The organism is Thermaerobacter subterraneus DSM 13965, assembly GCF_000183545.2.
GTDB lineage: Bacteria > Bacillota > Sulfobacillia > Thermaerobacterales > Thermaerobacteraceae > Thermaerobacter > Thermaerobacter subterraneus.
This window is the reverse complement of sequence record NZ_JH976535.1, coordinates 1167525-1282867: the sequence shown is the minus strand read 5'-3', so window position 1 is coordinate 1282867 and position 115343 is coordinate 1167525. Positions and strand designations below refer to the sequence as shown.

Here is a 115343-nt window from a genome sequence, read left to right as displayed (position 1 = left end):
GCGGGCGGCGGCTGCATAGAGCCGCGTGGGGGCCAGGACGGCCTCGCCCAGGGTGCCGGCGGTGCCCGGCAGGGGATCTTCCCACCGGGCGCCCGCCGCCGCGGCCACCCGCCGGATCAGGGCGAACCCGTTGCTGTGGGGACCGCTGGACGGCAGGCCCAGGATCACGTCCCCGGGTCGCACCGCCCGCCCGTCAAGGGGTTCCCCGCCCGGCACGTGGCCCACCGCGAAGCCCGCCAGCTCCATGCCGCCGGGCGGCAGGAGGCCGGGCAACTCCGCCGTCTCGCCCCCCAAGAGGGCGCAACCCGCCTCCCGGCAAGCCTCCGCCATGCCCTGGACGACCCGCGCCACCCGCTGGGGATCCAGCCGCCCCACCGCCACGTAGTCCAGGAAGAACAGCGGCTCGGCCCCGTGGACCACCAGGTCGTTGACGTTCATGGCCACCAGGTCCCAGCCGGCGGTCTCCAGGGCGTCCTGCTCCAGGGTCACGGCCAGCTTGGTCCCCACGCCGTCGCAGGTGGCGGCGAGGAGACCGCCCCCCGCCCCGCCCCAGCGGAAGAACCCGGCAAAGGCGCCGATGCCGCCCACCACCTCGGGGCGGCGGGCCGTGGCCGCCACCCGGCCGATGGCCGCCACGGCCGCCTCGGCCGCCTCCAGGTCGACCCCGGCCTCCCGGTAGGTGAGCCTGTTGCCCCCGGCCCCCATACCCCCGGGGACCGCCTCCCCGGGTGCCCTGTCGCTCATCCCGCGGCCCTCCTTCCTCCCCCACCCTGCCCTGTCCAAACCGAATCCAGCCCTGCCTGGTTCTTCCCCTGCCCCGCCCGTTACCGGGGAGCCATCGGCCCGCCGTCCGGCGGGTCCACCGTCCAACCCCGTCCGGCCCTGCCCGCCCGGCCGGCCCTGGCCGTCCAGCCGGCCTCAGCCGCCCCCCGCGCCGCCGCCGGGGATCCCACGGTCGCCGGGGTCCCCACGGTGCCCTATCCGGCGCACCTTGCCTTCCGGATCCAGGGGGTAGCGCCCGGTGAAACAGCCCAGGCACAGGGACCCCGCGGGCCGGCCGGTGGCCTCCACCACCTGATCGAGCGGCAGGAAGGCCAGGGAGTCGGCCCCCACGGCCCGGGCCATGGCCTGGGGCGAGTGGCCGGCGGCCAGGAGCTCTTCGGCCCGGCCCGTGTCCACGCCGAAGTGGCAGGGGAAGCGGTAGGGTGGGGCGGTGATGCGCAGGTGCACCTCCCGGGCCCCCGCCTCCCGCAGGGCCGTGACCAGCCAGCGGGCGGTGGTGCCGCGGACCAGGGAGTCGTCGACCAGCACCACCCGCCGCCCCGCCAGGACGCCGGGCACGGGATGGAGCTTGAGGCGCACCGCCTCCTCCCGCTCCCGCGCCCCCGGGCGGATGAAGGTGCGGCCGGTGTACCGGTTCTTCACCAGGCCCAGCTCGTGGGGCAGCCCCGCCGCCTCGGCATAGCCCGCCGCGGCGGGGAGGCTGGAGTCGGGCACCCCCACCACCACGTCGGCGCTGGCGGGGTGGACCCGGGCCAGACGCCGGCCCAGCTCCTTGCGCACGGCATACACGCTCCGGCCGGCGAAGCAGCTGTCGGGCCGGGCGAAGTAGATGTATTCGAAGACGCAGAAGGCCTCCCGGGCAAGCCCGGCCCGGTCCCAGCCGGGCAGGGCACCGCGGGCGGGTCCAGGGGCCTCCCCGCAGCCCAGCCACACCCAGCTGCCGGGCGGCAGTTCCTCTTCCACCCGGCCCCCCGCCGTCTCCAGGGCACAGCTCTCCGAGGCCACGGCCCAGGCGTCGCCGATGCGGCCCAGGACCAGCGGCCGGATGCCCCAGGGATCGCGGGCCGCCAAAAGCCCGCGGGGTGTCAGGATGACCACGGCATACGCTCCGGGCACCGCCGCCAGCGCCTTGAGCAAGGGGGCCGGCGGGCCGCCGGCGGGGTTGGTCCCGCCCGGCCCGGGCGGCGCCGCCATGGCCCCACCGCCCTCCGGCGCCGCCGGCTGGACGGGGCAGGTCCCGGTGAGGGCGCTCCGGGACACGGGCAGGCGCGAGGCCAGGGCCGCGTGCCGCTGCGCGACCCGGCCGATGACCTCCGAATCGGCCGTGGTGGCCAGGGGAACCCCCAGGCGCTCCAGGACGGCCCGCCAGCGCTCGCCGCCCGCCAGCTGGCCGTTGTGGGCCAGGGCGAAGTCGCCCCCGAAGAGCAGGGGCTGGGCGTTGCGGGGACCGGGGTCGCCGGCCGTGGCGTAGCGAACGTGGCCGATGGCCGCCGTGGCCCCCTCCCCCAGTCGCGCCAGGCGCCCCGGACGGCCAAAGACGTGGCCAACCAGGCCCGGGCCCCGGTGCACCCGCAGCCGCCCCGAGCCGTCCAGGACGGCGATTCCCGCGCTCTCCTGCCCGCGGTGCTGAAGGGCCACCAGCGCCCGCACGGTGCACGCCACCGCTTCGGGATGGCCCCAGATGCCGAAGATCCCGCAGGCCTCCCGGGGGCCGAAGGGCCCGGCCGGCGCCTCGCAACGGCTTCCCGCGGGGCTGCCAAGCGCCGCATGGCTGCCGCCCGCCGCCGGGGAGCCGCCCGCTGCAAGGGCGCCGGCCGTCACCCCGCCGCTACCTGGGATTCCGGACCGTCCAGCCGGCACGGGAGCGCCTCCTCCCACAGGGTCCGCAGGGAAGCCGCCGGTTCGTCGAGCCACAGCCCGCCGTCCAGCCGGACCCGGATGCGGCCGCCGGGTTCCGCCGTCAGGCCCAGGGGGTGGAGTGGGACGTGCAGGGCGGCCGCCCGCCGGGCCAGGGCATCCCATGCCCCCGGCGGGACGGCCACCACCACCCGGGTCGGTCCTTCACCGAAGAGCAGGGCGTCCCGCCGCGGGGCGGGCGCACCCGGCTGCCGCCGGATGGCGATGTCAAGCCCCAGGGCCGCCCCTTCCGCCGTCTCGCCCGGCGGCAAGGGGCCGCCGGCAAAGGCCATCTCCACCAGGGTGACCAGCAGCCCGCCCCGGCCGGCCGGGCGGGCGGCCACCACCCAGCCCTGGGCCACCGCCTCCTGCAGAAGCCGCTGCAGCCGGCGCTGCAGCTCCCACTCCACCTGGGGCAGGGCCGCCTGGCCCCCGCCTAGTGCCACCCGGTCCCCGGGCCGCGGCACCGGGTCGCCGGACCGCAGCACCTGATCCCCGGCCCGTGCCGCCGGGTCCCCGCCGCCCCGGGCCTGGGCCGCATGGCCGGCCAGGCCCGCGGGCCGCTCCGGCGAAGCGCCGGCCGCCCCGCCCCCCTTCACGTACTCGCTGCCCGCCAGGTGGCCGGCCAGAGGTCCCAGCAGGGCCACCCGGAGCCCCGGTCCGGGGAAGAACCCGGCCGCCCAGCGGCCCGGCGGGGGAATCACCCCGGCCACGCCCACCGCCACCGTGGGGTCGATGTCGTGCTCGCCCGTGGCGTTGTAGAGGCTGACGTTGCCGCCCGTCACCGGCAGGTCCAGGGCGCGGCAGGCCGCGGCCATGCCCTCGATCAGGCCGGCCAGCTGGGCGTAGACCGCCGGCCGTCCCGGGTCGCCCAGGTTGAGCCCGTTGGTCAGGCCGAGGGGAATCCCGCCCACACAGCTGGCCCGCAGGGCCGCCTCGGCCACGGCCAGGGCGGCGGCCCGGAAGGGGTCCAGGGTCGCCTGCCGGCCCGTCCCGGCCATGGCCAGTACCAGCAACCGGTCGCTGCCCGGGACCTCCAGCACCGCCGCCGGGCCCGCCCCCGGGCGCAGCCGGGTGCGGCCGCCCACCAGGTGGTCGAACTGGCTGTAGATCCAGCTCTTGCTGGTCAGGGCGGGGGCTGCCAGCAGGCGGCGCAGGGCACCGGCCACGGCCTGGGGGTCGCTGAGGTCCGGGGGCTCCGCCCGGCCGTCCCCGGCCTCGCCGGGGTCCAGCCGGCCCGCCGCCGCCCTGGTGGCGCCGGGGCCGGCGCCGGGCCGCGGCGGGGCCCAACCCGGCCATGGACCGGCCGGGGCCCCGGCTGGCTGGGACCCGCCCCATCCCGCCGGGGCATGGTCCCGGCTTCCCGGGAGCACCGCCAGGGCCCCGGCGGCCACCGGCCCGCCACCGGGCCCGCCGTCCCCCCGCCGGTCCTCGCCCGCCAGCCCCTGCCCCGGCGGCCCGTACACCGGCGCCTGGCGGGTCAAGAGATCGACGGGCAGGTCCACCACCCACCGGCCCCGGTGGCGGGCCCGGAATCGGGTGCCCCGGTCACCGGCTTCCTCCAGCCGGCCTACCACGGCGGCGGGCAGGCCCCAGCGCCGGGTCACCCGCCGCAGCCGCGGTAGGTGGGCCGGTTCGACCACCGCCAGCATGCGCTCCTGGGACTCGGAGAGCAGGATGACCTCCGCAGGCAGGCCCGGCTCCCGCAGGGGCACCCGGTCCAGGTGCAGCGCCGCACCCGTGCCTGCCCGGGACGCCAGCTCGGCCGCCGCGGCACCCAGGCCGCCCGCCCCCAGGTCCTGGAAGGCGGCCACCAGACCGGCTTCCACCAGCTCCAGGCACGCTTCGATCAGCACCTTGCCGGCGAAGGGGTCGCCCACCTGCACCGCGGGCCGGCGGCCGGCGGCGTCATCCGGGCCCAGGCTGGCCGAGGCGAAGGTGGCGCCGTGGACGCCGTCGGCCCCCGTGGGCGGGCCGATGAGCACCAGCCGCGCACCGGGCCCTGCCGCCACGCCCTTGAGCAGCCGCCGGGCCGGCGCCACCCCGGCGCAGAGCACGTTAACCAGGGGGTTCGTCTTGTACCCCGGCTCGAACAGGACCCGGCCGCCCACCACCGGCACCCCGGTGCAGTTGCCGTAGGCGGCGATGCCGGCCACCACACCCCGCACCAGCCGGCGGTCCCGGTCATGGCGGGGCTCCGCGAAGCAGAGGAAGTCCATCAGGGCGACGGGCCGGGCCCCTGCGGCCAGCACGTCGCGCAGGATGCCGCCCACGCCCGTGGCGGCGCCCTGGAAGGGTTCCACGAAGGACGGGTGGTTGTGGGACTCGATGCGGAAGACCACCGCCGTCCCGTCGCCCAGGTCGACGGCGCCGGCGTTCTCCCCCGGCCCCAGCAGCACCTGGGGCCCGCGGGTGGGCAGCCGGCGCAGCAGCGGCCGGGAGTGCTTGTAGGCGCAGTGCTCCGACCAGAGCACCCCGATCAGGCCGAGTTCGGCGGGACCGGGTTCCCGTCCGAGCAGCTGCAGGACCCGCCGGTACTCGGCAGCGGTCAGGCCGGCCGCCTGCCAGGGCTCGCCGGCCGCGCCGGGGGCCCGGCCCGCGGGGTCCTGGGACGCCGGCACCCCGGACGGAGGTTGGGCCCGGTGCCGGCTACGGGGCCCGCCCTGGGGCTTCGATCGGGATTGCGGTTCTCGAACCTGGCGCTCCATGGATCTCAGCCTCCGGCCCGGCCGGTCAAGGCGGCGTGGCTCGGGCCGCTGCGCGGGCCGGCCCGGCGCTGGCTCCACCAGGCTGCGGCAGCCGCCACCCACCGGGCCAGCAGGTCGAGGCCGTCCCAGCAATGGCAGTCCGGTATGCCTGTGGGGCCTGTTGGGGCGGCTCCGCCGGCGGCTCCGGCGCCGGTGCCGGTTCCGGCCTGGCCACCGGGCACCGGGGAAGGAGCACCGGATCGGGGTCCCCCGCCGGCCCTCCCACCCGGCGCAGCCCGCCCGCCGTCCCCACCGGCCCAGCCGGTCCCCGGCCCTTCCGCCGGCCGCCGCTCAGGGTGGGGCATCAGGCCCACCACGTTGCCCGCCGCGTTGCAGATCCCGGCCACGTTGTCGACGGACCCGTTGGGGTTGGCGTCCGGGTCGATCCGGCCCGCGGCGTCGCTGTACCGCAGGATGACCCGGGCCCCCCGCCCCGGCACGAAGGCACCCTGGGGCCCCTCGCCCACGTACGCCCCCTCGCCGTGGGCGATCTCCAGGCGCACGACCCGTCCCGGCGGCAGCCCCGCCGTCAGGGCAGAGGGCCCCTCCACCCGCACCCGGATCGGCCGGCACTGGAAGAGGCCCTGACGGTTGGGCCGCAGGGCCCCGGGCAGAAGCCCCGCCTCGCACAGGATCTGAAAGCCGTTGCAGATCCCCAGCACCGGGCCGCCCGCGGCGGCAAAGTCCCGCACCGCCTCCATCACCGGCGTCCGGGCGGCCAGGGCGCCGGCCCGCAGGTAGTCGCCGAAGGCGAACCCGCCCGGCAGCACCACCCCCGCGAAGGGGCGCAGGTCCCGCCGGCGGTGGTCGATCACCTCCACCCGCCGGCCCAGTTCCCGGGCCAGCACCACGGCCACGTCGTGCTCGCAGTTCGAACCGGGAAAGCGCACCACGGCCAGGCGCACCGGCGATCCCCCATTCCCTGCGCGTCGCCCGCGTCCCGCCCCGAGCCAAGGTTGGTTCCCCCGGCCCGGGTCGCAGGTTCCCTTAGACGCCGCGATCGGCACCATGCTCCGCCGACACCCCGGCGGCGGCCGGGTCGAGGCCCCCTTCCACCCGCACCCGGTACACCTCCAGCACCGGGTTGGCCAGGAGCCGCTCGGCCATGGCCCGGGCCTGTTCCGCCGCCTCCCCCGGGTCCCGCGCCGCCAGGTCCAGCTCGATGCGCTTGCCCACCCGGACCGCGGCCACGCCCGGGTAGCCGAGGGCCCGCAGGGCCGAGCGCACCGCCTCCCCCTGGGCATCCAGCGCCCCGGGGCGCAGGCTCACCTCCACCACCACCCGGAAGAACCGGCGCCCTGCCGGCCTCACGCCGGGGGCGGGCCCGCCGAGGGGAGACCCTGGATCACCGCTTGTCGCCGCGATGGCGGCCCGGCCTTTCTCTCTCGACCGTCCCCGGGCCGGTTTCCCCTGCGGCCGGAGGGCTTCGCCCTGGCCGGACTTGCGGGAAGCCCCTGACGCCGGGTTGCCGCCGGTCCCCGAAGGCGCCCGGCCTGCCACCGGGCGTCCGTGCCGCCCCGGAGCGGGGGCCGCCGCCCCGGCGCCGTCCCGGGCCGGGCCGCGGCCCGCCGCCAGGCCTTCGCCGGCCTCGCACAGGCGACTCATCGCTGTCCCTCCAGCCGCCGCCACACCTCGGCGTAGGCGCCGGCCACGCCGCCCAGGTCCTGCCGGAAGCGGTCCTTGTCCAGGGGCTCGCCCGTGACCCGGTCCCAGAGGCGGCAGGTGTCGGGGGAGATCTCGTCCGCCAGCAGCAAGGTGGAACCCGGCCCCGGGGTGCCCCGCGAGCCGGTGCCCGGGCCGGACCCGCCGCCTCCGTCCTGGCCCGGCGCGGGGCCGGTGCTCTGACCGGAGGGACCGGCCCCAGGTTCCGTGGGCAGGACCGCCCCCGCGCCTTCAGCCGGCACGGCGGCGGGGGCGGCGGCCGGCGGAGCCGCCGGGGTCCATGCCCGCCCGAACTCCAGCTTGAAGTCGACCAGCACCAGGTCGCGCTCCAGCAGGTAGGAGCGCAGCACGCGGTTCACGGCCAGGGCCATGGCCTCGATGCGGTCCACTTCCTCCGCGGTCGCCAGCCCCAGCAGCCGCACGTGGGCGCGGTTGATCAGGGGATCGCCCAGATCGTCCCGCTTGTAGTAGAGCTCGGTGACCGGTTCGTCCAGCACGCGGCCCGGCTCCAGACCCAGGCGGCGGGCCAGGCTGCCGGCCACCACGTTGCGTACGACCACCTCCAGCGGGATGATCTCTACCCGCCGGCACAGGAGCTCCCGCTCGCCCGCCTCGGCCACCAGGTGGGTGGGAATGCCCGCCGCCTCCACCACCCTCAGCAGGTGGGCGCTGATCCGCGCATTGAGGCGCCCCTTGTCCCCGATGGTGCCGCGCTTGCGCCCGTCGAAGGCGGTGGCATCGTCCTTGAAGCAGATCCGCACCAGCCCCGGATCCGGGGTGGCAAAGACGACCTTGGCCTTCCCCTCGTAGAGCCGCTCCCCGCGCGGGGGCAGGGCCGGTTCCGCCATCGCCACGGCTGCTCCCCTCCCTGAAACGCCGCGTCAGCCGTCCTCGCCGGGCTCCAGGCCGGCCCGGCGAAAGATGAAATCCACGTGGCGCAGGTCGTCCCGGGGGTCGAACAGGGCCTCGATCTCGCCGGGCGCCAGGACCCGCCGGATCCGGGGGTCGGCGGCCACCAGCTGCCGGAAGGGCGCCTCCCCCTGCCAGCCCCGCATGGCCAGCTCCTGGACGATGGCGTACGCCTCCTCGCGGCGCAGGCCGCGTTCGACCAGCGCCAGCAGCACCCGCTGGGAGTAGATCAGGCCGCCGGTCCGCTCCAGGTTGGCCGCCATGGACTCGGGATAGACGTGCAGGTCGCGGACGATCTCCGCCAGCAGGGCCGTCATGTAATCGGCCAGGATCAGGGCGTCGGGCAGGATGATGCGCTCCACCGAAGAGTGGGAGATGTCCCGCTCGTGCCAGAGGGCCTGGTTTTCCAGGGCGCTGACCAGGTAACCGCGGAGGACCCGGGCCAGGCCGGAGATGCGCTCGCACTTCTCGGGGTTGCGCTTGTGGGGCATGGCCGAGGAGCCCTTCTGGCCGGCGCGGAAGGGTTCTTCCACCTCCCGGACCTCGGTCCGCTGGAGGTGGCGGATTTCCACGGCCATCTTGTCGTAGGTGCCGGCCAGGATGGCCAGGGCGGCCAGGAGCTCGGCATGGCGGTCCCGGGCCACGATCTGGCTGGAGACCGTCTCGGGCTCCAGGCCCAGGCGGCGGCAGACGTAGGCCTCCACCCGCGGGTCGACCCGGGCGTAGGTGCCCACGGCCCCCGAGATCTTGCCCACCGCCACGGTGCGTCGAGCCCGCTCCAGGCGCTCCAGGTTGCGCCCCAGCTCGGCGTACCAGAGGGCGAGCTTCAGGCCGAAGGTGATGGGTTCGGCGTGGACGCCGTGGGTGCGGCCGATCATCACCGTGTGCTTGTGGCGCCGGGCCTGCTCGCCCACCGCCTGGCGCAGCGCCCGCACCTCGCCCAGCAGCAGGTCCACGGCCTGGACCAGGTTGACGGCCAGGGCGGTGTCGACCACATCGGAGGAGGTCAGGCCGTAGTGGACCCAGCGGGCGTCGTCGCCCACCTGCTCGGCGATGGCCGTGGTGAAGGCGATGACGTCATGGTGCACCTGGCGCTCGATGGCCAGGATGCGGTCGACGTCGATGCGGGCCCGCTGCCGGATGCGGGACGCGGTGCCGCGGGGCACGGTGCCCAGTTCCTCCCAGGCCTCGACGGCCAGGAGCTCCACCTCCAGCCAGGTGGCGTACTTGTGCTCCAGGGTCCAGAGGCGGCCCATGGCGGGCCGGGTGTAGCGCTCGATCATGAGGCCACCGCCTGCCCTCCGGGGGTGGCCCGCCCGCCGCCAAACCGGGGCTGGGGCTGGCGCTCGGGCTGCGGCTCGGACCCAGGATGAGCCTGAGGATGAGACGGGGGCTGGGACACCGGCCGGGCCGGCGACGGCGACGGGGGCTCGGAGGCCTCCTGAAGGTGGGCCGTGGCCCTCCCCAGCTCGGCCTGCAGCCGCCGGTCGGCCTCCTCCACCCGGGCCTGCATGCGCTGCCGGTAGGCCTCCAGGCGCCGGCGCAGCTGAGGATCCTTGAGGGCCAGGATGCGGGCCGCCAGCAGGGCGGCATTGGCTGCACCGTCCAGGGCGACGGTGGCCACCGGCACGCCCCGCGGCATCTGGGCCGTAGCCAGCAGGGCGTCCAGGCCTCCGGCCGCGCCGCCTTTGAGGGGCACGCCGATCACCGGCAGGAGGGTATGGGCCGCCACCACGCCGGCCAAGTGGGCGGCACTGCCCGCGGCGGCGATCAGGACCTCCAGGCCTCGCTCGGAAGCCGTGGTGGCGTAATGGGCTACGCGCTCGGGGGTGCGGTGGGCCGAGGCGACGGTGGCCTCGAAGGGGATGTCCAGCTCCTCGAGAACCGCGAAGGTCTCGCGCAGGGTGGGCAGGTCCGAATCGCTCCCCATCAGGATGCCGACCCGGGGCGCGGCGGCCCGCCCGCCCAGGGCTTCGGCCGGGCTGCCCGCCGGTTCGTCCCGTTCCACGGTGATCCCTCCCCGGTACGTGGATGGCAACGGGTTGCTGACCATTGTTCGGTTGTATAGTGGGTACGTTCCTCGTCCACCTCCCATTTCAGGCGGATCATTATCGAATGTCAATCCCGCATTGTCGGGAGGAACGTTCGGTTACCGGCGGCGGGCGGGACGGCAGGAGCCCTGTGGCCGCCCGGGGAACCCTGGGAAGGGGAGCCGCCCGCCGCCCACCCTGCACGCTACGGGGACGGCCCCCGGCGGAGCGGCCGCCGCCCGGCGCGACCCGTGCGGCCGGGCGGTCCTGGGGCAAGGCGCCGCCCCCATGGCGCCCGTTGGCAGGGGGCCGCCGGCGTTCAACAGCATTCGGCAGGCGCTTTTCGCCCCGGGGATCATCGGGCCCAGGGGCCGCCCGCCCGTGCCCCGGGCCAGCCCCGCGCAGGGCCATGCCCCCGGGGCGCCCTGCACCGCAAGGAGGAGGTAGGTGCCATGCTGATCGTCATCAACCGCATCTGGCCCGAACCGGGCTCCGAGCAGCGCCTGGAGGAGGCCTTCTCCCGCTCCCCGGGCATGAAGGATGTCCCCGGCTGCCTGGGATTCGAGTTCTGGCGCAGGGAAGCGACCGGCCCGGCCGGTCATCCCGGGGCCGGCGCAGCGGATGCTGCGGGCGGCGCCGGCGGCCGCAGCGAGTACCTGGTGGTGACCCGCTGGGAGTCCCGGGAGGCGTTCGAGGCCTGGCGCCGGAGTGCCCACTTCCAGCATGCCCATCGCGACACCGGGGCCTCCGCCGGAGCGCGCAGCGAGCTGGCGGTTTACGAGGTGCTGCGCCGGGTGTGAGCCGCACCACCCGAGCCGCACCGCCCGCACCGGCCCTTACCGGCCCGTTCCCGCGGCGGCCTGAGGAGCGGGTTTCCCGTGTCTGGGGGGACAGCAGGTCCGGTGACCCGGTGAGCCCCGGCCGTGACGGCCGCAGCGCCGGCCGTCACGGCCGGGACGCCGGCCGGGGTGCCACTGCGGGCGCCTCGAACGGCGGCGCCTCGAGCGGGTCTTCCGATGGGCAGTTTGCCGTTGACGAGGATGACGGCGGGGTCCCATAATCGGGCCAGGGATTTGCGAGTAAGTCGATAGGGTTTTTGGGTAAGGCGTGAGCGGCCCCACGGCCTGCCCGATGACCCCTGGCCGCCTACCCCGAGGAGGGATCCACCGTGCACGACGGCATCCCGGTGCCCCTGGTGCGGGCCAACCAGACCTTCATCATCCTGGCCGCGGTGCTGAGCTTCCTGTTCCAGTTCCGCCCCGGCGCCCTGATCGGGCTGGTCGTGCTGGCTTTGCCTCTGGTCTTCGGTCCCCGGGCCCACCTGGTGTTCCACCTGGCCCGGCCGCTGCTGGCCCGCCGCCTGCCCGGGGCCGAGCGGGAAGACGCCCACGTGCAGCGCTTCAACCAGACCCTGGCCAGCCTGTTCTTCGGCATCGGTGCCGCGGGCCTGTACCTGCTGGCGCCGGTGGCGCCCCTGTGGGGCGCCATCGTCGGCTGGGGGGCGCTGCTGGCGGTGGCGACGGTGGCCTTCATCGCCACCCGCGGGTTCTGCCTGGGCTGCACCATCTACTACCAGCTGGTGCGGCGCGGCTGGATCCGCAGGCCCGGGTCGACCCCGGCGGTGTGAGGGGCCGTCCCGGCGGCCCCAACGCCAGGTCCCGGCTCGCCGGCCAGAGCCGCCTGACCCCTTGACAGGCCGGCGCCGGGACCCCATAGTAATCGGCAAACCGTGGTAGCCCCGTGACAACGGCCGTGACCGGCCTCATCGTGCCCAACGGCGCCGGGAGGACGAGTACTCGGCGGCCGCCCGGCCAGAGAGCGGGACCTGAGCGCTGAAAGTCCCGTCCGGCGGCCCCGCGGGAAGATCCCCTCCCAGGCCGGTTCCTGCCCCTGCCGCAGCAGGGGCAGGAACCGGCCCGCCGCCGCCCGAACGGGTGGTTCCCTGCATCGCGTTCAGGTGCCGCCTGCATCGCGTCCGGGTTCCACCCCAGTAGACGCGGCCGGGTTCTCCCGTTAACGGGACAGGGCATCGCCCCTTGCGGGCCGTGCCCGGCGAGAGGGCCGGCAGCCCATGCTCCGTCTCCTCCCGCGCCGGCTCCCACCGCCCAGCCTGGTGGGAGCGGTCCGGCGGGGCTGCAGGCCAATGAGGGTGGTACCGCGGATGGCATCGCAAAGGAAAGCCCCCGTCCCTCGGGACGGGGGCTTTTTGCATCCAGACCCCCCAGGAGGTGATTCCCCATGGGCGACGGCAAGGCAGCCCGTCTCCCCCAGGCCGGCGGCGCCCCGCTCCAGGCGCGTTCCCCCGGCCGCACCCACCCGGCAGTGCGTCCAGGCCCCGGATCCCTCGCCGCGGGACCAGGGACTGGGCCCGTTGACGTGGTGCTCTATGACACCACCCTGCGCGACGGCACCCAGCGGGCGGGCATCCACCTCACCCTGGCCGACAAGCTGCGCCTGGCGCGCCGCCTGGACGACTTCGGCATCCCCTACATCGAGGGCGGCTGGCCGGGATCGAACCCCAAGGACGCCGCCTTTTTCCGGGCCCTGGAGGACCAGCCCCTCCAGCGATCCCGGCTGGTCGCCTTCACCAGCACCCGCCGCCCGGGCGTAGCGGTCCAGCACGACCCGGCCCTGGCGGCCGCCCTGGCCGCCGGCACGCCGGCGGTCTGCGTGGTGGGCAAGGCCTGGGACCGGCACGTGACCGTCGCCCTGGGCACCCGCCTGGAGGAGAACCTGGCCATGATCCGGGAGACGGTGGCGCACCTCGTGGCTCACGGGCGGGAGGTGATCTTCGACGCGGAGCACTTCTTCGACGGGTTTGCCGCCAACCCGGAGTATGCGCTGGCCGTGCTGGCCGCGGCGGAAGAAGCCGGCGCCAGCTGGCTCGTCCTGTGCGACACCAACGGCGGCTCCCTGCCGGACGCCGTGACCCGGGCCGTCCGGGCGGCGGCCGCCGCCACCCGGACTCCCCTGGGCATCCACTGCCACGACGACGCCGGCCTCGGCGTGGCCAACTCCCTGGCCGCCGTGGCCGCCGGGTGCCGCATGGTCCAGGGCACGATCAATGGCTACGGCGAGCGCTGCGGCAACGCGAACCTGCTCACCGTGGCCGCCAACCTGGAGCTCAAGCTGGGCCTGCGTTGCCTGCCCCCCGGGGCCCTGGCCGAACTGACCGCCGTGAGCCGCTTCGCCAGCGAGGTGGCCAACCTCCCCCACCGGGAGGAGGCGCCCTACGTGGGGGCCAACGCCTTCGCCCACAAGGCGGGCATCCACGTCTCCGCCCTGCTCAAGGAGCCGGCCCTCTACGAGCACGTGGATCCGGCCCGGGTGGGCAACGACCGCCGGGTGCTGGTGTCGGAGCTGAGCGGCCGCGCCAACCTTCGCTATGTGCTGGGAGCGGAGCTGGACGAACCGGCCCTGGCCCGGCTGCTGGAGCGGATCAAGGAGCTGGAGCACGAAGGCTACCAGTTCGAAGGCGCCGAGGGCACCCTGGCCCTGCTGGCCTGGGAAGTACAGCAGGCGGCGGGCAGCGCCGGCACCCCGGGCGGGCAGGCGGCCTTCCCTGAAGCGCCCGTCCCGGAGGCGGCCAACCCCGGGTGGCCCTTCCTCCTGGAGTCCTACCGGGTCACCGCCCTGCACGACCCGGCGGCGGGATCGCGGGTGGAGGCCACCATCAAGGTCCGGGTAGGTGAGCGGATCGTCCACACGGCGGCCGAAGGCAACGGCCCGGTCAACGCCCTGGACGCCGCCCTGCGCAAGGCGCTGTCGGAGGTCTACCCCGATCTTGAGCAGGTGCGCCTGGTGGACTACAAGGTGCGGGTGCTGGAAGGGGATGCCGGCACCGGAGCCCGGGTACGGGTGCTGGTGGAGTCCACCGACGGCCGGGCCCGCTGGGGGACGGTGGGCGTCTCCACCAGCATCCTGGAGGCATCCTGGCAAGCTCTGGCCGACGGCTTGCGATATTACCTTCTGGGGCTGGCCACGGCCCCGGCCCCCGGCGGACCGGACCCGGGCCCGGAAGCCCGGCCCACCGTACCCGCGCCGCCCGGCGCCGCCGCGAGGCACACAGCGCCGGCAACGCAGCCGGCACAGGGGAGACAGGCGCGGCAGGCGTGAAGCGCAGCCTCACGGCGGTGCCGGGACCGCCATATCGCCAGGAACGGGCCGCCCAGGTCCCCGGAGAGAGCAGGGGCGCCGCCCTTCAGAGGGCGGCGCCCGCTTCGTCACAGGAGGCCGGCTGGCCGGCTTCGTCCCGGGTGCGGAAGGACTGGCCGCAGCCACAGGTGTGGACGGCGTTGGGATTGTGGATGGCGAAGCCCGAGCCCGACAGCGACTCGACGTAGTCCACCCGGGCACCCTTGAGGAAGCGGGCGCTGGCGGAGTCGACCACCACCCGCACCCCGTCCTGATCGATCACGGTGTCGTCGTCGTGAAGGTTGGAGTCCAGGGCCAGCCCGTAGTTGAAGCCGCTGCAGCCCCCGGGCTGGATGAAGACGCGCAGGGCCAGGTCGTCCCGCTGGCGCTCGGCCAGCAGTTCCTTCACCTTGGCCACCGCTTCCGGTGTCAGGGTGATCATGCCCTCACCTCCCTGGCCAGGGACAAGCGAACCGGGCCGCGGCCGCCGGGCCGCCCACCCCCCTTTTTCATACACCTTATCACAGCCGCCCGAGGCCGGCGGCAGGGGCCGGATCGCAATGGGTGCAGGCTACGCTGCGGCACGGGGCGGTCAACCTGCGAGCAGCCGCTCCTGCGAGACACCGCCCGGACCGCGACCCAAGCGTTCCAAAGGACGGGGCCGGGCCCATCCTGCTGTGGACTGCCCGGCCCCCTTTGCCCTCCGGCAGCTTTGCCACGAACCTTTAGGCGAACTGGGCCTCCAGCTCCCGGTAGTCGTCCTCGCCCAGCTCCAGGTCCTGCTGGACCAGGCCCTCCTCCGGAAAGCCGGGCAGCTGCTCTTCGAAGGTCGGCTTGTCGGTCTCGTAGACCACGCCGATCACCATGCCGCCCGTTTCCATCACCTTGCGCAGGGCGGCGGCCCGGTCGTGACGGTCGTAGTCCGGGTCTTCGTCCAGGTTGACCAGCCGCGCCTTGAAGTAATCGTAGGTGTTCAGCTTGTTGAAGGTCACGCAGGGGCTGAAGACATTGACCAGCGAGAACCCCTTGTGCTGGATGGCCTTCTTGAACACCTCGGCCATGTGGTTGATCTCGCCGGAGAAGGCCTGGGCGACGAACCCGCAACCCTGGGCCAGTGCCAGCTCCAGGGGCCGGATGGGCTCCTCAACCGACCCGTAGGGCGACGTCTTGGTCTTCATGCCCTTGTCGCTGGTGGGCGCCAGCTGGCCCGTGGTGAGACCGTAGATGTGGTTGTCCATCACGATGTAGGTCAGATCGACGTTGCGCCGGATGGCGTGGATCACGTGGCTCAGACCGATGCCGTAGCCGTCCCCGTCGCCGCCGGCAGCGATGACCGTCAGCTCCCGGTTGGCCAGCTTGACGCCCTGGGCGATGGGCAACGCCCGGCCGTGGATGCCGTGGAACCCGTATCCGCCGAAGTACTGGGAGATCTTGCCCGAGCAGCCGATGCCCGAGACGACCACCACGTCCTCGGGCTCCAACCCCAGGTCGATCACCGCCCGGGTCAGCGCGTTCAGCACGCCGAAGTCACCGCAACCCGGGCACCACGTGGGCCGCGCCGCCCGGAAATCCGCCACCTTAGCCATGGAGCAACACCTCACGCGCCCGGGAATAGATCTCGCTGGCCAGGAAGGGGTCGCCGTCGTACTTGGTGCAGTTCTGGATCTTGTCGTGGAAGCCCACTTCCCGCGCCAGATACCCCGCCAGCTGGCCGGTGTAGTTGTTTTCCACCACCAGCACCCGGGGCGCCGCCTGCAGGTAGCCGCGCACCTTCGCCCGGGGGAAGGGGTACAGGGCCCGCAGGTGCAGGTGGCCGACCTTGTAGCCGTCCTTTTCCAGGCGGGCTACCGCCTCCTGGATGCGGCCGATGGTGGATCCCCAGCCGACCAGCAGCAGATCGACCCGCTCCGCCGGTTCGTCCCCGTAGTAGTCGACGTAGTCGCTGAGATCCAGGCTGTCGAGCTTGCGCATGCGCTTCTTCATCTGGATCTCGCGGGTGGCGGTGTCCTCGATCTCCTCGGTGCCCGCCTCGTCGTGCTCGTTGCCCAGCGCCACGTAGCGGCCGTTGCGCATGCCCGGCAGGCTGCGCGGGGAGATTCCGGACTCGGTGACCAGATAGCGCTTGTAGGCCCCGCGCTCCATGGCGTCCAGCTCTTCCTGGGTGATCAGGGCGCCCCGGTCGATCCGCACCCGGCTGTAATCCAGGCCGTCGATGGACTGGCGCGACATGCCCAGGGAGAGGTCGCTCACCAGGTAGACCGGGCACTGGTAGCGCTCCGCCAGGTTGAAGGCCTCGACCGCCAGGTAGAAGCAGTCCTCCACCGTGGCCGGGGTCAGCACGATGCGCGGGATCTCGCCGTGGGTGCCGAAGATCAGCTCGTTCAGGTCGCTCTGCTCCGTCTTGGTGGGCAGGCCCGTGGAGGGGCCACCCCGCATCACGTCGACGACGACCAGCGGCGTCTCCGACATCCCGGCCAGGCCCACGGCCTCCTGCATGAGGGAGATGCCCGGCCCCGAGGTGGAGGTCATGGCCCGGACGCCCGCATAGTTGGCGCCGATGGCCATGTTGACCGCCGCGATCTCGTCCTCCGCCTGGACCACCACGCCGCCGTACTTCGGGAAGTTCTTGAGGAACCAGTACATGATCTCCGTGGCCGGCGTGATGGGATAGGCGGCCAGGAAGCGGCAGCCGGCCGCCAGGGCGCCGAAGGCGATGGCCTCGTTGCCGGAGATGAACAGGCGCCGCTGCACCTGGGGGCGCCGGGGCAGGGTGGCCACCTGGCCGATCTCCCGAACGCCGTACTCGAATCCCCGGCGCAGGGCCTCCATGTTGAGCTCGACCACCTGGTCGCCCTTGCCGCCGAAGCGCGCCTCGATGGTGGGCCGGAACTCCTCCACGGGCAGGCCCACCAGGGCGGCGGTCACGCCCACGGCGACCATGTTCTTCATGATGGGGTTGCCCAGCTCCCGGGCGATCTTGGTCAGCGGCACGCCGTAGACCCGCACCGGCCGGCCCTCGGGAACCCGCGCCTTGAAGGTGTCGTCGTAGACCACCACGCCGTCCCGGACCAGCTCGTGCAGGTTGTGGTCGATGGTCTTCTGGTCGAAGGCGATGAGGACGTGCAGCTCGTCCCCGTGATGCCGGATCAGATGGTCCGCGGCCCGCACCTTGTAGTTGGTGTGGCCGCCCTTGATCAGGGACATGAAGTGCCGGTACTGGTAGACGTAATAGCCCAGGCGGTTGAGGGTCTGGGACACGATCTCGCCCGTGCTGTCGATGCCCTCGCCCTGCTGCCCGCCCACCTTCCAGTTGAACTCTCCGGTCAAGGTCCTGGGTGCACCCGTTGCAGGGTCGTGCAACTCCCTGGCCACTGCCCTCACCCCTTTGCCTAACACCACTATACCACCAGTTGGCGATGATTCTAAGGCATCCTGCCGCTGCCATGCATTTCACCGTCGAGGGCCGACCGTTCACCTCCGGGGAACGACCGCTGGCGGCGCCAGGTTGGTACCGGAAGAACCAGCCGTTGCCATGGCGGAACGACTTGCACAGCGCATCCGGGGGCCTTCTCTGCAAGTGGGGAGCATCGGACTTGCACCCGCCGCAGTCCCAAGCAAGTTGGGTAAGCCGCCCCTTGCAGCCCACGGCTCCCGGCTGCCCGTCGCCGGCGCCGGGCAGCCGGGGGGCGCCCGCCCGGGCACATTGGGGATCGGCGCCCATCGGCTCGGGCATCAGGGGCGTTCGGCACGGGGACGGAGCGGCAGCGAGGGAACTCTCCAGCGGTGCGGCGGCCTGGGCCCGGAAGGGCGGCCCAGGCCGGTGGGAGGTGGCACGGCAGGGCGAGGCCTGCGGCGGAACGGCAGGGGGGCTCGCCCGGGCCGGCCGGACCCGCGCGGGCGAGAGCAGCCGCCGGCGGGCTGAAAGGGCGGCCCCGTCCGCGGGCGGGGCTCCATGGCAGGCAGGAACTGCGATGCCCGGGGCGGCCGGGCCCGGCGGGCATCGCCGTGGGGGCGGCGGCTTGCTGCCCGCCGGCCCCCCCAGCCTCCCCCCGGAGGTCCGGGGGGGGTCCGTGGTGCGGGATGGGTTCCGGGATCAGGTCAGGGACAGGATCAGCCGGTTGGGATCGTCCACCGTCTCCCGCTGGGTGATCATGTCGACGATCTTCTTGCGCGCCCGCAGGTCGCCGATCAACACCGCCCCCACCAGCCGGCCCTCGAGGAAGAACAGGCGCTGGTACTGGCGGTTCTCCCAGTCGACGTGGGAGACGGCCTCCACCTCGGGGTGGTTCTCGGGGGTGGCGCCGATAGCCGTGATCTTCGAGTCGAACAGGCCGCTGGAGTAGACGGGCACCTCGCGGTAGGACCGGTTGGCCCCCACCATGTTGGCGCCCACCACACGGCCATGGGTCATGGCGTTGTTCCACGTGCCCATCTGGTTGTGCCGCCCGATGAACACGTCGAAGAAGCGGGCCACGTCCCCGGCGGCATAGATCCCCGGCACGCTGGTCTCCAGCCGCTCGTTGGTCACCACGCCGCCCTGGACTTCGACCCCGCTGCCCGCCAGCAGCTCCGTGTAGAAGTCCAGGCCCAGGCCGCAGCCGACCATGTCGGCCTCGATGGTCTGCCCGCCGGTGGTGGTCACGGCCTTGACGGTGCCGCCGGCGGCGTGGACCTGGGCCACCTCTTCGCCGTAGAGGATCTCGATTCCGTGGTCCCGGGCCAGCAGGTCCACCAGCCGGCCGCCGTCCTCATCCAGGATGCGGCGCAGCCAGCGGGGGCCGCGGATCAGCCACACCACCTCGAGGCCGCGGCGGCGGAACCCTTCGGCCAGCTCGTAGGCGATGAAGCTTCCCCCCACCACCACGGCCCGCCGGGCGGTGGCGAAGCGCTCGACCATCTGGCGGGTGTCGTCCAGGGTCTGAAAATAGTAGACGCCGGGTGTGTCGGCGCCCGGCGCGGGCAGGGGCCGCGGCCGGCCCCCGGTGGCGATCAGCAGCCGGTCATAGGGATAGGTCTCGCCCGCCTCGGTCACCACGACCCTCTCGTCCGGGTGGACCGAAACCACCCGCGTCTCCAGGCGCAGGTCGATCCCCTTGTCGGCGTGCTGCTCCACCGACCGCATGAAGACCTTGTCTTCGGACACCGTGCCCTTGAGGTAGTGGGGCAGGGAGACCCGGTTGTAGAGCGGGTAGGGCTCGGCCGCCAGCAGGGTGACCTGGCTCTGGGGCTCCAGCTTCTTGATGGTCTCGGCCGCCGTGGTGCCGGCGACACCGTTGCCTACGATGACGTATCGCTTCGAGTCGGCCATCGACGCTCCTCCTCGCCGCCCCCGGCGGGCGCCGAGGGCGGCGCCCCGCGGGGCGGCCACCCGGGGCTCCGCGGGCCCGGCCACCTTGGGGCCGGTTCGTCCCGCGCCCGTCACCCGGCGCGCCGGTATGCAGACCACATCCATTATGTTGGTCTGTCGTGGGCAGCGCAACCAATCGCCCGTCCCCTGTAGCCCTACGCGGCGGCATCCCGTGGCGGCCGCCTCCGCCATCCCCCTGCCCCCTGCCGCCGGTTCCCGGCCAGGGCTGCAGGATCTTGAACCAGTCAGGGGTGCAGGATCTGGGATAAGAAGCGCCGGGCCCGCTCGTGGGCCGGCTCGCGGAAGAACCGGTCGGGCGGCGCCTCCTCGAGGAGCATGCCCTCGTCCATGAAGACGATGCGGTCGGCCACCTCCCGCGCAAAGCCCACCTCGTGGGTGACCACCAGCATGGTCATGCCCGAGGCGGCCAGCTCCCGCATGACGTCCAGGACTTCCTTGATCATCTCCGGGTCCAGGGCGGAGGTGGGCTCGTCGAACAGCATGATGCGCGGCTGCATGGCCAGGGCCCGGGCGATGGCCACCCGCTGCTGCTGGCCGCCCGACAGCTGGGCGGGATACTTGTGGGCATGGTCGGCCAGGCCCACCCGCGCCAGTAACTCGCGGGCCAGTTCCTCCGCCCGGCGGCGGGGCCACTTGCGCACCCAGATGGGCCCCAGGGTCACGTTCTGCAACGCCGTCAGGTGGGGGAACAGGTTGAACTGCTGGAAGACCATGCCCACTTCCCGGCGCACCGCCTCGATCCGGTGCAGGTCGGGCCCCAGCTCGATGCCGTCCACGACGATGCGGCCCCGCTGGATGGGCTCAAGGGCATTGATGGTCCGGATCAGGGTCGACTTGCCCGAACCCGAGGGGCCCATGATCACCACCACCTCGCCGGGCTGGACCTGAAGACTCACCCCTTTCAGCACGTGGACGGCACCGAACCACTTGTGGACGTCTTCGCAGATCACCATGGGCTGGGCTCCGATTGCCGGCGCCGTGCCACCCGCCGCGGCCGGCGTCGCCGAACCGCCGGTCGCGGCCGCCCGGCCCGTCGCCGGGAATGCGGTTCCGCCGCGTCCTTCCGGCCCCGTGGCGCCCGGCCGGTTGCCGTTCCGGGCGCCCTCACTGGCCATGCCCTTGGGCATCATCCGTCTCGCCTCCCTCCCGGTCGCCGCCGGCGGCGGGCCCGCGCCCTTCCGGCCCGCGCCGGCCCGCGCCCCCGGCCTGCCGGGGCGACCCGCCGTCCGATAGCCGGGGTCCTTGATCCCGCCGGGGCCTCAGCGCTCCCCCACGCCCAGACGCCGCTCCAGCCGCCGGCTGGCCAGCGACATGCCGTAGCAGAAGACCCAGTACACTGCGGCGACGAAGGCATACATCTCCACGTGCCGGCCCAGGTAGGAGGGGTTGGACAGCACGCTCTGGGCGACGCCGACGAACTCCAGCAGGCCCCACACCGCCACCAGCGACGTGTCCTTGAACAGGCTGATGAACTGGCCCACCAGGGCGGGGATCACCGCCCGCAGGGCCTGAGGCAGGATGATCAGCAGCACCGCCTGGGTTCCCGTCAGGCCCAGGGCCTGGGCGGCCTCCACCTGCCCGCGGGGCACACCCTGCAGGCCGCCGCGCACCGCCTCGGCCACGTACGCCGCGGTGAACAGCACGAGCCCGGCCGCCGCCCGGGTGACCAGGTCCGGCCGCACCGACGGCGGCAGGAACAGCGGCAGCGCCGTCATGGAGAAAAACAGCACCACCATGAGGGGCGTGCCGCGCACCAGCTCGATGTAGGCGATGGACAGGGCCCGGACCACGGGCAGGGAGCTGACGCGGCCCAGGGCCAGCAGCACCCCCAGCGGAAAGGACAGCGTGATGCCGGCCACCGCCAGCACCAGGGTCAGGATCAACCCGTACCCCGTGCCCGCGCCGCCTTGTCGCGGCACCGACAGCACCAGCACCATGGCCGCCGGCACCAGCACGACCCAGGCCGCCACCACCGGCATCTGGGCGCGCCGCCAGCGGGCCGGCCCGGCCCACGCCAGGCCGCTGACCACCACCAGCACCGCCAGCAGCACCAGGGCAGCCACCACCCGCCACAGCTGGTCGCGGGGGTAGGCGCCCACCAGCAGGAGCAGCAGGTTGTCGGTCACCACGTCCCACCGGGCCCGGCCAAAGGCCCAGGACAGGACCGCCCGGCCGGCCAGGGCCAGGATGGCCAGGGCCACCAGCGTGAGCAGGCCGTGATACCAGCTGGCCAGCAGGTTCTGGCGGGCCCAGGCGGCGGCCCGCTGCGGCCAGGGCGCCTGGGGCGGCGGCACCGCCACCGTGGTTGCGGCCGGGCCGGCCTGCCCTGCCGCCGGCCGGCCCGGTGCCGGTTCGGGCAGGGCAGGACCCGTCGCGGGTTCGTCCATCTACGCCACCCCCCGCCGCAGCGACCGGTTGTACAGGTTCATCAGCAGGGACGTCAGCAGGCTGAAGGCCAGATAGGTGGCGCCGACCAGCAGGAGCATCTCCAGGGTCCGGCCCGTCTGGTTGACGATGGTGCTGCTCACGTTCAGCAGGTCGGGGAATGCCACCGCCATGGCCAGGCTCGAGTTCTTGATCAGGTTGAGGTACTGGCTGGTCAGGGGCGGCACGATGATCCGGAGGGCCTGGGGGAACACCACCAGGCGCTGCACCAAGAAAGGCGAGAGCCCCAGCGACCGGGCCGCCTCCCACTGGCCCCGGGGAACGGCCAGGACGCCGCCCCGCACCACCTCGGCGATGAAGGCTCCGGTATAGATCACCAGCGCCAGCAGCAGGGCGGTGAATTCCGCGGACAGCATGAGGCCGCCCTGGAAGTTGAACCGGGCCAGCTGGGGCCTCTCCAGCACCAGGGCCGGGCCCGCGGGGAGGATCGCGGCCGCCAGACCGCCCGCCGCCAGCAGGCCCAGGGCAACCAGGCCCGGCCTGGTTGCCCGGCCTTCCTCCAGCCGCTTGCGCAGGAGGATCCGGTACGCCGTCGCCGCTGCCACCAGGGCCAGCCCCAGGATGGCCACCGCCGTGGGGAAGCCCGGACCGGGCCGCGGGGCCGGCAGCACCAGCCCCCGGTTCATCAGGAACACGGACCCGGGAAGGGCCAGGGCCTGGCTCGCCGGCGGGAGGGTGTAGACGATGGCACCGTACCAGAAGAAGAGCTGCAGCAGGAGGGGCGTGTTGCGGGTCACCTCCACGTACAGGGAGGCCAGGAGCCGCACCAGCCCGTTGGCGGACAGGCGAGCCAGCCCCGCCACCACCCCCACCGCCGTCGCCAGGACGACCCCCAGCACGGCCACCCGCAGGGTGTTGACCAGGCCGGCCAGGAAAGCGCGGCCGTAGGGGTCCGTCGCCTGGTAGGGGATCGAGCTTTCCCCGATGGCAAAGGAGGCGGGATGGCGCAAGAAGTCGAAGCCGGGCGTGATGCCCAGTTGCTGCAGGTTGCGCTGGACGTTGCCGAAAAGGTAGGTACCCGCTGCTACCGTAACCAGCACCACGGCCAGCTGAAGGAGCAGCCTCCGCAGGCGGATGTCACCCACCCCGGACCGCACCCGTCGGGTGGGCCATGCCGTCATAAACCCCCCTCCTCTTGACCAGAAAACGCGGGATCTGCGGACGCCCCTGACGCCCGGCGGCGTGGCCCGGCGGCTCCGGGCCCGCGTCCTGGGCCGGCACCGCTGCTCGCCGCGGCGGCGGATCGGCCGAACCTCTGGGGGCCCGCAGCGCCGGGGCCAGCGGAACGGGCCCGAGGCGACCACGCCGGGCGCCTGCCCGGATGCCGCTGGCGGCGGGAACCGCCACGTTCCCGCCGCCAGCGGCCCGCGGCATCAACGGAAGGGCGGCGAGTAGAGGAGACCACCGTTGGTCCAGAGCTCGTTGAGGCCCCGCTCCAGCTTGAAGGGCGTGTCGGGTCCCAGGTTGCGCTCGTAGATCTCGCCGTAGTTGCCCACGTGCTTGATCACGCGGTAGGCGAAATCGTTACTGATGCCCAGCCCCTTGCCCAGCTCGCCCTCGACGCCCAGGAAGCGCCGGATGTCCGGGTTGTCGCTGTTCTTGAACTGGTCCACGTTCTGCGAGTTGATGCCGAACTCCTCGGCCTGGATGGTGGCGAAGACGATCCACTTCACCACGTCGAACCAGGTCGAGTCGTTGTTCTTGACGGCCGGTCCCAGCGGCTCCTTGGACAGCATCTCGTCCAGGATCACGTGGTTGTCAGGATCCGAGAGGACCGCCCGCCGCCCGGCCAGCTGCGACTTGTCGCTGGTCACCGCATCGCAGCCGCCCGATTCATAGGTAGCATAGAGCTGGTCCGCATCTTCGAAGGTCTTGGGCGTGAAGCTGGCGCCCAGGGCGCGCATCCGGTCGGTCAGCACCATCTCGTTGGTCGTGCCGCTCAGCACGCAGATGGTGGCGCCGTCCAGGTCCGCCAGGCTCTTGACGTTGCGGTCCTTGCGGACCATCACGCCCCCGCCGTCGTAGAAGGTGGTGGGCAGGAACTCCATGCCGTTGACGGTGTCCCGCCCCAGGGTCCAGGTGGTGTTGCGTATCAGGACGTCCACCTCGCCCGACTGCACGGCGGTGAACCGCTCCTGGGCGCTGAGGGGCCGGAACTCCACGGCGTTGGGATCATCAAACAGGGCCGCGGCGATGGCGCGGCAGAAGTCGGCATCGAAGCCCGTCATCTGGCCGCTGGGGTCCAGGTAGCTGAAGCCGGGCAGCTGGCCGTTGACCCCGCAGATCAGCTTGCCCCGGCTGAGCACCACCTGCAGCCGGCTCTGCCCCGCCTGGTCCCCCGTGCCCCCGCTGCCGCCGCTTCCACCGCCGGTCGAACCGGCCGGCTGGGAGCCGCCGCTGGAGCAGGCGGCCGCCACCAGGGCGACCGCCGCCACCAGGGCGGCCGCGGCCACCCGAATGCGCCGTAACGACAAAAAGACCACCCCCAGGAGACTGGTGCGTTGAGGAATCCCGCGGGCCCAGGGACTCAATCGGCCCGCCGCCGCCGGAATTCGGCGATAGATCCTTGCTTTCGGCAGAAACCAGTCAAACCCTGCTGCTGCCAGCGGCCGGGCGACCCCTTTCGACCTCCCCTGGGCCCTCAGGCGGCGGCCCCGCGCCGGTTGCACAGGACCGGACAGGCACCCGCCGGTGGCTGGTGCGGCGGCTCGGCCCGGTTCGGCGGGACGGCGGCTTCGCGCAGGCTTGTAATCTCGCCGGCCGGCATGTATAAATATCCGAAAGCACCTATCCGGTCCTGGCGATGACGGGACCCGGAGGCACCCCCACGGCCGGGACAGAGAGCCGGCCCCGGCGGCTGCAAGGGCCGGCCCGGCCCGGTGCCTCGACCCACCCCTGAGCCGTGCGGCAACGGCCGTGTTCGCCCTGCAGGACCAACCGCCGCAGGAAGAACCGGCCCGAACCGCACCGGCGCCCGCCCGTTACGCGGGCCAGGGGATGGCGCCATCCCGCCATCCCTCAAGACCGGACGGGCGGCTGGCAGGTCCGGCCCCTGGTAGGCCTGCCGCCGGCGGCCGCCACGGGTGGTCTCGCCCCGGATCGGGCGGGCCGGCGCCGACGGCGCCCCTCGCCCCGGCGCCGTCGCCCCCTCGCCTTCGCGCCTGGCGGGGAGGGCGCGGCAAGGATGGGACCACGCCCTGCCGCGGCCGGCCGTCCGGTGAAGCAAGGTGGTACCGCGGTACCCCCGCCCTTGCAGGGCGGGGGTTTTTGATTTCCCGGCGCGGCGGCACCGAAACAGCTCCTGCCGGGCCGGCTGGACCTGGGGCGGCCCGCCGCCCGCCCGGACAGCCCCGAGGCAGGAAGCAAACCCGAAGCCGCAAGCACATCCCAGGGAGGTGGCCTCCATGACCGGCCTTGACATCGCGGTGGCCCTCATCGGTGCCGGCAAGATGGCCGAGTGCCTGATCGCCGGCTGGGTCGATGCCGGGTTCGACCCCCAGGCCCTGGCCGTGACCAACCGGCGCAACGACCAGCGGCTGGCCGAACTGGCGGCCCGGTACGGCGTCCGGGCGGAACGCGACAAGGGCGCCGTGCTGGCCGGTGCCCAGGTGGTGCTGATGGCGGTCAAGCCCGCCGACATGGCGGTGGCGCTGGAGCAGGTGGCGCCCTACCTGGACCCCGGGGCGGTGGTGGTGTCGGTGGCGGCGGGCATCCGGCTGGAGGACATGGCCCGCCGCTTGCCGGGCCGGCGGCACCTGGTGCGGGCGATGCCCAACACGGCCAGCCGCTTGCGCCAGTCGGTCACGGCCCTCTGCGCCGCGCCCGGGTGCAGCGAGGAAGCCTTTGCCAGGGTCCGGCGGCTCTTCGACCTGGTGGGGGCCACCGTCGAGGTGGACGAATCGGCCTTCGATGCCGTCACGGCCCTGAGCGGCAGCGGCCCCGCCTATGTTTACCTGCTGGTCGAGGCCATGCTCACCGCCGCCCACGAGCTAGGGCTCCCCGCCGAGGTGGCGCGCCAGCTGGCGGTCTGGACGGTGGTGGGGGCGGGCAGCATGCTGCGGGATACCGGCCTGCCGCCCGAGGAACTGCGCCGCCAGGTGACCTCCCCCAACGGCACCACCGCCGCCGCCCTGGCGGTGCTGGAAGAGATGGCGGTCCCCGACGCCGTGCGGCGGGCCGTCCACCGGGCCGCGGCCCGCTCGGCCGAGCTGGCGGCCCTGATCGCGGCCGCCGGCCCCGCGGCCGCAATCGACGCCGCGGCATCCTTCGCCGGGGCTGCCGCCCGCCACCCCGGCCACCCGGAGGACCCGGGCCACGCCGGCCACGCCGGAAAAACCGCCGTCCGGGACCGTTGAAGCCCGGCCCGGCGGCGTGGTGTACGGGCGTGGTGTACCATGGAAGGGCGAACCCGGGCCCTCCAGGGGGGGCGGGCCTTCAGGACCTTCCTCCCATGGCGGTTGGGGGCCCGGACCGGATGGGGCGGCGGTGCGGCCTGGCCCGGGGTCTGGGCCGCCGCCTGGACGGGGGGAGGCATGGGAATGCCCCAGCGTCTTGACGAGCCGGCCATCCAGGAGCGGCTGGCGTCCCTGCCGGGGTGGGAGCGCCAGGGCCACACCCTCCGCCGGGTGTACCGGCTGGCTTCCTTCCGGGACGCCGTGTTCTTCGTGGGCGTGGTGGCCGGGCTGGCCGAAGGGATGAACCACCATCCCGACATCGACATCCGCTACCGGCAGGTCACGCTGGTCCTGACGACCCACAGCGCCGGGGGCCTCACCGACCTGGACTTCGCCCTGGCCGCGGCCATCGACCGCCACACCGCCCGCTGGCGGGGTGCGGCCGGGGAAGGATCGGGCCCATGACGCACCGGGAAGTCCCGGCGCCGGGGGCCGCGGTGCCGGGCGGGCAGCCCGGTGCACAGCAGGGCGAAACCCCTGGGGGCGGGGAGCCCCGTCCACCCCAGGGCCGAACCCCTCCGGGCAGGGGGCCCGGGGCGCCCCAGGGCGGAACCCCTCCGGGCGGCGAGCCTGCGGGCGGCACCGGCGCGGACCCCGGTTCCGGCCACGGCGCCGGCCCCGACGCCGCTGGTCTGGCGAACCCGCGCCATCCCGACGACGCCATCCCCTTCCGGCGCCACCTGGGCATCCAGGTGGTCGAGGCGGCCGCCGGGCGGGCCCTCTTGCGCCTGCCCGCCCGGCCCGAGATCGGCAACCGCTTCGGGAATGTCCACGGCGGGGCCCTGGCCACCCTGGTGGACGGTGCCATGAGCAACGCCATCCTGTCGCTGCTGCCGGCCGGCGACCGCATCGGCGGTACCATCGAGCTGTCCATCCGGTTCCTGGAGCCGGCCCGGGGCACCGTCATGGCCGAGGGACGGGTCCTGCGCCTGGGTGGCCGGATCGCCTTTGCCCAGGCCGACGTGCGGGACGCCGGCGGCCACCTGGTGGCCACGGCCCAGGGCAGCTACGCCCTGCACCGGCACCGGCCGCCGGAGCGGCCCGGCTCCGAGCCGGGCCGGCCGGGCTGCGGCCCGGACCCGCTGGGCCGGGCGGGGCGCCGGCGGGCGTGACGGCTGGCGTACCGCGGCGCGGGCCGGGCCACCGGCGGCCCGCAGCCGGCCTGTGCCGCACCGGACGCAACGGCAGGCCGGGCTTGATGCGGCGACGGACCTGCCGGCTGGTGCGGAGGAAACAATTCCATTGCCTGATCTGGAGGGTCCAAGCTTGCCTCCAACCTCCTCGGACGCAGGGGACGCAGGACGAAGCGGCACCGGTCCCGCCGTGGCGAGCCTGCCGCGGGAACGGGCGACCCGGGTCCAGCTCAAGCCGGGGCGGGATGCCGCCCTGCGCCAGGGCCGGCTCTGGGTCTACCGCACCGACGTCTACACCGTCTCCGACGACGCCTACGACCCCGGCGACATCGTCCAGGTGGTGGACGCCCGGGGGCGGTTCGTAGGCAAGGGTTACATCAACCCCCGGTCCATGATCTTCGTCCGCCTGCTGACCGCCGACCCGGACGAAGGCATCGACCGCACCTTCTTCCGCCGCCGCCTGGAGCGGGCCCTGGCCCTGCGCCGGCGCCTGCAGGCGGCCCAGCCCGACACCGACAGCTTCCGGCTGGTCTTCGCCGAGGCCGACCTGCTGCCCGCCCTGATCGTCGACCGGTTCGCCGGGGTGCTGGTGGTCCAGACCCTGGCCCTGGGCATCGACCGCTGGCAGCCGCTGCTCGTCGAGCTGCTGGACGAGCTGGTGGCGCCCGAGGGGATCTACGAGCGCAACGACGTGCCGGTCCGGGAGCTGGAGGGATTGCCCCAGCGGGCCGGGTTCCTCAGGGGCCGGTTCGACCCGCGGGTGGTGATCCGGGAGAACGGCCTGCCGCTGGTGGTCGACGTGGCCCGGGGGCACAAGACCGGCCACTTCCTGGACCAGCGGGACAACCGGGCCGCCCTGCGGCGCTACGTCCGGGGGGCCCGGGTCCTGGATGCCTTCTGCCACACCGGGGCCTTCACCTGCCACGCCCTGGTGTACGGCGCCCGGGAGGTGGTGGCGGTGGACATCCAGGAAGAGGTCCTGGCCGTGGCCCGCGAGAACGTGGAGCAGGTGCGCCGCCAGCTGGGCAGCGGCGAGGCCCGGGTGACCTTCCACCACGCCAACGCCTTTGACTTTCTGCGGGCTCGGGCGGCCGAAGGCGAGCGCTATGATGTGATCATCCTCGATCCCCCGGCCTTTGCCAAAAACCGCCAGGCGCTGGCCGGTGCCTACCGCGGGTACAAGGAGATCAACCTGCGGGCGATGAAGATGCTGCCGCCCGGAGGGATCCTGGTCACCTGCTCCTGCTCCTACCACATGACCCGCGACCTGTTCGAAGAGATGCTGCTGGACGCCGCCCGGGATGTGGGCCGGCGGGTCCGGATCCTGGAGCGGCGGGGTGCCGCCCCCGACCACCCCGTCCTGCTGGGGGCGGGGGAAAGCGATTACCTGAAGTGCTACATCGTCGAGGTGTGGTAGACGGGCTGGTTCCTTCCACAAGGCAGGGATCGCGCAGGCTGGGGCTCGACCCCCAGCGGGAGAGCCCCACCCCTGGTGCTAGCGATCCAGCAGATCCTGCAGCGCCGGTTCGACCTCCGGGAACCGGAAGCGGAAGCCGGCTTCCCGGGCCCGGCGCGGCACGGCCCGCTGGCCGCTCAAGAGCAGGGCGTCGGCCATCTCCCCCAGGGCCAAGCGCAGGGCGAAGGCCGGTGCCGGCAGCCAGGACGGCCGGCGCAGCACCCGCCCCAGGGCCCGGGCCAGGTCCCGGCTGGTCACCGGCTCAGGCGCCGTGCCGTTGAAGGGGCCTTCCAGGCCCGGCGTTTCGATGAGGAAGACCAGAAGGGCCACCAGGTCGTCCAGGTGGATCCAGGGCACCCACTGCCGCCCATGACCCAGCGGCCCACCGGCACCCAGCCGGAAGGGAAGAACCAGCCGGGGCAGGGCGCCCCCCTCCCGGGCCAGGACGAGCCCCGTCCGCACCAGGACCACCCGCACGCCGGCCGCTCCGGCCTTGCGGGCCTCGGCTTCCCAATCCACGCAGACCCGGCTGAGGAAGTCGTCCCCCGGCGGCGCTTCCTCGTCGATCACCTCGTCGCCCCGGGGCCCGTAGTAGCCCACGGCCGACCCGCTCACCAGCACCGCCGGCCGGGGCTCGGCCGCCTCGATGGCCTGGACCAGCGCCCGGGTGGCCTGGATCCGGCTTTCCCGGATCCGCTCCTTCTGGCGCGGGGTCCAGCGGCCGGCGGCAATGGACTCCCCCGCCAGGTTGACCACCGCCCCCGCGCCGGCCACCGCCTCCCACCAGCCCGGCCGGGGGTCCCCGGGCGCCACCGGTTTCGCCGTCCAGGACAGGTAGCGCAACAGCCCTCCGCCGCCATCCGCCCCCTCCCCGGCCGCCGCGCCGGCCGCCGTACCCGTGGGCCCGCCCGTCGCCCCCCGGGTGAGGATGACCACCTCATGCCCCAGCGCTCGCAGCCGGCGGGCGAGGGCCGATCCGATCAGGCCCGTGCCGCCGCTGATCACCACCCGCATGGCTGTCCCTCCCACGCGGCTTTTGCCGCACTTTCCGCCTCGGACCCCTTACCGGAATCGAGACGATCTTCGCACCGGCCGGTGTCCGTTTCCAAACCGAATCAGCCCAGGGGATCGAGGTCATCCTTGCGAGCCGCGGGCCCGGTGCTGCCGCGCCCCTGTCTAATATTGCCAGTTCGCGGTCCGGACTGGGGGATCCTGCTCACCTCGCTGCCGCGGTCACCAGGACGGGCCATCTTCCGGGGGCCTGCCTGCCCAATTCGGGGCCGGCGGCCTGACATCGAAGCCACTAATTAAATTCGTTGATCATGTTATTGACTTTGTTTAATACCGTGTTCATCATCGTTATGTAAGGCTTCCCGGGAACGGGAGGAGGAATCCCCGTGTCCGTCACCGGCAACCCCAAAGGCGCCCCGGCCCGCAACGCCACCCCGGCCGGGCCCTCGACGCGCAAGGCAGCGTCTCCGCCTTCCCTCTGGCGCCGGCGCCCCTTCGTCGTGCTGTGGCTGGCCCGGATCGTCTCCGTGGCCGGCGGCATGGCCAACATGATGGCCATCCAGTGGTGGGTCCTTGAGACCACCGGCTCGGCCCAGTGGATGGCCAGCGTCAACGCGGTGGTCACCCTGGTCATGGCCGTGGCCGGCCTGCCGGCCGGCGTGCTGGCCGACCGCTGGCACCGCGGCCGGTTCTTCCTGATTCTGGAGGTGGGGCGCGGCCTGGTGATGGCCGCCCTGGCCGCCCTGCTCTTCACCGGCCGGGCGACCCTCCCCGCGGTCCTGGCGCTTCTCGCCGTGGATGCCGCGGGCCTCGCCCTCTTCGTACCCCTGAGCAGTGCCATCTGGCCGGAGCTGGTGCCGCCCCAGCAGCTGGCCGCAGCCAATGGCCTGGTGGCCACCGGCGAGAGCGTCGGCCGGATTGCCGGTCCCGCCCTGGGCGGCGTGCTGGCCAGCCGGCATCCGGGCTGGGCCGCCCTGGCCGACGCCGTCTCCTATGCCGTCTCGGCCGTGGCCATCCTGCTGGCGGGGGCCCTGGGCTGGAAGGCGCCCTCGCCGTCCTCTCCCGATGAGACGGCGGGCCGGCCCGGCACCGCCTCCGAGGCCGGCGCTGCGGCCATATCCGAAGCGGGCGGTGGCGCCGGCAGCCGCCCGGCCGGCCCGGCCACGGGCTCCCACCGCTCCTTCGCCGCCCAGTTCCGGGAGGGGGTGGCGGCCGTCTTCGGGCGGCCCGACCTGGGCCCCTTCTTCATCCTGGTGTCGGTCCTGAACCTGGCTTTCGCCGCTTCCTTCGTCCTGATCCCCGTGGTGGTGCAGCGGGTGCTGCAAGGGGGACCCCAGGTGCTCGGGTGGATCCAGGCATCCTTGGCCGTGGGCGCACTGGCCGGCGGCCTGCTGGCGGGGACCGGTCGAGGGCCGCGCCGGGCCCGGGGCTGGATGCAACTGATCGTCCTCCAGGCCCTCCTTGGCGCCGTGCTGGGCTCCAGCCGCTGGCTGCCCGCCAGCATCGCCGCCGGGTGCCTCTTCGGCGTGGTGAACGCCCTGGTCAACGTGGCCGCCACCACCATGCTCCAGCAGGCCGTGACCCCCGATCTCCGCGGCCGGGTGTTCGGCCTGCTCTACACCGTGGCCATGATCCTGCAACCCCTGGGTCAGATGGCCGGCGGCACCCTGGCCGACCGGGTCCCCGTCCCCATGATCTTCGCCACTACGGCCCTTTTGACCGTGCTCGCCGTGGCGGCGGCCTGGTGGCGGGCCCCGGCCATGCGCACCCTGCTGGATCACCCCGCCGCCGGGAACGCCGCGAGCGGGTCCGGGGCTGTGGAGGTGAATCGCGGATGAGACCGCCCTTTGAAGTTCCCGCCCGCTGCCCCCACTGCGGCCATGACCTGGAGGTCCGGGAGGTGGCCTGCCCGGCCTGCGCGACCCAGATCCGGTCCCGCTACCGGCTGAGCCCCTTCGACCTCCTGGATCCGGAACAGCGGCGGTTTGCCCTGCTCTTCCTGCGGGCAGCCGGCAACCTGCGGGAGATGGAGCGGATGCTGGGGGTGTCGTACCCCACGGTGCGCAAGAAGCTGGACGAGATCATCGAGGCCCTGGGCGGCCCCGCCACTGCGGGCTCCGGCGAAGGGGGAGCCGGTTCGCCCGGCACCGCTTCCCCCCGGGGACGAACCCGGCAGGCCATCCTGGAGCGGGTGCGGCGGGGCGAGCTGGCGGTGGACGAGGCGCTGGAACTGTTGAGCGCCGCGGGTCCGGCCAGCAGCCCGGGGCCCGGCTCCCGCCCGGCAGCCGGCTCGGGCGGCGGCCCGGACCTTGAGGACCACCGTATTCGGCCTGGGGAAGGGGAGGAACCACAATGAAGGAGCACACGGCCGGGTCCCGGCTGGTGGAAGGCGTGCGCCGGGTGGAGGTCCACGGCGGGCGGCTGGCGGTGCGGGTTCGTCCGGGCTACGGGCTTGACTGGGAGGGCCCGCCCTCCCTGGTGGCAGAACGGGAGGGCGAGGCCCTGGTCCTGCGCACCCCCCACCCCCGCCGCTGGACGGGCTGGATTGGGCCTGAGGAGCAGCTCAGCCTGACCTTGCCGCCGGCGGTGGAGGCCCTGGTGGTGCGCTGTACGGGCGAGGTCGACCTGCGGGACCTGGACCTGGAGGGCGACCTGCACGTGCGGGCGGGGGATCTCAGGGCCTCGGGCTGCCGCGGCCGCTGGCGCATCCGCACCGGCGCCGGGGACGTCACCCTGGTGGGCCAGCACGGGGACCTGGAGGTGCAGGCGGGGGCCGGCGAGGTGGCGGTGCGGGGCGGCCGGCTGCGCAGGGTGCGCATCCGCACGGGGGCAGGCGACGTCTTCCTCGACGCGGAGGTGGAGGCGGAGGCCGAGGTGACCACTGGGGCCGGCTCCGTCGACCTGCGGCCCCGCAACCAGGGGGCGGCCCGGATCCAGGCGCGATCCGGGTTCGGCAACGTGGTCCTCGACTTAGCCGGCGTGCGGGGCGGGCGCATGGAGCTGCAAACCGGGGCGGGGACGATCCACGTGCCCGGGGGGATCCACGTGGGCCGCCGGGGCGGCCTGGGCCAGCGGGTCGTGGACAGCCTGGGGCCCGGCGAGGGCACCGTGGAGATCACCACGGGAGCGGGGAACATCCGGGTGGTGGGCTATGGTGCGGCGGACCGCTCCGGCGGGGGTGAGGGCGCCGGACCGGTGCCGGGGCCCTCAACGGCTCCGCCCGCCGGACCGGCCCGGCCGGAGGATCCGGCCCCCAGTCCCGGCCCGGCCGGAGCCGGCTCGCCGCCAGCGGGAGCGGGATCCGGTCCTGGGCACCCCGCGCCGGGGCATCCTGGCCCCGGTGGTGCCGCCCTGGGCTTCGCCCCCGGCTCCGGCGCCGGTGCGGCCGCCGCCGGCGGGACTCCGGCCCCCGCAGGAACCCCCGAGACCACGGGGCCCAGGGGGGATGTACCCGCTCCGGCCGGTCCGTCGCCGGTCCCCGAGGGCGGAGGCCGCGGCCCCTACCACCACCCGCGCCAGGTGCTGGAGGCCCTGGCCCGAGGAGAGCTCACGGTGGAAGAGGCCGACCGCTGGCTCGAGGTCCTGGAGGGTGCCGGTCGGGATGGCGAAAGCGAGGCCTGACGGCCCGGCCGCCTCCGGCCGCCTGCCGGTTCAGGACACCCCCCGCGCCCCTGCCCGGCGGCCTGCGCCATGCATAGTCCTGGAAAGCCGTGGGCACCTTGGAACCGGCGCCCCACCACGGGAGCGGGCCACCCCTGCGGAGGGTGGGGCGCCGGGGAGGGTTCGTCCCGTGCACGTGCTGATGTTCGACCCGGCCAGCACCACCTGGCATTACGGGTACATTCCCGGCGCCTCCCGCACCCCCACCCAGGGCACCCTGCGACCGGTCAGCGCCACCCTCTGGTTCGGCATCGTGCTGTCGCTGCTGCGCGGGGCGGGGTATGCCCTGCCGTCGCCGCCCTCGGGGGAGACGGCGTCGGTGCTGGTCAGCTGGGACCGGGAGGGCAACGCCTCCGTCTTTCCCCTGGGGAAGAACGCCGCCGACCGCTGGACGGAGCTGGGCCACGTCCTCCACCGGGTGGCCCAGTCGCTGATCGAGGATCCCGAGGCCTGGGAGACGGCCATCATCGAACCCGAGGGCGGGGGCAAGGGCTAGCCGGCCGTTCCCCCACCCCCGTGCCCCTCGTCGCGGGCCCCACGACCGGCTTGCCCTTGGCCCAGCGCTGCCCGGCAAACCGGTGATCCTCCGGCGAACCCGCCTTTCATCCCCCGCAGCAGGCCCATCCGCTGGTGGCGGGCGGCAGCCCCAGCCGGATCCGGACCTCTGCCAGCAGGGAAGGTACGGTGCGGTTGGGCTGCCGCCCGGCGTCCGGTCCCGCCCTCGTCAAGGCCGGTTCCCCGTCAGAGCCTGCCGGAGGGCCGTCACGAAGGCGGTCGCCGCATCCACCACCGCGCGGACCCTCGCCTGTTCGTCTGTGGACGAGCCATCCCGGGCCGCCTCCTCGATCCGCTCCACCAGGGCGGAGCCCACGATGACGCCGTCGGCATGGGCGGCCAGGGCCCGGGCCTGCTCCGGCCCCGAGACGCCAAAGCCGATGGCCACCGGCCGCGGCCCCGCCGCCCGGATACGGTCGAGCCACGCGGGTAGCTCGTCGGGCAGGTTCTTCCGCGCCCCCGTCACCCCCGTCACCGAGACGCAGTAGACGAACCCGCCCCGCCCGGCCGCGGCCCGCCGCACATGCTCGGGCGAGCTGGTGGGCGCCACCATGGGGATCAGGTGCAGACCGGCCGCCCGGAAGGCGGCCTCGGCCCGGCCCCGCTCCACCATGGGCAGGTCGGGGACGATCACCCCGTCCAGGCCGGCGGCGGCCAGGGGGCTGGGGTCATCCAGCAGGCCGCGGGCCAAGAGGGGGTTGGCGTAGGTCAGCAGCACCAGGGCCCCGTCCACGCCCTGGACCCGCAGGTCCCGCACCAGATCCAGGACCCCCGCCAGCCGCACCCCGCGGGCCAGGGCCTTCTGGGTCGACTGCTGGATGGTGGGCCCGTCGGCCAGGGGATCGGAAAAGGGCATCCCCACCTCCACCACGTCGGCGCCCGCGGCGAACAGCGCGGGCACCAGTTGCCGGGTGACCGCCAGGTCGGGGTGCCCAGCGGTGACGTACACGATCAGCGCCGCCCGCCCCTCGGAGCGGGCCCGGGCCAGAGCGGCGTCCAGGCGGTTGACCGGCTCGGGCACCTCCGCGCCGGCCTCCACCCCACCGGCCGCCACCCCACCGGCCGCCGCTTCACCAGCTACTGCCCCACCCGCTACCGCTGGATCCACCGGCTCTCCTCCTTTCCCCGGGACCCCGCGGGGCCCGTGGTCCCGCAAGCCGCTGCTGGCGCCATGGGGCCCGCGGCCCCGGCCGCCGCCGCGGGCGCTCCGGCCGCGGCAGCCACCGGCGCCGCTGCGGGCATCCCCCGCCCCACAGGTCCCGCCGTGATCCCGGCTTCCGCTGGGTTGCCAAGCATGGGGCGGCCGGCGTCGTGGCTCGGGTTGCCGCCGGGAGCGCTCCGGTTCACGCCCCGGCCGGCGCGGCCCCGCAGCCGCGCCACCTCCGCCACGTCCTTGTCGCCCCGCCCCGACAGGCTGACCACCACGACGCTGCCCGCCGGCAGCTGGGGCAGCAGGCGCCGCAGGTAGGCGATGGCATGGGCGCTCTCCAGCGCCGGGACGATTCCCTCCGTCCGGCAGAGCAACTCGAAGGCTTCCAGCGCCTCCTCGTCCGTCACCGCCTCGTACCGGGCCCGGCCGCTGGCCTTGAGGTAGGCGTGTTCGGGCCCGACGCCGGGGTAGTCCAGGCCGGCGGAGACGGAGTGGGCCGGCTGCACCTGGCCGTCCTCGTCCTGCAAGAGGTAGCTCAGGGCCCCGTGGAGGATCCCCGGCCGCCCGGCCGTCAGGGAGGCCGCGTGGCGCCCCGTCTCCAGGCCCTCTCCCGCCGCCTCCACCCCGATCATGGCCACCCCCGCGTCGTCCACAAAGGGGTAGAACAGGCCCATGGCGTTGCTGCCCCCGCCCACGCAGGCCACCAGCACGTCGGGCAGGCGCCCCTCCTTCTCCAGGACCTGCGCCCGGGCCTCCCGCCCGATCACCGACTGGAAATCCCGAACCATGCGGGGATAGGGGTGGGGACCCACCACCGACCCGATGATGTAGTGGGTGTCCCGCACGTGGGTCACCCAGTGGCGGATGGCCTCGTTGGTGGCATCTTTGAGGGTGGCCGTTCCCGAGGTCACCGGCCGGACCCGGGCACCCAGCAGCTCCATGCGGAAGACGTTCAGCTGCTGGCGGCGCATGTCCTCGGCGCCCATGAAGACCTCGCACTCCAGCCCCAGCACCGCCGCCGCCGTGGCCGTGGCCACGCCGTGCTGCCCTGCCCCCGTCTCGGCGATCACCCGCCGCTTGCCCATACGCCGGGCCAGCAGCGCCTGGCCCAGAGCGTTGTTGATCTTGTGGGCCCCGGTGTGATTCAGGTCTTCCCGCTTCAGGTAGACCCGCACCCCCGGGTTGCCGCAGGCGGCCGCCAGCCGGTCCGCCCGGTAGAGGGGCGTGGGCCGGCCGCAGAACTCCGCCAGGTAGCCCTCCAGCTCCGCCCGGAAGGCCGGGTCCGCCGCGGCCTCCCCATAGGCCTGCTCCAGTTCTTCCAGGGCGGGGATCACCGTCTCCGGGACGAACCGGCCCCCGAAGGGCCCGAAGTAGCCCCGGGCGTCGGGCCCCGTCCCCGACCCGCCCGGAGCCGCCGCCCCCTGGGCTGCGTGGTGGTGCATCGCTCTCTCCCTCTTTTCCTGCCCTGCTCGCTGGCGATGGTTTCCTTCCCGGCATGCCGGCGATGGTGGTCGCTGCCGCTGCTCCAGGCGGCGCTCACCGCCCCGGTCCCTTCCTATCTGGGTTACGGTCCCGTCCTATCTCAAGCCCGCCCATCGCTTGTCCGCATGGCTTGCCGGCGGCTTCTCCCGGACCGGCTCGGGACCGCCGCCGACCGCCGCCCGGGCGGCGGCGATGAAGCGGGCGATCCGCTCAGGGTCCTTGACCCCGCGGGCCCGTTCGACCCCGCTGGAGACGTCGACGCCCCAGGGGCGCACAGCCCGCACCGCCTCGGCCACGTTCTCGGGATTGAGCCCCCCGGCCAGGATCAGCGGCCGCCGGCGGGCCAGCCAGGCGGCTGCCGCCCAGTCGGCCCGCTGCCCCGTTCCCCCGCGCTGGCCGGGCAGCGCCGCATCCAGCAGCACGCGGTCGGCCCGGGTGACCAGGGCCTGCTGGAGCTCGGGGGACTCCCCTTCCCCGGCCGTGGTCGCCGCTGCGCTGGAGTGCCCTGCCCCGCCGGTCCCCGCAGTTTCGCCGGGGTCGTCTTGGCTGCAGGTGCCCGTGGCTTCGCTGGCGGCCGCTACCGTGCCATGGGCCACGGCTGCACCGCGGCCCGCGGCCGCGGCGGTCCCGCCCGCAGCACCCCTGGCCGCCGCCGCCACCGCCCGGATCACCCGCAGCCCCTCGGCCTGGAGGGCAGCCACCAGGTCCTCCGGCTCGTCGCCGTGGAGCTGAACGTGGGTCAGCCCCGCCTGGCGAGCGACGACCAGGATCTCGGCCAGCGAGGCATTGACGAACACGCCCACCAGGGCAGGGCGCGGTCCGAAATCGCCGGCGGAACCGGCCCTGCCGGCCCCCGCCGGTCCCCTCTCCAGCGGCAGTTCCCGCGGTAGCCCGGCTACGATGCGCGCCACGGTGGCCGGGTCGACCTGCCGGGGGCTCGGAGCAAAGACGAAGCCCAGGGCGTCGGCGCCCGCCTGCAGGGCCGCCCGGGCGGTGGCCGCATCCCGCAGGCCGCAGATCTTGATCCAGAGACCGGCCGTGCTCACCGCTCCCCGCCTCCCGGCAGCACCTTCGGGGTGCAGTTCGCCGCCGCGCCGGGCCACCGGCTCAGCACCGGGTCCCGCGACCGGCCCCATGCGAGGTTCCGCAGCCCGTCCGACAGCCCGTCCGGCACCGGATCCCGGGGCCGGACGGGTGCCGCACCCCGCGACCAGCCTGGGACCGGTGGGCGCGACCGGACCGGTTTCGCCTCCAGCCAACGGTCCCGGGCGCCCTTCGGATAGAAGCCGCCGCCACCGCGGCTCACGGAGCCCCACCCCCTGCGCCCGCCGCCAGCTGGCGAAGCCACCCGGCCGGATGCCCGCTGCGCATCAGCGCCTCGCCCACCAGCACGGCGTCGGCTCCCAGGGCGTGCAGCTCCCGGGCCCGCTGCGGGGTGGCGATGCCGCTGGCGGCCACCCGGATGGCTTCCTCCGGCAGGAGGGGCACCAGTTCCGCAAACCGCCCGGGGTCGAGGGTGAAGGTGTCCAGGTCCCGGTGGTTCACGCCGATCAGCCGCGCCCCCGCGGCGACGGCCGCCTCCACGTCCCGGCGGTCGTTGACCTCGACGAAGGGCTCAAGGCCCGCCTCTTCAGCCGCCCGCACCAGCCGGGCCAGCAACCGGGGCGGCACGATGCGGGCGATGAGCAGCACGGCGTCGGCCCCGGCCAGCACGGACTCCAGAAGCTGGTACCGACTGACGATGAAATCCTTGCGCAGCACCGGCAGCCCCAGGGGCCGCACCCGCCCGAGATCCGCCACATCGCCCTGGAAGTGATCCGGTTCGGTCACCACGCTGAGCGCCGCCGCACCGCCTTCCACGTAGGCGCGGGCTTGCCCCTCGGGGTCGAAGCTCCCGCCGCCGGCGCCTGCCAGGCGCCCGGCCGCCGGCGAGGCCCGCTTGATCTCGGCGATCACCGCCGGCACCGGCCGCCGGCGCCCTCCGGCCAGGGCCGCAGCCAGGCTGCGGCGGGGTTCCCGGGCTAATACCTCTTCCACCGCCCGCTCCAGGACGGCCTCGGGCCGCCGGGCCTGCCGCTCCGCCAGGCGCCGCTCCACGCTGGCCACGATGGCGGCCAGCCGGCCCGCCAGGGCGCCCTGGGTCATCCCGCCACCTCCCCGGCTGGCCGGGGGGCCAGCGCCTGGGCCAGGCGCACCCACTCCTCCAGCTTGGCGGCCGCCGCACCGCTGTCCAGGAGCCGGGCCGCCTCGGCCACCCCTTCCCGCAGGTCGCCCACCCGGCCGGCGGCCAGAAGGGCGCCGGCGGCGTTGAAAATGACGGCGTCGCGGTACGGCCCCCGGCGCCCCTCCAAGACCTGGCGGGCGATGGCCGCGTTGCGGGCGGGATCGCCGCCGGCAATGGCCTCGAGGGGATACACCGGTAGCCCGGCGGCGGCCGGTTCCACCGTCGTGAGGGTGACCTGGTCGCCGTCCACCCGGCCCACCAGGGTGGGACCGCAAACGGACATCTCGTCGAGGCCCGGCGCCCCGTGGACCACCAGGGCCCGTTCCACCCCCAGCTCGGCCAGCACCCGGGCCACCGGCTCCACCAGCTCGGCGGCGTAGACGCCCAGCAGCTGGTAGCGGGCTCCGGCCGGGTTGGTCAGCGGGCCCAGCAGGTTGAAGATGGTCCGGATCCCCAGCTCCCGGCGGGGGCCGGCGGCATGGCGCATGGCCCCGTGGAGCCGGGGTGCGAAGAGGAAGGCGATGCCCACCTCGTCCAGGCAGCGGCCCAGGGCCGCCGGCTCCAGGTCCAGGGGCACGCCCAGGGCCTCCAGCACGTCGGCGCTGCCGCAGCGGCTGGAAACGGACCGGTTGCCGTGCTTGGCCACCGGCACCCCCGCGGCCGCCGCCACGATGGCCGCCAGGGTGGAGATGTTGAAGGTGTGGCGGCCGTCGCCCCCGGTGCCGCAGGTGTCCATCACCCCCTGGCGCCGGGTGGGCACCGGGGTGGCGTGGCGCCGCATCGCCCGGGCCGAACCGGCGATCTCTGCCGGCGTCTCCCCCTTCATGCGCAGGGCCACCAGATAGCCGGCCACCTGGGCCGGGGTGGCCGCCCCGGACATGATGACGTCCATGGCCGCTTCGGCCTCGGCGGCCGTCAGGTCGCGGCCCGAGAGCACCCGGGCCAGGGCCGCCTGCAGGGCGTTGCTCTCCATTCAGGACCCCTCCTCCACCCGTGGGGACGAACCGGCCGGCACTGCCTGCGGGCCCGCGGCGGCCGGCACCGCCGCCGGGCGGCCCTGGTGCCCGGACGGCGCGGGCCGGGACTGGACCCGGCGGCGCTCGGCCTGGAACCGGCCGGCAATGGCGAGGAACTGCTCGAGCATGTCCCGGCCCCGGGGCGTCAGCACCGACTCGGGATGGAACTGCAGGCCGTAGACCGGCCGGTGCCGGTGCCGCAGGCCCATGATCAGGCCGTCGGCAGTCCAGGCGCAGGCCTCCAGCTCGGGGGGCAGGCTGGCAGGGTCGACCACCAGCGAGTGGTACCGGCCGGCCTCCAGGGGCGAGGGCAGGCCCGCCAGCAGTCCCGTGCCGTCATGGAAAACCGCCGACGCCATGCCGTGGACGGGCTCGGGGCCCCGCACCACCCTGCCCCCCAGGGCGGCGGCGATAGCCTGGTGCCCCAGGCATACCCCCAGCAGGGGGCGGCGGGCGTCCAGCCGGCGCACCACCTCCATGGAGCAGCCGGCCTCGCGGGGGGTGCAGGGTCCCGGGGAAAGGACTACCGCATCGGGATCCCGGGCCTCCACTCCCTCCCCGTCGATGGCGTCGTTGCGGAAGACCTCCACCTGGGCGCCCAGCTCGGCCAGCAGCTGGACCAGGTTGTAGGTGAAGGAGTCGTAGTTGTCGATCACCAGCACCCGCAGGCTCACGCAGGACCCCCTCCTTCCCCTTCGGCAGCCACCACCGCCGCGGCCGCGGGGCCGGCGGCCGCCCCCCCGGCGACGGGCCCGGGGGCAGCGGGCTCGGCGATGGGGCCGGAGCCACCGGCCGGGGCCCAACCGGCGGCCGGGCCCCCGGCGGCGAGCCCCCGGCGGCCGCCGGCAACGCGGGCGGCGGCCGGCGCCGAGCCGGGTTCGTCCGGTAGACGGGACGGGGCCTTGCCCAGGGCGGCCGCCAGGGCCAGGGCCCGCAGCCCCGAGCGGGCCTTGGCCTCCGTCTCGGCCCACTCGCCCTCCGGTTGCGAACCGGCCACCACGCCGGCCCCGACCTGCAGGAAGCCCCGGCCGGCATGGAGCACCAGGGTCCGGATGGCGATGCACATGTCCAGGTCGCCGTCGTAGCCCAGATACCCCACCGCCCCGCCGTAGGGACCGCGGGCGACGGGTTCCAGCTCGTCGATGATCTCCATGGCCCGCACCTTGGGCGCCCCCGTCAGGGTACCGGCGGGGAAGCAGGCGGCCAGGGCGTCCACGGCGTCGCGGCCTTCCGCCAGCTCGCCGGCCACGTCGGAGGCCAGGTGCATCACGTGGGAGTAGCGCTCCACCGCCATGAACCGCTCGACCCGCACGGTGCCCGGGCGGCACACCCGGCCCAGGTCGTTGCGGCCCAGATCGACCAGCATGGTGTGCTCGGCCCGCTCCTTGGGATCCGCCAGGAGCTCGCGTTCCAGGGCCCGGTCGTCCTCCTCGCCCCGGCCCCGGGGCCGGGTACCCGCCAGCGGCCGGGTCAGGGCCCGCCGGCCCTCCACCCGCACCAGAAGCTCGGGCGAGGCGCCGAGCAGCGTGGTCTCCCCGTCAAAGCGGAGGAAGAACATGTAAGGGGAGGGCGAGATCACCCGCAGGGCCCGGTAGAGGTCGAGATCCTCTGGGACCGCACTGGCGGCACCGGCAAGGCCCGGCGCCGGCGTGCCCCCACCGGCCCGCCCGTCCCGGGCCTGCGCGCCCGTCACCGGCGCACTCCCAGCGCCGGCAGGCCCGTCCCCGGCCGGCACGCCCGGCGCCGGCGCGCTCCCGGCGCCGGCGGGCCCGACCGCCGCCGGCCCGTCTCCGGCGCCCGCTGCGGGAGGCCAGGCGAACTCGAACCGGCGGGAGAGCACCACCTGGAACACGTCCCCGGCCCGGATGTACGCCTGGGCCCGGCGCACCGCCGCGAGGAAGTCCCCCGCCGCCATGTTGCTGTGCAGGCCGGCCGGGACCATGGCCTGCGCCCCGGCGCCGCCGTCCAGGCGAAGAAGGGGCCGGGGCGGCAGGGGCGCCTCCAGGGCGGCCAGCGCTTCCTCCAGCCTGCGCCGGGCGGCCCGGCGCGCTTCTTCCTCGGACCGCCCGGGAAGGTCCAGCACGGGCGCCATGAGGTAGAGCCGGTGGGTGCGGTGATCCAGCACCGCCAGCAGGGCGCACTCCATGAACCGGGCCACGGGGAGCAGGGGATCGGCGGGCGGCCGCCCCGGCAGCCGCTCGAGGAAGCGGACGGCATCGTAGCCCAGGTATCCCACGGCGCCGCCCGCGAAGCGGAAGCCGGGGGCAACCGGGCGCCGGGGGACGAACCGGCGCAGGGCGGCGAAGGGGTCGGCCGGACCGGGCGTGACGTCGAGGACGGTACCGCCGGGTTCGTCCCGGTGATAGATCACCGACCCCGAGCCGGTGCAGACCAGTTCCCGGACCGGCCGGACACCTACGTACGAATAGCGCCCCGACCGCTCGCCGCCGCCCAGGCTTTCCAGGATGAATCCGGGCCCGTCGCCGGCCAGCCGCCGGAACAGGGTCACGGGCGTCTCCTGATCCAGAGCCAGCTCCAGAACCAGGGTCGCGGGTGCACTGGCCATGGCGGTCTCCTCTCCCTTCCCTTGGCGGCCGCCCGGTCAGCGGGGGCCGGAAGACAAGCGGCGCCTTCCGTCCGGGGACGGAAGGCGCCGTTCCGTGGTGCCACCCCAATTAGGTCCACCGGGCCCGCACCCGCCGCCCGGCCCGCTGTCGCGACGGCGGGCGGGAGGCGGCAGGGTGCCTGTCGGGGACCGCGGCGCCGGCTACGCGATGCCGGCGTAACAAAAAATCCCTTTCGCCTTCGGGGCGAAAGGGAGCTTCCGCGGTGCCACCCGAGTTAGGCCGGTAGGCCTCACTCGTTCGGGTACGGGCTTTCGGCCGATACCCTCCCCCGGGTCACGGTGGGGGCTCCGGCAGGGCCTACTGGCGGCCCGGGAGGGCGGGCGCCGCGTTCGGCCTGCGGCTTGCGGGTCCATTCAGCGTGCCCTGTGACGGACCGGCCTCGCACCATCCCGGATGGCCCGGGTCGCCGGCTCGCTGGCCGCCGGTACACGCCTACTCGTCCCGCGCATTGCCTTTGGCGAACTGAACTGTTGCCTCGGATTGTAGAAGGACCCGCCGCCGATGTCAACTCAGTGGCCTCAGTCTCAGTCGCCGCCCAGCTCGTCGGGGAAAGCCCCCAGCACCACCAGGACCTGCAGCTCCTGCCCGTCCCGGTTGATGCGGAGGGTCACCCGGTCCCCCACCCGCTTCCGGTCCAGGTAGGCCACCAGATCGGGTACGTCCCGCACGGCCTGCCCGTCCACGGCCAGGATCACGTCGCCGCCATAGGGGATCACCGTGCCGCCCAGGCGCCGGGGCTCGGCGGCCCGCAGGCCCGCCCGGTCCGCCGGGCCGCCCGGCACCACCTCCGCTACCTGGATGCCGTGGTCGACGGCCAGGCCGCGCTCCCGGTAGGAGGCCGGATCCACCGCCACGCCGCCGATGCCCAGCCACGGGTGCTGGACGGTGCCACCGGCCAGGAAGAGATCCAGCTCCCGCTTGAGGATGTTGATCGGCACGGCGAAGCCGATGCCGATGGACCCGGGCCGCGACTCCACGTTGGAGAGGATGGCGGTGTTGATCCCCACCACCTCGCCGCGGGCGTTGACCAGCGCTCCGCCCGAGTTGCCGGGGTTGATGGGCGCGTCGGTCTGGATCACCTCGCGGATGACCCGGCCGTTGGGGGCCTGCAGGTTGTTGCGGTGCAGGCCGCTGATCACCCCGGTGGTCGCCGTCTTGGGCAGCCCGAACGGGTAGCCCACCGCCATGACGGGCTCGCCCACCCGCAGGGCATCGGAGTCGCCCAGCCGGGCCGGGCGCACCTGGCCGGCGGGCAGGTCGGCCTGCAAAAGCGCCAGGTCGTGGCTGGGGTCCTGGGCCACCAGGCGCGCCTCCACCTGGGTGCCGTCGTCCAGCACGATCCAAAGCCGGGAGGCGTTCTCGACCACGTGGTAGTTGGTCACCACGTGGCCCTGGTCATCGATCACCACCCCTGAGCCCGAGCTCTCCTCCTGGAAGATGCCGAGCCAGGGGCTCACCCCTCGGGCGGTGCGCACCACCCGCACCACCGACGGCGCCACCTGGGCGTAGACCTGCGAAAAATCGACCACGGGCGCGCCAGGGCTGCCGGACGGTGCAGGCTCCGTCACCGGGGCGGGCGCGCCGTTGCCCGTCCCCGAGCCGCCAAGGCCGGCGTCGGGCGCCCGGCCCGGCGCGGCCGCCAGGGGGCCGGCCGTCACGGCGTAGAAGACAAGGCCGCCTCCCACCAGCCCACCCACCAGGGCGGTCACCAGCCGGGACCACCAGCCGTGCCGCTCCTGAGGACGCGGCCGGCCAACGGCACCGGCCGCGTGCGGTTCGTACCTGCCCCGGTCCTCGCCGTATGCACCGCCTGCGCCGTACCGGTCGTCGCTCCACCCACCCGCCTGTTCATGGGCCCAGGTGGGGCCGATGCGGTCCGAGGGCTCGTCGCCGCCATCGGGTCCGGGCCGGTCCGGCACCGCCGACTGGGGTGACTCCGGGTCCAGGCCGGACCGGACCAGGGGGTTGAGGGGACGGTCAAGCGGGCTGCCGTCGTGGCGATCCATGGCGTCCGGCTCCTTCCCGCGGGCGGCCTGCTCCGGGCCGCCCGCCCAGCTTCCCATGCCATGTCACTGCAGCCTTCACCGAGGTCATTTTAACCCGGCGCTCCGGGTCGGCCGTTGCCGAGGGGGCAAGGGGCTGTAAACGTTCTGTAAACGTGGAAGCCATGCAATCGAGTAGGAGGGGCCGGTGAAGGCCCCGTCCCCTCACACCACCCGGCATGCGGGTCCGCACCGGGCGGTTCGTCAAGCACGGCGAAGTTCGTGGTAGCATTGAGTGAGGCTCAGCAGCCCCTGGGCAAGCCAGTACGGCTTGCCCAGGGCGCTGTTGAGCGGGCCACCGGCCATGGCCCAGTACCCGCGTCGCGCCATGGCCCACTGCCGGGCTCGCCACTCGGGGTGGCCCAGGGCCCGCAGTTCCCGCAACCGGGTGCGCGGCCGTTTCCACTGCTTCCAAAGGCACGCCTGCAGGCGTCGCCGGAGCCAACCTTCCACGTTGCGGAGCAGGTCCGCCATGTCCGCAATGCGGAAGTAGGCGAGCCAACCGCGCAAATAGACATTGATCCGGCGGATGCGCTCGGGCATGGAAACCGGCCAGGTCCGGCTCGTCAGGCCGCGGATGCGGTCTTTGAGCCGCTGCACCGTTTGCGGGGCCACGCGCAGGCGGATGCCTTCCCGGCCGCGGTACATGCTGAAGCCGAGGAACTTGCGTCGCCAGGGCCGGTCCACCGCGCTCTTTTGCTCGTTGATCTTGAGCCTCAGCCGCTTTTCGAGGAAGCGTCGCACTCCCGCCATGACCCGGTGCCCCGCCCGTTCCGAGCGAACGTAGATGTTGCAGTCGTCCGCGTAGCGAACGAAGCGGTGTCCCCGCCGCTCCAGCTCCTTGTCCAGCTCGTCCAGCAGGATGTTGGCCAAAAGCGGGCTCAGGGGGCCGCCTTGGGGCGTGCCCTCCTCCGTCCGCACCTTCACCCCGCCGACCATCACACCGGCCTGCAGGTAGCGGCGGATGAGCATCCGGACGCGCTTGTCCGCAACCTTCCGCATCACCCGGGCCATGAGGACGTCGTGGTGGACCCGGTCGAAGAACTTCTCGATATCCAGGTCCACCACCCAGGTGTAGCCTTCCTCGACGTGCCGGCGCGCGGCTTCGACCGCCTGATGGGCGGAGCGCCCCGGCCGAAAGCCGTAGCTGTGCTCCGAAAAATCGGGGTCGAAGATCGGCGTCAGCACTTGCAGCAAAGCCTGCTGGATCAGGCGGTCCAGGACGGTCGGGATGCCCAACAAGCGCGTGCCGCCCCCGGGCTTGGGAATCTCCACCCGACGGACCGGCTGCGGCTTGTAGGTTCCGGCCAGCAGTTGGGCACGCACCTGCGGCCACCGCTCCCGCAGAAAGCCGCGCAACTGCTCGACGGTCATCCCGTCGACGCCCGGTGCGCCCCGGTTCTGCTCCACCCGTCGCAGGGCGGCCCACATGTTCTCCCGGACCACCACCTGCTCCATCAGGTCCACGCCACCACGTCCTCCGCGGGGAGGGCCGCCGGTCTGTCCCGGCCGGGCGCTCCGCTCTCGCCCAGGCTCCAGCGGAATTCACCGCCGCCTCCTGGAGCAAGGCCCTCTCGGGTTGGCTGCGCTCCTTGCGCCCGGCGCGAACGCGCCAACACCCTCCCGGACTCGACGTTCGGCCCTTCCCGCCGGCCCGGCCGGCGGTACTATGGCCTCTGCTGACTCCTGCCGGCTCAGCCGCGCCTTGCGGTCGCGGGTTGCCAGCCATGCTGGCCTACCGGCAGGCCTCCCCGGGTAAGAGCGAGCACTTTCGTCGCACACCCGCCGCGTTTACAGCGCCGCCCTTCGGCCCATCTCGGGCTTCGCCGTGTGCTGCCGGCTCGCCCAGTCGGCACTGCCTCGCCCGCGGTTCCTGGTCGTCGGGTCGCGACTTTGCCTCCGGCTTCCTTCGGATCCCGCGTCGCCGCGGGCACCCTTGCCTTCGGCTAGCGGTTGTACGGGGCCACCCTCCGCAGGGGACTTTCACCCCTTAGCACTCGCCCATGCCGGGCGCACAGCAAACGCCGGAGGCAGCCGCAAGGCTGCCTCCCTCCGTTCGACCGTATGTTGTCCGTCCTCGGGCGAGTGCCGACCCGCACCGCGGGCAGGAGGACTCGCGGACCCCGGGCGGGGAATAAGGCGCGGCGTGCTACCCGTCGGAATAGGCTTGGTGCGTCGACATCAAGGCTCGCGCACCTCGGCTGTGACGGTCACCTCGTGCCCGCCGTCGAATTGCAGGGTGAGCTGGATCTGATCGCCCGCCTTCAGGTCGCGCTGGAGATCCATCATCATGACGTGGTAGCCGCCTGGGGCCAGCTCCACCCGGCCTCCCGCCGGCACCTCGATCCCCTCCACCCGCTGCATCCGAGCCGTGGACCCTTCTTGCGTGGTCTGGTGGATCTCCGCTGTCGCCGCGACGTCGGTGCGCACGCCGGTCAGGCGCACGGCCTTGCTCCCCTTGTTCTCGACCACGAAAAAGGCGGCGGACATGTCTCCCTTGCTGGCGGCCCGCACCCACGCCCCCGTCACCGTGACGGCCGGTTCCCCGGCCTGCCCGGTGCCGCTCCCGGGGTTCTGTTCGGCGCTCTGCCCGCAGCCGGCGGCGAGCATCAAGAGGAGCAATACCAGGACCGCGGCCCGGATGCCGCGCCGGGTGGCACGGCGGGCGAAGTGGGTAGCCATGCGAAGGGCCCTCCTCTCAACCCCGGTTCTGTCGCTGCTCCAGCAGCAACCGGATGTCGTGTTCGATGTCCTCGGCTTTGTAGCCGAGCGGGTAGAGCAAGCGGATCTTACCCTCGGGGTCGATCAGGTACACCTGGGCCGGGTGCGCCATCGCGTATTTCAGGGCGCTGTCTGGCATCTCGACCCGCTCCGGCTTGACCGAGTAGGCGTCCCAGACCGGCTTCAACTGCTCCTGGGTACCCGTCAGGCCAACGATGTGCTCGCCGTACTTCGGCAGGTACTCCCGCAGCCGCTTTGGCGTGTCCCGCTCGGGGTCGACCGTGATGAAGACCATGCGCACGTCGTCCGCGCGATCCTTCACCCGCTTGCCCAGCTCTTTCCAGACGGCCATGGTGGCCGGGCAGACGTCAGGGCAGTTGGTGTACCCGAAGAAGAGTAGCACCACCTTGCCGCGCTGGTCGGACAGCTTGAAGGTGGACCCGTCGGCGGCCTTCAGCTCGAAGTCGGGCGCCTCCCTGGGGTTTTGCAAGACCATGCCTTTGAAGCCGTTGTTCGTGCCGGCGGTTCCCTGCCCCGAGCTAGGAGCGGGCGTACCTGCAGGCCCGGCGCCCGGACCACCCGGCTGGTCCGAACCGGCTCGCGTGCCGAACCACCAGGAGCCGGCCGCCAGGAGCACCAGGACGGCCAGGCCGACCCACCACAGCTTTCTCACTTTCCCGTTCCTCCTGTTCGTGGGAGATGACCGGCAGCGCGCGTCCTCCACTACTCACTGGATCTCAGTCTCATCGTAGCCCAGCGGGGTGCCGCGGTCATCCGGCGCAGGCCCTATATGGACGGGACGCGGAGCGGCGCAGGTCCTCTCCGGGCGACGCGCGGCGCGAGGGCCTTCCCAAGGCACCACGCCGTCTACTCGCCGTGCCGGGCCGGCCAACTGCTGCCGGGTTGCGGGTTTCCCCGCCATTCCTCCGTCGCAGGGTTGTTCCCCTTGAAGACGGCAAACAGGAACAAGAGGGAGGGAATCAAAATCAGCAACCCTACCGGAAGGGCCCGCAGCACGAACAGCAGGATGGCATCCGGGGCGGCCGCGTTGAACACGGTCACGTCCGGGTAGATCAGGTAAGGCCACTGGCCCAGCGCCCATCCCCAGAGCAGGACCACCACTTCTGCCACCGCCGCCACCCGGGCCAGCAGGTAGTGCCGCCGCCACACCAGCCAGCCGGAAAGGGCGGCGAGGGCCGCTCCGGCCAGTATCAGGGGTCGGCCCCGTTCAGACAGCAACTCCCACAGGTGTGGCGCAGTGCGCGGGGCCAGCGGCAGCAAGATGGCCGCCAGGATCGCCACGGCGGCGCCGGCGCCGAGCGCCCGCCGCCGGAAGTCTTCCCGCAGTTCACCCGCCGTCTCCACCGCCAGGTACACCGCCGCCAGGTAGGCAAACAGAGCCACGGCCAGCGCCCCGACCAGCAGCGAAAACGGGCTGAACCAGGCATACAGTGGGTCCACCGTCACGGCACCACCCGTGACGCGGATGCCGCCGGAAGAGATGGCCGCCAGGCTGGTGCCGAGGAGAAGGGCGTGATGGTGCTCGCCGCTCCGAACGTGCTGGTCCAGGCCCGCTGGGGCCCCGCCGCCGCGGCGCCCGGGGCGCGGAAGACAAAGGCGGCCCCGCGCAGCACGATGCCCGCCAGCACCAGGTGAAAGGGGAGGAACAAGGCAATGCTGAGGGCGCTAAAGGCTTGCGGGAAGGCCGTGAACAGCAGCACGATGACGAAGATCAGCCAGACATGGTTGGCCTCCCAGACCGGTCCCATGGCGCGGGCGATGGCGAGCCGCTGTGCCTCGGCCCGCGGCCCGCGCGCCAGCAGGTCCCAGACGCCGCCGCCGAAGTCCGCCCCGCCGAGGACGGCGTAGGCGGTTAGCGCGGCCATCATTACCACGGCAATGACCGTTTCCGGGGTACCCGGGTCGACGGGTGCGGCAGGACTCATGAGGCTCACCTCCGTACCGGGCTCGGAGCGGGGGGCGCCAGCCCCCGGCCAGCCGGGGACCAGGTCCTGTCTGCCCCGTCAGGAGGAGCCGCCCGCGGGACCGGCCCCTGCGGGAGTGCTCCTCACCGGCGTGCCATTGCCCGGCGCTGCGGCGGTCGCGCCCCGGGCCGTCCCCGCACCGTGGCCGATGCGGCGCAAGAGCCAGATCAGCGTCACGCTGAGGAGCACGTACAGAAGGGTGAAGGCGACTAGCGTGCCTACCACGCCGGGCGCAGGTGTCACCGCCTCGCTGGTCCGCATGACGCCTCGGATGATCCACGGCTGCCGACCGACCTCGGTGACGACCCACCCGGCCTCGAGGGCGATAAAGCCGAGGGGACCGGCGGCCACAAGACCCCACAGCAGGCGGCGGTCATACAGCACACGGCCGCGCCGGCGCCAGGAGGCAGACCAGTACCAGGCGACGACCAGCACCATCAGGATGCCGGCGATGACCATGATTTGAAAGGCGATGTGAGTCACCGGCACGTTGGGCCATTGATCCCGGGGCACCCGGTCCAGTCCCGGGACCTCGGCCGATGTGTCGCCAAAGGCCAGCCAGCTTAACATTCCCGGGACCTCGATGGCATAGCGGACGGTTTGTGCCTCGGGATCGGGGAGGCCGCCCAGGCGCAGGGGGGCGGCACGCTCGGTCTTGAACTGGGCCTCCATTGCCGCCAGCTTGACCGGCTGGTTGCCGGCCACGAACTGGGCGCTGGTGTGGCCCGTCACCGGCATCAGCAGCGCGCTGATGGTGGCCATGGCCACGGCCATGCGCAGGGCGCTGCGCCGCATCTCGTCCCGGTGGCCGCGCAGCGCCGCCCAGGCGTAGACGGCGGCCACAGCGAAGGCGGTGGCCGCATACGTGGCGAGCGTGGAGTGCACGGCCATGACCGGCCAGGCGGGATTTCGGAACAGCGCGGCGATGGGGTCGAAGGCCTCGGGGTTGGCCACAAGCGTCTCCGCCCCGACGGGATTCTGCATCCAAGCGTCGGCCGCCGTAACCAGCACGCTGGAAGCGGCGCTGCTGATGGCCACGGGGATGCCCGTCAGCCAGTGGGCCACGGGTGAGAGACGCTCCCACCCGTAGAGGTACAGCCCCAGGAAGATCGCCTCTGTGAAGAACGCGAATCCCTCAAGGGTGAAAGCGGGCCCCGTGGCCGGCCCCGCCACCTCCATGAACCGCGGCCACAGCAGCCCGAGCTCGAACGACAAGGCCGTGCCGCTGACCGCGCCGATGGCGAAGGTAATGGCGGTCACCTTGGACCAGGTGCGGGCCAGTTCCAGATAGCGCGGGTCTCGCCGGCGCAGGTACAGCCCCTCGGCTAGCAACATGAGCAAGGGCATGCCCACCGCCAGCGCGGCGAAGACCATGTGAAAACCCAGCGAGATGGCCATCTGCAGCCGGGCTGCGAGCAGCGAGTCCACGCGCGGTCGCCCCCTTCCCCTGCCATCTTGGGCGCTCCACGTTCTCTCATGCCATCGGTCATGTCCCCGGAATGGCACGCGAGTGTCCCGGTGGCCGTCAGGCACACACTGGATGCGTGCGGTACGGGTCGTCGGGCCTGAGCCCGGTTGTCCTCCCTAATCGCTGCCGGGATCTGGGCAGGACACGGGTTCCTCCGGAGCGCTGCCAGAGGCAAAAATGGAAAGGGCCCCGGGTCTTCGCGGGGCCTCGTGCAGGGAGCCGGCGGTTAAATATGGGGTTGGGAACCGGGTTCACCTCGGCAAGCGATCCCGTCACACCCCATTGTCGTAGCGGGCTGAAGTTTACCCCCGCTGCCTACAGGGGCGGGAGGGGGGTGCGGGTCCCCGGTCCGAACTGGCCATATTTCTCATCGATATAGGAGCGAATCTCGCGAAGGGATTTCCCCTTACCGTGCAGCTTCATCGCGTCACGCGCGATGCCGACGCAAACCCCTCAGCCAAAGCCCATCGGGTCGAGCACCACCGAGCCGTCGGGGCGAACCTCGTCGATGTAGCAGTCCTTGTTGGAGGTGTGGCCCTGGTTTCCGCAACCACAATAACAGGGCATGTACTCAAGTACGCGCGGGTTTGTCACCGCGAAGCGGTACGCTTCCTGCACGTCCGGCGAGGCCTGCCAGAAGGCCTCGGGCCACTGATTCTCAGCCGGTCGCGCGATAAGGCCGCTGGTGGAGGGCGTCGTCGCGTCCGAACACGCTGCAAGCAGTGCTGCCGCGAGCACGAGGGCGAGTGCAAGGCAGCAATGGTACCGCGAGAACGGTCCTCTCACGTAGCCTCTTACAAGGCTAGCCATCCTGGTTACCTCCCCACGCCCATCCTCTGCGGCCGGCCATCGTCCCCCGTGTTCCCTTGAGTGTGTGGGCTAAACGCTGAGCGTCCAACGCCGTCAATACCGCTGACAGGCCTTGAGTATTGTCTCCCAATGGCCCCGCTTTGGGCAAGGGCTGGCCTTGCCCGGCCACGTCCTGCCCCTCAAGGGGTATGGGCATGGTTCGACTTCGCAGGTCAATAACGTGGCGCCTGTTGCCCCAGACTGCGGCCCACCACCCAGGAGCGCCAGCGCCAGGGCGAACCCCATCCCGGCCAGGAGGAACCAAGCCATGGGACTTCCCGGCCAGCGGGTCAGCAGGGCAGCGCCCACGGGCGCGCTGTTGGCCTCGCCAGGGTGGAGAACAAGCCGGCCGCGCCGAAGTATGTGTTGACCCGCTTCGGGGGAGCCACGTCGCTGGTCACCAGGTCGGCCCCGGGTACGAGGAGCGTCGCGCCCAGGGCGAAGAGGGTCACCGCCACGGCAGCGCCCACCGGGCTGCGGGCCATGCCGACCGCCAGCAGCCCCGCTGCTGTCAGGGCAGTTCCCGCCGTCAGCACGTCCCAGTGCCGCAGGCGCGTGGCCACGTACCGGGTGACAGGCATCTGCAGCACGGCCACCAGCACCGCGTAGCCCGCCGCCACGGCGGTCATGCCCCCCAGGCCGGCCCGCTCGTTGGCCCAGACCATCACGTTGGAGTCCAGGTGCCCGTACAGCGACCACGCCAGGGCGATCAGTGCGCCGAAGGCCAGCCACTGCCGGTCCCGCGCCACCTCCTTGAGGATGGTGAGCAGCGACACCGACGCCTGCGCCGGCAGTTCCGGCAGGGCCCGGTGGGTGGCCAGGGCCGCGAACAGGCCGGCCGATACCAGGAAGACGAGGTCTACGTCCACCGCGGCCAGCACCAGGAACGCCAACGGTGCGGTGGCCATGCCCAGATTGGCGGCCACCGCGCGCAGGGAAACGGCATAGGTGCGCAGCGGGGAAGGGGTCAGGGAACCGATGGCTCCGCGGGTGGAGGGTGCATAGAGCCCGCTGCCCAAGCCTGCCACCGCGCTGGCCGCGAATGACAGCCCACATGACGGGTGAGGGCGAAGGCCGCCATGCCCGCGGCGCGCAGCAGCAGGCCCAGCACCAGCATGCGGCGCGTGCCGAGCCGGTCGGCCAGCGGCCCGCCGATTACACTGGAGGCCTGAACGGAGAACTTGACCACAAAGACGAGCGCCGCGGCGGTGAGCGTGGAGACGGCCAGGTTCTGGGGCAGCAGCACCATCAGGTAAGGAACCACCATGTAACTGCCGACCTGGATCAGGAACTCCCCACCAAGAGGATCCAGACGGCGACGGGAAGCCGGCGCGCGGGTCGTTGGTGCCCCGGGACGCGCGATTCGTCGCGATGGGCGGTGGCCTCAGGCACGGATAGTCCTCCTCCAGCGTGCAGTGCCGGCCGTGGGTACTCACACCTGGCGCAGCTAGCCGGCCAGCGCTTCCTTCAACTTGCTAGTGGCTTTCCCCGCTCTATAGGGCCCAGATCCGAAGTCCAGTAGGGCACGGCACCGATGGCTATCCAAAGAACGTTCATAGGACCATACCCCCGGGGGATAGGCGCGAATTGACATGGCGTCCGTTTTGAGAAGCAGCCCAGGCCGTCCGTACAGATCCGTGCAGAAGACAACGGAGAGGTGCCCGCGCATGTGCCTCCAGCGCACCATCGCATTGCTTCTCCTCGTGGTCATGATTGTAACCCTGGCTGGTTGTCGCTCCAAAACGGAGGGCACCGGTCGCCAAGGCGGTCCCGACGTCCGGCTGGTCCTGGAGCCCGATCCGCCCGTGGTGGGCGAGGCACGCCTTGTCTTCATCGTCAGCGACCGCGGGCAACCAGTATCAAATCTGCAGGTGTCGGTGGAGGGGAACATGACTCATGCCGGCATGCAGCCCGTTTTCGCCACTGCCGTTGAAACAGATCCGGGCCGGTATGTCACACAGGACTTCCGGTTCACGATGAACGGCGACTGGGTTCTGACGGTGACCTTGCGTTCCTCTGAGGGCTCGACGTTCACACGGACTTTCGAGGTGACCGTCGGTGAATGATGCATATGTGCGCTTCCGACAGGCCCTGGTGTTGCTGGCAGGGCTCCTGGTGCTGGCCACCGCAGCTCCGGTCGAGGCGCATAGTGAGGACTTGAAAGCAGTCATCACCTTTCGACCCGATCCGCTGAAGCCGGGTCAACCTGCGGAGGTGCTGGTTACGGTCAGCGGGGCCAACAGCGGGCAGCCCGTTCCGGCTACGGTGAATCTGCGCCTCGTTCCCCAGAACACCACCGGCGCCGGCAGTCCGGAGGATGAGAGAGCGCGCGACATCTCCCTGGAGCCCGCCGACGGGCCGGGTCGCTGGCGCGGTCGCCTGACTGCTCCGCCGGGAGGCGCATGGACGTTACACGTGGTGTTGCGCGATCAGGGCGAAACGGCTTCGAACACGACCCCGCTTGCCATTGGCGAAGGGAAGATTGGCCGGCTCGAATTGGTGTTTCCCTTCAAAGGCCAGCAGAGGTCCTGGTGGATATGGCTCCCGGCACTGTTGGGCCTCGCGATCCTCTCGATTCTGGCCGGGGTGGCCTTCTGGCCGCCCGGGCGCCGGAAGGGAGTGCACGGGTGATGCGGGGCGTTCTGCTGCAGGAACCGCTCCCGACCAAGCAAGGCCAGGGTGTGGATTTGACACGCCTTCCCTGGGTGGGCAGGTTCTTGCGCTGGCGTCATGCGCGTACCGCGCTTCAGATCCCCCTGCTTCTGACAGCTGCGCTCGTCATTTTTGACGGTTTGACCGGCCCACAGTTGTCGCCAAAGAACCTGGCAGGGGTACTGCCGTGGGTGCACTGGCGCGGCCTCGTCGTACTGGCGTTGCTGATCGCGGGCAACGTGTTCTGCATGGCGTGCCCCTTCATGTTGACACGCCGCCTGGCGCGCAGGTTCTTCCCCCACGGGCGGACCTGGCCGCGATGGCTGAGGAACAAGTGGCTAGCGGCGGGGCTGCTGTTGGCCTTCTTCTGGGCCTACGAGGCTTGGGACCTGTGGGCCAGCCCGTGGCTTACCGCCTGGCTGGCCGTGGGGTATTTCGTAGCCTCGTTCGTCATCGACGCGGTGTTCGCGGGGGCCCCTTTTTGCAAGTACGTCTGCCCCATCGGCCAGTTCAACTTTGTCAACGCCATCCATTCGCCCTTTGAGGTGGCGGTCCGCGATCCTGATGTTTGTGCTGCGTGCCGAACGAAAGATTGCATCAAGGGTCGTGACGGCATTCCGGGGTGCGAGTTGGGACTGTTCCAGCAGGCCAAAGCGGGCAACCTGGACTGCACGTTCTGCCTGGACTGCGTGCATGCGTGCCCGTATAGCAACGTGGGCGTGTTGGCCCGGGTGCCGGCGGCAGAACTGTGGATGGATACCCGGCGGGCAGGGATCGGCCGGCTCAGCCTTCGCCCCGACCTGGCCTGGCTGGTCCTGGCCTTGACGGCCGCCGCGTTTGTCAACGCCTTCGGGATGGTATCGCCCGTGTACGCGCTGCAGGAGTGGCTAGCGAGCACCGTCGGCCTTGGGGCGGATGGCCCGGCGTGGGGCATCATCTTCGTCACGGGCATGCTGGTGGTACCGGTGCTCGTGGTGGGGGGTGCGGCGGGGATGACCCGCTGGCTCACGGGAACCCGGGAACCACTGCTACGGGTAGCGACGCGGTACACCTACGCCCTGGCGCCCATGGGATTCGGCATGTGGCTGGCCCACTACCTGTTCCACTTCTTGAGCGGCGCGCTGACCATCGTACCGGTGACCCAGTCTTTCGTGCTCGACGTGACGGGAAAGCCCCTCCTGGGCTCGCCCGCGTGGCAGCTGGCCGCCCTCCTGCCACGTCCATGGCTGTTGCCGCTGGAAATCGTGTTACTTACCGCGGGTTTCACATTGTCTCTGGTCACCGTCTATTTCATCGCCCTGGACCAGTGGAGCGACCGGCGGGCGGCGGCACGGGCCGCCCTGCCGTGGGTAGCGCTCTTGCTGATCCTCATGACCGCCGGACTCTGGCTGCTGCAGCAACCGATGGACATGCGGGGCACCATGATGTGAAACCCCTCCCGGCGATGTTGCGCACCACCTGTACCAAGGTAGGGTGTCGACGGCCAGGACGTCGACGACGGGCAGGGAGAGTAGGTGGCGCTCACCTGCGCGAGTGGCCTGCGCTCCAGTACGGGCATGATCGGGTGCAGGGCGGTGCTAATGGCGGCGAGGGCGCCGCCGGCCAGCGACAGAGTGCCCGCGTGACGGAACCAGGCGTGCGCGCCGGGACCTCCTCGCGGTTTTGCCTTCCTCACGTGCCCGGACGGGCTCGGGGCAGGTGCCGAACGTGTCAGGATTGCGGTTTTCTGAGGAGCGCGATCGTGTAGGGAAGTCCGGCTACCGGCATCAATTCTTGGTGCTCAATGACGAGGTTCGTACTATTCACCAGAGGTCCGAGCTTCCGGTTAATGTCGGAGAAGGCCACATGGCTGAAGATGTTGAGTAACCGCCTGGCCATAGAGGGCTCTTCATGATCGGGCAAGAACTTGTCCCAAACAATGGCTCGCCCACCTGGCTTCAAGACGCGAGCAGCCTCTTGGATACAGGCGAACGGATCCGGAATCACCGCCAGGATCAGGTGTAGGATCACCGCATCAAAACACTCGGATGGAAAGTCCAGCGCTTGCCCGTCCATCACCCTGGCGTCCACATACCTGCCCAGGTGTTGCGCTCTCCTTCGCAGGCGATCCACCATCGCAGGGGTCACATCAACGGCGGTAATATGCACGCTGCTTGGAATGTACGGGATATCCAAGCCGCTTCCAGCTCCGATGATAAGCACCCGTTCTCCCTCGGCTGGGCGTAGGATCTCTATCGAGCGGCGGCGGCACTGGGGAAACGAAGCAATCCGGTCATAAAAGGGGCTGTAAATAGTGTAGCGAATCCGATTCCAGAAATTTGTGTTGACCGGCAAATCCGGCCCTCCTTTTCCTAGGCCCACACGGCGGGTATGTCCACGGCGGTCAGGGAAGGGGCGGCAGGCGACGGCCTGTCGCGATCGTCGCCTGCCGCCCCGCCATCGCTGATGCTCCGGGTGCCTCACTGCTCCTGCCTATCCCGCGCGGAGAACGCGGGTGGCGTTGAGGATGGCCAGCAGGGAGACGCCGACGTCGGCAAATACCGCTTCCCACATGGAGGCCACTCCCGCGGCCCCTAGGAGCACGAAAATCAGCTTGACCCCGAGGGCGAAGGCGATGTTCTGCTTCACGATGCGGCGCGTGGCCCGGGCCACGGACACGGCCGTCGCCAGCCTGGCCGGGCTGTCGTCCATGATCACTACGTCGGCCGCCTCGATGGCCGCGTCCGAGCCGAGGCCGCCCATGGCGACGCCGATGTCCGCCCGGGTCAGCACCGGTGCGTCGTTAATGCCGTCCCCGACGAAGGCGAGGGCGCCGGGCCGCCCCTCTTGGCGCCGCTCGGCGTCCAGCCGCTCTACGGCCGCCACCTTATCCTCGGGGAGCAGGTTGGCGTGCACATCGTCCAGGTCCAGCGTTGCGGCCACCTTCTCGGCGACGGACCGGTCGTCCCCCGTCAGCATGACCTGGCGCCGGACGCCCAGTTCGCGCAGCGCGCGCACGGCCGCCGCCGCCTCGGGCTTGATCTCGTCCGCGATGACGATGCGCCCCGCCAGCGCGCCATCCACTCCCACGTAGACCACCGTGCCCTCGGCCTCGCAGGTCTCGTGAGGGATGCCCTCGCGGTGCAGGAGCCGGTCGTTACCGGCAACGACTAGTTGCCCGTCCACACGGGCGCGCACGCCATGGCCCGCGACCTCTTCGTAGCCCGACACGCGCGCTTCGTCCACGCTCTGGCCGTACGCCTCGGCGATGGAGGCGGCGATGGGGTGGCTGGAGAAGGCCTCGGCGTGGGCGGCCAGCTCCAGGACCCGGCCGCGGGAGAACCCGTTGTAGGGGGTGACCTCTACCACCTTGAAGACGCCCCGCGTCAGCGTGCCCGTCTTGTCCCAAACGACGGTGTCCAGGCGCGTCAGGGCGTCCAGGTAGTTGGCCCCCTTGACTAGCACGCCCCGCCGCGAGGCGCCGCCGAGGCCGCCGAAGTAGCCCAGCGGGATCGACACCACCAGCGCGCAGGGACACGAGATCACCAGCAGGACCAGCGCGCGCCGGACCCACTCGCCGAACTCCGCCCCGGGCACCACCAGCGGGGGGATGACCGCGATCGCCGCGGCGGCCACAACGACTGCCGGCGTGTAGTAACGCGAGAAGGTCGTGATGAAACGCTCCGTAGGTGCCTTGCGCGCGGCCGCCGTCTCCACCAGCCGCAGGATCTTGGCCACCGACGACTCGCCGAAGGGCCGGGTGACCCGCACGGTGAGCAGGCCTCGGGTGTTGACCATGCCCGCCATCACTTCGTCGCCGGGTTCCACCCGCCGGGGCACCGATTCTCCCGTGAGGGCGGAGGTGTCCACGAAGGACGATCCTTCGACCACTTGGCCGTCCAGGGGGATGCGCTCCCCGGGCCGGACCACGATTTCCTCGCCCACGGCCACCGCCTCGGGCGATACGCGGAGGATTTCACCGTTCCGCCGCACGTGGGCGTAGTCGGGCCGGAGGTCCATGAGTGCCCGGATGGAGCGCCGGGAGCGCTGCACGGCCAGGTCCTGGAAGAACTCGCCGACGGTGTAGAACAGCATGACCGCCACTGCCTCGGGCAGCTCGTGGATGGCGATGGCGCCCGCGGTGGCCACGGTCATCAGGAAGTTCTCGTCGAAAAGCTGCCCGCGCCGGGCGTTGCGAAGGGCGGCCCCGATCACGCCGTGCCCGACCCACAAGTAAACGGCCAGTAGCGCGGCGTCCACCGCCAGGGCGAGGGGCGTACCATCCACCCGTGGGTGGAGGAAGGTGGCTGCCAGGAACGCCAAAGTGGCCAGGCCGATGGCCGCCAGGCGGCGGTAGGTGGAGTGATGTTCCTCTTCTTCAGCCGGCCGCTCTGCCTGGCCCGTCGTGCCCGTCCTTTCCTCGCCGGACGAACGCGGCGCCACCGCCTTCCCGGCGGCCCTTCCCACGGTTTCTCCCGTGGGATGTACCGCCGCATCCGGCGCCGGGTTCGTCCCGTGGGGAAAAACGCCCTCCTGACGAGTCCCGTCCCGGGCGGCAGCCCCCGTGTCTTGGCGCGGCGTGACGAGCCGGACGCCGGGTTCGACGCGGGCGATGATCTGCCGGGCGCGCTCGACCTGGGCCGGGGGAAGCAGGACGGACCCCGTGGCGAAGCTGACGGTGGCGTCTTCCAGCCCCGGCTCGCGGCGCAGGGCATCCTCGATCCGCTGCGCGCAGCTGGCGCAGTCGATGCCCTCCAGGACATAGCTGTGCAGAGGCTCCCGCCGTGTGTCCGTGCTCATCGGCAATCCCTCCGGCGCGCCTTCCCGCCTTGGGGGCTAGCGCTCTTCTTCGTAGTGCTCCTGGGCCACCTGGATCAGCCGCAGGACGTGCTCGTCGGCCAGGGAGTAGTAGACGTTCTTGCCCTCCCGCCGGTACTTGACCAGCCGCATCGTCTTGAGCAGGCGCAGGTGGTGGGACACGGCGGGTAGGGAGAGGTCGAGGATGGCCGCCAGGTCGCAGACGCAGAGTTCCTCGGACGCCAGCAGGTAGAGGATCTTGGTGCGCGTCTCGTCGGCCAGGGCCTGGAACAACTCCGACAGTCCCGCCACTTCCACGAGGCGCTCGCGCAGGGCGGCGACGCGCTCGCCGTTGGGGTCGAAGCTCGCGCACACGTCATTCCGGGCTCTCTGCCGTGATGCTGTCACGGGCGGCCCCTCCTCATTTGATTCTTCCATAATCGTTTAATCGACGTCCATACTAGCGACCGGCGCTGGGGATGTCAACCGCCGGCGCTCGTTCCGCCCTCCCGGTTCGACCACCGGCGACCGGGCGCGTACCCGGGGAAGGCCCCTTTCACCCCGCCATGGGCGCCCCGGACCCACCCAGGAGCCCCGCCACCGTCTGGTAAAGGAGGAACGCGTTCAGTCCCGTGATCGTCAAGGCGATGGCCCAGCCCAGGACCTTCATCCAACCGGTGTTGACGAAGGGGCCCATGAGCCGCGGGTCGCCGGTGAACTGCATCAGCGGGATCACGGCGAAGGGGAGCTGCAGGGACAGGATCACCTGGGAGAGGATCAGCAGCTGCGCGGTTGCGGACGGGCCGGCGAGGGCCGTCACCAGGACCGCGGGCACGATGGCTACCAGCCGCGTGATCAGCCGCCGCAGCCAGGCCGGCAGGCGCAGGCGGAGGAATCCCTCCATCACGACCTGGCCGGCCAGCGTGCCGGTGAGCGTGGAATTCTGGCCGGCGGCCAGGAGCGCCACGGCGAACAGGAGGCTTGCCGCCTGGACCCCGAGCAACGGGCTCAGCAGCCGGTAGGCTTCCTGGATCTCCGCTACCTGTGTGAAGCCGCGGGTGTGGAAGGTGGCGGCGGACAGCACGAGGATCGCGGCGTTGACGAAGAAGGCGATACCGAGGGCGATGGTGGAGTCCGCGGTAGCGTAGCGAATGGCCTCCCGCTTGTCCCGCTCGTCGGAGCCGTAAGCGCGCGTCTGAACGATGCTCGAGTGCAGGTACAGGTTGTGCGGCATCACCGTGGCGCCGAGGATACCCAGCGCCAGGTAGAGCATCTCCGGCTCCAGCACGAGCCGCCCCGTCGGGATGAGGCCCGCCACGATGGGCCCCAGGGCCGGGGAAGCATAGAGCAGGTTGAGGAAGAAACTGCCCATGATGATGGCGATCAGCGACACCACCAGCGCCTCCACGTAACGGAAGCCGCGGTGTTGGAGGAAAAGGATCAGGACCACGTCGAGAGCCGTCAAGATCACGCCGAGGAGCAGGGGGAGGCCGAACAACAGGTTGAGGGCGATGGCCGTGCCGACTACTTCGGCCAGGTCCGTGGCGGCAATGGCCAGCTCGGCCAGCACCCAGAGCAGGAAGCTGGTTCGCCGCGGGTAGCGCACGCGGCAGGCCTGGGCGAGGTCAAGGCCGGTGGCGATGCCCAGGCGGGCGCAAAGGGCTTGGAGAAACATGGCCATGAGGCTGGATATCAGCACCACGGAGAGGAGAGCGTAACCGTAAGCCGAACCGGCGGCAAGGGACGTCGCCCAGTTTCCCGGGTCCATGTAGCCGACCGCCACCAGGAAGCCCGGGCCGGCGTAGGCAAGGAACTTGCGAACCGCCGCCCATCGCCCGTGCCCACGGGGGATGGCAATACTGCCGTGGACCTCGGGCAGGCTCCGCTCGCCGGGCACCTTGGTGCCGGCGGCTTCCCCCGCCACCATCACCGCTACGGCCGGCGGGCGCCACTGGCCTTCGGCCATGGCCTTCATGTCGTTTCGTTCCCTTCCCCCGTCGCTAGCCACCGCGACCCAGCTCCTTCATTCCTAATTTTGTTCCCGGATAAGAATTTTGCATGGATGCAAATCTCGGGCCGAAAAAGACCGGTGTTTTGTGTCACCGGAAAAGAGTTGCCCTATGGCAACTTTGTTGGAGCCAGCTTAATTGCTCTTGCAAGAGGTGTCAAGGGGGTGACTTCGTGGAAAAGCAGGCCGGCGGCAACGGCCGCATTGCCGTGACGGGCATAGAAATAGCAGAGTGTGCTCATGAATACGCTCCGGCACCACGCGGCGGTCTATCAGGCGGGTGCATAGAAATCGAGTAGGAGGGGCCGGTGAAGGCCCCGTCCCCTCACACCACCCGGCATGCGGGTCCGCACCGGGCGGTTCGTCAAGCACGGCGAAGTTCGTGGTAGCATTGAGTGAGGCTCAGCAGCCCCTGGGCGAGCCAGTACGGCTTGCCCAGGGCGCTGTTGAGCGGGCCACCGGCCATGGCCCAGTACCCGCGTCGTGACAGGGCCCACTGCCGGACCCGCCACTCGGGGTGGCCCAGGGCTCGCAGTTCCCGCAACCGGGTACGCGGCCGTTTCCACTGCTTCCAAAGGCACGCCTGCAAGCGTCGCCGGAGCCAACCTTCCACGTTGCGGAGCAGGACCGCCATGTCCGCGATGCGGAAGTAAGCGAGCCAGCCCCGCAGATAGGCATTGATCCGGCGGATGCGCTCGGGCATGGAAACCGGCCAGGTCCGGCTCGTCAGGCCGCGGATGCGGTCTTTGAGCCGCTGCACCGTTTGCGGGGCCACGCGCAGGCGGATGCCTTCCCGGCCGCGGTACATGCTGAAGCCGAGGAACTTGCGTCGCCAGGGCCGGTCCACCGCGCTCTTTTGTTCGTTGATCTTGAGCCTCAGCCGCTTTTCGAGGAAGCGTCGCACTCCCGCCATGACCCGGTGCCCCGCCCGTTCCGAGCGAACGTAGATGTTGCAGTCGTCCGCGTAACGGACGAAGCGGTGTCCCCGCCGCTCCAGCTCCTTGTCCAGCTCGTCCAGCAGGATGTTGGCCAAAAGCGGGCTCAGGGGGCCGCCTTGGGGCGTACCTTCCTCCGTCCGCACCTTCACCCCGCCGACCATCACGCCGGCCTGCAGGTAGCGGCGGATGAGCATCCGGACGCGCTTGTCCGCGACCTTCCGCATCACCCGGGCCATGAGGACGTCGTGGTGGACCCGGTCGAAGAACTTCTCGATATCCAGGTCCACCACCCAGGTGTAGCCTTCCTCGACGTGCCGGCGCGCGGCTTCGACCGCCTGATGGGCGGAGCGCCCCGGCCGAAAGCCGTAGCTGTGCTCCGAAAAATCGGGGTCGAAGATCGGCGTCAGCACTTGCAGCAAAGCCTGCTGGATCAGGCGGTCCAGGACGGTCGGGATGCCCAACAAGCGCGTGCCGCCCCCGGGCTTGGGAATCTCCACCCGGCGGACCGGCTGCGGCTTGTAGGTTCCCGCCAGCAGTTGGGCACGCACCTGCGACCACTGCTCCCGCAGAAAACCGCGCAACTGCTCGACGGTCATGCCGTCGACGCCCGGTGCGCCCCGGTTCTGCTCCACCCGTCGCAGGGCGGCCCACATGTTCTCCCGGGCCACCACCTGCTCCATCAGGTCCACACTACCACGCCCTCCGCTGGGGGGGTCGCCGGTCTGTCCCGGCCAGGTGCTCCGCTCTCGCACAGGCCCCGGAGGGATTCACCACCGCCTCCTGAGCGAGACCCTCTCGGGTTGGCTGCTCTCCTTGCACCCGGCGCGAACGCGCCCGCACCCTCCCGGACTCGACGTTCGGCCCTTCCCGCCGGCATTGCCAGCGGTACTATGGCCTCTGCTGACTCCTGCCGGCTCAGCCGCGCCTTGCGGTCGCGGGTTGCCATCCATGCTGGCCTGCCGGCAGGCCTCCCCGGGTAAGGACGAGTACTTTCGTCGCACACCCGCCGCGTTTACAGCGCCGCCCTTCGGCCCATCTCGGGCTTCGCCGTGCCTTGCCAGCTCGCCCAAACGGCGCTGCCTCACCCGCGGTTCCTGGTCGTCGGGTCGCAACTTTGCCTCCGGCTTCCTTCGGATCCCGCGTCGCCACGGGCACCCTTGCCTTCGGCTAGCGGTTGTACGGGGCCACCCTCCGCAGGGGACTTTCACCCCTTAGCACTCGCCCATGCCGGGCGCACAGCGGTGGGCCCGGCTTTCGGCGCCGGGCCCACCGTCTCCTTGTTGATCCGGACCCGTACTTTCTCGGCCGCTCCCATCCGTGCCCGAGCAGCCGCTCCCGCCGCCGATCAGGATCCCGCCGCTTGCGCCGTCCCCGTCGCCGCCCTCCGCGCACCTGCCACCGGCGGCCGCGCCACCAGCGGAAGCACCAGTGCCACCAGCATCGCCACGGCGATGACATACAGGGCGGTGGTGTAAGTGCCCGTCAGCTCCCGCACCCGGGCGATCATCAGCGGGCTCGGGATGGCACGGAGCCCCCAGGCCAGCAGCATGATCCCGTAGATGCTCCCCGCATAGCGGGGCCCAAAGTAGTCGGCGCTCCAGGAAGGCATGGTCCCGAACCCGCCGCCGTAACACAGGGCGATCAGGGCCGCGCCCTGGCCCGGCGCCAGAAGGGCAGCCGGGGGTGGCAAAAGGCCCGCCGCCGGCTGGCCCAGATCCATGCGCGAGCCCGGAACCTCCGCCAGGATGCCCTTCACAAGCTGACACACCACCTCGCGAGCACCTACGGCGTGGTGGTGGTTGAACAACTGCACGTGGCGGGCATGGGGAAGAACCGCCGGCTGGCGCGGGCGCTGGCCGATGCGGCCCTGGCGGAGATCCGCCGCCAGCTCAGCTACAAGTGTCCCTGGCACGGGGCGGTCCTGGTCGAAGCGCCGCCCTTCGATCCCAGCAGCAAGCGTTGCTCGCGGTGCGGTGCGGTCAAGCCGTCGCTGCCGCTTTCGCAGCGCGTTTTCCGCTGTGAGGAATGCGGGCTCGTGCTCGACCGGGACGAAAACGCAGCCCGCAATCTCGCGGCCCTGGCGGCCGCCGTCGCCGGGAGTGGCCCGGAGACGGAAAGCGCCCGTGGACGGGATGGAAGACCTGCCGCAAGGCAGGCGATCCCGGAGGAAGCGGGAAGCCGGCACCGGCGCACGGCCGGGTAAGACCGGCACCGCTGATCCGCAAGGATCGGCTGCCTGAAACAGATGACGATGTTTCAGGTAACGGGTGCGCAGGGAGGGCAGCAGGGCAAAGAGCACCGCCTGCAGCCCGAACATGGTGAGGAACACGGTCCTACGGCCGATGTAATCGGACAGGGCAGCCCAGAACATGCGGCCCAGGGGGCCGCCGCGGGAGCCGGGCGCCCCGGCCCCCGTCATGGTGCCGCCGGCGTTCCTGCCGCCGGTGCCGCCGCATCCCCCTGGCGCAGCGGCACCAGCTCGCAGATGGCGTTGTAATCCGGCTCCCCGCAGTACGGGTCGCAGACACCCGTGGGGATCAGCACATTCCCCTCGGGCCAGTGAACCTGCAGGTTGCCGGGCCGGATGCGGCTGATGCGCACCCGCCCGCGGAACTCGCCGTGATCCGAACGCAGCAGGACCGGATCCCCGTCCTTCAGCCCCAGGCGCTCAGCGTCTTCCCGGGCCATGAACACCTGGTCGCGGCGGGCACCCGTGAGCGGGTCCACCTCGTCCCACACCATGCTGTTGAACTGCTTGCCCCGGCGGGTGCCGACGCGGAACCGGCCCTCGGGTACGTCCTGCTCGGGCAGCGGCGCCAGCACGAAGTGGGCCTTGCCGTCCGGGGTGTTGAACCGGTTCCCCGCGCAGAGCAGGGGTCCGCCCCACTGGAACTGGTCGCCCTTTTGCCGCAGGCGCTGGATGCCGTCGTACAGGGGCACCGTGCGGGCGATGTCCTCGCGGATCTGCTGGGGGTTTTCGTAACGAATGAGGTGCGCTCGCGCCGGATCGACCCGCTCGGCGATGCGGACGGGGATCTCCCACTCGGGCCAGGCTTCGCCGATGCGGCGCCCGGGGATCTCCGGGCTGAAGATCACCCGCCGCTCGGTGGTGGTCTGGGTGACGCCCCCCGGCGTCTCGTAGCGGGTCGCCCCGGGCAGGATCACGTTCACCTGGGCCGGGTCCAGGAGCATCATGGGGTTGATCACGATGTCCTGGAAGACCCGCACCGGCACCCGCTCCAGGGCCGCCCGGACGTAGGCGGGGTCAGGCAGCGTCTCGAGGAAGTTGCCGCCCGCCGAGTAGAGCACGTCGATCTCCCCGCGGTACATGGCGTCGATGGCGGCCGTGGCCGTCAGCCCCGGCCGGGCCGGCACATCGAAGCCCCAGATGGCCTTCATCGCCTCCATGGTGGCCGGATCGCCCACGGGCCGGCCCATGCCGTAGCTGTTGGGCACGGCACCCATCTCCGCCCCGCCCTGGACTCCAGAGTGCCCGCGGATGGGCATCAGGCCGCAGTGGGGCTTGCCGATCCGGCCCAGGGCCAGGGCCAGGTTGGAGATGGCCAGCACGTTGTGGGTGCCGTGGCGGTGCTGGGTAACGCCCATGCTCCAGACGGTGATGGAGGTACCGGCCCCTGCGTAGAGTTCGGCAAAGCGGCGCATCTCCGCCGCCGTCGTGCCTGCCGACCGCTCCAGTTCCTCCCAGGACAGTTCCCGCAGGAAGGCCGCCAGCTCGTCGAAGCCCGCGGTGTGCTCCCGGATGAAGGCATGATCGAGGCGGCCCGTCTCGACCAGGTGCTTGAGCGCCCCGTTGAAGAAGGCCACGTCCCCGCCCTGGTTGATCTGGAAGAACTCGTCCATGATGCGGGTGCCGAAGAGGGCGCTCTCCACGCTGGAGGGAACCCAGTAGCGCTCCAGCCCCTCCTCGCGGTAGGGGTTGACCACGGCCACCCGGGTCCCCGCCTTCTTGGCTTCGTAGAGGTACTTGGTGGTCACGGGCTGGTTGTTGGCCAGGTTCGTCCCCACCAGCACGATCAGGTCGCAACCGATCCAGTCCTTGTACGAGACGGTGGTGGCGCCGTAGCCGATGGTCTTGGCCAGGGCCGAGGTGCTGGGCGCGTGGCAGATGCGGGCGGCGTTGTCGATGTTGTTGGTTCCGAGGAACCGGGCCACCTTCTGGAACGCGAAATAGGCCTCGTTGGGCATGCCGCGGGAGGTCATGTAGAAGTAGAGCCGGTCGGGGTCGCGTTCGATGGTGCGCCGGATGCGGCCGGCGATCAGATCCAGGGCCTCATCCCAGGAGACCCGCCGGTACCCCGGCTCGCCCTTGCGCCAGACCATGGGGTACGGCAGCCGTCCCAGTTGCCGCAGCTGGCGGCTGGTCAAGCGGCGCAGGGCGGCCGGGTCTTCCAGCACCCGCGGGTCTACCGCCGGCATGGTGTTCAGGCGCAGCATCTTGAGCCGGATGGTGCACAGGTGGATCCCGTCGATGGTCCAGTCCCGCATGCCGCTGGTGCCCAGGGAGCAGCCGTCGCAGCAGCCGTCCCGCAGGATCCGCCAGGCGTAGCCCAGCTGGTCGCGGTTCTCCCAGATGGTCTTGAGGATCTCCAGGTAGTGATTGGGCCGCTGCTGGCCCACGCCGTAGGGCATAAGCCCGGCCCAGTTCCTGCGGTTAAGCCCGGCCCAGTTCCTGCGGTCGAACCGGCGGCGCCGTCCCTTGCCGGCGCCCGGCCGCTGCTGGGGCTCCTGGCCGGCTGCACCGGAGGCAGGCTCAAGCTCCGCCGCCATGACCGTCCCTCCCTTCCCGGGGCCACGCCGGCCCCGTTCCATTGCCTGAAGCCGTTCCAACCCGTTCCGTCCCGTCCTGCGCTCCGCTGCGTGGCCCGGCGACCCCGGCCCCCGGCGGCAAGGCAGTGGCCGCCGTCCCCGGCGGTAGAGCGGGGGCCGCCCTCCTCAACGGCAGGGCGGGGGCTGCCGCCCGTGGTGGCAGGACGTGGGCCTGCTCGGCGAGCCACCGTTCCAAAGCCTCGGCCGCCGCCACCAGCTCCGCCGAGCCGAATCCCGGCGGCAGCCGGGTGATCACCTCCCCTGCCGGTTCGGTCTTGGGGTGGCCGGTGACGATCTCGGGCCAGCCGGCTCCGGCGCCCCCTTCCACCAGCACCAGATCGGGCAACTCGCCGGCCAGCTGCCGGTAGGCCGCTACCAGCCGGGCAATCCAGCGGGTCCAGCCGGGGGCCGAGCTGGCGCGGCCATCCGGGGTTGCCGTCCCCGGGGAAGGCGGGACGCCGGCGCCTGCCGGTCCGGCCCCAGCGCCTGAGCCCATGACGGTGCAACCCGGGCCTGTGGCCTCAAGACCCAGCAGGCGCAGGGCGGCTTCGCCCGGCCCCACCAGGGCGACGGCCGCAGCCCCCGCCTCCGCCAGCCGCTGGCTGTCGCTGCCGGGAACGTCCAGCGCAAAACCATGGGCCGTATGCTTCACCGCGAGGACCCGCCGGCCCCGGGCCGCCAGCAGCGCGATGAGCCCGGCCGCCGCCTGGGTCTTGCCGCTGCCCGAGCGGCCCGTCACGGCCACCACCGGCGGTAGCCCAGCGGTGACGGGCCCAGCGGCAGCGGGGAGGGCTTGCGAGCGATCCCCGCCCCCGCTCACGGCGGTCAAGTCCCGGTCATCGGGGCTCCCAGCATCGCCGGGCCGGGCCCGATGGCCGCGGCCTCCGGCACCGGCACCGGCACTGGCACCGGCATTGGCACCGGTGGACCCGGCCCGGTGGTCCCGGGCCGCTGGGAACCAGTCCGGCCAGTCCCGGTCCTCGGCCGCCTCCAGATCCAGCGCCTCGACCCGGTCCCCCGGCTGCGGCACCGGCTGCCCGGCCCATTGGAACAGCAGGGCATTGGCCTGGCCCACACCCACCAGCCGCCCCCTGGCGGGCACCAGCGGCTCCACGGTCCCTGCCGACCGGTCCAGACGGGCCCACAGGACCCGGGTCCGGTCGCTTCCCCGGGGCCAGGAACCGGCCAGGGGCACCCGCACCACCGGCCGGGCAACGGCCCGCTGCCCGGCCAGGCGGAGCAAGAAGGGCCGCACCAGCACCTCGAAGACGGCCAGGCAGGCCGGCGGGCTCCCCGGTAATCCCACCGCCCACACCGGCTCCAGGCGCCCGGCGAAGAAGGGTCCGCCGGGCTTGAAGTCGATCCGGCCCAGCACCCGGCGGCAGCCCAGATCCAGCCAGGCGCGGGCCACCCGGTCCCGGGGGCCCACCGACACGCCGCCGGTGGTGATCACCACGTCGGCGCCCGCGGCGGCCGCCCGTTGGAAGGCCGCCCGCAGGGCGGCCGGTACGTCGGGAAGGATGCCGGCCGCCTCGACCAGGAAGCCCAGGGCCTCCAGAGCGGCGGCCAGGGTGAGGAGGTTGCTGTCAGGTACGGCGGCGGGCTGGGCCGGAGGTGACCAGCGGCCCGCCGGCACTAGCTCGTCCCCGGTGGCGAAGAGCACCACCCGCAGCCGGCGTCGGACCTTCACCCAGCCCACACCGGCGGCAGCCAGCAGGCCGGCCCTCCGCGGGGTGATCCGCTCGCCCTCTGCGACCAGCTGCTGGCCGGGCAGGACGTCTTCCCCTGGCGGGGCCACGTGGCGTCCAGCCGGGAGGGGGGCCGCCACTTCGACGAATTCGCCCGCCCGGCGGGCCTGCTCGATGGGCACCACCACGTCCGCCCCCCGCGGCAGCAGGGCGCCGGTGGACACCTGCCAGGCTTGGCCCGCCCCCACCTCCTGCCCGGCCACCGGCCCTCCGGGCTTCTCCCCAGCGCCTTCGCCAGGCCCGGCGGTCCCGGGTCCCCGCCCCGCCTCCACCCCCGCCCAGCGGCGCCCGGCCAGCCGCAGCCGGGTGGGCCGCCCGGGTGCCGCACCCGCCAGGTCGGTGGCCCGGCAGGCAAAGCCGTCCATCATCACCCGCGGCGCCACCGGCACCGGCCAGGGCGCCTTGACGGGCCCGGCGGCGATGCGGCCCGCCGCCCGCACCACCGGCACCTGCTCGGCGGGCACGGGCACGGCGGCCTTCAGCAGGATGGCGAAGGCCTGGTCCAGGGGGATCACGGTCGCGCCTCCTACAGGTCCGCGGGCACCTTCCGGCAGCCGGTTGTCCAGTCTCCCCCGGCAGACCCGGCCGGGCCGGTAGCCCCTGAGGTCCTCCCGCTTCGCCCGGAAGACCTTGCCCGGCCGGCATGCCCGGCCGGCAGACCGCACAAGCCCGGCTGGCTCAGCCGGTTCGACCGCCGGCCTCGCCCGGGGTCGAGGCGGGCTGGCCCACCCGGGCAGCCCCTGTATAGACGTTAAACCGGTCGCCCCGGGCAAAGCCGATCAGGGTCAGGCCGAACTCGCGGGCCGCGTCGCAGGCCAGGCTGGACGGGGCGGAGACGGCCACCACCACGGGGATGCCGGCCACCACCGCCTTCTGCACGATCTCGAAGCTGGCCCGGCCGCTGACCATGAGGATGGTGCCGGCCAGGGGCGTCCGCCCCTGCAGGAAGAAGTGGCCGATGAGCTTGTCGGTGGCGTTGTGGCGGCCGACGTCTTCCCGCAGGGCCAGGAGCCGCCCGTCCAGGTCGAAGAGGGCTGCGGCATGCAGCCCGCCCGTGCGGTCGAACAGCGCCTGCTGCCGGCGCAGGGTCTCCCCCAGGGTCGCCAGGACCTCGGGCCGGACCATGGCCTCCTGGGACTGCGGCAGGACGCAGGCCCCCCGGCTGTGGATGGCCTCCAGCGAGGCCTTGCCGCAGACGCCGCAGCTGGAGGTGGTGTAGAAGTTCCGTTGCAGCGCCCGTGGTTCGACGGTCACGCCCGGCCGCAGCCAGACGTTGACGATATTGTACTGCTGGTCGCCGTCCACGTCGGGGTCGGTGCAATAGGTGATGGCTTGGATCTGGTGGGGATCGTCCAGCAGTCCTTCGGTGAAGAGGAACCCGCCCGCCAGCTCGAAATCGTGCCCCGGCGTCCGCATGGTCACGGCCACCCGCACCGGGTCGGCCTGGCCGGCCGGGCGCAGGCGGATCTCCAGTGGCTCTTCCGTCACCAGCACGTCGTCCGCCCACCGGCAGCGGCCCTGCTGCCACCGCTGCACCCGCCGGCGGACCGTGCTGGTCCGCACCGCCTCCACCGCCGTTCCCCTCCCCCAGAGGTGTACGCGGTGTTGCCAGGCCTCATGCAACCCGGCCCCGGCACCCCAAGCCGGGCCGGGGTCCCTGGGCCGCCTCCGCTCGGCAAGCGCCGCCCCGCGGTGGGAGCTGCTGGCCTGTGGTTTGAGGGCCTGCCCCGCTACGGTGCATACGTTAATCTTCATTTTACCAGAAGGATCCAGGCGCGCAAGGTCCTGTCCCCCGAGGGTGCCGGATGTCCAAACCCGGCCGGAGGGACGGGCTTCCGGCCGGCAAAGAATTGCCAGAGGGTCAGAGGGCGCAAGGGGATTCGCCCATCCGGGGGCAGGGGAAGAGCGGTTCCGGGGCCTGGGATCCCCAGGGCAACTGGGTCGAAGGGGAGCGGAACCCGGACCAGGGGGAGGGAACTGGATGAACCGGCTTCACCCGCCGCATCCCGGAAACCAAGAGGTGAGGCCTCTGCCTACTACCGGCGTCAAGAAGGCGGGGCCGCTGCCCGCCGCCGGGGTCATCCTGGCCGGCGGCCTCAGCCGGCGCATGGGCCGGGACAAGGCCCTGCTCCCTACGCCGGACGGCCCCTTGATCGTCCACCTGGCAAGCATCCTGGCCTCCTTTTGCGCCCAGGTCCTGGTGGTCGACCGGCCCCCCGGCCGCTATGGTGGCCTGGGCCTGCCCCTGGTCCTGGACCGTTACCCGGGCCGGGGGCCCCTGGCCGGTCTCCACGCGGGCCTGGAGGCCATGGCCTACCCCTACGGCCTGTTCGTCGCCTGCGACATGCCCGGCCTGACCCCTGCGGTGGGCCGTTTTCTACTCGGTGAGGCGCTGGCGGCCGCTGCCGCCGGCGACCCGCCCGACGCGGTGGTCCCCCTGCGGGATGGGCGCCCCGAACCCCTCCTGGCCGTCTACTCCCGGTGCCTGGCGCCCCGGGCCCGGCGCCGTTTGGAGCAAGGGGGCGGGCCCCTCCGGTCCCTGCTGGACGAACCCGACCTGCGGGTGCTCTGGGTGACCGAAGACCGTCTGCGCCAGATCGACCCAGCCCTCTCCTCCCTGACGAACCTGAACACCCCAGACGACTGGGACACCTGGATCCGCCGGATGTCCCCTCCCGCCGGCCCGCCCACCCCCTAACGGCCTGGTGCAGCTGGGGCGCCGCGGGCCAGACCTGGGGTGGTGACGGCCTTTCACGCATCCCGGAGCGGATACCGGCAGTGCCATCACGCCACCAGCGACCACCAAGCGGAGAAGCGGGACCTGGAGCACCTCACAACGCCCGGCGGCCTGCACCGTGTGTAACGGGAGCACCCCCGACCGAGGTCGCACCAGCCCTCGGCCGGTCCACCCCACCGCCTCCCCACCGGCCCTCGCCCCGCAACGCCCCCCTCCCCCCCCTGCCCCGCCCCGGCAGGGGCTCCCGCCACGCGTAGGGACTACCACCCTGGGCAGGGGCTCCCGCCCCGGGCGGTGAAGTCCCCGCTGGGGATCGCCGCCCTCCGGCCTGGGGGCGGCGGGCGGCAGCGTCACGGGAGGGATCGTCATGATCTGGGACCGGGATGGGGAGACCGCGTCCCGGGAGGCGTTGCGGCGCCTGCAGCTGGAGCGGCTTCAGGCCACGGTGGAGCGGGCATACCAGCGGGTGGAGCTGGTGCGCCGGCGCATGGAGGAGCGGGGCCTCACGCCGGCCAGCATCCGCCACCTGGAAGACCTGGCCCGCCTGCCCTTCATGACCAAGCAGGACCTGCGGGACCACTACCCCTTCGGCCTCTTCGCCGAGCCCCTGAACCGGGTCACCCGGATCCACGCCTCCTCGGGAACCCGGGGCAAGCCCACGGTGGTGGGCTACACCCGCCACGACCTGGAGGTCTGGGCCGAGTGCGTCGCCCGCTGCTTCTGCATGGCCGGCGGCGAGCCGGGCCACATCCTGCACAATGCCTACGGCTACGGCCTCTTCACCGGGGGCCTGGGCCTGCACGCCGGTGCCGAGCGGGCGGGCGCCACGGTGGTTCCCGCCTCGGGCGGCAACACCGCCCGGCAGGTTCTTCTGATCCAGGACCTGCAACCCCACGGCATCGCCTGCACCCCCTCCTACCTGCTCAACCTGGCCGACTACATGGACGAACACGGCCTGGACGCCCGGTCCACCAGCCTGCGGTACGGCATCCTGGGCGCCGAGCCCTGGTCCGAGTCGCTGCGCCAGGCCCTGGAAGAGCGCCTGGGCATCGACGCCGTGGACATCTACGGCCTGAGCGAGGTGATCGGGCCGGGGGTCGCCTGCGAGTGCCGGGAGGCGAAGGACGGCCTGCACATCAACGAGGACCACTTCCTCCCCGAGGTGGTCGACCCGAGCACCGGCGAGCCCCTTCCCCCCGGCGAGTACGGGGAGCTGGTCTTCACCTCGCTGACCAAGGAGGCCTTCCCGGTGATCCGCTACCGCACGGGCGACATCGCCGCCCTCTACCCGGAACCCTGCCGCTGCAGCCGCACCCTGGTGCGGATGAGCCGCGTCAAGGGCCGGGTTGACGACATGCTGGTCGTGCGGGGAGTGAACGTCTTCCCCTCGGAGGTGGAGTACCAGCTCCTGCGGATTCCCGAGCTGGCGCCCCACTACCAGCTGGTCGTCGACCGGGGCCGCGTCCTGGACCGGATCGAGGTGTGGGTCGAACCGGCGCCCGCCGTCACGGCGGCCTGGGGCGGGTTCGACCCCGAGGCCGAGGCGGCCCGGCGGTTGCAGGAGCAGGTGGAAGACGTGCTGGGCGGAGCCCTGGGCCTGCAGGTGGCGGTCCGGCTGGTGGCGCCGGGGTCGGTTCCCCGCAGTGAAGGGAAGGCCGTCCGGGTGGTCGACCGCCGCCAGGTGAGCGGGTGAAGTCCGGCCCGGCCGAGACCGCCTGGTGACCGAGGCCTGGGAGGAGCACTGCGGCCGGCGGACGGCCCTTTACCGGCTGGAGGTTCGCCGGGCGGCGGACGGGCGACTGGTGACGGCCGGACAGGGCCGCGTCTTCCGGCAAGGGGAGGAAGGCGACGGGGCCCGCCCGCAAGAGGACCGTCCGCGTGGGGAGGTTCGGTGATGAAAGCCATCCTGGTGCGACAACCGGGCGGGGTAGAAAACCTGGTGATGGGAGAAGTTCCCGACCCCGAGCCCGGACCCGGCGAGCTGCTGGTGCGAGTGCGGGCGACGGCCCTGAACCGGGCCGACATCCTGCAGCGGCGGGGCATGTACCCGCCACCCCCCGGGGCCAGCCCCCTTTTGGGCCTGGAGGCCGCCGGGGAGGTGGTGGCGCTGGGCACGGGTTGCGAGGGGTGGCACCCCGGGGACCGGGTGTTCGCCCTGCTCCCCGGGGGCGGCTACGCCCAGTACGTCACCGTTCCGGCGGCCATGGCCCTGCCCATCCCGCCCAACCTCAGCTTTGAAGAGGCGGCGGCCATTCCGGAGGCCTTCCTCACCGCCTACCAGTGCCTGTTCTGGATCGGCGGCTTGCAGGCGGGTGAATGGGTCCTCATTCATGCGGGGGCCAGCGGCGTGGGCACGGCCGCCATCCAGCTGGCTCGCGATGCGGGCGCCCGGGTGGCGGTGACGGCCGGCACCGAGCCGAAGCTGGAGGCCTGCCGGCAGCTGGGCGCCGAGGTGGCGGTGAACTACAAGCTCGGGCCCTTCGCCCCCGTCATACGCGAAGCCACGGGCCAGGCCGGGGTCCAGCTCATCCTGGACTTCGTCGGCGCGCCCTACTGGGAACAGAACCTGGACTGCCTGGGCATGGACGGGCGGCTGGTGCTCATCGCCACCATGGGCGGCGGGGTCGTCGACCGCTTCGACCTGCGCCGGTTGATGGGCAAGCGCCTGCAGATCACCGGCACCACGCTGCGCTCCCGCAGCGCAGAATACAAGGTGCAGCTGACCCGGGAGTTCGCCGTGCGGTACCTGCCCAAGCTGGCTTCCGGAGCGATCCGGCCGGTGATCGACCGCATCTTCCCCTGGGATCAGGTCCGCGAAGCCCACCGCTACATGGAGCGCAACCGCAACACGGGCAAGATCGTGCTGCGGGTCGAGTGAAGGCACCGCCGGCGGGCGGCCCGTCCCCAGGCAGGGTCCCCCGCACCCCTTTCCGCCGCGGCCGTCCCGGCCCGGGCCGCGGCCCCGCGTTCCAGCGGTTCCCGCGCTGGGAACCGTCTTTTTTTTGTCGAGAAACCGGGTGGCCGAGCAGGAATCGCAGCGAAAGGCGCGAATAGGCGAATCCAATCTCCCGGGAGAGAAACACCGTTTCGTATTAGGAAACGAAAATCGCCACCGGGCGGTGGCGGGGAGGTGAGGGCCGCGCCACGCTCGACCATACAGTCCTTGGGGCGTGCCCTGCGCCTGCTGCAGCAGTTCTCCCCCTCGCACCCCGAGTGGAGCGTCGGGGAGCTGGCGGCGGCCGCCGGGCTCCCCAAGGGCACGGTGTCGAAGATCCTGGCCACCTTTCAGGAGCATGGCTACCTGATCCAGGACCCGGTCACCCGCCGGTACCGGCTGGGCCCCGCCCTGCTGGTGGCCGGGCGGATGGCGGAGAACGGGCTCGACATCGCCCGGCTGGCCCTGCCCTTGCTGCGGCGGGTCACCGAAGCCAGCGGCGAAACGTCGATCCTGATGGTCCAGGCCGGATGGCGCAGCATCTGCCTGGCGAAGGTGGACAGCCCTCATCCCGTGCGAATGGCGGCGGAGGTCGGCCGGTTTGCGTCCCTGCACTCCGGGGCGTCCAACAAGCCCATCCTGGCCTATCTGCCCGAGGAGGCGATCGACGCCTACCTGCGCTCGCCCTACTTCGTGCGGCGGGGGCCCCGCACCATCACCGACCGGGAGCAGTTGCTGGCCAACCTGGCCGAGATTCGCCGGCGCGGCTATTCCGAGAGCGATTCCGAGGTGGAAGTCGACATCCAGGCTTTCGGAGCCGCCGTCTTCGATGCGTACGGGTGGGTGACCGGAGCCATCAGCATCGCCGGGCCCCGGCAGCGGCTGGCGCACCGCCCCGCGTCCGCCATGGTGGCCGCCGTTCAGGATGCCGCCCGGGAGCTGAGCCGCCTCCTGGGGTGGCAGGGGACCTGGCCGGCCCCCTGGCCACCGGCCCGGCCCGGGCAGCGGAGACGAGCGTCGAACCCATCCCTGCCCTGACGTCTTGCGCCCGGGCGGGCGGCGGCCCGTTGAAGCCGGCCGGCGTGAACCCCTATGTCTCTGTGCGGTCTCTGTGCGGCGAACCCGGCGAACCCAATGTCTTCCCCTTGGAGGAAAGGAGGCCCTATCATGCCCCGGATCGCCCAGATGGTGACATGGCTGGTGGGCCGTCGGATCCGGACCCGGCGCCCGGCGGCACAGGCCGGCGCGCATCCCCGCGCCCGGCAGCGGGTGCTGGCCCTCGCAGCGGCCGTCGTACTGATCCTGGCGGGATGCGGCGGCGGCGCCACCGGCGGTGGCGGCGAAGGTACTTCCGCGCCGCCGGCGCAGGGCGGCGCCGGCGGGCCGGTGACCATCACCATCGGCATCAACGCCGACCCGCCCAACCTGGACCCCGCCATGTCCAGCGCCCTGGTCGATCGCTACGTGCAGAACAGCATCTTCGACAAGCTGTACGATCTGGACGAAAACCTGCAGGTGGTGCCCGAACTGGCCGAGTCCCTGCCCGAGGTGTCGGAGGACGGCACGGTCTATACCATCAAGCTGCGCCAGGGCATCACCTTCCATGACGGCACGCCCTTCAACGCCGACGCCGTGGTGTTCAATCTGCAGCGGTACCTGAACCCGGATTCGGCCCGCTACAGCGAGCTGTCGGCCGTCGACCGGGTGGAAAAGGTGGACGACTACACCGTCCGCATCGTCCTGAAGCAGCCGTACAGCCCGCTGCTCTACACCCTGACAGACCGGGCCGGCATGATGGGCTCGCCCACGGCCATCCAGGAGGCGGGCGACCAGTTCGGCCAGAACCCCGTGGGGACGGGCCCTTTCAAGTTTGAAAACCGGATCAAGGGCGACCAGATCGTCCTGGTCAAGAACCCGGACTACTGGCGGGAGGGCCTCCCCAAGGCCGACCGGATCGTGTGGAAGGTGGTCACCGACGACAACATCAAGGTGGTCAACCTGAAGGCCGGCCAGCTGGACATCATCGACACCGTCCCGGCCCAGTCCATCGCCGACCTCCGGTCGGTCCCCAACCTCAAGGTGGAGATCGGGCCCGGCCTGGGCTTCCAGGGCATCTACCTCAACACCGAGAAGGAGCCCTTCAACAACCCCTACCTGCGCCGCGCCGTGGACCTGGCCATCGACCGGTCCACCCTGGTGCAGGTGGTCTTCCAGGAGACGGCGGAACCCGGGTACGGTCCCTTCCCGCCGTCCAGTCCCGCCGCGGCCGCTTCCGGGGAACCGCCCCAGCGCGATCTGGACCAGGTCAAGGCCCTCCTGGCCCAGGGCGGCCACCCCGAGGGCTTCCAGTTCACCCTCAAGACGGCCACCGGCCCCGTGACCCAGCAGGTGGCCCAGGTCATCAAGGACATGCTGGCCGACGCGGGGATCCAGATGGAGATCCAGCAGGTCGAGTTCGGCAGCCTGCTGGACGACACCGATAACGGCAACTTCCAGGCTGCCGCCCTCGGCTGGAGCGGCCGCCCGGACCCTGACGGGAACATCTACCCGTGGCTGTACACCGGCGGCAGCCAGAACGACTCCCGCTACAGCAACCCCGGCGTCGACCGGTTGCTCGACGAGGCGCGGCAGGTCCTGGACATGAACCAGCGGGTGGAGCTGTACCGGCAGGTCATGGAGCAGGTTCATCAGGACGCGCCGTACATCTACCTGTACTACCCGAAGAACGTCAAGGCGTACTCGGCCCAGATCCAGGGCTTCGTCAACTATCCCGACGGGATCATCCGCACGGAGAACCTGACCAAGGTGCGGTGACCCCGGCCGGCGCCGACGCCGTCCCAACCGCCAGGGCCCGGGTCCCGCTGGGCTGCCCCGGCTGCCCGGGCCCTGGCGGTACTCCCAGCACCCGGAGTCGCCGGGGCGGGGCGACCTTCGCCCCGCCCCGGCGAGGGGAGGTGAACCTTTGCTTCAGTTTGTGGCTCGCCGGCTGCTGCTGAGCCTTCCCGTACTCATCCTGGTCACCTTGCTGGTCTTCGTCCTGATCCATGTGGTGCCGGGCAACCCGGGGCGGGCCATCCTGGGTCCGGAAGCCTCGCCCGAAGCCGTGGCAGCCTTCAACCGTGCCCACGGCCTCGACCGGCCCCTGCACGTCCAGTACCTCACCTGGCTGGCCGGGGTCCTGCGCGGGGATCTGGGCCGGTCCCTGGTCGACGGGACGCCCGTCACCACCCTGATCGCCCAGCGCCTTCCCGCCACGGTCGAGCTGGCCGTGGGGGCCATGCTGGTGGCCACCCTGGTCGCCATACCGGCAGGGATCCTGGCCGCCACCCGCCAGGGTACGGCGGTGGACCACACGGGCACGGTGCTGGCGCTGGCCGGCCTGTCCATGCCCCAGTTCTGGCTCGGGCTGCTGCTGATCATCTTCTTCGCCGTGCGGATGAACTGGCTGCCGGCGTCCGGTTACGTGCCCATCACCGTGGATCCGGTGCAGAACCTGAAGACCATGATCCTTCCCATCGTGGTCACCGGCCTGCGGGAGTCGGCGGTCCTCATGCGCATGATGCGCTCAAGCCTGCTGGAGGTGCTGCGGCTCGATTTCGTCCGCACCGCCCGGGCCAAGGGATTGGGCGGTTGGGGCGTGATCGTCCGCCATGCCGCCCGCAACGCGCTGGTCCCCGTGCTCACCGTCAGCGGACTGCAGCTGGCCGGGCTGCTGGGCGGGCTGGTGATCACCGAGCAGATCTTCGTGATCCCCGGCTTCGGCCGCCTGATCGTCGACAGCATCTACAGCCGCGACCTGATCACCCTCAAGGGAGCCGTCCTGGTGGCCGCCACGCTGGTGGTCCTGGTCAACCTGGTGGTCGACATCCTCTACGCATGGCTCGATCCGCGCATCAAGGTCACGGGAGGGAGCCGGTGATGAGCCTGCACCCCGAGCCCCTGCCGGTACCGGAACCCGGCGGTGCCCCCCCGGCGGCAGCGGCGGCCCCCGCCGGCCGCCCGGCCGCCGGATGGCGGCGGCTGCTGCGCCGGTTCGTCCGCCATCGCCTGGCCGCCCTGGGGGCCGTGGTCGTCGCCCTGCTGGTGGTGGTGGCCGTCCTGGCCCCGCTGCTGGCTCCTTACGACCCGGCTGAACCCGACTACGGGGCCATCCTCCAGCCGCCGTCGGCCCGGCACCCGCTGGGCACCGACGAGCTCGGCCGCGACATTCTGTCCAGGCTGATCTACGGCGCCCGGGTGTCGCTAATGGCCGGGCTCATCTCCGTCGGGCTGGCCCTGGCCATCGGCCTGCCCATCGGCGTGGTGGCGGGCTACTTCCGCGGCTTCTGGGACGAGTGGTGCATCATGCGCCTGACGGATGCCTTGATGGCGTTCCCGTCCCTGGTCCTGGCGCTGGCCATCGCCGCCGTGCTGGGTCCGAGCTTCGGCAACGCCATGATCGCCATCGGCATCAGCCTCTCGCCCACCTTCATCCGGCTGGTCCGCGGGCAGGTGCTGGCCGTGCGGGAACTGGAATACGTGGAAGCGGGGAGGGCGGTGGGCGCCGGCCACCTGTGGCAGATCGGGCGCCACATCCTGCCGAACATCCTGAGCCCGGTGCTGGTCCAGGCCACCTTGAGCCTGGCCGCCGCCGTGATCAGCGAGGCCAGCCTGAGCTACCTCGGCCTGGGTACGCAGCCGCCCGATCCCAGCTGGGGCTACGACCTGAGGACCGCCCAGGGATACCTGCACGTGGCGCCGTGGATGGCGTACTGGCCCGGCCTGGCCATCTTCGTCACGGTGCTGGCGTTCAACCTGCTGGGCGACGGGCTGCGCGACCTGCTGGATCCGCGCCTTCGGTCCTGAGACGGTGTGCCCGTACCTTGTGGGCGGCCCGCCCCTGAGGCGCCGGCGCCCTTGAGGCACGCCGGGCGGTACGCCCGCCCGGCCGCGCCGGGAAGATCGCACGCAACGGATGGCAGGAGGAGGGACCCCGGTGTCGTGGGAGCGATTATGGCAACTGGCCGTCGCCTTCGGGCAGAGCGGCCTTCTGGGATTCGGCGGCGGGCCGGGCGTGGTGCCGTTCATCAAGGAGCAGGTGGTCGATCGCTACCACTGGCTGGATGAAGCGGGCTTCGCCGAGACCCTGGCCCTGGGCAACGCCCTGCCGGGCCCCATCGCCACCAAGCTGGCCGCCTTCATCGGTTTCAAGGTCGCCGGGCTGCTGGGGCTTCTCGTGGCCGTCACGGCGGCAGTGGCCCCTACGGCCATCGCCATGATCGCCCTGGTCGGCGTCTTCCAGGCCTACCGCCACTCTCCCGCCGTGGCGGGAGCCCTCAATGCGGTCAAGCCGGTGGCGGTGGCCCTGATGTTGCAGGTGGCATGGGACCTGGGCACCCGCTCCTTCCCGGGTGTGGCCACATGGGTGGTCGGCGTCGCCAGCACCGTGCTGCTCTTCGCCGGCGTCAACCCGGCCCTGGTGGTGGCCCTGGCCCTGGTCGCCGGGGCCGTGTTCCGGATCTAGCGGCGCCTGCGCCGCAAAAGCCTTCCACAAAAAAACAGGCTCGGTGAGGTGAGCTCCCGTGATCGATCCCGCCCTCACATCGGATCCCGGCCGGCCCGTGTGGGCGACCCGCGGCATGGTGGCGTCCGGCCAGCCCCTGGCCACCGCCGCCGGGCTGGAGATGCTGCTGCGGGGCGGCAATGCCGTGGACGCCGCCCTGGCCATGGCCGCCGTCACCAGCGTGACCATGCCCGAGATGTGCGGGCTGGGCGGTGACGCCTTCGCCCTGGTGTACGACGCGCGCACCCGCACCGTGACGGCCTTCAACGGGAGCGGCCCCGCTCCATTGGCCGCCAGCGTGGAACGGTACCGGGCCGCCGGCTACACCGAGATGCCCTTCGAAGGCTGGTGGTCGGTGGCCGTTCCCGGTGCGGTGGGCGTCTACCTGGAGATGCACGCCCGGTACGGCTCGCTGCCCCTGGAAGAGGTCTGGGCGCCCGCCATCCGCTACGCCCGGGAAGGATTCCCCATCGACGCCCGGCTGGCAGCCAACATCGCCGCCGGGGCGGACAAGCTGGCGCAGGATCCCGCCGCAGCCGCCGTGTTCCTCGCCGCCGGTTCCCGCCCCCGGCCGGGTACCATCCTGAAGAACCCCGACCTGGCCCGCAGCTTCGAGCAGGTGCTGGCCGAAGGGGCCGAGGGCTTCTACAAGGGAACCCTGGCCCGCCGCATCGGCGAAGCGTCCCGCGCCGCCGGCGGCCTGCTGACCGCGGAGGACATGGCGGCCTTCGAGGTGGAGGTCTACCGGCCCCTGGTCACCACCTACCGGGGATACCGGGTCTTCGAAACGGCACCGCCGTCCCAGGGCCTGATCCTCCTGGAAATGCTGAACCTGGCGGAAGGCTTCGACCTGTCCGGCGGGTCGCCCACCGATCCCGACGTGGTGCACCTGCTGGTCGAGATCAAGAAGCTGGCCTTTGCGGACCGCAACGCCTACCTGGGCGACCCCCGCTTCGTGAAGGCGCCGGTGGAGAAGCTGATCAGCAAGGCCTACGCAGCCCGGCGCCGCCAGGATCTCGACCTCCGGCGGGCCAACAACGCCCCCTCGGGGGGCGACCTGGACGGGGACACCACGTCCTTCGTCGCCGTCGACGGGGAGGGGAACGCCGTTTCCTTCATCCACAGCATCTCCGCCCTCTGGGGTGCGGGCGTGATGGTGCCGGGCACCGGCTTTCTGATGAACAACCGGGCCGGGCGCGGCTTCGTCCTCAGCGAGGAGCACCCCAACGGCCTCGCACCCGGCAAGCGGACCATGCACACCCTGAACACCTACCTGGTGACCCGGCCGCAATCCCACGATCCGGAAGGCCCGGAGGGCGGTCACCCGCAGCCCGCCGCCCCGGAGCAGGGTGCCGGCAGCTCCCGGCACGATGCAGGGCGGCCTTCGGGCGACGGCGAGCTGGTCCTGGTGGGCAACACCCCCGGCGGGGACGGCCAGCCCCAGTGGAACCTCCAGGTGCTGGTCAACGTGCTGGACTTCGGGCTCAACGCCTACCAGGCGGTGGCGGCACCCCGCTGGACCAGCTTCCCCGGGACCGATCCCATCAACCTCAAGGCGCCCCTTGAGCTGCGCCTGGAGTCCCGCTTCCCGGCCGAGACGGCGGCGGAGCTGCTGCAGCGCGGCCACGTCCTGCGCGGGATCGGCCCCTGGGCGGCCGGCGGCTCGGCCATGCTGATCCGGGTGCTGGAGGGCGGCGTCTACGAGGGCGCGGCGGACCCGCGGGACGGCGGCGTGGCGCTGGGCTTCTGACGGAACGAACCTGCACCGGGAGGAGGTGCGGCGGCATGAGGATGCAGGCGGCTCACACCCCGCCGCCGGGCGGGGCGCCACCGGACCGGCCGGGCCGGGACACACCGGCCTCCGGAGGCGAGGCCGGGCGCCGGGGGGAGGCCGGCCGGGAGATGGCGGCGGAACGGCGGGCCGGTTCCACCGCCCCGGTGCTGGCGGTGGACGATCTCTGGGTCCGCTTCCGGACCGAGGACGGGCCCTTTGATGCGGTGCGTGGCGTGACCTTCGATGTCAACCCCGGGGAAACGGTGGCCCTGGTGGGTGAGAGCGGGTGCGGCAAGAGCGTGATGGCCCTGTCCATCATGCGGCTCCTGCCCGAGCCGCAGGCGCAGATCCGGCGCGGCCGGATCCTCTTCGAGGGCCAGGACCTGGCCCGGGCTTCCGAGCGGGCCATGCGCCAGATCCGGGGCAATCGCATCGCCATGATCTTCCAGGAACCCATGACCAGCCTCAACCCCGTGTACACCTGCGGGGAGCAGGTGGCGGAGGCCATCCGCACCCACCGGCGCTGCAGCCGGAAGGAAGCCCGGGAGCTGGCGCTGGAAGCGTTTCGCCAGGTGGGGATCACCGATCCCGAGCGGCGCCTGGACCAGTTCCCCCACGAGCTCTCGGGCGGGCTGCGGCAGCGGGTGATGATCGCCATGGCCATCGCGTGCCGGCCGCAGCTCATCATCGCCGACGAACCCACCACGGCCCTGGATGTGACCATCCAGGCCCAGATCCTGGACCTGCTCCGGGACCTGCAGGCCCGGCTGGGGACCAGCATCCTGTTCATCACCCACGACCTGGGCGTGGTGGCCGAGATGGCCGATCGGGTGGTGGTGATGTACGCCGGCGAGGTGGTCGAGCAAGGTCCCGTGCAGGCCATCTTCCGCCGCCCGGGGCACCCCTACACCGCCGGTCTTTTCCGCTCCATCCCCCGCCGGGATACGCCGCGGAAGGCCCCCCTGCCGGCCATCGAAGGGGTGGTGCCCCACCCGTCCCGGAGGCCTCCGGGCTGCCCCTTCGCACCGCGCTGCCCTGAAGCCCGCGGCGTGTGCCGGGAGCAACCGGCGCCCTGGGTGGAGCTGGGGGACGGCCACGGCGCGCGGTGCTGGGTTCATGTCGAAGAGGCTCGGGAGGTGACGGCCCGGTGAACGCAGCGCTGGCCAGCGCGCCCCAGGAACAACGCTTGCAAGGCTTAGCCGGCGGCGAACCGCTCCTCGAGGTGCGCGACCTGAAAAAGTACTATCCGATCCGGCGGGGGCTCTTCGGACGGGTCGAGGGCTTCATCCGGGCGGTGGACGGCGTCTCCTTCACCCTCCGCCAGGGGGAGACCCTGGGACTGGTCGGCGAGAGCGGTTGCGGCAAGACCACTCTGGGCCGGACCATCCTGCGGCTGCAGGAACCGACGGCCGGGCAGATCGTCTACCGCGGCCAGGACCTGACCCGCGTGCCACCGGCGTCCCTGCGCCGCTTGCGCCGGGAGATGCAGATCATCTTCCAGGACCCCTTCGGCTCCCTGGACCCGCGGATGACGGCGGGGCAGATCGTGGCCGAGCCCCTGGTGGTCCACGGGGTGCCCCGGGCCGAGCGCCAGCGGCGGGTGGCCGAGCTCCTGGAACGGGTAGGCCTGTCGCCGCAGGACGCCCGCAGGCTGCCCCACGAGTTCTCGGGCGGCCAGCGCCAGCGGCTGGGCATCGCCCGGGCCCTGGCCCTCAACCCGCGCCTGGTCGTGTGCGACGAGCCCGTCAGCGCCCTGGACGTGTCGATCCAGTCCCAGATCCTCAACCTGCTCATGGAACTGCAGCGGGAGCTGGGGCTGACCTATCTGTTCATCGCCCACGACCTCAACGTGGTGCGCCACGTCAGCGACCGGGTGGGCGTGATGTACCTGGGGCGCCTGGTGGAACTGGCCGGCGCCGACGAGCTGTATGCCTGGCCGGCCCATCCCTACACCCAGGCCCTGCTGTCGGCCATCCCCGAGCCCGATCCCGAGCGGCGGCGGGAGCGGATCGTCCTGCAGGGCGACGTCCCCAGCCCGGCCAGGCCCCCCAGCGGCTGCCGCTTCCACACGCGCTGCCCGCTGGCCCGGGAGCGTTGCCGGCTGGAAGAACCGGCCTGGCGGGCCGTCCGGCCCGGCCACTGGGTGGCCTGCCACTTTGCCGAGGAGGCTCTCGGCCGGACGGCCGGGTAAGCCCCCGCCCTACCCCAAAGCACCGCCCTGCCACCGCCGTGAGCTTTCGCCTGCAGGGACGGGCGGCCGTCGCGCCACCGGCCCCGCGCCTCAGGCCACGGTGGCCGCCGTGGCCGGCACCACCTGGGTGCCGGCCCGCCCGTCCACCACGTCCATCGCCCGCTCCAACGGGCCGATGGCCGCCCGGCGGCCCGTGGCCTCGACGAAGCGGAGCACCGCCTCCACCTTGGGCCCCATGCTACCCGCCGCAAAGTGGCCTGCGTCGCGGAAGGCAGCCAGCTCGGAAGCGGTGACCCGCTGGAGCGGCCGGGCCCGGGGGGTGCCCCAATCAAGGGCGACGTGCTCCACGTCCGTCAGGACGAACAGGCCCGTCGCATCCAGCGCCACCGCCAGCCGCGCCGCGGCCAGGTCCTTGTCGACCACGGCGTCCACCGGCTCGTCGCCCGCCACGGGCACCCCGCCACCGCCGGCGGCCACCACGGTGACACCGGCCGCCACCAGCTGGGCCACCACCGCCACCTCGGCCACGGCCACGGGATCAGGCGACGGCACGCGGCGCCGCCAGCCCCGGCCGGCGTCTTCCGCCACCACCCAGCCCCGCTCGCGGGCCAGGGCCCGCGCCACGTCCTCGGGGTAGAAGGGACCGATGGGCTTGTCCGGACGGGCAAAGGCCGGGTCGTCCCGATGCACCAGGGCCCGGGTCACCAGCACCGCCGTGGGCCGCCGGATGCCCCGCCGCGCCAGGGCCCGCTCCAGCGCTTGCTGGAGCATGAACCCCAGCAGTCCCTGGGTCATGGCGCCACAGGCATGCAGGGGCAGGGGCGGGACGCGGGACGCGGCCTCTTCCTGCTGGATCAGCAGGTTGCCTACCTGGGGGCCGTTGCCATGGGTGATGACCAGGCGGTCCCCCCGGGCGATCAGCGTGGCCAGCTGCCCGGCGGTGGCCGCCAGGTTGGCTGCCTGTTCTTCGTAGGTGCCCCGCTGTCCATGCCGCAGGATGGCGTTGCCGCCCAGGGCCACCACCCAGAGGGGCCCACCGGCCCCGCATCCGGTCCCCCCGTCAGCCCCCGGCTGCCGCGATTCCCTGCCCTCGTCCGTACCGGAGACGGGTCCGGCTTCCGCGGCCTGCCTGCCCTTCACACCTGCCACGCCCCTTCTCCCGCCAAGCCCCTTCATCGGCCCTGCCCCTCCGTCGCCCCGCCCGCCGGCCGGAGGCCGCCGGGTCCTACGCCCCTTGCTTCTGGACGAAGGCCACCACCCGGCAGAAGGCCGCCTCCCCGCCCTCGAACTTCCAGGGGAAACAGCCGATCCAGACCCGCTGGTTCAGCACCCGGTCGATGTCCCCGCCCACGTTCTCCACGTGGACCAGGTCGTGGGGGAACAGGAAGTTGTGCATCAGCTGGAACTCGTGGTCGGGGAAGATCTCGTCCAGCGGCCGGCCCAGTTTCCGCTCCGCCTCCCGGGCCAGGTCGGGGCGCAGCTTGCGGATCACGGTGTTCATCGGGTGGTCGGCGGAACCGGCGTCGATGCCGATCCAGCGCAGCTCCATGGACAGGGCCCACTCGGCAAACTCCCGGGTCGGGCCGGGGTGCTTGCAGAAGTACCGCTCCTCGTCGGGCCGGTCGCCGTGGTTGTAGTAGTGGTGGTAACCGGTGTGGATGATCAGGATGTCGCCCTTGCGGACCTCCACCTTGCGGGTGATGTGCTCGGGAGTGTAAATGTCGTAGTCGCCTACCTCGTCGCTGATGTCGACCACCACCCCCGGGCCGAAAAGGCGGTCCAGGGGAAGGCTGGCGATGTCCTTGCCCCCTGTGATGAAGTGGATGGGCGCATCCAGGTGGGTCCCCACGTGCAAGGTGGTCTCGATCTTCTGCCCACCCACCCGGTCGAAGGCGGGGCGCTTGATCCACTTGACCACCGGGCCGTCGTACCCGGCGAAAGCCGGGGTGTTCACGCCCCAGGGATGGGACAGATCGATGAGCTCGACGTGACGGAGATCCACAGGCACGATGGGCTGGTTCATCGGCGCGCCTCCTTTACCCGGTTCGGAGCTGGGTTAGGGTGACGGCGGGGCGAACCCTTTGTGCTGTGTTCACAAGGGACAAGCGGCGGGAATGGGTCGAGCTCACCATCTGCCGTTCTCGCCATGGGCAGGACCGGCACCCTCCTGGCGGGCGTGGTCCCCGCCGGCATCCCGGCGGGCGGCCATCCACAGCCCCCAGGCCAGGTCGACCCCCGAAGAGTGGCCGGTGCGAAACAGGCGGCGGGCTGCACGGGGGACGGCAGGAGCGTCGCCGGACCAGAGGGCGGCCAGCAGGCCGGCGGCCGGTTCCGGCAGCTCGCCGTCCAGCGCGGCATCCAGCAGGGCACGGCTGACGGGACCCGTCCGGCGGGCGGCCTCGTTGCGGAGCCAGGCCGCCCAGCGGTGAAAGGCGGCGCCCCCGCCACCACCGCCCGGCCCGCCGCCGGCGGCCGGTTCCCAGGCCGGGCTCCCCGGCGGAGGGGCCGGCCTCCCCGGCCGGGCGCCGGCCCGCCAAGCCCAGTAGGCGCTCCAGCCCGCCAGCCAGTCGTCGCCCGAGGGGGTGAGCCCCGGCCCGGCGCCCAGCAGGGCCAGGGCTGGTTGGGCCGCCTCATCCCAGCGTCCCGCTGCCACCGCCCTCTCCAGCTGTGCCACCGCTTGGGCCAGGCGCTTCCAGCCCGGCGGCGGTGCGACCGCCAGCAGGTGGCCCAGCACGGCCGCGGCCCGGCGCCGGGCCCTGGCCGCACCCCGCGCCCCTCCGGGAGGAAACCACCGCCGCCACAGGCCAGGCGGTGGAATGGCCACGGCTCCGCCGCCCCTGCCCGCCTGCCCACCCGCTGGCCCCCACCGGACCGGGTCACCTGCGGCCAGCCACCGCCGCCAGCCGCCGTCATGGGGCGCCGGGGTCCTGCTGGCTGGTGGCGCGGGCACGCTGCCGGGTCCCGCGGGCAGGCGCAGGTGCCACGGGCCGGGTGGCAAGAAGCCGTCGCCCAGGGCGATGACCGTCACCGGGGCAAGGGGGGCCGGGAAGGCCGGGGGAGCCGGGGACCAGGGGCCGGGGCCGGGTTCGTCCCATCCGGCGACGCCCTCGGCGTACACACCCTGCCGGTGCACCGCGACCACCCTGCCCGTGAACCGAGGGGGCACCCGGCCGCCGGCTTCGGCTTGCCTGCCGTCCACCGCCCGGGCACCCCCTTACCAGCCGGCCCTCATTGCCGCAGCGTGCCGCCGGCCCGAAGGCCGGCACCGCCCCGCCGCCTTCAGTCGTCGCCCCCTGCGGGCGAGGGCGCGGGTTCCGCTACACCCGCGTCCTGTCCCGCAGCGCGGTTCCGGTCGAAGGCGACGAAGATCAGGTTGAGCAGGATGCCCGCCACGGCCGCGGTGGCGATGGCCGGCAGCTTCATCCCCCAGATGGGAATGTTGCCGCCCTCGAAGGCGTTGCCGCCCAGGCCCACCACCAGGATCACCGCACCGATGGCCAGCTGCCGCGGGTCAAAGAGGTTCACGCGCTCGGACATCATCAGGGCGATGCCCTGCATGCCGATGACGCCGAAGAGATAGATGGCCAGCCCGCCGGTGACGAACTCGGGCAGCGTGCCCACCAGGGCCGACAGCTTGCTGAAGAAGCCCAGGATCATGGCGATGGCGCCGGCAGCGATGAGCACCGCCGTGGAATAGTTCCTGGTGATGGCCATCAGGCTGTTGTTCTCGCCGTAATTGGTGCCCGACGACGCCCCCAGCATGCCGTGCACGATGTCCGCCAGGCCGTCAAGGATCAGGTTCAGGCCGATCAGGTTCTTGATGCGCAGCGGGCGCTGCCGCTTCTCCTCGGCCAGGCGGTCGATGTAGAGGCTGATCTGGTACAGGTGGGCCGTGCTCTCGGGAATGGTGGCGATGGCGATGGGTGCGATGGCCAGGATGGCCTGCCAGGCGCCGGGCGCCGTGAAGGCCGGCAGCTGGAACCTGGGCAGGGCGAACCACGGGGCCTCCAGCACCGGGGTGAAGTCCACGTGGCCGGTGGCAGCCGCCACCACGTAGCCGCAGGCGGCACCCAGCAGAACGGGCAGCATGCCCAGGAGCCCCCGCCCCTGCAGGTACACGGAGAACAGGATGGTCAGGACCAGGGTCAGCAGGGCGATGCCCCAGTTCTTCGAGGCCATGTCCATGGCCGTCTTGGCCAGGGCGATGCCGATGACGATGGCCACCGCCCCCGTCACCGCCGGCGGCAGAACCCGGTCGAGCCGGGCCTTGCCGGCCCGCTGGATGAGCCACCCGCAGATGGCGTTCAGCACGCCCGTGGCCACCACGCCCACCTGGGCCACGGCGAGCCCCCAGGTCTGGGCCACCGACTGCACCGGGGCGATGTAGGCGAAACTGCCGCCGTAGTAGAGGGGGATCCGGCCCCGGGAACCCACCACGGCCACGATGGTGGCCAGGCCCGAGGCAAACAGCGTGACCCCCACGTCAAACCCCGTCAGGATGGCCACCAGTACGGTGGCCGGGAACATGGTCAGCACGTGCTGGAAGCCCAGGCTGACCAGTGCGCCGAAGGGCGGCCGGTCCTGGGGGAGATACCCCACCACCCGTTCCCGCTCTGCCGCCATTACGCAACGCCCCCCTGGGAGATGCCCGGCACCTCCCCTACATGATGGAAGAACCCGCCGCCCCTGGGCCGCGCCCGCCGCGGGCGCGGCCCAGGGGCGCACTTCCGGCGCCATTCGGCACCGGGAGGAGACTTCCTCTTGGCGACCATGCGTTCGCCCCGAACGGTTCGCCGCCTTTGTTGCCGTTCCGCAATCACCTCCAGGACAGTTTGTGTGGCTTTCACCAAAGATCGGACCGCTCCTCCGGGGAAAGGGGATCCCACCAGCCCCTGCGGAGGGCGGTCGCCGCGGCGCACCGCCCCACGCAGGGGGGCACGGGAGGCGCGGCCCGATGACAACCCTGCCACCGCCCGGGCAGGCCGGGCTCGTCCGCAGCCTGGTCCGCCCGGGAGCCTATTTCGACTCCATCACCCTGATGCAGCTGCAGCGGCGCCTGCGGGAGATGCCGGGTATCGAAGAAGCCGGGGCCGTCATGGCCACCGCGGCCAACAAGCAGCTTCTCGCCATGGCCGGCCTGCTGGACGAGGCGGGGGCCGCAGCAGGCCCCGGCGATCTGGTGGTCGCCGTCCGCGGCGCCGACCCGGACCGGCTTGAGGCGGCGCTGGGCCAGGTCGACATCCTGCTGCGGCAGCGCCCGGGTGCCTGGGGCACCGCCGGCCGCCCGGCGGAGGCGGCCGGGTTCGTCCCCCCAGGGCCGGAGGGAGAGGCCCCTCAAGTTATGGTCCCGGGACCCGGCGTCCGGGAATCTACGGGTCCGCCGCCCCGCACCCTGCGCCAGGCCGTGGCCCTGCTGCCCGGCGCCAACCTGGCCCTGATCTCGGTGCCCGGCCGGTTCGCCCGGTGGGTGGCGGAAGAGGCACTGGACCTGGGCCTGCACGTCTTTTGCTTCTCGGACAACGTCCCCCTGGATGACGAGGTGGCCCTCAAGGCGCAGGCCGCCCGCCGGGGACTGCTCTTCATGGGCCCCGACTGCGGGACCGCCCTGGTCGCGGGGACGGGATTGGGGTTCGCCAACGCCGTACGGCCCGGACCCGCCGGCATCGTCGCCGCCTCGGGCACCGGCCTGCAGGAGGTGGCCTGCCAGCTGGATCGCCTGGGCGTGGGCGTGCGCCACGCCATCGGCACCGGCGGCCGCGACCTGCACGAGGCGGTGGGCGGTGCCACCTTCCGGGCCGCCGTGGCGGCCCTGGCCCGCGACCCCGGCACGCGGCTGATCGTGGCGTTGTCGAAACCGCCGTCGCCGGCCGTCAAGCAGCAGGTGCTGGAGGTCCTGGCCACCTGCGGCAAGCCGGTGGTGGTTCACTTCCTCGGCGAGCCGGACCAGCCCTGCCCCACCCTGGCCGCTACGGCCCGGGCCGCGGCGGCCGTGGCGGCTGACGACGCCCGGACGCGGGATGCGGCCCCCCAGGCCGCTGGCGGCCCGGCGGGGTCGACCGGATCGCCCGGTGCCGGCCGGCAGGCGGAGATCGAAGCCGGGGAGCTGCTGGCCCGGGCCCGCCGGCTGGCCTCCCGGCTCCACCCGGACCAGCGCCGGGTCTGGGGCCTGTACGGCGGCGGAACCCTCTGTTATGAGGGACAAGGGCTGGTGGAACACCTGGCCGGGCCCGTGGCCTCCAACGCCCCGCTCCCCGGCCGGGCCGCCTACCGGCCCGGGGAGCCCGTCCCCCCTACCCACCTGCTGCTGGACCTGGGAGCCGACGAGTTCACCACCGGCCGGCTCCACCCCATGCTGGACGCCGAGACCCGGCTGCGCTACCTGGCCATGGCTGCCCGGGATCCGGCCGTGGCCGTGGTCCTCCTGGATGTGGTCCTGGGCTACGGCGCCCATCCCGACCCCGCGGGCGAGCTGGCCCCGGCCATCGTGGACGCCCGGGCCACGGCGGCAGCCTCGGGCCGCCACCTGGTGGTGGTCGTCGCCCTCTGCGGCACGAGCGCGGATCCCCAGGGCCTGGCGGAACAGGCCCGGCGCCTGGAGGCGGCCGGGGCCGTGGTCCTGCCTTTCCACGCCGAGGCCGCGCTGCTGGCGGGGTGTGTGGCGGCTCTGGCCGCCGGCCGGACCATCGATGCGGCCGGCTTGCACCGCTGGCTGGCTCCCCGGGGGGATGCCGTCCTGCCGGCCACCGCCGGACCCGATCAGACCCCGCCCACCGGGACCACCGCCGGCACCAGAACGGCGCGCGGGGACGCCCTCCCCGGCAACCTGCTGCAGGGCGTGGTGGCCGTCAACATCGGCGTGCCCCTCTTCGCCGAGAGCCTGGCCCAGCAGCAGGTGCCGGTGGTCCACGTGGACTGGCGCCCGCCGGCCGGGGGCAACCCGCGGCTGCTGGAAGCCCTGCGGCGGCTGCGCAGCTGAAAAAGCCGGCCGGCCTTGGGCCGGTTCTTGCCGGCCCCGTTTCCGCCGCGAGCCCGCGGCCGCCGGGACCCCCCCGCCGCGGGCGCCCTGGGCAGCCGCACGGACAATCCACGGGAAGGTGAGCGCCGTGTCGCAGGTCGATACTGCCAATGCCGAGGCCCTGCGCCGCATCCTGGAGGCCCACCCGGTGCTGGTGGGCGTAGCCCCTGCCGGCCGGGTGGTGCCCGGCCTGACGGAAGGCGTAATCCTCCACGCCGGCCCGCCCATCACCTGGGACCGGATGTCAGGCCCCCTGCGCGGCGCCGTGATCGGCGGCATCCTCTTCGAAGGCTGGGCCCGGACGGAGGCCGAGGCCGCCGCCCTGGTCGAACGCGGCCAGATCCGCTTCGAACCCTGCCACCATCACCAGGCGGTGGGGCCCATGGCCGGGGTCACCACCCCCTCCATGCCGGTGTGGGTGGTGGAAAACCGGACCTTCGGCAACCGGGCCTTTTGCAACCTGAACGAGGGGCTGGGCAAGGTCCTGCGCTACGGGGCCTACGGCGAGGAAGTGCTGCAGCGCCTGGCCTGGATGCGGGACGTGCTGGGCCCTGCCCTGGCGGCGGCCCTGGAGTCCCTGCCCGGCGGGCTGGACCTCAAGATGCTCATCGCGCAGGCCCTGCACATGGGGGACGAGGGCCACAACCGCAACAAGGCGGGGTCGGCCCTGCTGCTGCGGGCCCTGGCGCCCGCCCTGGCGCGGAGCGCCGGGGCCGGCCGGCCGGGGCTCGGGGACCGGCTGGCGGAGGTCTTCGACTTTCTGGCTGCCAACGAGATGTTCGCCCTGAACTTGGTCATGGCCGCCTGCAAGGCCACCATGGACCCCGCCCACGGCATCCCGGCTTGCTCCCTCGTGACCGCCATGGCCCGGAACGGAACGGACTTCGGCATCCGGGTAAGCGGCCTGGGGGACCGGTGGTTCACCGCTCCCTCCCGCGTGCCCCGGGGCCTGTACTTCCCGGGCTTCAAGGCCGAGGACGCCAATCCCGACATCGGGGACAGCACCATCACCGAGACCGCCGGCCTGGGCGGTTTCGCCATGGCCGCCGCGCCGGCCATCGTCCAGTTCGTCGGCGGCAGCCCCCGCGATGCCCTGCAGGCGACCCTGGACATGTACGCCATCACGGTTGGGGAAAACCCGGCTTTCGGCATCCCCGTGCTGGACTTCCGGGGCACTCCCACGGGCATCGACATCCGCAAGGTGGTGGAAACGGGCCTCCTGCCCCGCGTCAACACCGGCATCGCCCACAAGGAGGCCGGGGTGGGCCAGATCGGCGCGGGGCTCGTGGAACCGCCCATGGAGTGCTTCGAGGAGGCCATCGTGGCACTCGCCGAAGCAGTCAGCCCTGCCGGACAAGACACCACGACCACTTGACATGTTACAGGCGCAGGCGACCCCACCGCGCCCCAGCAGGACGGGAGCAGTACCAGCGGGATGCGCCGGAGTCGTCCCCTTGCGCATCCCGCTGTCCTTTCTCTCGTAGACCTTGCCTTGGTGTCACGCTGGTTCCGGCGCGATGGGCTCTTCAGCAATCCGATGCTCCTGTGCACGCCCCAAACCAAGGAAAACGGCCCGAAGTGCAGGCACCGCCAGAGCAGCAACTACGATGCCCACCAGGGGAGGCACTAGAATACCGGCACTGCTGCTCCACAGGGCGGCCGCCGTCCCAAGCAGATAGGCCAGAACGGCGTCCCAGCGAACTGCCCGAAATTGAACGCAGTCAAGCCTCGGAAGTTGCTGCCTCCACACGAAGAAGTAGTCTCCTATAATCGTCCCACCCAACGGTGGAATCAGCACACCCAGTGCAACTAGCCATGGGATCAGGGCCTGATCGATGCCTAGAACGGCCAACAGCGTGCCGGTGGCCACCCCGGCCACAACGAAAGGCTTCTTATTCGGTATATTGAAGAATTCGGCGCCCGCTACCCCAAACGCATATGCGGCGTTATCATTCGTCGTCCACAGATTGAGAATAAGGAAAATCACACCCCACACGATAAGTCCCATTTCATACAAAATGTTGACGAAGTCTCCCTGAGAGGCTGGGTAAGCCGTGCTTCCCACGGCACCAAAGAACAACATCGCGCCGTTCCCTAAAAGAAAGGCGATCAGCGCAGCCCAGAACGCAACACCAGCCGAACGGGCAAACCGCGTCCAGTTCGGCGCTTGAGTACCCCCACTGGCGAAGGTACCGACGATCACGGTAATCGCTGCAGCCAACGACATTGAGTTCTGAGGTTCCATGGCAAGCAGTCCGGTCCACCCTCCTACTTCGGCGACGGAGCGGAGAGTGACCCATGCTGCCATGATGAGCAAGAGGGGAACCGATACGGCACTAAGAAGCTCCATACCCTTGTAGCCGTAATAGGCTGTGATGCCCATGAGCACCCCTGCAAGAACCACCAGGATCTTTATGCCGATAACCGACCCCACACCCAAGGCCACCGCCAGCAGTGACCCCATGACGCCCGCCGTCACACCATACCAACCTACCTGGGTGCCTCCTAGAAGCAGATCCGCCCATTTCGCCCCATAGTGGCCGAGCGTATAGCGACTCATCAGCACCGTGGTGAGGCCGGTACGCGCCCCGATCGCACTGAGCACGCCAACATACCCTGCGAGAAGAAGGCTGCCAAAGATGATGATTTGCACGAGTTCTGCGAAGGGGAAGGCCGTGGCCAAGCGCGCTCCCGCGAGCATGGTTGGTGTAAAGAAGGTGAAGCCAAGGAGGATGATGCTTACCGACCATAGTCCTTGCCGTGCCGTTGCAGGAACGTGAGTGAGCGGGAAATCGGGGTCCACACGACCCTTGTTGCTTCGCCCGTCTTGCATCACACCCGTTCCACGGTTCATACCCACGCACCCCTCTCCCCAGTCAGGGATGATTGATCCGAATGCTACATCCGAAAGGTAACGTCTCGTACGTCGCCGCTCGCTTCGTATACGCGGCTCTGCGATGGTACCGTCTCGGCCACAACGCGTCCGCGGCGCAGTACATAGCGTGCCACCGCCTGGCGCCGTAAAGCATCGATCTCGTCGACGGCGTCAAGGATGACGAGATTGGCAGGATTACCAACCCCAATGCCGTACTCGTGCGCAATTCCTAGGCACCGAGCGGCATTGTCCGTGATGGTGTCGAATACCTTCTTCATCTCCGTACGACCACTCATATGCGCTACATGCAACAGCAACCATGCAGCCTGTAGCATGTTTCCCATGCCAAGGGGGTACCACGGATCCATGATGGAATCATGACCTGTGGCCACGTTGACACCCATCTCGAGAAGTTCCTTAACACGAGTCAAACCACGTCGCTTCGGATAGGAATCGAATCGGCCCTGGAGGATGATGTTGTCTAGCGGATTGGTGATCACGTGGAGTTCGGCCTTCGCCATGAGACGCATCAATTTAAAGGCGTATGCGTCGTTATAGGATCCCATGGCTGTGGTATGGCTCGCCGTCACCCGCCCTTCCAAACCGTCCCGTATGGTCCGTGCAACCATTGTCTCAACAAAGCGCGAGTGTGGATCATCTGTTTCGTCACAATGAATATCGATAAGACGATCAAACTCAAGCGCCAGGTCAAAGGCGGCATGGACGCTGGCCACCCCGTCTTCGCGGGTATACTCGTAATGAGGAATCCCGCCGACCACGTCGGCACCCATGCGTAAGGCTTCCCTCATGAGGTCGAGACCGCCCGGATATGCAAGGATACCCTCTTGGGGGAACGCCACGATCTGAATCGCACAAAGGTGACGCACCCGTTCCTTCACTTGCAGCAGAGCCTTTAGGGCGGTAAGGTTCGGGTCGCACACGTCGACGTGGGTACGGATGAACCCGACGCCCTGGGCCACCTCCCAACGCACGGCCTCCGTGGCCCGGCGAATGATATCCTCTTCGGTCAACATGGCCTTGCGCTCGGCCCAGATGGCGATGCCCTCTAGTAACGTTCCGCTCTCGTTGAAGCGCGGCTGCCCGACGGTGAGCACAGCATCAAGATGCAGATGCGGATCGACCAATGGCGGTATCACCAGGCGGCCCGCAGCATCGATTTCCTTTCCCGCCGGGCCCTCGTACCGAGGTTCGATGGCTGCGATGATCCCGTCCCGGATGGCAATATCGACGAGATCGGAACGGTCCCGGAGCTTACAATGCTTGATGACGGTGTCCACTTTCCCCCGCCTCCCATTCCAGTTCCGCCGCAACACACAGCTTCAACACTGAAACCTCATTCCGAAATACGACACAGGGCGTGATTGTCTGGACGGTTACCGTATATTCGTCTGCACTACCTACGTAAAATCGGACCAAACATCGACATGGCTATTTGTGTTCTGTGCATAGGGCGGCTCCACCGGCAGCTCCTGCCACTCCGGCGTCACCACGGCAACGGCCCCCGTCGGCATCCAGGAACCCAGGTCCCGACAAGGCCGCCAGTCACCGCCCAGAACCGTGCCCTGGCGAACCAACGGCGGCGGGCCCCTACGGGGATTCGCCCCGCAACAGCCCGCCGCCGTTCGTCACCTGCCTTTCGGGGCAGAGGTGCCGCCCTACGGAGATTCAACCGGCCTCCTGCACCCGTACCCGCGCCTCCCGGATCCGCTCCGCTAGCCAGTTGGGGTCGATGGGCATGTGGTCGACCCGGATGCCGAAGGGCTTCAGAGCATCTTCAATGGCGTCGGCGAACAGGGCCGGCACGGGGATCACCCCCGCCTCCCCCGCGCCCTTGATGCCCAGGGGGTTCAAGGGCGAGGGCGTCTCGACGTGGGCCGTCTCGATGGGCGGGATCTCGGCCGCCGTGGGCAGGAGATAGTCCATGAAGGAGGCGTTGAGCAGCTGGCCGTGCTCGTCGTACACGAGCCGCTCGTAGAAGCAGCCGCCGATGCCCTGGGCGACGCCCCCGTGGATCTGCCCGTCCAGGACAAGGGGGTTGATCACCTTCCCGCAGTCGTGGACCACCACGTAACGCAGGAAGCGGGCCATGCCCGTTTCCGGATCGACCTCCACCAGCGCCGCGTGGCAACCGGCGGCAAAAGTACCCCGGGGTGGAGCGAAGTAGCCGGAGGCTTCCAGACCGGGCCCCTCCCACTCCTCCGGGATGGTCCCCCGCAGGGGGTTGGCGGCCCGGGCCACGTCCCCCAGGGCCACGGCCCGCTGGGGCGCCCCCTTGACCCGCACCTTCCCCTCCGCCAGCTCCAGGTCTTCCGGCCGGCATTCCAGAAGCCCAGCCGCCACCTGGAGGGCCTTCTCCCGAACCTTGACCGCCGCATTGTAACAGGCGTTCCCCGCCACCACCGCCCCACGGCTGGCGAAGGTCCCCGTGCCCCAGCCGAACAGGGCCGTATCGCCGGTCACCACGGTGACGTCCGACGGGTCGACCCCCAACTGGTCGGCCACGATCTGGGCAAAGGTGGTGGCGTGGCTCTGGCCCTGGGTGCCCACGCCCGTGGCCACGAAGACCTTGCCGCTGGGTTCCACCGTCACCCGGGCGCCCTCGTAGGGGCCGATCCCCGTCCCCTCCACGTAGAAGGCCACGCCCAGGCCCACGTAGCGGCCCTCGGCCTGGAACTGCCGCTTCCGGGCGGGCCACTGGTCGTACTCGATGAGCTCCAGGCACTTCTCCAGCACCGCGGGGTAGTTGCCGCTGTCGTAGACCAGGGGCGCGTTGTCCTGGTAGATCAGGCCCACATCGTAGGGGAACTCGTGGGGCTGGATGAAGTTCCGCCGCCGCACCTCGTTGGGATCGAGGCCCAGGTGCTCGGCGATGCGCTTGATCACCCGCTCCATGACGAAGACCCCGTGGGGCCGCCCCGCCCCGCGGTAGGGGCTGGTCTGGGTCTTGTTGGTGTACACCGCCTTGAACTCGGCCCGGTAGTGGGGGATCTTGTACGGCCCCGGCAGGGTGCACTCGGCCACGATGGGGATGATCAGGCCGTAGGCGGTGTAGGCGCCGCAGTCGTGGAGGAACACGGTCTGGAGGGCCAGGATGCGGCCCTGGTCGTCGAACCCCACCTCCACGTCGTGGATCTGCAGCCGCTCGTGGTTGGTGGCCACGAAGTGCTCCCGCCGGTCCTCGATCCACTTCACGGGCCGGCCCAGGCGCATGGCCGCCCAGGGGATCAGCACCTCTTCGGGGTAGAACATCATCACCTTGCAGCCGAAGCCGCCCCCCACGTCGGGGGCCACCACCCGCACCCGCTGCTGGGGCAGGCCCAGCATCTCCGCCAGCCCGTTGCGGATGGGGATGGGGGCCTGGGTGGAGTCCCACACCGTCAGGCTGCCTTCCTGGCGATCGAAGTGGGCCACCACCCCCCGGGTTTCCATGGGGGAGGCGGCCCCCCGCTCCAGGGAGAAGCGCGCCCGGATCACGTGGGGCGCCCGGCGGATGGCGGCGGCGAAGTCGCCGCGTTCCTGCACGTAGTGGGCGGCGATGTTGTCCCCCAGTTCCGGGTAGATCAGCGGGGCACCGGGCCGCGTGGCCTCCTCCAGGTCCACCACGGCCGGCAGGGGCTCGTATTCGACTTCGATCAGATCAAGGGCATCCTCGGCCAGGTACCGGCTCTCCGCCACCACCAGGGCCACCGGCTCCCCCACGTGGCGGACCACCCCCGGCGCCAGGGCGTACTGGGTCCGGGCCCGCAGGGTGGGATGAGGGATCAACAGGGGCAGGGGCCCGGCCAAAGGCCCCAGGTCCTGGTTCGTCCACACGGCATGGACGCCGGGCAGGGCCCAGGCCCGGGAGGTGTCGATGCGGAGGATCCGGGCGTGGGCGTGGGGGCTGCGCAGGACGGCCGCGTGCAGCATGCCCGGCAGGTGGACGTCATCGACGAACAGGCCCCGGCCGGTCAGCAGGCGGGGGTCCTCGTTGCGCGGAACCGGCAGGCCGAAGGAACGGGTGGTCATCTCAGGCGCCCTCCCCTCCCGCGGGCTGGTGCCGCGGCACCGCGGGCACCCCGGCCTCGGCCAGCAGGCGGGCCGCCCTCTTGACGGCCGCCACGATGTGCTGGTAGCCCGTGCACCGGCACAGGTTGCCCGACAAGGCCTCGCGGATGGCCGCCTCATCGGGGTCGGGGTCCGGGTGGTCGCGGAGGAACGCGGCCACCGTCAATAAAAATCCCGGCGTGCAGAACCCGCACTGCAGCCCGTGCGCCTCGCGGAACGCCTCCTGGACGGGGTGCAGCCTTTCGTCGGGGGAGGCCAGGCCCTCCACGGTGGTCAGGTGGGCGCCGTCGGCCTGGACGGCCAGCAGCAGGCACGACCGCACGGGTTCCCCGTCCCAGAGCACGGTGCAGGCACCGCAAACCCCGTGCTCGCAGCCCACGTGGGTGCCGGTCAGTTCCAGCTCGTGGCGGAGGAAGTCGGCCAGGAGCATGCGCACCGGCACCTGCCGCCGGTAGCGGATCCCGTTGACCCAGACAGTGATCTCCCTGCGGGGTTCGGCAGCCTCTAGGGCCCCGGGCGGCCGGGCCATGCCGGTCTCGGCCGCCGGCGAGCCGGGTTGCACCTCCCGGACGTCCCCTTCGCCCGCCGCCCGTTCGAGCCCATCACGGGCCTGCCCCGGCCGGCCCCCCGCGTCCGGCCGGGCTTCCGCCGGGCCCGCCGGCTGCCGCGCGGAGCCCGCCGCGTCCATCGCTTCGTGATGCGGCGCCGGTCCGCCGGTCCCGAAACCGTACCGTTCTGCCGTCACCGGCCCTCACCTCCGCCGCTCGCCGGCACCACGGCCCGCCGGGCCGCCTGGTCCAGGGCCCGGCGAGCCAGCACACCCGCCAGCTGGCGCCGGTAAGCGGAGCTGGCGTGCAGGTCCGAATCGGGTTCGACCTCGTCTTCCACCAGGGCGGCCGCCTCCTTCCAGGTGGCCTCCCCGGGTTCCCGGCCGGCCAGGTAGGCCTCGGCCCCGCGGGCCCGGCAGGGGACCGGCCCCACGCCCGCCAGGCCGAGCCGGGCCCGGGCGATCCGTCCCTGGGCGTCGAGTTCCACCACCGCCGCCACCGCAGCCAGGGCAAAGTCGCCGTGGCGGCGGGCTACCTCCACGAAGGCCCAACCGGCGCCCGGCGGCAGGAGGGGCAGCCCGGCGCCCACGACCAGCTCGGTGGGCTCCAGGGTGGTGGTGAAGTAGGTCAGGAAGAACTCGGCCGCCGGCACCTCCCGCTCACCTTGCGGCCCTCGGGCTCGCACCACGCCGTCCAGGGCCACCCAGACCGCGGGGATCTCGGCGGCCGGGTCGGCGTGGGCCAGGCTGCCGCACAGGGTGCCCCGCTGGCGGATGGCCGGATGGCCGACCCAGCCCATGGCCTCGGCCAGGAGGGGACAGTGGCGGCGCACCAGCTCCGACCGCTCCACCTGCCGGTGCCGAACCAGGGCGCCGGCCTCCAGCCGGCCGCCGGCCAGGGTCAGGGAGTCGAGTCCCGGGATGCGGTTGATGTCGATCAGCGCCGCGGGCCGGGCGAGGCGGAAATTCAGGAGGGGGATCAGCGACTGCCCCCCCGCCAGGACCTTGGCCTCCCCCCCGTACCGGCCCAGCAGCTCCACAGCTTCGTCCAGCGACCGGGGGTCGTGATAAGCGAACCGCGGCGGCTTCATGGCACGTCCCTCTTTCTCCCGCCCATGGCCGGGCGCGTTCTCGGCCCTTCAGGGTACCGGTGGGTTCGTCCCTCCGGGCGATCGACCCTTTGGTGGGTTTTCCTAAAGACCATCAAGGCGGGTTGGCGATTTTTTACGAGGGTACGGGCACCTACGGCAGGAAACCGCCGGGGGGCGGGCCAAAGACCCTCTTGGTGCGGGAAGCCCGCTCAAGGGGGGCAAGCCGGTTCGTACGAGGCAAGACGCCTGGGGGAGGGATGGGGATGACGGGGTGTGCCGGCGGCGGCCCGGCTCCCGGCGGGGCCGCCGACGCCGTGACCCTGGCCGAGGTGCTGCGCCTGGAGCCGCTGCGCGAGATCAGGGTGCTGGCCGGGAACGGATCGCTGCACCGGCCGGTGCGCCTGGTGAACGTCATCGAGGTGCCCGACATCGTCGACTGGGTGCTGGAAGGCGAGCTTCTTCTGACCACCGGTTTCACCTTCCGGGACGACCCGGGCCACCTGGCGGCGCTCGTTCCCGGCCTCGCAGCCAAAGGAGCGGCGGGCCTGGGCATCAAGCCCCGCCGCTACATGGCCGAGGTCCCGGGTGAAGCCATCCGCCAGGCCGAGGAGTGCGGTCTTCCCCTGCTGGAGATCCCCTACCATCTCTCCTTTTCCGAGGTCATCGGCCCGGTGATGCAGGCCATCGCCCACCGCCAGGCCGCGGCCACCCTGGCCGCCGACGGCCTCCAGCGGGAACTGCTCGACCTGGTCCTGCGGGGGGCGAGCCTGGACGACCTGTGTGCCGTGGTGGCCCGCCACCTGGCCCGCCCGGTGTGGATCGAGGACGCCGCAGGAGCCCTGGTGAGCCAGGCCGTGCCGGGGCTGCCGGGCCCGCCACCGGCCCTGCAGGAAGGCGGTACCCCAGCGACCGTCACCCCGGACCCCGCGGCCGGACTTCAGCGCGGCCCGGCCTGGCGGGTCCCCGTCGCCTCCGGTGACCGGTTCTTCGGGACCCTGTGCGCGGCCTCACCCGGCCGCCCTCCCCTGGCCGTGGAAGCCGGCCTGCTGGAGAGGGGGGCCGCCATTCTGGCGCTGCAGTGGGGCAAGCAGGCGGCGGTGGTGGAAGTCCAGCGCCGCTTCCGGACGGAGTTCCTGGACCGGCTGCTGTCGGGTGATCTGCCCCACCCGGCGGAACTGGCGGAGCGGTGCCGCGCCCTGGGCTGGGACCTGAACCGCCCCCACACCGTGGTGGTCTTCGGCCCCCTGGCACCCTCCGGCCCCGGACCGGCGGCCGGTCGGCAGGACGCGGCCGCCGGGCAGCCGGCCCGTGGGAGCGCCGGTTCCTCGCCCCGGGACGAACCCGGCCCCGACCGGGAGCTGCAGCCCCTGCTGCGGGCGGCGGAGATGGTGCTCTCCATGGAGGGCGGCGAGCCGGTGGCCGGCATCCGCGACGGCCTGGTGGTGGCCCTGATCCCGGGCGACCCGGCGGGTCCGGCCGGGCGTCACCGCATCCTGACGGTGGCCAAGGCGGTGCTGCGTTCCTATGCCTCCAGCACCGGTACAGCCCGGGGGTCGCGCGGCCCGCTGCCTTCTGGCCATGGCCCCGCGGCCGGCATCCCTCCTGCCACCAGCGCAGCGCCCGGACCCGACGGGCGGCGGCCGGTCCGGGACGGCGGGCCGGCAGGAGCGCTCGGCGGGGGATCGCCCGCCAGTTGGGGGGACGGGACGGCGGTGGCCGCCGCAGGTGTAGGGCGGGTGGCGCCCGGCCCCGCTGCCCTGGCCCGCAGCTACCGGGAGGCCCGCACCGCCCTTCAGGCAGTCCGGGCCACGGCCGCCCACCGGGACACCAGGGCCGAAGGAACCGGCATCACCGGCCGGGCCGGCATCACAGGGCAGGCCGGCATCACCGGCCGCCCTGCCGCCGGCGTCCCAGGACGCTCCTCCCGCCGCGCCCCAGCCGGCCTCCCGGGCGGCTCCCCCGGGCGCGGCAGCGGGCGAACCCCCGAGCCCGTCCAGTTCTTTGCCGAACTGGGCATCCTGCGCCTGCTGCACCACCAGCCCCGGGAGGAACTGGCCGGCTTCGTGGCCGACTACCTGGGCGCCCTGCTGGCCTACGACCGCCGCCACGACGGCAAGCTGCTGGAGACCCTGGAGGCCTACTTCCGTTACGGCGGCAACATGAAGCGGATGGCGCAGGCCCTCTACACCCACTACAACACCGTGGCCTACCGGCTGGGCCGGATCCGGCAGATCACCGGTCTCGACCTGAAGGACCCCGACCAGCTGTTGAGCCTGCAGGTGGCCCTTCGCGCCCTGCCGCTGCTGGATGGCGGGCCGGCATGGGAAGGGCCCCCCCGGGAACCGCGCGACGCCGCAGCCGGCGGCCCGGGTCCCGGCCGGCCCTCCCTGGGACGGAGCGGCCAGGAAGGTCCGTGAGCCGGCGGGCCCCTTGGGTCACCGCGGCGCTTCGGGCCGGTGACCGTTGCCCTCGGCCGGGCCGGTGGAGCAGGGCGAATCCGGGGAGAGCGCGGGGCGCAGCGGGCGGGCCGGCCGGTCGAAGCGCGGCGCCCTCTTCTCGAGAAAGGCCCGCACGCCCTCGCGGAAGTCGTCCTCGTCGATGTAATAGGGCACCGGCTCACCGGCCGGATCGGGCGGCGGAGCGGGCTGGGACAACAGCACCGAGCGCTTGGCGGCCCGGATGGACGACGGCGAGAGGCGGGCCATGTTCTCCGCCAGCCGGCGTGCGAAGGGATCGACCTCTTCGTGGGGCACCACGTGGGTCACCAGGCCCACCGCCCGGGCCTCAGCGGCGTTCAGCAGGCGGCCGGTGAAGAGGAGGTCCTTCGCCTGGTTGGGCCCCATGAGGGCCACCAGCCGCCGGGTGAATTCGGGGCTGAGCATGATGCCCAGCCGGGCGACCGGCATCCCTACCTGGGCCCGCTCCGAGGCCACCTGGAGGTCGCAGGCACAGGCCAGCTCGAAGGCCGAGCCCAGGGCGTAGCCGCCGATGGCCGCGATCACCGGATACGGCAGGCGCTCCACCTTGCTGATGGTCTGCTCCATGGTCAAGAAGCAGCGGCGCACCTCGTCGATGGTCATGGTGGAGAACTCCTTCAAGTCCGACCCGGCGGAAAGGGCCCGCCCGCCCTCACCCCGCAGGATCACCACCCGCAGGTCGCTGTACCGGCGGGCTTCCTCCGCCAGCCGGTCCAGGATGCCCCCCAGGTCGCGCCACATGGCGAAACTGATGGCGTTGTGCTGCTCGGGACGGTCGATGGTGATGGTCACCACGGCACCGTCCTCGTCGACCCGCAAAAACCCCAAGTCCTCGCCCCCTTCCACGGCCCCGGCGTCCCGCCGCAGCGCCGCGCCGGTCCGGCCGGCGCCGCATCCATGTTCACTCCCGGCGCTTTCATCCTCGGCGCCGGCCGTCCAGCGCCCGGTGTCCGGCGAGACTTCCCAAAGGGTTCCACCAGGGACCCCGCAGACCCTTGTGAACTCTTGACAACTCTGGCGGCACCCCCTTCGGGCGGCCCGGTCCTGGCAGGATCGGGCAGGCCGGACCCCGAATGGCCGCCCCAGGATGACGCGGGGGCGGGTACCGGCCCGCCCCCACCGGGGGGAGAGCGTCATGGACGGCATGCCTTCCGAGGCCGCCCCGGTCCCGCTGCCGGGACTCAACCCGCTGGTGCGGCGGCGGGTCGAAGAGGGCCTGGCGGACTGGGAGGGATTCTGGGCCCGCGAAGCCCGCAAGCTGCCCTGGTTCCGCCCGTGGGACCGGGTCTTCCAGCCCGAGCCGCCTTCCTTCCGCTGGTTCGTCGGGGGCCTGACCAACCTGGCCCACAACGCCCTGGACGTCCACCTGGAACGGGACTGGGGCGGCCACGCGGCCCTCATCGCCCTGAACGAGCGGGGCGAGCGGCGGGTGTACACCTATGCCCAGCTCTGGCACCAGGTCCGGCAGGTGGCGGCCGCCCTGCGGGGACTGGGCGTGCAGCGCGGCGACCGGGTGGCCCTCTACATGCCCACCATCCCTGAAGCCATCTGCACCATGCTGGCCTGCGCCCGCATCGGCGCCATCCACATGGTGGTGTTCGCCGGCTTCGGCAGCGCCGCCCTGGCCCAGCGCATGCAGCTGGCCGGGGCCCGGGTGCTGGTCACGGCCGACGTCACCTGGCGCAAGGGCCGGGAAGTCGACCTCTGGGGGCTGGTCCTGGACGCCCTGGCCACGCCGGGCTGCCCGGTGGAGCGGGTGGTGGTCCTGCCCCGCAGCGGCCGCCGCCTCGCCCTGACCCCGGGCCGCGACATGACCTGGGACCAGTTCCTCTCCCTGGCCGCCGACGGCTCGCCCGAGGTGGAGTGGATGGAGGCCAACGAGCCCGCCTTCATCCTCGCCACGTCGGGCACCACGGCCCAGCCCAAGCTGGTGGTCCACAGCCAGGGAGCCTACCAGGTGGGGGTCTACAACGCCGCCACCATGGGCTTCGGGCTCCGGCCGGGAGACATCTGGTGGTCGACCTCGGACATCGGCTGGATCGTGGGCCACGGGCTCGTAGCTGCTTACCGTTCCATCGTCACCTCTTATCAGCCGTAGGCGAATCTTTCGCAGCACTGTGCCCCCACCTCCGACATCCCCCCACTTTCGGCTGGCGGACGGAACACATGTTTGGTACCCTGGGGAAAGGAGGATGATCGGGCCGATGCAGGCGACCTTTCAGACAAAGATTCAAGACCCGTCTGTTTATCCCGTGCTGGACGCCATCGCCGCCCTGTACGGTCGCCTGCTGCGCCGGTTGTTTGTCGATGTCTATGTGCGGAAGCGTTCCCTTGTCGAATGCAAGCGGGAATACATTGCCCGCTACGGCATCACAGCCCGCCACTTCAACGCGCTGGCCACCGAACTCCAGGCCAAGGTGAAGGCGGCGGAGGAAAGTCTTCGGCACCATCAGGCCAACCTGCGCGGCCAGATTCAAGCCACGGAACGAGCGATTGCCAAGCTCCACAAGCAGGAGAAAGCTTTGGCAGCGGGGAAGGGGCGCTGGGCTGCCCTTTCGCCCGAAGATCGGGCGGAGCGCCGGCGCCGGATCCGCTTTCGGCTGCACCAGAAGAAGCGACGGCTGGCGATGCTTCGCGCCCGCCTTGAAACGGCAAAAGCCCGGACGGGATTGCCGCCGATTTGCTTTGGCTCACGGCGTTTGTTTCACCGGCAGTTCCACCTTGCAGAGAACGGCTTGGCTTCCCACGACGAATGGCGCAAGGCATGGCGCGATGCCCGAAGCCAAGGCTTCTTCTGCATCGGCTCCAAAGACGAGATGAGCGGCAACCAAACGTGCTCGCTCTTTGGCGACAGCTTGCGCCTTCGGGTGCCCAACGCCCTGGCCGGCCGCTTTGGGCGGCATGTTTGGCTACACGGCATCCGCTTCCCCCATGGACAGGATGTCATCCTGGCGGCCCTTGCGTCCGGGCAAGCCATCAGCTATCGGTTCGTCCGGCAAAACGGCGCGTGGTATGTCTTCGCCACCACCGAACGGCCCGCGGCTCCGATCACCACCTCGCGGAGGGCTGGCGCCCTTGGCGCGGATCTGAATCCCGACCGGCTGGCCGTGGCGGAGGTCGACCGCTTCGGCAACCCCGTGGCGGCTCGCGACATCCGGTTTCAGATTCAAGGCAAACGCCGGGAGGCAGGTGAAGGCCATCCTGGGCGAGGTGGTGGCGGACCTGGTGGCATGGGCAAAGGGCGCCGGCAAGCCCATCGTCGTTGAGCGGCTGGATTTTCGGGAGAAGAAGGCTCGTCTTCGAGAAGAGGGCGATCGGTACGCCCGGATGCTGTCCGCCTTTGCCTACGGCGCGTTCATGACCCTGCTGCTCTCCCGGGCCGCCCGGGAAGGCGTGGAAGTGATCCGGGTCAACCCGGCCTTCACCAGCGTGATTGGCAAGGTCAAGTTTATGGCCCGGTACGGACTGTCGCCCCACGCCGCCGCGGCGGTGGCGATTGCCCGCCGGGGCCTTGGTTTGGGCGAGCGCTTGCGCTCCGGAACCGCCCGCCCTCTACCCGCGAGGAATCGAGGGCGGCACGTCTGGAGCGATTGGCGGCGCATCGCCCCGTCGGTGCGCGGCAAGCGGGCGCACCGGCTTTACGAGCGGTCCTCCGAGGACGCCCCAGGTCGGGGGGAACCCCGATCCACCCGGGCACCGGCGGCTTCCGCGCCGCACGGCCCCGGGTGGGATGGTCTGGCTTGGGGGCCGGGGTGCGATCCCCCGGCGCGAATCGTCGGGAGCGCCGTTCGCCCGGCGTCATAGGTGGATGCAATAAACGCCTATGTTTTGAGGAGCGGTACATCGTCTACGCGCCGCTGCTGGTGGGGTGCACGACCATCGCCTACGAGGGCGCCCTGGACTACCCCGGACCCGAGACCTTCTACCGGATCCTGGAGGAGAACCGGGTGACGGGAATCTTCACCGCGCCCACCGCCGTGCGGATGCTGATGGCCTACGGCACCGAACCGGCCTGCCGGTTCGACCTGCGTTCGGTGGAGCGGGTGTTCTGCGCGGGAGAGGTGCTCAACCCGCCGGCCTGGGATTGGTTGCAGAACCAGGTCTTCGGCGGGCGGGTGCCCGTCATCGACCACTGGTGGCAGACGGAAACGGGGGCGCCGGTGATCGGCAATCCCTACGGCATCGGCCTGCTGCCCATCAAGCCGGGCTCGGCCGGCATCGCCCTGCCGGGGCGCCAGGTGGAGGTGCGGACGCCGGAAGGGGCACCCTGCGCCCCTGGCGAGAAGGGCGTGCTGGTCATCACCCGGCCCTTCCCCGGCCTGACGGCCGAGCTGTGGGGCGATCCCGAGCGGTACGCCTCCGATTACTGGGGCAGCATCCCCGGCGTGTATTTCACCGGCGATGCGGCCGCCATGGACGAGGACGGCTACGTCTGGTTCAGCGGGCGCAGCGACGAGCTCATCAAGATCGCCGGCCACCGCATCGGCACCATCGAGGTGGAGACGGCCTTCCTGCGCCACCCGGCCGTGGCCGAAGCGGGGGTGACGGCCCGCCCGGACCCGGTGCGGGGCGAGGTGATCGTCGCCTTCATCGTCCTCAAGAGGGGCTACGAGCCGTCCGCCGCCCTGCGGGACGAGCTCATCGCCACCGTCCGGCACCACCTGGGCCCCGTGGCCGTCATCGGCGACCTCCACTTCGTGCCCCTGCTGCCCAAGACCCGCAGCGGCAAGATCATGCGGCGGGTCCTGAAGGCGGTGGTGCTGGACCGCGACCCCGGCGACATCTCGACCATCGAGGATGAAGGGGCGGTGGAGCAGGCCCGCCAGGCGTGGCAGGCCATGCGGGCCAGCCTGGAGTCGGACGCGGCCGGGAGTTGACGGGACGAACCGGCCCTTCCGGCCGTGGCACGGGGGTGGCACCGGCCCGGGGAAGGCCCGAAGCCTCCGGGCCCGGGGCCGGGCCAATGCCCCTTGGGGCGCCGGTTCCGGGGTGCTCCGGGCGAGGCCTCGCGGAGCTGCGGGCCGAGCCGGGCGCGTCACCGGGCGGCGGGGGCTCCGGCTCCGCCCGCCGCCCGGCCTGCCGGCGCCGGGCCGCTGGTGCTCCGGGGACGCCGGGCGCCGCCTCCCGCTCCCAGGGCACCCAGGCCGAACACCGCCGCCGCGAGCACGCCCAGGGCGGCCATGGCCGGCCAGAGGAGCCCCGGGCCCCCGGAGCCCAGCAGCACCCCGCCCACCAGCGGCCCCAGGGTCCAGCCCATGCCGAAAAGCAGGCTGGCCGCCGCCTGGTACCGGCCGCCCTGACCGGGTGGCGCCATGGCGGCCACGCCCGCCTGCAGCAGCGGGGTGAACATGATCTCCCCCACGGTCAACACCGCAAAGGCCGCCAGGAACGGCCCCACCGGCTTGGCCACCAGGATCAGCAGGGCCGCCACCGCATAGAGCAAGGCCGCCACGACCCGCCGCGGCCGCGGGCTGTACCGCTGCAGCCAGCGGGTGGCAGGGTACTGCAGCAGGGCGATCATGGTGCCGTTGAGGGTCCACAGCCAGCCGTACCAGTCCACGGGGCCGAAGCGCCGGTTCAGGTCCAGGGGCAGGTTCGACCCCATCTGGCTGTAGATCAGGTTCATCATCAAAGCGCCGGCCGCCAGCTGCCAGAAGGCCGTGTGCGAAAGGGGCGGGAAGAACGCCAGGAACCCTTGCAGTGCCCGGCGCAAGGCGGCCCCGGGACCGCCGCCGGCAGGACGCGGCCGGGCTCCGCCTCCTGCCGTCCCCTCGCGCAGCGCCGGGACCCAGCGGGCCACGATGACGGAAAAGGCAAGGAAAGACAGCCCATCCATCAGAAAGATCAGCCGGATGTCCCGGTTCACCACGTAGCCGCCCAGCACCGGCCCGATGGCGATCCCCGCGTTGGACAGCAGGTTCATGATGCTGTAGGCCTCCTCCCGGCGCCGCGGCGGGACCAGCAGTCCCGCACCGTGCAGCAGGGCCGGGAAGGACCCCCAGACCATGGCCCTCATCAGTGCGTAGCAGAAGGCGAAGGCCCAGGGCCCGGGCGCCCAGCCGGCCAGCATCACCGCCACGCCGGCCCCTGCCAGCCCCGCCACCACCACCGGCTTGAAGCCGAACCGGTCGGCCAGCCAGCCCGCCGGCATGCGGGCGGCCAGGGAAAACAGCCCGGCCGTGCTCATGATCAACCCCACCTGCTCCGGGGGAAGGCCGTGGACCCGCTGGAGGAACACGGCGATGAAGGGGAAGAAGAAGCCGTCGCCCAGGGCGCTGATGAACCGCCCCGCGGCCAGGGCCCAGAAGGCCGGGGTCATCCTTCGCTCCGTCTCCTCTCCGCCGGCCGGCGGCGGCCGCGCCGGCAGTCTACGACTGATGGTAGCCCAGCCGCCCCACCGGACCAATGGGAAGGTCCATCCAGGCAGGAAGGCCCACCCAGCCGGCCGGCGCCCCGTTCCGGCGCCCCGTTCCCCCACCCCGCAACGGCAGTGCCGCGCGCCCGGCCGCCGCCCGCCGGCGGGTATAATCGCCCCCCGTTTCGGCATCCTGACCAGTGCCAGCGCATTGGGGAGGGTTGCCCATGTCCGCCGATCACGGCCGGACCCAGCGTCACGGATCCACGCCCCGCCTTGCGGCCGTCGGGTCCCTGGCACCAGAGCCCGGACCCCGCGGAGCCGGCGCGGCCCTGGCCGTGGCGCCCGGGGCGCGCCGGGCCGGCACCCCGGGGGCCGGCACCCTGGACCTGAGCATCACCATCGGGGGCGATGCCGGCCAGGGCGTGGAGTCCAGCGGCGCCGGCTTCACCAAGGCCCTGGCCCGCAGCGGCCTGCACGTCTTCAGCGTCACGGACTACCGCTCACGGATCCGCGGCGGCCACAACTTCTACCAGGTCCGGGTGGCGGACCGGCCGCTGTACTCCCACGCGGATCCGGTTCACGTGCTCATCGGCCTGACCGAGGAGACCATCAAGATCCACCTGGACAACCTGGCACCCCGCGCCGCCGTGATCTACGACGAGGAATTCCGCCACGTGGACGCCGATGCGCTGCGGCGGCACCACGTCCAGCCCGTGCCCCTGCCCCTGGGCGAGGTGGCCAAAAAGCACGGCAGCAAGGTGATGATGAACACCGCGGCCCTGGGCGCGGCGGCGGGGCTGATGAACTACAACATCGAGTACCTGGAATCGGTCATCAAGGAGAACTTCGCCAGCAAGGGCGACCGGGTGGTCGAGGCCAACCTCAAGGTGGTGCGGGAAGGGTGGAAGCTGGCCCGGGACGCGGCGGGCGACTTCCCCTACACCTTGCCCGACCCGGGAGGCCGGACGCGCCGCATGGTGCTGCACGGCAACCACGCCTTCGCCCTGGGCGCCGTGGCGGCCGGCTGCCGGTTCGTCGCCGCCTATCCCATGACCCCCGGGACCAGCCTGTTCGAGTGGATGGTGGCCCACGCGGACGAGCTCGGCATCGTCACCAAGCACGCCGAGGATGAGATCGCCGCCATCTGCATGGCCATCGGCGCCGGCCACGCGGGTGCCCGCAGCATGATCACCACCTCGGGCGGCGGCTTCTCCTTGATGGTCGAGGCCCTGGGCATGGCCGGGATGGTCGAGGTCCCCGTGGTGCTGGTCGTCTCCCAGCGCGGCGGCCCCTCCACGGGCCTGCCCACCCGGACGGAGCAGGGCGACCTGCTCTTCGCGATCCACGCCTCCCAGGGCGAGTTCCCCCGCATCGTCCTGGCCCCGGGCACCGTGGACCAGTGCTTCGAGGCGGCGGTGCGGGCCTTCAACTTCGCCGAGCACTACCAGACGCCCGTCATCGTCCTGCTGGACCAGTTCCTGTCGAACCACCTGCGCTCGGTGGACCCGGACACCTTCCGCTGGGAGGACGTCCGCCACGACCGGGCCACCACCCTGACCCACGAGCAGCTGGACCGGCTGGACGGGCCCTACCTGCGCTACAAGGACACCGACGACGGCATCTCGCCCCGGGCCATCCCCGGTCACCCCCTGGCGGTCTACGCCATCACCACCGACGAGCACGACGAGGAAGGCCACATCAGCGAGGAAATCCGCAACCGCCGGCAGCAGATGGAAAAGCGCATGCGCAAGCTGGACACCGCCCAGGCGGAGATGCGCGGGCCCACCTGGTACGGGCCGAAAGACGCGGACCTGACCTTGATCTGCTGGGGTTCCACCTACGGGCCCTGCCGGGAGGCGGTCGACCTGTTCAACCGTGACAAGGGCGAGGGGGCCCGCCTGAACCTCTTGCACTTCACCGACATCTGGCCCTTCCCGGTGGAGCGGACCCTGGCCGAGCTGCCCAAGATCCGCCGGGCCGTGGCCGTTGAGCAGAACTACACCAGCCAGTTCGCCCGACTGCTGCGCATGATGACGGGGTTCGAGGTCCACGCCACGGTGAACAAGTTCGACGGACGGCCCATCGCGCCCCAGGAGATCCTGACCCAGATCGAAGGGGAGGTGCCGGTCCATGCCTGAAGACCAGGAACGGGGTACGGGCAACGGGATGGCCCCCGGCGTGCCCCCGGCTGTCTCGGCCGGACAGGGTGGCCAGCCCACGGGCCCCCACGCCGAGGGGACGAGCGTCACCGGCGCAGCCCCCGGCGCTGGGAAGGCCGCCGGCACAAGCCCCGCTGCCCGGCCTGGGACGCCCGGTGGGACGAACGCGGCCACCGGGGCCGCTAACGATTTCCACGGGGCGGTCAAGCGGCCGGCCTCGCCCCACGGCGGCGGCTGGGGCAGGGCGCAGCGGGTCGACCCGGACCGCGGTGCCGGTCGCGAGGGGGAGGCTCCGCCCATGGGGGCGGACGGTGCAGAGGCCGGCGGCGCGGGCCGGGCCGACGCAGGGAGGGCGGACGCCGACCACCCGGGATCCGGTGCGGTCGCGGCCTTCGGCGGCCGGCCGGCCCGAGGCGGGACCGGGGGCGACGGCCTCGCGCGGGCCGGTTCGTCCGGTGAGGGAGGGGAGGGCGACGGGCCCGCGGCCCAGGTCCCGCCCGCCGCGTTCCGCGGCGGCGAGGCGGGGGGCACCGGCACCGGGTTGGGCGGGGCGCGGGCTGCCGCGGGGGGAGCCCGCACGGGCGCCCGCGCGGCCGTGGCCGACCGGGCGGAGCGGCTCACTGTCAAGGCCTACGCCAGCGACCACCGGCCCACCTGGTGCCCGGGCTGCGGCGACTTCGGCATCCTCACCGCCCTGAAGAAGGCGCTGGTGGACCTCGAGATCTGGCCCCACGAGGTGATGATCGTCTCCGGCATCGGCTGCGGCAGCAAGCTGCCCGACTACATCAACGCCAACGGCTTCATGACCATCCACGGCCGGCCTCTGGCGGTGGCCACGGGCATCAAGCTGGCCAATCCGAAGCTCCACGTCATCGTGGTCCACGGCGACGGCGACGGCTACGGCATCGGCGGCAACCACTGGCTGCACACCATGCGCCGGAACGTGGACCTGGTGGACATCGTGGAGAACAACCAGATCTACGCCCTGACCAAGGGCCAGTACTCGCCCACCAGCGAGCGGGGGTTCAAGACCACCACCTCGCCCACCGGCGCGCCCGAGGACCCCGTGCTGCCGACGCGGGTCGCCTTCGCCGCCGGGGCGAGCTTCATCGCCCGGGGGTTCGCCGGCCAGCCCAACCAGCTGGCGGACATCATCGCCGCCGCCATCCGGCACCGCGGCTACGCCCTGATCGACGTGCTCCAGCCCTGCGTGACCTTCAACAAGCTGAACACCTACGACTGGTACGCCGAGCGGGCCTATTCCGTGGAGGAGGAGGGGCACGACCCCACGGACCCCGAGGCGGCCTGGGCGAAGTGCAACGAGTGGGGGGAGCGGATCCCCATCGGCATCCTGTGGCGCAATGACACCGTCCCGGCCTACGAGGAGCGGGTCCCCGGGCTCCCCGTAGACCCACCCATCGTGGAACGCCCGCTGGACGAGCTGGGCGAGGAGGGGCTGGAGCGGCTCAAGGCCGAGTTCTTCTGAGTCCTTCGGAGGAGGCGTCCTTGGCGTGGATGCGCGGGAGATCTACCAGGCGGTACAGCGGCGCGGGCGGATGGGATCGTCTGAGGAGGCGGCGGCCGCCACCCGCATGACCCTGCAGAGCATGGCCCAAGTGCTGGGGCGGCAAGCCGCGGGCGCCCTGGCGGCCGCCCTGCCGGCCGAGCTGGCGGCCGAACTGGCACGGGCACCGGACCGGCCGGACCCGCTGATCGACCGCCAGGTCTTCGTAGGGCCGCTGGTCAACCACATGGACACCGAGTACGGCTACGACCAGACGGTGGGCGGCCTGGATCTGGTGGCCGCGTACATGGACGACGACGCCGCCACCCGGATGCAGGCGGTCTTCGCCACCCTCAAGGAGCGGCTCGATGCGGGCACCCAGCAGGCCGTGCGAGCCGCCCTCCCTCCTGAGATCCGGGACTGGTGGGACAGCGCCTGAGCGGCCTGCCAGTCAAACAAGAATGCCGGGACCTGTCGGCCTTGGCGGCCGACAGGTCCCGGCGTGGCGGTTGGGGATTGTGCCGTCACGTGCGGTTGCCATCAGGCGCTTTCGACGTAGCGCTCCGGATCCTTGAGGAAGGTGGCCTTGCAATGGGGGCAACAGAAGTAATACTGCCGCCCCTCGTATTCGGCCACGTGGCGGGTTTCCCCGGGCACGACCTCCATGCCGCACACCGGATCGCGAGCGACGGCGGGAAGTTCGGCCTCCCTTGCCGCCCCGTCTGACGCCGCCCTTGACCCGGATGCTGCAGCAGCCACCTGCGTTGCAGCGCCGGTCGAGACGGGCCGGGAGGCCGTGTGGGTCGTGGAAGCCGCGGGTTGCTCGGCGGCTCTCTCCGCGGCGCCCGCTGCCGTACCGGCACCTTCGGCCCCGAGTCTGGCAGCGACCTCATCGCCGACGACCATCCCCGCGTGGGCCCGCAAGCGGGCCCGCCGCTGCCGGATGATGTCGGCCAGGATGGAGACGGCGATTTCCTCCTGGGTGACGGCCCCCAGGTCCAGGCCGGCCGGATTGCGGACCCGCTCCAGATCGGCGGCCGGCACGCCCGCCCCGGCCAGCACCTCCTTGACGGCCGCCGCCCGCTTGCGGCTGGCCACCAGCGCCACGTAGGGAACGCCGGCCGCGAGCCAGCGCTGCAGGCACTCCTCGTCGAAGTGCCCCATCGTCGCCACGACGGCGTACGCTTCCGGCACCGGCTCGAAGTCCTCCAGGGCATCCACCGAGATGGCCCGCCCGCCGGGCACGGCAGCTTCCGGCGGCGCCTCCCGGCCGTACACCAGCACGGGCTCGAAGCCCACCATGGCGGCCATCTGCACCAGAGCGTAGGCGAGGGGCGTATCGCCGCACGCGATCAGTTGGGGCGGCCGAACGAAGGGCTCGATGTATACGTCCACCTCGCCGCCGCTGGGGCAGGTCATGGCGACGGTGACGACCCGGGCGTCCCCCTCCCCGCCGGCCGCTCCGGGTTCCTGCCCCTCGTCGCTCTCCTCGGCGGTGGCGGCATCGGCCGGTACGTCGACACGGATCTGGATGAGGCGCGGCTGCCCGTCGGCCAGCGCCGCCAGCGCCTGCCGCCGGACGATGGACTCGGAGCAGCTGCCCCCGATCCAGCCCTCGATACGACCGTCCGCGGTGATCAGCGCCTTGTCCCCCGCTCTGGACGAAACGGGGGGACGTCGCCGGATCACCGTAGCCAGGGCGAAGGAATGGCCCCGGGCCCGCAACGCCGCCGCCCGGGCCAGAACTGCGTCAGGTCGCCCCGCCGTTCCCACTTCCACCGGATTCAGGCCCCCCCGCCAGCGCCACCCGTGCCGGTTAAGGCGGAACCCGCCTGATCCTCCAGGTTGGCCCGAATCGTGGCGAAGAGCTGCTCGGTGATCTTGCGGGCCTGGTTGTCCAGCAGCCGGCCGCCCACCGTGGCCAGCGGCCCGCTGACATCCGCGTCCGCTCCCCAGCGAAAGCGGGTCGCGCCCTCCCCCGCGGGTTCGAGCTCGATGCGTGCGGTCAACTGGAGCCCGCTCCCCATACCGCTCCCCCGGAGCCGCAGGCCGCCGCGGCGTGGCGCCTCTTCCGGCTGCAGCTCCACCTCCATCTTGAACCGGCCGCGCACGGGGCCGACCCCGATGCGCACCACGGCATCGAAGTGACGGTCATCTTTGACGTTCAGTTCCTGCAGATCGGGCAGGCAGTGACCGACCTGGCCGGGATTGTTGATGAACGCCCAGACCTTCTCCTGCGGGGCCTCGATGGTCAGTTCACCGTCGTAGTGCAGGTGCAATGCCGTCTCCTCCCCCTCTACGGATGATGTGGCTGCGGGGCGGGACACGGGCCCGCCCCGGAGGGCCGCCGGCCGGCCTGCCGGCGGCCCTCCGCGAACCCGCCTCACTCGATCCCGTGCTCGCGCAGGATCTTCCAGATCTTCCACGGCGTGATGGGCATGTCGATGTGGCGCACGCCCAGGTGGGAGAGGGCGTCTACCACCGCGTTGACGAAGGCGGCCGGAGAGCCGACGTTGGGCGACTCGCCGACGCCCTTGGCGCCGATGGGATGGTGGGGCGACGGCGTCACCGTGCGGTCCGTCTCCCACTTGGGGGTCTCCATGGCCGTGGGCAGCAGGTAGGTGGAGAAATCGCTGGACAGGTTGTTGCCGTTCTCGTCGTAGACGATCTCCTGCATGAACGCGATGCCGAAGCCCTCGGTCAGCCCCCCGTGGACCTGCCCTTCCACCACCATCGGGTTGATGACCGTGCCACAGTCATCGACCGCCACGAAGCGGCGCACCTTGACCTGCCCGGTGCCCTTGTCGATGTCAACGACGCAGATGTACGCGCCGTTGGGGAACGTCAGGTTGGGCGGGTTGTAGTAGTAGACGGCTTCGAGACCGGGCTCCACGCCCTCGGGCGGGTTGGTGTAAGCGGCGAAGGCCACCTCCTGGAAGCTCACCGACCGCCCGGGCGCGCCGGCCACGTGGAAGCGGCCGTTCTCCCAGACCACGTCCTCCTCGGACGCCTCCAGCAGGTGGGCGGCGATCTTCCGTGCCTTGTCCCGCACGCGGCGTGCCGCCATGGCCGTGGCAGCGCCGGCCGTCGGCGTACTGCGGCTCGCGTAGGTGCCCAGGCCGTAAGGTGCCGTATCGGTGTCGCCTTCTTCCACCAGGACGTCGTCCACGGGGATCCCCAGTTCGTCCGCGACGATCTGGGCGAAGGTGGTCTCGTGGCCCTGGCCCTGGTGCCGCACGCCGGTCCGCACCAGCACCTTGCCCGTGGGGTGCACGCGGATCTCACAGGAGTCGAACATCTTGATGCCGGCGATG

90 protein-coding genes and 2 pseudogenes (2 of these 92 cut by a window edge) are annotated in these 115343 nt (G+C 72.0%); 36 read left to right on the top strand and 56 right to left on the bottom strand.

Translation table 11 applies throughout. From position 1 onward, the window contains the following. The 8 genes from purM to purE form a co-directional block, all read right to left on the bottom strand. A protein-coding gene (purM, locus tag THESUDRAFT_RS05310; protein ID WP_006903717.1) for a phosphoribosylformylglycinamidine cyclo-ligase crosses the window boundary here: on the bottom strand, nucleotides 1-744 show its 5' portion. Its footprint begins 372 nt before the window's first position; the window shows 744 of its 1116 coding nt (coding positions 1-744); it begins with the start codon at nucleotides 742-744; the stop codon falls past the left edge of the window. Nucleotides 745-918: 174 nt separating this feature from the next. Further along, nucleotides 919-2643, bottom strand: a complete 1725-nt coding sequence (locus THESUDRAFT_RS05305; protein WP_006903715.1) for an amidophosphoribosyltransferase — start codon at nucleotides 2641-2643, stop codon at nucleotides 919-921. Beyond that, nucleotides 2601-5387, bottom strand: a complete 2787-nt coding sequence (locus THESUDRAFT_RS12200; RefSeq protein WP_006903714.1) for an AIR synthase related protein — start codon at nucleotides 5385-5387, stop codon at nucleotides 2601-2603. Before THESUDRAFT_RS12200 ends, THESUDRAFT_RS05305 begins: the two co-directional genes overlap by 43 nt. Nucleotides 5388-5392: 5 nt before the next feature. Further along, on the bottom strand, nucleotides 5393-6331 hold the full coding sequence (purQ, locus tag THESUDRAFT_RS05295; RefSeq protein WP_006903713.1) for a phosphoribosylformylglycinamidine synthase I: 939 nt from the start codon (nucleotides 6329-6331) through the stop codon (nucleotides 5393-5395). An 82-nt stretch (nucleotides 6332-6413) separates the two neighbouring features. Then, a complete protein-coding gene (gene purS, locus THESUDRAFT_RS13870; RefSeq protein ID WP_051009297.1) occupies nucleotides 6414-6737 on the bottom strand; it encodes a phosphoribosylformylglycinamidine synthase subunit PurS in 324 nt (107 codons plus the stop codon). 290 nt (nucleotides 6738-7027) lie between these two features. Then, entirely contained in the window at nucleotides 7028-7942 is a 915-nt protein-coding gene (locus THESUDRAFT_RS14320) for a phosphoribosylaminoimidazolesuccinocarboxamide synthase (protein ID WP_006903711.1), read from the bottom strand. Between the two features lie 27 nt (nucleotides 7943-7969). After that, on the bottom strand, nucleotides 7970-9280 hold the full coding sequence (gene purB, locus THESUDRAFT_RS05280; RefSeq protein ID WP_006903710.1) for an adenylosuccinate lyase: 1311 nt from the start codon (nucleotides 9278-9280) through the stop codon (nucleotides 7970-7972). After that, entirely contained in the window at nucleotides 9277-10005 is a 729-nt protein-coding gene (purE, locus tag THESUDRAFT_RS13325) for a 5-(carboxyamino)imidazole ribonucleotide mutase (RefSeq protein WP_006903709.1), read from the bottom strand. The genes purB and purE overlap by 4 nt, the downstream gene beginning before the upstream one ends. Nucleotides 10006-10479: 474 nt before the next feature. On the opposite strand from purE, the gene THESUDRAFT_RS05270 reads away from it, so the two are divergent. The 3 genes from THESUDRAFT_RS05270 (at nucleotide 10480) to cimA (ending at nucleotide 14143) form a co-directional block, all read left to right on the top strand. Next, nucleotides 10480-10827 (top strand): antibiotic biosynthesis monooxygenase family protein, encoded by a 348-nt coding sequence (locus THESUDRAFT_RS05270; RefSeq protein ID WP_006903708.1) that lies wholly within the window; start codon nucleotides 10480-10482, stop codon nucleotides 10825-10827. A 368-nt stretch (nucleotides 10828-11195) separates the two neighbouring features. Further along, complete coding sequence (locus THESUDRAFT_RS05265; RefSeq protein ID WP_006903707.1) at nucleotides 11196-11654, top strand: DUF4395 domain-containing protein; 459 nt, start codon at nucleotides 11196-11198, stop codon at nucleotides 11652-11654. Between the two features lie 611 nt (nucleotides 11655-12265). After that, entirely contained in the window at nucleotides 12266-14143 is a 1878-nt protein-coding gene (cimA, locus tag THESUDRAFT_RS05260; protein ID WP_006903706.1) for a citramalate synthase, read from the top strand. An 85-nt stretch (nucleotides 14144-14228) separates the two neighbouring features. Here cimA and erpA read toward each other — a convergent pair whose 3' ends face one another. The 8 genes from erpA to THESUDRAFT_RS05220 all read right to left on the bottom strand — a co-directional run bounded on the left by erpA (nucleotide 14229) and on the right by THESUDRAFT_RS05220 (nucleotide 24457). Beyond that, on the bottom strand, nucleotides 14229-14603 hold the full coding sequence (gene erpA, locus THESUDRAFT_RS05255) for an iron-sulfur cluster insertion protein ErpA (protein WP_006903705.1): 375 nt from the start codon (nucleotides 14601-14603) through the stop codon (nucleotides 14229-14231). Between the two features lie 283 nt (nucleotides 14604-14886). Next, nucleotides 14887-15747 carry a 2-oxoacid:ferredoxin oxidoreductase subunit beta gene (locus tag THESUDRAFT_RS05250; RefSeq protein WP_006903704.1) on the bottom strand — a complete coding sequence of 287 codons (861 nt, stop codon included), beginning with the start codon at nucleotides 15745-15747 and terminating at the stop codon, nucleotides 14887-14889. Continuing rightward, the gene (locus tag THESUDRAFT_RS05245) at nucleotides 15740-17533 is read right to left on the bottom strand and encodes a 2-oxoacid:acceptor oxidoreductase subunit alpha (RefSeq protein ID WP_242823250.1); all 1794 of its coding nucleotides are present in this window, start codon (nucleotides 17531-17533) and stop codon (nucleotides 15740-15742) included. Before THESUDRAFT_RS05245 ends, THESUDRAFT_RS05250 begins: the two co-directional genes overlap by 8 nt. 721 nt (nucleotides 17534-18254) lie before the next feature. Then, complete coding sequence (locus THESUDRAFT_RS05240) at nucleotides 18255-19469, bottom strand: NAD(P)/FAD-dependent oxidoreductase (RefSeq protein WP_040826299.1); 1215 nt, start codon at nucleotides 19467-19469, stop codon at nucleotides 18255-18257. Between the two features lie 284 nt (nucleotides 19470-19753). Beyond that, nucleotides 19754-20482 (bottom strand): amino acid ABC transporter ATP-binding protein, encoded by a 729-nt coding sequence (locus THESUDRAFT_RS05235; protein ID WP_040827019.1) that lies wholly within the window; start codon nucleotides 20480-20482, stop codon nucleotides 19754-19756. A 306-nt stretch (nucleotides 20483-20788) separates the two neighbouring features. Beyond that, the gene (locus tag THESUDRAFT_RS05230) at nucleotides 20789-21916 is read right to left on the bottom strand and encodes an amino acid ABC transporter permease (RefSeq protein ID WP_006903700.1); all 1128 of its coding nucleotides are present in this window, start codon (nucleotides 21914-21916) and stop codon (nucleotides 20789-20791) included. Beyond that, a complete protein-coding gene (locus THESUDRAFT_RS05225) occupies nucleotides 21917-23095 on the bottom strand; it encodes an amino acid ABC transporter permease (protein ID WP_006903699.1) in 1179 nt (392 codons plus the stop codon). A gap of 252 nt (nucleotides 23096-23347) precedes the next feature. Continuing rightward, entirely contained in the window at nucleotides 23348-24457 is a 1110-nt protein-coding gene (locus THESUDRAFT_RS05220; RefSeq protein WP_242823249.1) for an amino acid ABC transporter substrate-binding protein, read from the bottom strand. A 921-nt stretch (nucleotides 24458-25378) separates the two neighbouring features. On the opposite strand from THESUDRAFT_RS05220, the gene proC reads away from it, so the two are divergent. From proC to THESUDRAFT_RS05200, 4 genes are all read left to right on the top strand, one after another. Beyond that, nucleotides 25379-26329, top strand: a complete 951-nt coding sequence (gene proC / locus THESUDRAFT_RS05215; protein WP_006903697.1) for a pyrroline-5-carboxylate reductase — start codon at nucleotides 25379-25381, stop codon at nucleotides 26327-26329. Between the two features lie 183 nt (nucleotides 26330-26512). Further along, nucleotides 26513-26833, top strand: a complete 321-nt coding sequence (locus tag THESUDRAFT_RS05210; RefSeq protein WP_006903696.1) for a 4a-hydroxytetrahydrobiopterin dehydratase — start codon at nucleotides 26513-26515, stop codon at nucleotides 26831-26833. Then, a complete protein-coding gene (locus THESUDRAFT_RS12190) occupies nucleotides 26830-27540 on the top strand; it encodes a PaaI family thioesterase (protein WP_006903695.1) in 711 nt (236 codons plus the stop codon). The genes THESUDRAFT_RS05210 and THESUDRAFT_RS12190 overlap by 4 nt, the downstream gene beginning before the upstream one ends. A gap of 154 nt (nucleotides 27541-27694) precedes the next feature. Beyond that, nucleotides 27695-28978 (top strand): class I SAM-dependent rRNA methyltransferase, encoded by a 1284-nt coding sequence (locus THESUDRAFT_RS05200; protein WP_006903694.1) that lies wholly within the window; start codon nucleotides 27695-27697, stop codon nucleotides 28976-28978. Nucleotides 28979-29056: 78 nt separating this feature from the next. On the opposite strand, the gene THESUDRAFT_RS05195 is transcribed toward THESUDRAFT_RS05200, so the two are convergent. Further along, nucleotides 29057-30031, bottom strand: coding sequence for a TIGR01777 family oxidoreductase (locus THESUDRAFT_RS05195; protein WP_006903693.1), 975 nt, complete (start codon nucleotides 30029-30031; stop codon nucleotides 29057-29059). A gap of 383 nt (nucleotides 30032-30414) precedes the next feature. Between THESUDRAFT_RS05195 and THESUDRAFT_RS05190 the strand changes: the two genes are divergently transcribed. The 4 genes from THESUDRAFT_RS05190 to THESUDRAFT_RS05175 all read left to right on the top strand — a co-directional run bounded on the left by THESUDRAFT_RS05190 (nucleotide 30415) and on the right by THESUDRAFT_RS05175 (nucleotide 34184). Further along, on the top strand, nucleotides 30415-31866 hold the full coding sequence (locus tag THESUDRAFT_RS05190) for an MFS transporter (RefSeq protein ID WP_006903692.1): 1452 nt from the start codon (nucleotides 30415-30417) through the stop codon (nucleotides 31864-31866). Beyond that, nucleotides 31863-32384: a DUF2089 domain-containing protein gene (locus tag THESUDRAFT_RS05185; RefSeq protein ID WP_006903691.1), complete on the top strand. Its 522-nt coding sequence runs from the start codon at nucleotides 31863-31865 to the stop codon at nucleotides 32382-32384. Before THESUDRAFT_RS05190 ends, THESUDRAFT_RS05185 begins: the two co-directional genes overlap by 4 nt. After that, nucleotides 32381-33649 carry a DUF4097 family beta strand repeat-containing protein gene (locus tag THESUDRAFT_RS05180; RefSeq protein ID WP_006903690.1) on the top strand — a complete coding sequence of 423 codons (1269 nt, stop codon included), beginning with the start codon at nucleotides 32381-32383 and terminating at the stop codon, nucleotides 33647-33649. Before THESUDRAFT_RS05185 ends, THESUDRAFT_RS05180 begins: the two co-directional genes overlap by 4 nt. A 169-nt stretch (nucleotides 33650-33818) precedes the next feature. Then, entirely contained in the window at nucleotides 33819-34184 is a 366-nt protein-coding gene (locus THESUDRAFT_RS05175; RefSeq protein ID WP_006903689.1) for a hypothetical protein, read from the top strand. Between the two features lie 228 nt (nucleotides 34185-34412). Here the strand turns inward: THESUDRAFT_RS05175 and trpA are convergent, their stop codons facing one another. The 16 genes and pseudogenes from trpA to THESUDRAFT_RS13690 form a co-directional block, all read right to left on the bottom strand. Then, nucleotides 34413-35351 (bottom strand): tryptophan synthase subunit alpha, encoded by a 939-nt coding sequence (trpA, locus tag THESUDRAFT_RS13320; protein ID WP_006903688.1) that lies wholly within the window; start codon nucleotides 35349-35351, stop codon nucleotides 34413-34415. 254 nt (nucleotides 35352-35605) lie between these two features. Continuing rightward, nucleotides 35606-36835 (bottom strand): annotated as a pseudogene (trpB, locus tag THESUDRAFT_RS13315) (tryptophan synthase subunit beta); the annotation flags it as partial. A gap of 135 nt (nucleotides 36836-36970) precedes the next feature. Further along, entirely contained in the window at nucleotides 36971-37921 is a 951-nt protein-coding gene (locus tag THESUDRAFT_RS14950; RefSeq protein WP_006903686.1) for a phosphoribosylanthranilate isomerase, read from the bottom strand. A 256-nt stretch (nucleotides 37922-38177) separates the two neighbouring features. After that, nucleotides 38178-39020 (bottom strand): indole-3-glycerol phosphate synthase TrpC, encoded by an 843-nt coding sequence (locus THESUDRAFT_RS05150; protein WP_006903684.1) that lies wholly within the window; start codon nucleotides 39018-39020, stop codon nucleotides 38178-38180. Beyond that, complete coding sequence (trpD, locus tag THESUDRAFT_RS05145) at nucleotides 39017-40072, bottom strand: anthranilate phosphoribosyltransferase (protein ID WP_006903683.1); 1056 nt, start codon at nucleotides 40070-40072, stop codon at nucleotides 39017-39019. Before trpD ends, THESUDRAFT_RS05150 begins: the two co-directional genes overlap by 4 nt. Next, nucleotides 40073-40789, bottom strand: a complete 717-nt coding sequence (locus THESUDRAFT_RS05140) for an anthranilate synthase component II (protein ID WP_006903682.1) — start codon at nucleotides 40787-40789, stop codon at nucleotides 40073-40075. It lies immediately after the preceding gene. Next, a complete protein-coding gene (locus THESUDRAFT_RS14300; RefSeq protein ID WP_006903681.1) occupies nucleotides 40786-42681 on the bottom strand; it encodes an anthranilate synthase component I family protein in 1896 nt (631 codons plus the stop codon). The genes THESUDRAFT_RS05140 and THESUDRAFT_RS14300 overlap by 4 nt, the downstream gene beginning before the upstream one ends. Nucleotides 42682-43266: 585 nt before the next feature. After that, nucleotides 43267-44748, bottom strand: a complete 1482-nt coding sequence (locus THESUDRAFT_RS12180; RefSeq protein WP_006903680.1) for a S1C family serine protease — start codon at nucleotides 44746-44748, stop codon at nucleotides 43267-43269. Nucleotides 44749-44988: 240 nt separating this feature from the next. After that, nucleotides 44989-46242, bottom strand: a complete 1254-nt coding sequence (gene ltrA / locus THESUDRAFT_RS05125; protein ID WP_207635441.1) for a group II intron reverse transcriptase/maturase — start codon at nucleotides 46240-46242, stop codon at nucleotides 44989-44991. A 723-nt stretch (nucleotides 46243-46965) separates the two neighbouring features. Then, complete coding sequence (locus THESUDRAFT_RS05120; RefSeq protein ID WP_006903678.1) at nucleotides 46966-47466, bottom strand: copper chaperone PCu(A)C; 501 nt, start codon at nucleotides 47464-47466, stop codon at nucleotides 46966-46968. A 16-nt stretch (nucleotides 47467-47482) separates the two neighbouring features. Beyond that, on the bottom strand, nucleotides 47483-48178 hold the full coding sequence (locus THESUDRAFT_RS05115) for an SCO family protein (protein WP_006903677.1): 696 nt from the start codon (nucleotides 48176-48178) through the stop codon (nucleotides 47483-47485). A 194-nt stretch (nucleotides 48179-48372) separates the two neighbouring features. Then, nucleotides 48373-49391 (bottom strand): annotated as a pseudogene (locus tag THESUDRAFT_RS05110) (cytochrome d ubiquinol oxidase subunit II). A 138-nt stretch (nucleotides 49392-49529) separates the two neighbouring features. Further along, nucleotides 49530-50918, bottom strand: a complete 1389-nt coding sequence (locus THESUDRAFT_RS05105) for a cytochrome ubiquinol oxidase subunit I (RefSeq protein WP_006903676.1) — start codon at nucleotides 50916-50918, stop codon at nucleotides 49530-49532. Between the two features lie 355 nt (nucleotides 50919-51273). Beyond that, entirely contained in the window at nucleotides 51274-51768 is a 495-nt protein-coding gene (locus tag THESUDRAFT_RS05100; protein WP_006903675.1) for a PCYCGC motif-containing (lipo)protein, read from the bottom strand. 329 nt (nucleotides 51769-52097) lie between these two features. Then, complete coding sequence (locus THESUDRAFT_RS13695; RefSeq protein WP_169328708.1) at nucleotides 52098-52835, bottom strand: MFS transporter; 738 nt, start codon at nucleotides 52833-52835, stop codon at nucleotides 52098-52100. Further along, nucleotides 52775-53074: a hypothetical protein gene (locus tag THESUDRAFT_RS13690; RefSeq protein ID WP_040826292.1), complete on the bottom strand. Its 300-nt coding sequence runs from the start codon at nucleotides 53072-53074 to the stop codon at nucleotides 52775-52777. Before THESUDRAFT_RS13690 ends, THESUDRAFT_RS13695 begins: the two co-directional genes overlap by 61 nt. Before the next feature lie 400 nt (nucleotides 53075-53474). Between THESUDRAFT_RS13690 and THESUDRAFT_RS05085 the strand changes: the two genes are divergently transcribed. The 3 genes from THESUDRAFT_RS05085 to THESUDRAFT_RS05075 all read left to right on the top strand — a co-directional run bounded on the left by THESUDRAFT_RS05085 (nucleotide 53475) and on the right by THESUDRAFT_RS05075 (nucleotide 55889). Next, nucleotides 53475-53873 carry a FixH family protein gene (locus tag THESUDRAFT_RS05085; protein WP_006903674.1) on the top strand — a complete coding sequence of 133 codons (399 nt, stop codon included), beginning with the start codon at nucleotides 53475-53477 and terminating at the stop codon, nucleotides 53871-53873. Next, nucleotides 53866-54438 carry a hypothetical protein gene (locus tag THESUDRAFT_RS13300; RefSeq protein ID WP_006903673.1) on the top strand — a complete coding sequence of 191 codons (573 nt, stop codon included), beginning with the start codon at nucleotides 53866-53868 and terminating at the stop codon, nucleotides 54436-54438. Before THESUDRAFT_RS05085 ends, THESUDRAFT_RS13300 begins: the two co-directional genes overlap by 8 nt. 212 nt (nucleotides 54439-54650) lie before the next feature. Further along, a complete protein-coding gene (locus THESUDRAFT_RS05075) occupies nucleotides 54651-55889 on the top strand; it encodes a 4Fe-4S binding protein (RefSeq protein ID WP_207635420.1) in 1239 nt (412 codons plus the stop codon). Nucleotides 55890-56169: 280 nt separating this feature from the next. Here the strand turns inward: THESUDRAFT_RS05075 and THESUDRAFT_RS05070 are convergent, their stop codons facing one another. The 6 genes from THESUDRAFT_RS05070 to THESUDRAFT_RS14295 form a co-directional block, all read right to left on the bottom strand. Next, nucleotides 56170-56793 carry a class I SAM-dependent methyltransferase gene (locus THESUDRAFT_RS05070; protein ID WP_006903671.1) on the bottom strand — a complete coding sequence of 208 codons (624 nt, stop codon included), beginning with the start codon at nucleotides 56791-56793 and terminating at the stop codon, nucleotides 56170-56172. A 138-nt stretch (nucleotides 56794-56931) separates the two neighbouring features. Beyond that, nucleotides 56932-59238: a heavy metal translocating P-type ATPase gene (locus tag THESUDRAFT_RS05065; protein ID WP_006903670.1), complete on the bottom strand. Its 2307-nt coding sequence runs from the start codon at nucleotides 59236-59238 to the stop codon at nucleotides 56932-56934. A gap of 36 nt (nucleotides 59239-59274) precedes the next feature. Continuing rightward, nucleotides 59275-59643 carry an ArsR/SmtB family transcription factor gene (locus THESUDRAFT_RS05060; RefSeq protein ID WP_006903667.1) on the bottom strand — a complete coding sequence of 123 codons (369 nt, stop codon included), beginning with the start codon at nucleotides 59641-59643 and terminating at the stop codon, nucleotides 59275-59277. A gap of 148 nt (nucleotides 59644-59791) precedes the next feature. After that, on the bottom strand, nucleotides 59792-61210 hold the full coding sequence (locus THESUDRAFT_RS05055) for an Nramp family divalent metal transporter (RefSeq protein WP_169328706.1): 1419 nt from the start codon (nucleotides 61208-61210) through the stop codon (nucleotides 59792-59794). 397 nt (nucleotides 61211-61607) lie between these two features. Beyond that, nucleotides 61608-62861 carry a group II intron reverse transcriptase/maturase gene (gene ltrA / locus THESUDRAFT_RS05050; protein WP_207635440.1) on the bottom strand — a complete coding sequence of 418 codons (1254 nt, stop codon included), beginning with the start codon at nucleotides 62859-62861 and terminating at the stop codon, nucleotides 61608-61610. Nucleotides 62862-63526: 665 nt separating this feature from the next. After that, the gene (locus THESUDRAFT_RS14295; RefSeq protein ID WP_242823395.1) at nucleotides 63527-63952 is read right to left on the bottom strand and encodes a hypothetical protein; all 426 of its coding nucleotides are present in this window, start codon (nucleotides 63950-63952) and stop codon (nucleotides 63527-63529) included. On the opposite strand from THESUDRAFT_RS14295, the gene THESUDRAFT_RS05045 reads away from it, so the two are divergent. Continuing rightward, nucleotides 63836-64384, top strand: coding sequence for an RNA-guided endonuclease InsQ/TnpB family protein (locus THESUDRAFT_RS05045; RefSeq protein ID WP_242823357.1), 549 nt, complete (start codon nucleotides 63836-63838; stop codon nucleotides 64382-64384). The genes THESUDRAFT_RS14295 and THESUDRAFT_RS05045 overlap by 117 nt on opposite strands. Before the next feature lie 212 nt (nucleotides 64385-64596). Here THESUDRAFT_RS05045 and THESUDRAFT_RS05040 read toward each other — a convergent pair whose 3' ends face one another. The 3 genes from THESUDRAFT_RS05040 to fdhD all read right to left on the bottom strand — a co-directional run bounded on the left by THESUDRAFT_RS05040 (nucleotide 64597) and on the right by fdhD (nucleotide 70328). Then, nucleotides 64597-66969: an FdhF/YdeP family oxidoreductase gene (locus THESUDRAFT_RS05040; RefSeq protein WP_006903663.1), complete on the bottom strand. Its 2373-nt coding sequence runs from the start codon at nucleotides 66967-66969 to the stop codon at nucleotides 64597-64599. Beyond that, nucleotides 66953-69271 (bottom strand): molybdopterin-guanine dinucleotide biosynthesis protein MobB, encoded by a 2319-nt coding sequence (locus THESUDRAFT_RS12175; RefSeq protein WP_006903662.1) that lies wholly within the window; start codon nucleotides 69269-69271, stop codon nucleotides 66953-66955. The genes THESUDRAFT_RS05040 and THESUDRAFT_RS12175 overlap by 17 nt, the downstream gene beginning before the upstream one ends. Nucleotides 69272-69434: 163 nt before the next feature. Continuing rightward, nucleotides 69435-70328, bottom strand: a complete 894-nt coding sequence (fdhD, locus tag THESUDRAFT_RS05030) for a formate dehydrogenase accessory sulfurtransferase FdhD (protein ID WP_006903661.1) — start codon at nucleotides 70326-70328, stop codon at nucleotides 69435-69437. A 409-nt stretch (nucleotides 70329-70737) separates the two neighbouring features. Here fdhD and mobA point away from each other — a divergent pair, with 409 nt between their 5' ends. The 11 genes from mobA to THESUDRAFT_RS04975 all read left to right on the top strand — a co-directional run bounded on the left by mobA (nucleotide 70738) and on the right by THESUDRAFT_RS04975 (nucleotide 83935). Next, nucleotides 70738-71454: a molybdenum cofactor guanylyltransferase gene (gene mobA / locus THESUDRAFT_RS05025; protein WP_006903660.1), complete on the top strand. Its 717-nt coding sequence runs from the start codon at nucleotides 70738-70740 to the stop codon at nucleotides 71452-71454. 406 nt (nucleotides 71455-71860) lie between these two features. After that, a complete protein-coding gene (locus THESUDRAFT_RS05020) occupies nucleotides 71861-73186 on the top strand; it encodes a phenylacetate--CoA ligase family protein (RefSeq protein WP_006903659.1) in 1326 nt (441 codons plus the stop codon). A 201-nt stretch (nucleotides 73187-73387) separates the two neighbouring features. Beyond that, a complete protein-coding gene (locus THESUDRAFT_RS05015) occupies nucleotides 73388-74371 on the top strand; it encodes an NAD(P)H-quinone oxidoreductase (RefSeq protein ID WP_006903657.1) in 984 nt (327 codons plus the stop codon). A gap of 252 nt (nucleotides 74372-74623) precedes the next feature. Further along, nucleotides 74624-75466, top strand: a complete 843-nt coding sequence (locus THESUDRAFT_RS05010; protein ID WP_006903656.1) for an IclR family transcriptional regulator — start codon at nucleotides 74624-74626, stop codon at nucleotides 75464-75466. A 129-nt stretch (nucleotides 75467-75595) separates the two neighbouring features. Beyond that, a complete protein-coding gene (locus THESUDRAFT_RS05005) occupies nucleotides 75596-77242 on the top strand; it encodes an ABC transporter substrate-binding protein (RefSeq protein WP_006903655.1) in 1647 nt (548 codons plus the stop codon). Nucleotides 77243-77390: 148 nt separating this feature from the next. Next, a complete protein-coding gene (locus THESUDRAFT_RS05000; RefSeq protein ID WP_006903654.1) occupies nucleotides 77391-78347 on the top strand; it encodes an ABC transporter permease in 957 nt (318 codons plus the stop codon). Then, entirely contained in the window at nucleotides 78347-79273 is a 927-nt protein-coding gene (locus THESUDRAFT_RS04995) for an ABC transporter permease (RefSeq protein WP_006903653.1), read from the top strand. Before THESUDRAFT_RS05000 ends, THESUDRAFT_RS04995 begins: the two co-directional genes overlap by 1 nt. A gap of 130 nt (nucleotides 79274-79403) precedes the next feature. Further along, a complete protein-coding gene (locus tag THESUDRAFT_RS04990) occupies nucleotides 79404-79931 on the top strand; it encodes a chromate transporter (RefSeq protein ID WP_006903652.1) in 528 nt (175 codons plus the stop codon). A 58-nt stretch (nucleotides 79932-79989) separates the two neighbouring features. Beyond that, nucleotides 79990-81720, top strand: a complete 1731-nt coding sequence (locus tag THESUDRAFT_RS04985; protein WP_006903651.1) for a gamma-glutamyltransferase family protein — start codon at nucleotides 79990-79992, stop codon at nucleotides 81718-81720. A 35-nt stretch (nucleotides 81721-81755) separates the two neighbouring features. Then, on the top strand, nucleotides 81756-82895 hold the full coding sequence (locus THESUDRAFT_RS04980; RefSeq protein ID WP_006903650.1) for an ABC transporter ATP-binding protein: 1140 nt from the start codon (nucleotides 81756-81758) through the stop codon (nucleotides 82893-82895). Beyond that, nucleotides 82892-83935 (top strand): ABC transporter ATP-binding protein, encoded by a 1044-nt coding sequence (locus tag THESUDRAFT_RS04975; RefSeq protein ID WP_006903649.1) that lies wholly within the window; start codon nucleotides 82892-82894, stop codon nucleotides 83933-83935. The genes THESUDRAFT_RS04980 and THESUDRAFT_RS04975 overlap by 4 nt, the downstream gene beginning before the upstream one ends. Before the next feature lie 90 nt (nucleotides 83936-84025). Here THESUDRAFT_RS04975 and arcC read toward each other — a convergent pair whose 3' ends face one another. The 4 genes from arcC to THESUDRAFT_RS04955 all read right to left on the bottom strand — a co-directional run bounded on the left by arcC (nucleotide 84026) and on the right by THESUDRAFT_RS04955 (nucleotide 88558). Continuing rightward, a complete protein-coding gene (gene arcC / locus THESUDRAFT_RS04970; RefSeq protein WP_242823248.1) occupies nucleotides 84026-85084 on the bottom strand; it encodes a carbamate kinase in 1059 nt (352 codons plus the stop codon). 76 nt (nucleotides 85085-85160) lie between these two features. Beyond that, on the bottom strand, nucleotides 85161-85958 hold the full coding sequence (locus tag THESUDRAFT_RS04965) for a cyclase family protein (protein ID WP_006903647.1): 798 nt from the start codon (nucleotides 85956-85958) through the stop codon (nucleotides 85161-85163). Nucleotides 85959-86060: 102 nt separating this feature from the next. Continuing rightward, complete coding sequence (locus THESUDRAFT_RS04960; RefSeq protein ID WP_006903646.1) at nucleotides 86061-87134, bottom strand: oxamate carbamoyltransferase subunit AllH family protein; 1074 nt, start codon at nucleotides 87132-87134, stop codon at nucleotides 86061-86063. Nucleotides 87135-87214: 80 nt separating this feature from the next. Then, the gene (locus THESUDRAFT_RS04955; RefSeq protein WP_006903645.1) at nucleotides 87215-88558 is read right to left on the bottom strand and encodes a uracil-xanthine permease family protein; all 1344 of its coding nucleotides are present in this window, start codon (nucleotides 88556-88558) and stop codon (nucleotides 87215-87217) included. Nucleotides 88559-88889: 331 nt separating this feature from the next. Here THESUDRAFT_RS04955 and THESUDRAFT_RS04950 point away from each other — a divergent pair, with 331 nt between their 5' ends. Both THESUDRAFT_RS04950 and THESUDRAFT_RS04945 read left to right on the top strand, forming a co-directional pair. After that, nucleotides 88890-90911 carry a succinyl-CoA synthetase, alpha subunit gene (locus THESUDRAFT_RS04950; RefSeq protein WP_006903644.1) on the top strand — a complete coding sequence of 674 codons (2022 nt, stop codon included), beginning with the start codon at nucleotides 88890-88892 and terminating at the stop codon, nucleotides 90909-90911. A 127-nt stretch (nucleotides 90912-91038) separates the two neighbouring features. After that, nucleotides 91039-92325 (top strand): YlbE family protein, encoded by a 1287-nt coding sequence (locus THESUDRAFT_RS04945; protein WP_006903643.1) that lies wholly within the window; start codon nucleotides 91039-91041, stop codon nucleotides 92323-92325. A 123-nt stretch (nucleotides 92326-92448) separates the two neighbouring features. Here the strand turns inward: THESUDRAFT_RS04945 and codB are convergent, their stop codons facing one another. The 5 genes from codB to THESUDRAFT_RS04920 form a co-directional block, all read right to left on the bottom strand. Then, a complete protein-coding gene (codB, locus tag THESUDRAFT_RS04940; RefSeq protein ID WP_006903642.1) occupies nucleotides 92449-93804 on the bottom strand; it encodes a cytosine permease in 1356 nt (451 codons plus the stop codon). Nucleotides 93805-93848: 44 nt separating this feature from the next. Next, nucleotides 93849-95123 (bottom strand): cytosine deaminase, encoded by a 1275-nt coding sequence (gene codA / locus THESUDRAFT_RS04935; protein WP_006903641.1) that lies wholly within the window; start codon nucleotides 95121-95123, stop codon nucleotides 93849-93851. Nucleotides 95124-95511: 388 nt separating this feature from the next. Continuing rightward, nucleotides 95512-97854 carry a xanthine dehydrogenase family protein molybdopterin-binding subunit gene (locus tag THESUDRAFT_RS04930; RefSeq protein ID WP_006903640.1) on the bottom strand — a complete coding sequence of 781 codons (2343 nt, stop codon included), beginning with the start codon at nucleotides 97852-97854 and terminating at the stop codon, nucleotides 95512-95514. 1 nt (nucleotide 97855) lies between these two features. Further along, the gene (locus THESUDRAFT_RS04925; protein ID WP_006903639.1) at nucleotides 97856-98638 is read right to left on the bottom strand and encodes a (2Fe-2S)-binding protein; all 783 of its coding nucleotides are present in this window, start codon (nucleotides 98636-98638) and stop codon (nucleotides 97856-97858) included. Continuing rightward, on the bottom strand, nucleotides 98635-99531 hold the full coding sequence (locus THESUDRAFT_RS04920) for an FAD binding domain-containing protein (protein ID WP_006903638.1): 897 nt from the start codon (nucleotides 99529-99531) through the stop codon (nucleotides 98635-98637). Before THESUDRAFT_RS04920 ends, THESUDRAFT_RS04925 begins: the two co-directional genes overlap by 4 nt. 263 nt (nucleotides 99532-99794) lie before the next feature. Between THESUDRAFT_RS04920 and THESUDRAFT_RS04915 the strand changes: the two genes are divergently transcribed. Beyond that, nucleotides 99795-101948: a PucR family transcriptional regulator gene (locus THESUDRAFT_RS04915; protein WP_006903637.1), complete on the top strand. Its 2154-nt coding sequence runs from the start codon at nucleotides 99795-99797 to the stop codon at nucleotides 101946-101948. Between the two features lie 18 nt (nucleotides 101949-101966). On the opposite strand, the gene THESUDRAFT_RS04910 is transcribed toward THESUDRAFT_RS04915, so the two are convergent. Beyond that, nucleotides 101967-102836 carry an enoyl-CoA hydratase/isomerase family protein gene (locus THESUDRAFT_RS04910; protein ID WP_006903636.1) on the bottom strand — a complete coding sequence of 290 codons (870 nt, stop codon included), beginning with the start codon at nucleotides 102834-102836 and terminating at the stop codon, nucleotides 101967-101969. Between the two features lie 307 nt (nucleotides 102837-103143). Here THESUDRAFT_RS04910 and THESUDRAFT_RS04905 point away from each other — a divergent pair, with 307 nt between their 5' ends. The 4 genes from THESUDRAFT_RS04905 to THESUDRAFT_RS04895 all read left to right on the top strand — a co-directional run bounded on the left by THESUDRAFT_RS04905 (nucleotide 103144) and on the right by THESUDRAFT_RS04895 (nucleotide 106885). Continuing rightward, nucleotides 103144-104106 (top strand): AMP-binding protein, encoded by a 963-nt coding sequence (locus THESUDRAFT_RS04905; protein ID WP_242823247.1) that lies wholly within the window; start codon nucleotides 103144-103146, stop codon nucleotides 104104-104106. A 94-nt stretch (nucleotides 104107-104200) separates the two neighbouring features. Further along, the gene (locus tag THESUDRAFT_RS14290; RefSeq protein ID WP_242823246.1) at nucleotides 104201-105274 is read left to right on the top strand and encodes a hypothetical protein; all 1074 of its coding nucleotides are present in this window, start codon (nucleotides 104201-104203) and stop codon (nucleotides 105272-105274) included. Beyond that, nucleotides 105234-105812 (top strand): IS200/IS605 family accessory protein TnpB-related protein, encoded by a 579-nt coding sequence (locus THESUDRAFT_RS14285; RefSeq protein ID WP_242823245.1) that lies wholly within the window; start codon nucleotides 105234-105236, stop codon nucleotides 105810-105812. Before THESUDRAFT_RS14290 ends, THESUDRAFT_RS14285 begins: the two co-directional genes overlap by 41 nt. Continuing rightward, entirely contained in the window at nucleotides 105749-106885 is a 1137-nt protein-coding gene (locus THESUDRAFT_RS04895; protein WP_242823244.1) for an acetate--CoA ligase, read from the top strand. Before THESUDRAFT_RS14285 ends, THESUDRAFT_RS04895 begins: the two co-directional genes overlap by 64 nt. A 158-nt stretch (nucleotides 106886-107043) precedes the next feature. Here the strand turns inward: THESUDRAFT_RS04895 and THESUDRAFT_RS04890 are convergent, their stop codons facing one another. After that, nucleotides 107044-108327 (bottom strand): MFS transporter, encoded by a 1284-nt coding sequence (locus THESUDRAFT_RS04890; RefSeq protein ID WP_006903635.1) that lies wholly within the window; start codon nucleotides 108325-108327, stop codon nucleotides 107044-107046. Between the two features lie 263 nt (nucleotides 108328-108590). On the opposite strand from THESUDRAFT_RS04890, the gene THESUDRAFT_RS04885 reads away from it, so the two are divergent. Genes THESUDRAFT_RS04885 through THESUDRAFT_RS04875 form a run of 3 tightly spaced genes read left to right on the top strand, consistent with a single transcriptional unit; the run spans nucleotide 108591 to nucleotide 112468 of the window. Then, nucleotides 108591-110504: a 2-oxoacid:acceptor oxidoreductase subunit alpha gene (locus THESUDRAFT_RS04885; RefSeq protein WP_006903634.1), complete on the top strand. Its 1914-nt coding sequence runs from the start codon at nucleotides 108591-108593 to the stop codon at nucleotides 110502-110504. Further along, nucleotides 110497-112011 carry a 2-oxoacid:ferredoxin oxidoreductase subunit beta gene (locus tag THESUDRAFT_RS12165; RefSeq protein WP_006903633.1) on the top strand — a complete coding sequence of 505 codons (1515 nt, stop codon included), beginning with the start codon at nucleotides 110497-110499 and terminating at the stop codon, nucleotides 112009-112011. Before THESUDRAFT_RS04885 ends, THESUDRAFT_RS12165 begins: the two co-directional genes overlap by 8 nt. Before the next feature lie 25 nt (nucleotides 112012-112036). Next, entirely contained in the window at nucleotides 112037-112468 is a 432-nt protein-coding gene (locus tag THESUDRAFT_RS04875) for a DUF2267 domain-containing protein (protein ID WP_006903632.1), read from the top strand. Between the two features lie 101 nt (nucleotides 112469-112569). Here THESUDRAFT_RS04875 and THESUDRAFT_RS04870 read toward each other — a convergent pair whose 3' ends face one another. The 3 genes from THESUDRAFT_RS04870 to THESUDRAFT_RS04860 form a co-directional block, all read right to left on the bottom strand. Beyond that, on the bottom strand, nucleotides 112570-113808 hold the full coding sequence (locus THESUDRAFT_RS04870) for an XdhC family protein (protein ID WP_006903631.1): 1239 nt from the start codon (nucleotides 113806-113808) through the stop codon (nucleotides 112570-112572). A 5-nt stretch (nucleotides 113809-113813) separates the two neighbouring features. Continuing rightward, a complete protein-coding gene (locus THESUDRAFT_RS04865) occupies nucleotides 113814-114308 on the bottom strand; it encodes an SRPBCC family protein (protein WP_006903630.1) in 495 nt (164 codons plus the stop codon). Nucleotides 114309-114412: 104 nt separating this feature from the next. Then, nucleotides 114413-115343 carry the 3' portion of an aerobic carbon-monoxide dehydrogenase large subunit gene (locus THESUDRAFT_RS04860; protein ID WP_006903629.1) on the bottom strand. The gene runs 1415 nt beyond the window's last position, so the window shows 931 of its 2346 coding nt (coding positions 1416-2346); its start codon lies beyond the right edge, outside the window — the gene reads right to left on this strand; the stop codon is at nucleotides 114413-114415.

Coding starts and splice junctions, on each gene's coding strand:
- THESUDRAFT_RS05185 (WP_006903691.1), top strand. CDS start 31,863: ATGAGACCGCCCTTTGAAGTTCCCGCCCGCTGCCCCCACTGCGGCCAT.
- THESUDRAFT_RS04915 (WP_006903637.1), top strand. CDS start 99,795: ATGACGGGGTGTGCCGGCGGCGGCCCGGCTCCCGGCGGGGCCGCCGAC.
- THESUDRAFT_RS04890 (WP_006903635.1), bottom strand. CDS start 108,327: ATGACCCCGGCCTTCTGGGCCCTGGCCGCGGGGCGGTTCATCAGCGCC.
- THESUDRAFT_RS05085 (WP_006903674.1), top strand. CDS start 53,475: ATGTGCCTCCAGCGCACCATCGCATTGCTTCTCCTCGTGGTCATGATT.
- THESUDRAFT_RS04980 (WP_006903650.1), top strand. CDS start 81,756: ATGAGGATGCAGGCGGCTCACACCCCGCCGCCGGGCGGGGCGCCACCG.
- THESUDRAFT_RS05195 (WP_006903693.1), bottom strand. CDS start 30,031: ATGCGGGTGGTGATCAGCGGCGGCACGGGCCTGATCGGATCGGCCCTC.
- erpA (WP_006903705.1), bottom strand. CDS start 14,603: ATGATCACCCTGACACCGGAAGCGGTGGCCAAGGTGAAGGAACTGCTG.
- THESUDRAFT_RS05230 (WP_006903700.1), bottom strand. CDS start 21,916: ATGGACGAACCCGCGACGGGTCCTGCCCTGCCCGAACCGGCACCGGGC.
- THESUDRAFT_RS04920 (WP_006903638.1), bottom strand. CDS start 99,531: ATGAAGCCGCCGCGGTTCGCTTATCACGACCCCCGGTCGCTGGACGAA.
- THESUDRAFT_RS05020 (WP_006903659.1), top strand. CDS start 71,861: ATGATCTGGGACCGGGATGGGGAGACCGCGTCCCGGGAGGCGTTGCGG.
- cimA (WP_006903706.1), top strand. CDS start 12,266: ATGGGCGACGGCAAGGCAGCCCGTCTCCCCCAGGCCGGCGGCGCCCCG.
- codB (WP_006903642.1), bottom strand. CDS start 93,804: ATGAACCGTGGAACGGGTGTGATGCAAGACGGGCGAAGCAACAAGGGT.
- ltrA (WP_207635440.1), bottom strand. CDS start 62,861: ATGGAGCAGGTGGTGGCCCGGGAGAACATGTGGGCCGCCCTGCGACGG.
- THESUDRAFT_RS05065 (WP_006903670.1), bottom strand. CDS start 59,238: ATGAGCACGGACACACGGCGGGAGCCTCTGCACAGCTATGTCCTGGAG.
- ltrA (WP_207635441.1), bottom strand. CDS start 46,242: ATGGAGCAGGTGGTGGTCCGGGAGAACATGTGGGCCGCCCTGCGACGG.
- THESUDRAFT_RS04995 (WP_006903653.1), top strand. CDS start 78,347: ATGAGCCTGCACCCCGAGCCCCTGCCGGTACCGGAACCCGGCGGTGCC.
- THESUDRAFT_RS04930 (WP_006903640.1), bottom strand. CDS start 97,854: ATGACCACCCGTTCCTTCGGCCTGCCGGTTCCGCGCAACGAGGACCCC.
- THESUDRAFT_RS05055 (WP_169328706.1), bottom strand. CDS start 61,210: ATGAAGGCCATGGCCGAAGGCCAGTGGCGCCCGCCGGCCGTAGCGGTG.
- THESUDRAFT_RS04955 (WP_006903645.1), bottom strand. CDS start 88,558: ATGGCGGCAGAGCGGGAACGGGTGGTGGGGTATCTCCCCCAGGACCGG.
- THESUDRAFT_RS05210 (WP_006903696.1), top strand. CDS start 26,513: ATGCCCCAGCGTCTTGACGAGCCGGCCATCCAGGAGCGGCTGGCGTCC.
- THESUDRAFT_RS12200 (WP_006903714.1), bottom strand. CDS start 5,387: ATGGAGCGCCAGGTTCGAGAACCGCAATCCCGATCGAAGCCCCAGGGC.
- proC (WP_006903697.1), top strand. CDS start 25,379: ATGACCGGCCTTGACATCGCGGTGGCCCTCATCGGTGCCGGCAAGATG.
- THESUDRAFT_RS04965 (WP_006903647.1), bottom strand. CDS start 85,958: ATGAACCAGCCCATCGTGCCTGTGGATCTCCGTCACGTCGAGCTCATC.
- mobA (WP_006903660.1), top strand. CDS start 70,738: ATGAACCGGCTTCACCCGCCGCATCCCGGAAACCAAGAGGTGAGGCCT.
- THESUDRAFT_RS05150 (WP_006903684.1), bottom strand. CDS start 39,020: ATGACCCAGGGCGCCCTGGCGGGCCGGCTGGCCGCCATCGTGGCCAGC.
- THESUDRAFT_RS12165 (WP_006903633.1), top strand. CDS start 110,497: ATGCCTGAAGACCAGGAACGGGGTACGGGCAACGGGATGGCCCCCGGC.
- THESUDRAFT_RS05120 (WP_006903678.1), bottom strand. CDS start 47,466: ATGGCTACCCACTTCGCCCGCCGTGCCACCCGGCGCGGCATCCGGGCC.
- THESUDRAFT_RS12180 (WP_006903680.1), bottom strand. CDS start 44,748: ATGGATCGCCACGACGGCAGCCCGCTTGACCGTCCCCTCAACCCCCTG.
- THESUDRAFT_RS04905 (WP_242823247.1), top strand. CDS start 103,144: ATGGACGGCATGCCTTCCGAGGCCGCCCCGGTCCCGCTGCCGGGACTC.
- THESUDRAFT_RS04885 (WP_006903634.1), top strand. CDS start 108,591: ATGTCCGCCGATCACGGCCGGACCCAGCGTCACGGATCCACGCCCCGC.
- purB (WP_006903710.1), bottom strand. CDS start 9,280: ATGATCGAGCGCTACACCCGGCCCGCCATGGGCCGCCTCTGGACCCTG.
- THESUDRAFT_RS05040 (WP_006903663.1), bottom strand. CDS start 66,969: ATGGCGGCGGAGCTTGAGCCTGCCTCCGGTGCAGCCGGCCAGGAGCCC.
- THESUDRAFT_RS12190 (WP_006903695.1), top strand. CDS start 26,830: ATGACGCACCGGGAAGTCCCGGCGCCGGGGGCCGCGGTGCCGGGCGGG.
- THESUDRAFT_RS14300 (WP_006903681.1), bottom strand. CDS start 42,681: ATGGCCAGTGCACCCGCGACCCTGGTTCTGGAGCTGGCTCTGGATCAG.
- THESUDRAFT_RS13690 (WP_040826292.1), bottom strand. CDS start 53,074: ATGGTGGTTCCTTACCTGATGGTGCTGCTGCCCCAGAACCTGGCCGTC.
- THESUDRAFT_RS05250 (WP_006903704.1), bottom strand. CDS start 15,747: ATGGCTAAGGTGGCGGATTTCCGGGCGGCGCGGCCCACGTGGTGCCCG.
- THESUDRAFT_RS05005 (WP_006903655.1), top strand. CDS start 75,596: ATGCCCCGGATCGCCCAGATGGTGACATGGCTGGTGGGCCGTCGGATC.
- THESUDRAFT_RS05015 (WP_006903657.1), top strand. CDS start 73,388: ATGAAAGCCATCCTGGTGCGACAACCGGGCGGGGTAGAAAACCTGGTG.
- THESUDRAFT_RS04950 (WP_006903644.1), top strand. CDS start 88,890: ATGACAACCCTGCCACCGCCCGGGCAGGCCGGGCTCGTCCGCAGCCTG.
- THESUDRAFT_RS05270 (WP_006903708.1), top strand. CDS start 10,480: ATGCTGATCGTCATCAACCGCATCTGGCCCGAACCGGGCTCCGAGCAG.
- THESUDRAFT_RS05240 (WP_040826299.1), bottom strand. CDS start 19,469: ATGGCCGACTCGAAGCGATACGTCATCGTAGGCAACGGTGTCGCCGGC.
- trpD (WP_006903683.1), bottom strand. CDS start 40,072: ATGGAGAGCAACGCCCTGCAGGCGGCCCTGGCCCGGGTGCTCTCGGGC.
- THESUDRAFT_RS05235 (WP_040827019.1), bottom strand. CDS start 20,482: ATGGTGATCTGCGAAGACGTCCACAAGTGGTTCGGTGCCGTCCACGTG.
- THESUDRAFT_RS05225 (WP_006903699.1), bottom strand. CDS start 23,095: ATGACGGCATGGCCCACCCGACGGGTGCGGTCCGGGGTGGGTGACATC.
- THESUDRAFT_RS05180 (WP_006903690.1), top strand. CDS start 32,381: ATGAAGGAGCACACGGCCGGGTCCCGGCTGGTGGAAGGCGTGCGCCGG.
- THESUDRAFT_RS14290 (WP_242823246.1), top strand. CDS start 104,201: ATGATCGGGCCGATGCAGGCGACCTTTCAGACAAAGATTCAAGACCCG.